The sequence below is a fragment of the Hylemonella gracilis ATCC 19624 genome (assembly GCF_000211835.1).
GTDB lineage: Bacteria > Pseudomonadota > Gammaproteobacteria > Burkholderiales > Burkholderiaceae_C > Hylemonella > Hylemonella gracilis.
On sequence record NZ_AEGR01000060.1, the window covers coordinates 1 to 112,357 of the forward strand.

101 protein-coding genes and 1 riboswitch (1 of these 102 cut by a window edge) are annotated in these 112,357 nt (G+C 66.1%); of the genes, 67 read left to right on the plus strand and 34 right to left on the minus strand.

Going from position 1 to position 112,357, the window contains the following annotated elements; translation table 11 throughout:
* Window positions 1-58 precede the first annotated feature (58 nt).
* The 5 genes from HGR_RS09665 to HGR_RS09685 all read left to right on the plus strand — a co-directional run bounded on the left by HGR_RS09665 (window position 59) and on the right by HGR_RS09685 (window position 10,298).
* Window positions 59-775, plus strand: coding sequence for a 2-hydroxychromene-2-carboxylate isomerase (locus HGR_RS09665; RefSeq protein WP_006298045.1), 717 nt, complete (start codon window positions 59-61; stop codon window positions 773-775).
* A 211-nt stretch (window positions 776-986) separates the two neighbouring features.
* Window positions 987-2,645 (plus strand): MFS transporter, encoded by a 1,659-nt coding sequence (locus HGR_RS09670; RefSeq protein ID WP_039853122.1) that lies wholly within the window; start codon window positions 987-989, stop codon window positions 2,643-2,645.
* A gap of 114 nt (window positions 2,646-2,759) precedes the next feature.
* Entirely contained in the window at window positions 2,760-2,939 is a 180-nt protein-coding gene (locus HGR_RS09675) for a protein-tyrosine phosphatase family protein (RefSeq protein WP_006298047.1), read from the plus strand.
* 211 nt (window positions 2,940-3,150) lie between these two features.
* Window positions 3,151-4,239: a PPC domain-containing protein gene (locus tag HGR_RS09680; RefSeq protein WP_006298048.1), complete on the plus strand. Its 1,089-nt coding sequence runs from the start codon at window positions 3,151-3,153 to the stop codon at window positions 4,237-4,239.
* 149 nt (window positions 4,240-4,388) lie between these two features.
* On the plus strand, window positions 4,389-10,298 hold the full coding sequence (locus HGR_RS09685; RefSeq protein ID WP_006298049.1) for an excinuclease ABC subunit UvrA: 5,910 nt from the start codon (window positions 4,389-4,391) through the stop codon (window positions 10,296-10,298).
* A 235-nt stretch (window positions 10,299-10,533) separates the two neighbouring features.
* On the opposite strand, the gene HGR_RS09690 is transcribed toward HGR_RS09685, so the two are convergent.
* From HGR_RS09690 to HGR_RS09710, 5 genes are all read right to left on the minus strand, one after another.
* Window positions 10,534-11,739 (minus strand): TCR/Tet family MFS transporter, encoded by a 1,206-nt coding sequence (locus HGR_RS09690; protein WP_006298050.1) that lies wholly within the window; start codon window positions 11,737-11,739, stop codon window positions 10,534-10,536.
* A 225-nt stretch (window positions 11,740-11,964) separates the two neighbouring features.
* Complete coding sequence (locus tag HGR_RS09695; protein ID WP_006298051.1) at window positions 11,965-12,522, minus strand: RBBP9/YdeN family alpha/beta hydrolase; 558 nt, start codon at window positions 12,520-12,522, stop codon at window positions 11,965-11,967.
* Between the two features lie 23 nt (window positions 12,523-12,545).
* The gene (locus HGR_RS09700; RefSeq protein WP_006298052.1) at window positions 12,546-13,559 is read right to left on the minus strand and encodes a Bug family tripartite tricarboxylate transporter substrate binding protein; all 1,014 of its coding nucleotides are present in this window, start codon (window positions 13,557-13,559) and stop codon (window positions 12,546-12,548) included.
* 176 nt (window positions 13,560-13,735) lie between these two features.
* The gene (locus tag HGR_RS09705; protein ID WP_039853124.1) at window positions 13,736-14,251 is read right to left on the minus strand and encodes a class IV adenylate cyclase; all 516 of its coding nucleotides are present in this window, start codon (window positions 14,249-14,251) and stop codon (window positions 13,736-13,738) included.
* 2 nt (window positions 14,252-14,253) lie between these two features.
* Entirely contained in the window at window positions 14,254-15,396 is a 1,143-nt protein-coding gene (locus HGR_RS09710) for a GlxA family transcriptional regulator (RefSeq protein WP_006298054.1), read from the minus strand.
* Between the two features lie 115 nt (window positions 15,397-15,511).
* Here HGR_RS09710 and HGR_RS09715 point away from each other — a divergent pair, with 115 nt between their 5' ends.
* From HGR_RS09715 to HGR_RS09745, 7 genes are all read left to right on the plus strand, one after another.
* On the plus strand, window positions 15,512-16,381 hold the full coding sequence (locus HGR_RS09715) for an ABC transporter substrate-binding protein (RefSeq protein WP_006298055.1): 870 nt from the start codon (window positions 15,512-15,514) through the stop codon (window positions 16,379-16,381).
* 35 nt (window positions 16,382-16,416) lie between these two features.
* The gene (locus tag HGR_RS09720) at window positions 16,417-17,295 is read left to right on the plus strand and encodes an amino acid ABC transporter ATP-binding protein (RefSeq protein WP_006298056.1); all 879 of its coding nucleotides are present in this window, start codon (window positions 16,417-16,419) and stop codon (window positions 17,293-17,295) included.
* A gap of 5 nt (window positions 17,296-17,300) precedes the next feature.
* Window positions 17,301-17,951, plus strand: coding sequence for an amino acid ABC transporter permease (locus tag HGR_RS09725; protein WP_006298057.1), 651 nt, complete (start codon window positions 17,301-17,303; stop codon window positions 17,949-17,951).
* Window positions 17,948-18,634 carry an amino acid ABC transporter permease gene (locus tag HGR_RS09730; protein ID WP_006298058.1) on the plus strand — a complete coding sequence of 229 codons (687 nt, stop codon included), beginning with the start codon at window positions 17,948-17,950 and terminating at the stop codon, window positions 18,632-18,634. Before HGR_RS09725 ends, HGR_RS09730 begins: the two co-directional genes overlap by 4 nt.
* 56 nt (window positions 18,635-18,690) lie before the next feature.
* Window positions 18,691-20,100 carry an amidase gene (locus HGR_RS09735; RefSeq protein WP_006298059.1) on the plus strand — a complete coding sequence of 470 codons (1,410 nt, stop codon included), beginning with the start codon at window positions 18,691-18,693 and terminating at the stop codon, window positions 20,098-20,100.
* Between the two features lie 13 nt (window positions 20,101-20,113).
* The gene (locus HGR_RS09740) at window positions 20,114-21,373 is read left to right on the plus strand and encodes a D-amino acid dehydrogenase (protein WP_050797436.1); all 1,260 of its coding nucleotides are present in this window, start codon (window positions 20,114-20,116) and stop codon (window positions 21,371-21,373) included.
* Window positions 21,374-21,532: 159 nt separating this feature from the next.
* Window positions 21,533-22,675, plus strand: coding sequence for a hypothetical protein (locus tag HGR_RS09745; RefSeq protein WP_006298061.1), 1,143 nt, complete (start codon window positions 21,533-21,535; stop codon window positions 22,673-22,675).
* A gap of 24 nt (window positions 22,676-22,699) precedes the next feature.
* Here the strand turns inward: HGR_RS09745 and HGR_RS09750 are convergent, their stop codons facing one another.
* The gene (locus HGR_RS09750; RefSeq protein WP_006298062.1) at window positions 22,700-23,617 is read right to left on the minus strand and encodes a LysR family transcriptional regulator; all 918 of its coding nucleotides are present in this window, start codon (window positions 23,615-23,617) and stop codon (window positions 22,700-22,702) included.
* A gap of 90 nt (window positions 23,618-23,707) precedes the next feature.
* Here HGR_RS09750 and HGR_RS09755 point away from each other — a divergent pair, with 90 nt between their 5' ends.
* A complete protein-coding gene (locus HGR_RS09755; RefSeq protein ID WP_006298063.1) occupies window positions 23,708-24,373 on the plus strand; it encodes a LysE family translocator in 666 nt (221 codons plus the stop codon).
* A 26-nt stretch (window positions 24,374-24,399) separates the two neighbouring features.
* On the opposite strand, the gene HGR_RS09760 is transcribed toward HGR_RS09755, so the two are convergent.
* A complete protein-coding gene (locus HGR_RS09760) occupies window positions 24,400-24,846 on the minus strand; it encodes a TfoX/Sxy family protein (protein ID WP_006298064.1) in 447 nt (148 codons plus the stop codon).
* 92 nt (window positions 24,847-24,938) lie between these two features.
* On the opposite strand from HGR_RS09760, the gene HGR_RS09765 reads away from it, so the two are divergent.
* Entirely contained in the window at window positions 24,939-25,268 is a 330-nt protein-coding gene (locus tag HGR_RS09765; RefSeq protein WP_006298065.1) for a hypothetical protein, read from the plus strand.
* An 83-nt stretch (window positions 25,269-25,351) separates the two neighbouring features.
* Here the strand turns inward: HGR_RS09765 and HGR_RS09770 are convergent, their stop codons facing one another.
* Complete coding sequence (locus HGR_RS09770) at window positions 25,352-26,152, minus strand: HAD-IIB family hydrolase (protein WP_006298066.1); 801 nt, start codon at window positions 26,150-26,152, stop codon at window positions 25,352-25,354.
* Window positions 26,153-26,219: 67 nt separating this feature from the next.
* Here HGR_RS09770 and HGR_RS09775 point away from each other — a divergent pair, with 67 nt between their 5' ends.
* Complete coding sequence (locus HGR_RS09775; RefSeq protein WP_006298067.1) at window positions 26,220-27,098, plus strand: alpha/beta fold hydrolase; 879 nt, start codon at window positions 26,220-26,222, stop codon at window positions 27,096-27,098.
* 171 nt (window positions 27,099-27,269) lie between these two features.
* On the opposite strand, the gene HGR_RS09780 is transcribed toward HGR_RS09775, so the two are convergent.
* The 5 genes from HGR_RS09780 to HGR_RS09800 all read right to left on the minus strand — a co-directional run bounded on the left by HGR_RS09780 (window position 27,270) and on the right by HGR_RS09800 (window position 32,616).
* Window positions 27,270-28,019, minus strand: coding sequence for an SIMPL domain-containing protein (locus HGR_RS09780; RefSeq protein ID WP_006298068.1), 750 nt, complete (start codon window positions 28,017-28,019; stop codon window positions 27,270-27,272).
* 116 nt (window positions 28,020-28,135) lie between these two features.
* Window positions 28,136-29,776 carry a peptide chain release factor 3 gene (locus HGR_RS09785; RefSeq protein WP_006298069.1) on the minus strand — a complete coding sequence of 547 codons (1,641 nt, stop codon included), beginning with the start codon at window positions 29,774-29,776 and terminating at the stop codon, window positions 28,136-28,138.
* A 95-nt stretch (window positions 29,777-29,871) separates the two neighbouring features.
* Window positions 29,872-31,068 carry an amidohydrolase family protein gene (locus HGR_RS09790; RefSeq protein WP_006298070.1) on the minus strand — a complete coding sequence of 399 codons (1,197 nt, stop codon included), beginning with the start codon at window positions 31,066-31,068 and terminating at the stop codon, window positions 29,872-29,874.
* Window positions 31,069-31,123: 55 nt separating this feature from the next.
* Window positions 31,124-31,828: a TetR family transcriptional regulator gene (locus HGR_RS09795; RefSeq protein WP_006298071.1), complete on the minus strand. Its 705-nt coding sequence runs from the start codon at window positions 31,826-31,828 to the stop codon at window positions 31,124-31,126.
* A gap of 14 nt (window positions 31,829-31,842) precedes the next feature.
* Window positions 31,843-32,616: a ferredoxin--NADP reductase gene (locus HGR_RS09800; RefSeq protein ID WP_006298072.1), complete on the minus strand. Its 774-nt coding sequence runs from the start codon at window positions 32,614-32,616 to the stop codon at window positions 31,843-31,845.
* Window positions 32,617-32,845: 229 nt separating this feature from the next.
* Between HGR_RS09800 and HGR_RS09805 the strand changes: the two genes are divergently transcribed.
* The 11 genes from HGR_RS09805 to HGR_RS09855 all read left to right on the plus strand — a co-directional run bounded on the left by HGR_RS09805 (window position 32,846) and on the right by HGR_RS09855 (window position 46,596).
* Window positions 32,846-34,516: a hypothetical protein gene (locus tag HGR_RS09805; RefSeq protein WP_006298073.1), complete on the plus strand. Its 1,671-nt coding sequence runs from the start codon at window positions 32,846-32,848 to the stop codon at window positions 34,514-34,516.
* Between the two features lie 15 nt (window positions 34,517-34,531).
* Entirely contained in the window at window positions 34,532-35,497 is a 966-nt protein-coding gene (locus tag HGR_RS09810; protein ID WP_006298074.1) for a UPF0280 family protein, read from the plus strand.
* A gap of 36 nt (window positions 35,498-35,533) precedes the next feature.
* On the plus strand, window positions 35,534-36,178 hold the full coding sequence (locus tag HGR_RS09815; RefSeq protein WP_006298075.1) for an amino acid synthesis family protein: 645 nt from the start codon (window positions 35,534-35,536) through the stop codon (window positions 36,176-36,178).
* Between the two features lie 41 nt (window positions 36,179-36,219).
* Window positions 36,220-36,804 (plus strand): amino acid synthesis family protein, encoded by a 585-nt coding sequence (locus tag HGR_RS09820; protein WP_006298076.1) that lies wholly within the window; start codon window positions 36,220-36,222, stop codon window positions 36,802-36,804.
* Between the two features lie 80 nt (window positions 36,805-36,884).
* Window positions 36,885-38,096 carry an ABC transporter substrate-binding protein gene (locus HGR_RS09825; protein ID WP_006298077.1) on the plus strand — a complete coding sequence of 404 codons (1,212 nt, stop codon included), beginning with the start codon at window positions 36,885-36,887 and terminating at the stop codon, window positions 38,094-38,096.
* A 72-nt stretch (window positions 38,097-38,168) separates the two neighbouring features.
* Window positions 38,169-40,070, plus strand: coding sequence for an ABC transporter permease (locus HGR_RS09830; RefSeq protein WP_006298078.1), 1,902 nt, complete (start codon window positions 38,169-38,171; stop codon window positions 40,068-40,070).
* A complete protein-coding gene (locus HGR_RS09835) occupies window positions 40,067-40,843 on the plus strand; it encodes an ABC transporter ATP-binding protein (RefSeq protein WP_006298079.1) in 777 nt (258 codons plus the stop codon). Before HGR_RS09830 ends, HGR_RS09835 begins: the two co-directional genes overlap by 4 nt.
* Window positions 40,840-41,568: an ABC transporter ATP-binding protein gene (locus HGR_RS09840; protein WP_006298080.1), complete on the plus strand. Its 729-nt coding sequence runs from the start codon at window positions 40,840-40,842 to the stop codon at window positions 41,566-41,568. The genes HGR_RS09835 and HGR_RS09840 overlap by 4 nt, the downstream gene beginning before the upstream one ends.
* A 47-nt stretch (window positions 41,569-41,615) precedes the next feature.
* Window positions 41,616-42,335: a bifunctional nicotinamidase/pyrazinamidase gene (gene pncA / locus HGR_RS09845; protein WP_039853128.1), complete on the plus strand. Its 720-nt coding sequence runs from the start codon at window positions 41,616-41,618 to the stop codon at window positions 42,333-42,335.
* A 23-nt stretch (window positions 42,336-42,358) separates the two neighbouring features.
* Window positions 42,359-42,859, plus strand: a complete 501-nt coding sequence (locus tag HGR_RS09850; RefSeq protein WP_006298082.1) for a (2Fe-2S)-binding protein — start codon at window positions 42,359-42,361, stop codon at window positions 42,857-42,859.
* On the plus strand, window positions 42,856-46,596 hold the full coding sequence (locus HGR_RS09855; RefSeq protein WP_006298083.1) for a molybdopterin cofactor-binding domain-containing protein: 3,741 nt from the start codon (window positions 42,856-42,858) through the stop codon (window positions 46,594-46,596). Before HGR_RS09850 ends, HGR_RS09855 begins: the two co-directional genes overlap by 4 nt.
* 8 nt (window positions 46,597-46,604) lie before the next feature.
* Here the strand turns inward: HGR_RS09855 and HGR_RS09860 are convergent, their stop codons facing one another.
* Complete coding sequence (locus HGR_RS09860) at window positions 46,605-47,033, minus strand: hypothetical protein (RefSeq protein ID WP_006298084.1); 429 nt, start codon at window positions 47,031-47,033, stop codon at window positions 46,605-46,607.
* A 196-nt stretch (window positions 47,034-47,229) separates the two neighbouring features.
* Here HGR_RS09860 and HGR_RS09865 point away from each other — a divergent pair, with 196 nt between their 5' ends.
* The 4 genes from HGR_RS09865 (at window position 47,230) to metF (ending at window position 51,007) form a co-directional block, all read left to right on the plus strand.
* The gene (locus HGR_RS09865) at window positions 47,230-47,757 is read left to right on the plus strand and encodes a globin family protein (protein ID WP_006298085.1); all 528 of its coding nucleotides are present in this window, start codon (window positions 47,230-47,232) and stop codon (window positions 47,755-47,757) included.
* Between the two features lie 39 nt (window positions 47,758-47,796).
* Window positions 47,797-47,899, plus strand: a riboswitch (S-adenosyl-L-homocysteine riboswitch).
* Window positions 47,900-47,974: 75 nt separating this feature from the next.
* Window positions 47,975-49,402: an adenosylhomocysteinase gene (gene ahcY, locus HGR_RS09870; RefSeq protein ID WP_006298086.1), complete on the plus strand. Its 1,428-nt coding sequence runs from the start codon at window positions 47,975-47,977 to the stop codon at window positions 49,400-49,402.
* Window positions 49,402-50,157, plus strand: coding sequence for a TlyA family RNA methyltransferase (locus HGR_RS09875; RefSeq protein ID WP_006298088.1), 756 nt, complete (start codon window positions 49,402-49,404; stop codon window positions 50,155-50,157). The genes ahcY and HGR_RS09875 overlap by 1 nt, the downstream gene beginning before the upstream one ends.
* Window positions 50,158-50,167: 10 nt before the next feature.
* Window positions 50,168-51,007 carry a methylenetetrahydrofolate reductase [NAD(P)H] gene (gene metF, locus HGR_RS09880; RefSeq protein ID WP_006298090.1) on the plus strand — a complete coding sequence of 280 codons (840 nt, stop codon included), beginning with the start codon at window positions 50,168-50,170 and terminating at the stop codon, window positions 51,005-51,007.
* Between the two features lie 62 nt (window positions 51,008-51,069).
* On the opposite strand, the gene HGR_RS09885 is transcribed toward metF, so the two are convergent.
* Window positions 51,070-51,951, minus strand: coding sequence for a 23S rRNA (adenine(2030)-N(6))-methyltransferase RlmJ (locus HGR_RS09885; protein WP_006298091.1), 882 nt, complete (start codon window positions 51,949-51,951; stop codon window positions 51,070-51,072).
* 223 nt (window positions 51,952-52,174) lie between these two features.
* Here HGR_RS09885 and rplM point away from each other — a divergent pair, with 223 nt between their 5' ends.
* The 6 genes from rplM (at window position 52,175) to mdtD (ending at window position 56,536) form a co-directional block, all read left to right on the plus strand.
* Window positions 52,175-52,603: a 50S ribosomal protein L13 gene (rplM, locus tag HGR_RS09890; RefSeq protein WP_006298092.1), complete on the plus strand. Its 429-nt coding sequence runs from the start codon at window positions 52,175-52,177 to the stop codon at window positions 52,601-52,603.
* Between the two features lie 11 nt (window positions 52,604-52,614).
* Entirely contained in the window at window positions 52,615-53,007 is a 393-nt protein-coding gene (gene rpsI, locus HGR_RS09895; protein WP_006298093.1) for a 30S ribosomal protein S9, read from the plus strand.
* 237 nt (window positions 53,008-53,244) lie between these two features.
* Window positions 53,245-53,979, plus strand: a complete 735-nt coding sequence (locus HGR_RS09900) for a DUF6776 family protein (RefSeq protein ID WP_319946212.1) — start codon at window positions 53,245-53,247, stop codon at window positions 53,977-53,979.
* A 70-nt stretch (window positions 53,980-54,049) separates the two neighbouring features.
* Complete coding sequence (locus tag HGR_RS09905) at window positions 54,050-54,448, plus strand: bactofilin family protein (RefSeq protein WP_006298095.1); 399 nt, start codon at window positions 54,050-54,052, stop codon at window positions 54,446-54,448.
* Window positions 54,449-54,617: 169 nt separating this feature from the next.
* Window positions 54,618-54,995 (plus strand): iron-sulfur cluster insertion protein ErpA, encoded by a 378-nt coding sequence (gene erpA / locus HGR_RS09910; protein ID WP_006298096.1) that lies wholly within the window; start codon window positions 54,618-54,620, stop codon window positions 54,993-54,995.
* A 101-nt stretch (window positions 54,996-55,096) separates the two neighbouring features.
* Window positions 55,097-56,536, plus strand: a complete 1,440-nt coding sequence (gene mdtD, locus HGR_RS09915) for a multidrug transporter subunit MdtD (protein ID WP_006298097.1) — start codon at window positions 55,097-55,099, stop codon at window positions 56,534-56,536.
* Window positions 56,537-56,591: 55 nt separating this feature from the next.
* On the opposite strand, the gene HGR_RS09920 is transcribed toward mdtD, so the two are convergent.
* A complete protein-coding gene (locus HGR_RS09920) occupies window positions 56,592-57,734 on the minus strand; it encodes an anhydro-N-acetylmuramic acid kinase (RefSeq protein WP_006298098.1) in 1,143 nt (380 codons plus the stop codon).
* A gap of 22 nt (window positions 57,735-57,756) precedes the next feature.
* Entirely contained in the window at window positions 57,757-59,241 is a 1,485-nt protein-coding gene (locus tag HGR_RS09925) for a M23 family metallopeptidase (RefSeq protein WP_006298099.1), read from the minus strand.
* A 321-nt stretch (window positions 59,242-59,562) separates the two neighbouring features.
* On the opposite strand from HGR_RS09925, the gene tyrS reads away from it, so the two are divergent.
* The 4 genes from tyrS to HGR_RS09945 all read left to right on the plus strand — a co-directional run bounded on the left by tyrS (window position 59,563) and on the right by HGR_RS09945 (window position 64,604).
* Window positions 59,563-60,810 (plus strand): tyrosine--tRNA ligase, encoded by a 1,248-nt coding sequence (gene tyrS / locus HGR_RS09930; RefSeq protein WP_006298100.1) that lies wholly within the window; start codon window positions 59,563-59,565, stop codon window positions 60,808-60,810.
* Between the two features lie 90 nt (window positions 60,811-60,900).
* Window positions 60,901-61,245, plus strand: a complete 345-nt coding sequence (locus HGR_RS09935) for a DUF2946 family protein (protein ID WP_006298101.1) — start codon at window positions 60,901-60,903, stop codon at window positions 61,243-61,245.
* A gap of 93 nt (window positions 61,246-61,338) precedes the next feature.
* Complete coding sequence (locus tag HGR_RS09940) at window positions 61,339-63,441, plus strand: TonB-dependent receptor (protein ID WP_081463505.1); 2,103 nt, start codon at window positions 61,339-61,341, stop codon at window positions 63,439-63,441.
* A complete protein-coding gene (locus HGR_RS09945; RefSeq protein ID WP_006298103.1) occupies window positions 63,441-64,604 on the plus strand; it encodes a PepSY-associated TM helix domain-containing protein in 1,164 nt (387 codons plus the stop codon). The genes HGR_RS09940 and HGR_RS09945 overlap by 1 nt, the downstream gene beginning before the upstream one ends.
* On the opposite strand, the gene HGR_RS09950 is transcribed toward HGR_RS09945, so the two are convergent.
* The 3 genes from HGR_RS09950 to HGR_RS09960 form a co-directional block, all read right to left on the minus strand.
* Window positions 64,585-66,477, minus strand: coding sequence for a M61 family metallopeptidase (locus HGR_RS09950; protein WP_006298104.1), 1,893 nt, complete (start codon window positions 66,475-66,477; stop codon window positions 64,585-64,587). The two genes, HGR_RS09945 and HGR_RS09950, sit on opposite strands and share 20 nt — an antisense overlap.
* Before the next feature lie 62 nt (window positions 66,478-66,539).
* Window positions 66,540-67,397 carry a DsbC family protein gene (locus tag HGR_RS09955; RefSeq protein ID WP_138922473.1) on the minus strand — a complete coding sequence of 286 codons (858 nt, stop codon included), beginning with the start codon at window positions 67,395-67,397 and terminating at the stop codon, window positions 66,540-66,542.
* A 51-nt stretch (window positions 67,398-67,448) separates the two neighbouring features.
* Window positions 67,449-68,594 carry an FAD-dependent monooxygenase gene (locus HGR_RS09960; RefSeq protein WP_006298106.1) on the minus strand — a complete coding sequence of 382 codons (1,146 nt, stop codon included), beginning with the start codon at window positions 68,592-68,594 and terminating at the stop codon, window positions 67,449-67,451.
* 59 nt (window positions 68,595-68,653) lie between these two features.
* Between HGR_RS09960 and HGR_RS09965 the strand changes: the two genes are divergently transcribed.
* The 5 genes from HGR_RS09965 to HGR_RS09980 all read left to right on the plus strand — a co-directional run bounded on the left by HGR_RS09965 (window position 68,654) and on the right by HGR_RS09980 (window position 75,332).
* Window positions 68,654-69,544 carry an MOSC domain-containing protein gene (locus HGR_RS09965; protein ID WP_006298107.1) on the plus strand — a complete coding sequence of 297 codons (891 nt, stop codon included), beginning with the start codon at window positions 68,654-68,656 and terminating at the stop codon, window positions 69,542-69,544.
* 198 nt (window positions 69,545-69,742) lie between these two features.
* Window positions 69,743-70,834 carry a redox-regulated ATPase YchF gene (gene ychF / locus HGR_RS09970; RefSeq protein WP_006298108.1) on the plus strand — a complete coding sequence of 364 codons (1,092 nt, stop codon included), beginning with the start codon at window positions 69,743-69,745 and terminating at the stop codon, window positions 70,832-70,834.
* Window positions 70,835-70,980: 146 nt separating this feature from the next.
* Entirely contained in the window at window positions 70,981-71,199 is a 219-nt protein-coding gene (locus HGR_RS17650) for a hypothetical protein (protein WP_202796603.1), read from the plus strand.
* Complete coding sequence (locus HGR_RS09975) at window positions 71,169-72,032, plus strand: ATP-binding protein (protein ID WP_202796604.1); 864 nt, start codon at window positions 71,169-71,171, stop codon at window positions 72,030-72,032. Before HGR_RS17650 ends, HGR_RS09975 begins: the two co-directional genes overlap by 31 nt.
* Window positions 72,033-72,161: 129 nt before the next feature.
* On the plus strand, window positions 72,162-75,332 hold the full coding sequence (locus tag HGR_RS09980; RefSeq protein ID WP_006298109.1) for a type I restriction endonuclease subunit R: 3,171 nt from the start codon (window positions 72,162-72,164) through the stop codon (window positions 75,330-75,332).
* A 40-nt stretch (window positions 75,333-75,372) separates the two neighbouring features.
* On the opposite strand, the gene HGR_RS09985 is transcribed toward HGR_RS09980, so the two are convergent.
* Window positions 75,373-75,954, minus strand: coding sequence for a restriction endonuclease (locus tag HGR_RS09985; protein ID WP_006298110.1), 582 nt, complete (start codon window positions 75,952-75,954; stop codon window positions 75,373-75,375).
* A gap of 78 nt (window positions 75,955-76,032) precedes the next feature.
* On the minus strand, window positions 76,033-77,391 hold the full coding sequence (locus HGR_RS09990; RefSeq protein WP_006298111.1) for an MBL fold metallo-hydrolase: 1,359 nt from the start codon (window positions 77,389-77,391) through the stop codon (window positions 76,033-76,035).
* Window positions 77,392-77,522: 131 nt separating this feature from the next.
* Between HGR_RS09990 and HGR_RS09995 the strand changes: the two genes are divergently transcribed.
* Complete coding sequence (locus tag HGR_RS09995) at window positions 77,523-78,032, plus strand: GAF domain-containing protein (RefSeq protein ID WP_006298112.1); 510 nt, start codon at window positions 77,523-77,525, stop codon at window positions 78,030-78,032.
* Window positions 78,033-78,098: 66 nt separating this feature from the next.
* Here HGR_RS09995 and HGR_RS10000 read toward each other — a convergent pair whose 3' ends face one another.
* The 3 genes from HGR_RS10000 to HGR_RS10010 all read right to left on the minus strand — a co-directional run bounded on the left by HGR_RS10000 (window position 78,099) and on the right by HGR_RS10010 (window position 81,652).
* Window positions 78,099-79,331 (minus strand): MFS transporter, encoded by a 1,233-nt coding sequence (locus HGR_RS10000; RefSeq protein WP_006298113.1) that lies wholly within the window; start codon window positions 79,329-79,331, stop codon window positions 78,099-78,101.
* Window positions 79,332-79,544: 213 nt separating this feature from the next.
* On the minus strand, window positions 79,545-80,936 hold the full coding sequence (locus HGR_RS10005) for a sensor histidine kinase (protein ID WP_006298114.1): 1,392 nt from the start codon (window positions 80,934-80,936) through the stop codon (window positions 79,545-79,547).
* Window positions 80,933-81,652 (minus strand): response regulator transcription factor, encoded by a 720-nt coding sequence (locus tag HGR_RS10010; RefSeq protein ID WP_006298115.1) that lies wholly within the window; start codon window positions 81,650-81,652, stop codon window positions 80,933-80,935. The genes HGR_RS10005 and HGR_RS10010 overlap by 4 nt, the downstream gene beginning before the upstream one ends.
* Window positions 81,653-81,764: 112 nt before the next feature.
* Here HGR_RS10010 and HGR_RS10015 point away from each other — a divergent pair, with 112 nt between their 5' ends.
* The 3 genes from HGR_RS10015 to HGR_RS10025 are packed head-to-tail and all read left to right on the plus strand — an operon-like array spanning window position 81,765 to window position 84,805.
* Window positions 81,765-82,739, plus strand: a complete 975-nt coding sequence (locus HGR_RS10015; RefSeq protein ID WP_006298116.1) for a Bug family tripartite tricarboxylate transporter substrate binding protein — start codon at window positions 81,765-81,767, stop codon at window positions 82,737-82,739.
* Window positions 82,739-83,293 (plus strand): tripartite tricarboxylate transporter TctB family protein, encoded by a 555-nt coding sequence (locus HGR_RS10020; protein WP_006298117.1) that lies wholly within the window; start codon window positions 82,739-82,741, stop codon window positions 83,291-83,293. Before HGR_RS10015 ends, HGR_RS10020 begins: the two co-directional genes overlap by 1 nt.
* Before the next feature lie 15 nt (window positions 83,294-83,308).
* The gene (locus HGR_RS10025) at window positions 83,309-84,805 is read left to right on the plus strand and encodes a tripartite tricarboxylate transporter permease (RefSeq protein ID WP_006298118.1); all 1,497 of its coding nucleotides are present in this window, start codon (window positions 83,309-83,311) and stop codon (window positions 84,803-84,805) included.
* 23 nt (window positions 84,806-84,828) lie between these two features.
* On the opposite strand, the gene HGR_RS10030 is transcribed toward HGR_RS10025, so the two are convergent.
* Window positions 84,829-85,362, minus strand: a complete 534-nt coding sequence (locus HGR_RS10030) for a YqaA family protein (RefSeq protein ID WP_006298119.1) — start codon at window positions 85,360-85,362, stop codon at window positions 84,829-84,831.
* A 160-nt stretch (window positions 85,363-85,522) separates the two neighbouring features.
* Here HGR_RS10030 and dusB point away from each other — a divergent pair, with 160 nt between their 5' ends.
* From dusB to HGR_RS10050, 4 genes are all read left to right on the plus strand, one after another.
* Complete coding sequence (gene dusB, locus HGR_RS10035) at window positions 85,523-86,674, plus strand: tRNA dihydrouridine synthase DusB (protein ID WP_138922474.1); 1,152 nt, start codon at window positions 85,523-85,525, stop codon at window positions 86,672-86,674.
* Window positions 86,675-86,759: 85 nt separating this feature from the next.
* Complete coding sequence (locus HGR_RS10040) at window positions 86,760-86,996, plus strand: helix-turn-helix domain-containing protein (protein ID WP_006298121.1); 237 nt, start codon at window positions 86,760-86,762, stop codon at window positions 86,994-86,996.
* A gap of 25 nt (window positions 86,997-87,021) precedes the next feature.
* Window positions 87,022-88,632, plus strand: coding sequence for a bifunctional phosphoribosylaminoimidazolecarboxamide formyltransferase/IMP cyclohydrolase (purH, locus tag HGR_RS10045; RefSeq protein ID WP_006298122.1), 1,611 nt, complete (start codon window positions 87,022-87,024; stop codon window positions 88,630-88,632).
* A gap of 154 nt (window positions 88,633-88,786) precedes the next feature.
* Window positions 88,787-89,965 carry an ATP-binding protein gene (locus HGR_RS10050; protein ID WP_006298123.1) on the plus strand — a complete coding sequence of 393 codons (1,179 nt, stop codon included), beginning with the start codon at window positions 88,787-88,789 and terminating at the stop codon, window positions 89,963-89,965.
* Here the strand turns inward: HGR_RS10050 and hemL are convergent.
* Entirely contained in the window at window positions 89,962-91,278 is a 1,317-nt protein-coding gene (hemL, locus tag HGR_RS10055; RefSeq protein WP_006298124.1) for a glutamate-1-semialdehyde 2,1-aminomutase, read from the minus strand. The genes HGR_RS10050 and hemL overlap by 4 nt on opposite strands.
* Window positions 91,279-91,365: 87 nt before the next feature.
* The gene (gene thiD, locus HGR_RS10060) at window positions 91,366-92,316 is read right to left on the minus strand and encodes a bifunctional hydroxymethylpyrimidine kinase/phosphomethylpyrimidine kinase (protein ID WP_006298125.1); all 951 of its coding nucleotides are present in this window, start codon (window positions 92,314-92,316) and stop codon (window positions 91,366-91,368) included.
* A 163-nt stretch (window positions 92,317-92,479) separates the two neighbouring features.
* Here thiD and HGR_RS10065 point away from each other — a divergent pair, with 163 nt between their 5' ends.
* The 10 genes from HGR_RS10065 (at window position 92,480) to HGR_RS10110 (ending at window position 103,733) form a co-directional block, all read left to right on the plus strand.
* Complete coding sequence (locus tag HGR_RS10065) at window positions 92,480-92,632, plus strand: rubredoxin (RefSeq protein WP_006298126.1); 153 nt, start codon at window positions 92,480-92,482, stop codon at window positions 92,630-92,632.
* Between the two features lie 95 nt (window positions 92,633-92,727).
* Window positions 92,728-96,312, plus strand: coding sequence for an Hpt domain-containing protein (locus HGR_RS10070; protein WP_006298127.1), 3,585 nt, complete (start codon window positions 92,728-92,730; stop codon window positions 96,310-96,312).
* 56 nt (window positions 96,313-96,368) lie between these two features.
* Window positions 96,369-97,073: a YqgE/AlgH family protein gene (locus tag HGR_RS10075; protein WP_006298128.1), complete on the plus strand. Its 705-nt coding sequence runs from the start codon at window positions 96,369-96,371 to the stop codon at window positions 97,071-97,073.
* 1 nt (window position 97,074) lies between these two features.
* Window positions 97,075-97,485, plus strand: a complete 411-nt coding sequence (gene ruvX, locus HGR_RS10080; RefSeq protein WP_006298129.1) for a Holliday junction resolvase RuvX — start codon at window positions 97,075-97,077, stop codon at window positions 97,483-97,485.
* Entirely contained in the window at window positions 97,482-98,024 is a 543-nt protein-coding gene (gene pyrR / locus HGR_RS10085) for a bifunctional pyr operon transcriptional regulator/uracil phosphoribosyltransferase PyrR (protein ID WP_006298130.1), read from the plus strand. Before ruvX ends, pyrR begins: the two co-directional genes overlap by 4 nt.
* A 37-nt stretch (window positions 98,025-98,061) precedes the next feature.
* Window positions 98,062-99,024 carry an aspartate carbamoyltransferase catalytic subunit gene (locus HGR_RS10090; protein WP_006298131.1) on the plus strand — a complete coding sequence of 321 codons (963 nt, stop codon included), beginning with the start codon at window positions 98,062-98,064 and terminating at the stop codon, window positions 99,022-99,024.
* 21 nt (window positions 99,025-99,045) lie between these two features.
* Window positions 99,046-100,353: a dihydroorotase gene (locus HGR_RS10095; protein ID WP_006298132.1), complete on the plus strand. Its 1,308-nt coding sequence runs from the start codon at window positions 99,046-99,048 to the stop codon at window positions 100,351-100,353.
* 92 nt (window positions 100,354-100,445) lie between these two features.
* The gene (locus tag HGR_RS10100) at window positions 100,446-101,210 is read left to right on the plus strand and encodes a lysophospholipid acyltransferase family protein (protein WP_039853161.1); all 765 of its coding nucleotides are present in this window, start codon (window positions 100,446-100,448) and stop codon (window positions 101,208-101,210) included.
* A gap of 26 nt (window positions 101,211-101,236) precedes the next feature.
* Entirely contained in the window at window positions 101,237-102,565 is a 1,329-nt protein-coding gene (locus HGR_RS10105; protein ID WP_081463507.1) for a YjgN family protein, read from the plus strand.
* Window positions 102,566-102,584: 19 nt separating this feature from the next.
* The gene (locus tag HGR_RS10110) at window positions 102,585-103,733 is read left to right on the plus strand and encodes a M48 family metallopeptidase (protein ID WP_006298135.1); all 1,149 of its coding nucleotides are present in this window, start codon (window positions 102,585-102,587) and stop codon (window positions 103,731-103,733) included.
* Window positions 103,734-103,834: 101 nt separating this feature from the next.
* Here HGR_RS10110 and HGR_RS10115 read toward each other — a convergent pair whose 3' ends face one another.
* Window positions 103,835-104,914: an ABC transporter ATP-binding protein gene (locus HGR_RS10115; protein WP_006298136.1), complete on the minus strand. Its 1,080-nt coding sequence runs from the start codon at window positions 104,912-104,914 to the stop codon at window positions 103,835-103,837.
* 171 nt (window positions 104,915-105,085) lie between these two features.
* Between HGR_RS10115 and HGR_RS10120 the strand changes: the two genes are divergently transcribed.
* Window positions 105,086-106,729, plus strand: coding sequence for an ABC transporter permease (locus HGR_RS10120; protein ID WP_050797433.1), 1,644 nt, complete (start codon window positions 105,086-105,088; stop codon window positions 106,727-106,729).
* Window positions 106,730-106,766: 37 nt separating this feature from the next.
* Here the strand turns inward: HGR_RS10120 and HGR_RS10125 are convergent, their stop codons facing one another.
* The gene (locus HGR_RS10125) at window positions 106,767-107,162 is read right to left on the minus strand and encodes a c-type cytochrome (protein WP_006298138.1); all 396 of its coding nucleotides are present in this window, start codon (window positions 107,160-107,162) and stop codon (window positions 106,767-106,769) included.
* Window positions 107,163-107,184: 22 nt separating this feature from the next.
* Here HGR_RS10125 and dtd point away from each other — a divergent pair, with 22 nt between their 5' ends.
* A complete protein-coding gene (dtd, locus tag HGR_RS10130; protein ID WP_006298139.1) occupies window positions 107,185-107,712 on the plus strand; it encodes a D-aminoacyl-tRNA deacylase in 528 nt (175 codons plus the stop codon).
* A gap of 161 nt (window positions 107,713-107,873) precedes the next feature.
* Window positions 107,874-108,497, plus strand: coding sequence for a hypothetical protein (locus HGR_RS17340; protein ID WP_138922475.1), 624 nt, complete (start codon window positions 107,874-107,876; stop codon window positions 108,495-108,497).
* Window positions 108,498-108,523: 26 nt separating this feature from the next.
* Here the strand turns inward: HGR_RS17340 and ybeY are convergent, their stop codons facing one another.
* Together ybeY and HGR_RS10140 are read right to left on the minus strand one after the other, a co-directional pair.
* The gene (gene ybeY, locus HGR_RS10135; protein ID WP_039853168.1) at window positions 108,524-108,994 is read right to left on the minus strand and encodes an rRNA maturation RNase YbeY; all 471 of its coding nucleotides are present in this window, start codon (window positions 108,992-108,994) and stop codon (window positions 108,524-108,526) included.
* Between the two features lie 35 nt (window positions 108,995-109,029).
* A complete protein-coding gene (locus tag HGR_RS10140; protein WP_006298142.1) occupies window positions 109,030-109,986 on the minus strand; it encodes a PhoH family protein in 957 nt (318 codons plus the stop codon).
* Between the two features lie 59 nt (window positions 109,987-110,045).
* On the opposite strand from HGR_RS10140, the gene ruvA reads away from it, so the two are divergent.
* Window positions 110,046-110,630, plus strand: a complete 585-nt coding sequence (gene ruvA / locus HGR_RS10145; protein WP_006298143.1) for a Holliday junction branch migration protein RuvA — start codon at window positions 110,046-110,048, stop codon at window positions 110,628-110,630.
* Between the two features lie 63 nt (window positions 110,631-110,693).
* Here ruvA and HGR_RS16845 read toward each other — a convergent pair whose 3' ends face one another.
* Window positions 110,694-111,962, minus strand: a complete 1,269-nt coding sequence (locus HGR_RS16845) for a carbonic anhydrase (protein WP_006298144.1) — start codon at window positions 111,960-111,962, stop codon at window positions 110,694-110,696.
* A gap of 212 nt (window positions 111,963-112,174) precedes the next feature.
* Window positions 112,175-112,357 carry the 3' portion of a cysteine hydrolase family protein gene (locus tag HGR_RS10155; protein WP_006298145.1) on the minus strand. 504 nt of this gene lie beyond the right edge of the window, so the window shows 183 of its 687 coding nt (coding positions 505-687); its start codon lies off the right edge, out of view; the stop codon is at window positions 112,175-112,177.

Here is a 112,357-nt window from a genome sequence, read left to right on the forward strand (position 1 = left end):
CAACGAGGCAACGAGGCAACGAGGCAACGAGGCAACGAGGCAACGAGGAGCGCGCGGCATGAAACACATCGTCTTCTACCTGGACTTCATCTCCCCCTATGCCTGGCTGGCATTCGCGCAGCTGCCCCGGACTTTGCAGGGGCTGAGCTACAGCGTGAGTTACCGCCCCATGCTCCTGGGCGCCTTGATCAAACACCATCAATCCAAGGCGCCCGCCGAGATCCCGGCCAAGCGCACCTGGACGTACCGGCACGTGCGGTGGCTGGCACACCAGCAGGGCGTGCCCTTGCAGATGCCGCAAGAGCATCCCTTCAACCCGCTGCCCTTGCTGCGCCTGTCCGTCGCCTGCGGTCTGAGCGGCGGGGGCCCGGCCGCGGGCGGTGATCCGAACCGCCTGGTTTGCGAGACCGTGTTCCAGCACGTTTGGCGCGACGGGCTCGATGCCAACGATCCCGCGCGCTTGTCGGCGCTGCGTGAGCAACTGATGGGCCCCGTGGCGGCGCGGGGCGGTCCAGTGTTCACCCCCGAGGACGAGGCGGTGAAGAACCGCCTGCGTTCCAACACCGACGAGGCCGTGGCCATGGGCGCTTTTGGCGCGCCAAGTTTTGTCGTCCAAGAGGGCGGAGGGCCGCGATTGTTTTGGGGGCTGGACAGTCTGCCCATGCTGCGCGCCTGCCTGGAAGGCGACCCTTGGTTCGAGCGCGACGACACATCGCAGGCCTCCATGCCCGCGCGTTCGGCGCTGAGCGCTGCCGCCCCGCAACAGCAGCAATGACACGGTGATGACATCGCGGATGGCGATGTCATCGGCCCCGTCCGCGAGAAAATGCGCGCAACGGCCCAGTATCTGTCCGCAATTTCAGGGGGAACCCTGAGTTTCACGGGTTAGTCCTAGCGGGGTGTGTAAGAAGTCCGTCAGCCATCGCTCCAAGAATTCGTCAGCCTCCCCGTGCTGGGGATGTCACGCATCAACAAGGAGACAAGACATGGCTGCAACCCAGGCCGCAAGGCCGATGAGCCCCGAAGAGCGCAAGGTGATCTTTGCCTCTTCGCTGGGCACCGTTTTCGAGTGGTACGACTTCTACCTGTATGGCTCGCTCGCGGCCATCATCGCGAAGCAGTTCTTCAGCGGTCTGGATGCGGGCTCGGCCTTCATCTTCGCGCTGTTGGCCTTCGCTGCCGGTTTCATCGTGCGCCCCTTCGGCGCCATCGTGTTCGGCCGCCTGGGCGACATGATCGGTCGCAAGTACACCTTCCTGGTGACCATCCTGATCATGGGCCTGTCCACCTTCGTCGTGGGCATCTTGCCGAACTACGCCACCATCGGCGTGGCCGCTCCGGTCATCCTGATCATCCTGCGCTTGCTGCAGGGTCTGGCGCTCGGCGGTGAGTACGGCGGCGCGGCCACCTACGTGGCCGAGCACGCGCCCCATGGCAAGCGTGGCGCCTACACCTCCTGGATTCAAACCACCGCGACGCTGGGCTTGTTCCTGTCGCTGTTGGTGATCCTGGGCGTGCGTACCGCCACCGGTGAAGCCGCCTTCGCCGACTGGGCCTGGCGCATTCCCTTCCTGGTGTCCATCGTCCTGCTGGGCGTCTCGGTCTGGATTCGCCTGACGCTGAATGAATCCCCCGCCTTCCAAAAGATGAAGGCCGAGGGCAAGCACTCCAAGGCCCCGCTGACCGAGTCCTTCGGCCAGTGGAAGAACCTGAAGATCGTGATCCTGGCCCTGATCGGCTTGACCGCCGGCCAGGCCGTGGTCTGGTACACGGGCCAGTTCTACGCGCTGTTCTTCCTGACGCAGCAGCTCAAGGTGGATGCCGTCACGGCCAACCTGCTGATCGCCGCCGCGTTGCTGATCGGCACGCCCTTCTTCGTGATCTTCGGCTCGCTGTCCGACCGCATCGGCCGCAAGCCCATCATCATGGCGGGCTGCCTGCTGGCCGTGCTGACCTACTTCCCGGTGTTCCAGGCGCTGACCAAGGCCGCCAACCCTGACCTGTACGCCGCCCAGCAGCAGAGCCACGTGGTGGTGGTCGCCGATCCGGGCGAGTGCTCCTTCCAGTTCAACCCCACGGGCACGGTGAAGTTCACCAGCTCCTGCGACATCGCCAAGCAGGTGCTCGCCGCCAGCTCCGTGAGCTATGACAACGAGGTCGCTCCCGCGGGCACGCCGGCCGTGATCAAGGTCGGTGACAAGGTCATCCAGGGCTACAGCGCCAAGGGCATCACTGCCGACGAAGTCAAGGCCAAGGACGCCGAGTTCAAGAAGGCCGTGGCCGACACGCTGAAGGAAGCGGGCTACCCGGCCAAGGCCGATCCGGCCAAGATGAACAAGATCATGATGGTCATCATCCTGGCCTACCTCGTGATCCTGGTCACCATGGTCTACGGCCCGATCGCCGCCATGCTGGTGGAACTCTTCCCGACCCGCATCCGCTACACCTCCATGTCCCTGCCGTACCACATCGGCAACGGCTGGTTCGGCGGCCTGCTGCCCACCACGGCCTTCGCCATCGTGGCGCAGACCGGCAATATGTACAACGGCCTCTGGTACCCCATCATCATCGCCGCGATGACGCTGGTGATCGGCACGCTGTTCGTGCGTGAAACCAAGGACGTGGACATCTACGCCAACGACTGAGGGGGTGACCATCCTCTGAGTCGATCCGCGGCCCCGGCGTCGCCGGGGTGGCCGAAGGCCTCTTCCTGTCCGGCGGGGGCCTTCTTCTTTTGTTGTTCAGGAAAGTGCAAGACCATGTGGAAGATTGCTGTTGGCTTCGTCGTGTTCGCCGCCATCGCTCTGTATTTCATCTCCGTCGCGGGTGACAAGGTGGACATGAGCGGTGAGAAGCACGGCGCGGATGCGGTGCATGCGCCGACACCCGCACCTGCTCCCGCGCTCACCTCCACGACGACGCCGCAACCGGCCAAGTGACCCCAGTTCGCGCACCTCGCGCGTCAGCCCCAGGCCTTCTTCGGAAGGCCTTTTTCTTTTTGGGGTGCATGGCTGTCAGGCAAATGACAGCATCGAAAGGCTTGTAATAAATCGTTAATGAAACCGGTTGCGCAGGATTTTTCATTCACACAGCTGATACAAACCGGGCCAGTCATTGCACCTGTGTTCCAGATTCAAGGAGGAGAGACACATGCTGGTGAAGCACTTGGTTTCGCGTTTGCGCCTGATGGGCGTGGTTTTGGCTGCGGCGGCGTTGGCTGCTTGCGGTGGGGGTGGGGGAGGCGGTGGTGGCGGTGGCGGTGGCGGTGATTCGACGGCCGCGGTCAATAACATCACGCTGCCCTACACGTCGACGCTGACGGCGGGTTCAGGCTACAAAGCTAACTACGTGTTCACCTTGCCCACCGGGGTGAACACCTTGTCGCTCAAGTTGTCGGGAGGTACGGGAAGTGTCACCATGTCGGCGACTGATTCCACGGGTGCCACCAAGTGCCCCGCTGTTACCAAGACTAGTTCAGAAGTTAGCTGCAATGTCAGTAGTCCTGCGAGTGGCAAATGGACAATGAGCATTTCCACTTCGAGTGCTATTAGCAATATTGGCATCTCGGTAACCTCGAATCCCACCGACGTCTCGTCTCTGCCTTACACCATCACGGGGTTGTCGGGTGCGGTTGATTCAGACACGCTCTACACCTTCACGGTGCCCGCTGGCACAGTCTCGGTTCAGGCTCAGCTTTCGAACGGAACTGGGGCAACCGGGAATGCGGATCTGTATTTGATTGCGCCTAGCGGAAGCACCGGGGATCTGTGCATCTCGAACACGGCTGCCAGCAACGTTGAGTCCTGCTCTTTCAACAGTCCCGGTGGAACAGGGACGTGGATGGTTCAGGTGCACGGCACTGCTGCTTACAGCGGCGCAACGTTGTCCATAGCGACGGCCGGGACGACCGCCACGGGATACCCGTCGTTTACGTCCACGGTAGCTTCGGAAGCTGTTGACTCAACGTATGGTCCCGTGACTGGGGCGTTGGACTCCAATTCTGATGCCACCGTTATTTTGGGCGCTGGTGTTGCGTCGATGACGGCCACAATTTCGGGGGGGACCGGAAATGCGGACATCGTGATCTTCAACCCCGCCGGTAAGCCTGTTTGCAAGACCCGTGCCTCTGGCAATACCGACGCCTGCTCGATTCTTCAACCTGCGGCCGGGACGTGGACGGTTCGTTTGTTTGGTACGACGGCTTTTACTGGAGTGACTCTGCAGGTAACCAAGATCTAGCATCAGTATTGATGCCTTGGGCAACGTAAGAATAAAAAGAGCCTGCTCCCCAGCAGGCTCTTTTTTTATGGGCCAATGCCCAAGGGCTGCGCGCACGCCGCGCCCCCGCGCCCTAGAATGTTGGCCCCGAACATTCCACGGCCACCGTCATGACCCAGGGCAGCACCGCAGGCAAGCAAGCAGAACACGCGCAGACGCAGGCGCCCCAACCAGGGAACCCAGAGCCGGAGCAGGGCCTGATCCGCATCCGCGGCGCACGCCAGCACAACCTCAAGAACCTGGACCTGGACATCCGCACCGGTGAGTTGACCGTGGTCACCGGGCCCAGCGGCTCGGGCAAGTCCAGCCTGGTGTTCGACACGCTGTACGCCGAGGGGCAGCGCCGTTACGTCGAGACCTTCAGCGCCTACGCGCGCCAGTTCCTCGACCGCATGGACAAGCCGGCGGTGGACCGGGTGGAGGGCGTGCCGCCCGCCATCGCCATCGACCAGACCAACCCGGTGCGCAGCTCGCGCTCCACGGTCGGCACGATGACGGAGCTGAACGACCACCTCAAGCTCCTCTTCGCCCGCGCAGGTCAGCTGTTCGACCGCAAGACCGCGCTGCCCGTGCGGCACGACACGCCGGACTCGATCTATGCGCAATTGGTGGACAGAGCCACCGCAGCCAGCGATCCTCGGCTGGTGCTGACCTTCCCCGTGGAATTGCCTGGCAACACCACCGCTCAGGAAGTCGAGCAATGGCTGTCCGCCAGCGGCTTCACGCGCGTTCAGGCCGAGCGCGAAGTGGCCACGCCCAGTGGTCCCAGAAAAGTGCTGGACGTGGTGGCTGACCGCTTCCGCATGGGCAATACCGAACGCGCCCGTGTGGTCGAAGCCATCGAAGTCGCGCTCAAGCGGGGCGGCGGGCGGCTGAATGTGTATGCGGGTGGCGACGACAACATGGAGATATGGCGCTTCTCCTCCGGTCTGCACTGCCCCGAAAGCGATCTGCGCTACGCCGAGCCCATCCCCTCCATGTTCTCCTTCAACTCGGCGGTGGGCGCCTGCGACACCTGCCGGGGCTTCGGCCGTGTGATCGGCGTCGATTTCGGCCTGGTCATTCCCGATGAAAAACTGACGCTGCGTTCCGGGGCCATCAAGACGTTCCAGACCCCGGCCTGGGCCGAGTGCCAGGACGACCTGATGCGCCACGCCGAGGCGGCGGGCATTCCGCGCGACACGCCTTGGTACAAGCTGACGCAAGCACAAAAGGATTGGGTCATTGAAGGCGTGCCCGGCTTCAAGGAACGCAACTGGAACAAGCAGTGGTACGGCGTGCGCCGCTTCTTCGGCTACCTGGAGAGCAAGGCCTACAAGATGCACATCCGCGTGCTGCTGTCACGCTACCGCAGCTACACGCCCTGCACGGATTGCGGCGGTGCGCGTCTCAAGACCGAAAGCCTGTTGTGGCGCATCGGCACGAAAGGAGACGCGGACGCGGTGCTGGCGCCGTCGTCGCGCCCTGCCACCTCGGGCGAGGGCAGCGCTCATGGGGGCCAGCATCGGGAACGCTTCATGCCGGTGGGCGTGGACTGGACGCGCGAGCAGTTGGAAGCCTTGCCAGGCCTGAGCCTGCATGACCTGATGCTGTTGCCGCTGGACAAACTGCGCGTGTTCTTCGCGCGCATCGCCGAACCCGCACTGGCCAGGCCCCAAGCCGATGCACGGGGCGAGGCGCCCGCCAAGAACAGCGGCGAAGCCCAGGCGCTGCGATTGCTCCACGAGGAAATCAACACCCGCCTGAAGTACCTCTGCGACGTGGGCATCGGCTACCTCACGCTGGACCGCCAAAGCCGCACGCTCAGCGGCGGCGAGGTGCAGCGCATCAACCTGACCACGGCCCTGGGGACCTCGCTGGTCAATACCCTCTTCGTGCTGGACGAGCCCAGCATCGGCCTGCACCCGCGCGACATGCACCGCATCATCGAGGCCATGCAGCGCCTGCGCGACGCGGGCAACACCTTGGTAGTGGTGGAGCACGACCCGGCCGTGATGTTCGCGGCCGACCGCATGATCGACATGGGCCCTGGACCGGGCGAGCGGGGCGGGCAGATCGTCTTCGACGGCAGCACGGAAGACCTCAAGAACGCCGACACGCTGACGGGGGCTTACCTCGGCGCGCGCAAGCAGATCGGCATGGGCTTCAAGCGCATGGTGGCTGAGAACACGCCGCGCCTGATCCTGGAAGGCGCGCGCGAGCACAACCTCAGGAACGTGTCGGTGGAGATTCCCTTGCAGCGCCTGGTCTGCGTGACCGGCGTCTCGGGCTCGGGCAAGTCCACCCTGATCCAGGACGTGCTGGCCCCGGCGTTGATGCGCCATTTCGGCCAGGCCACCGAGACGCCGGGCGCGCACGACCACCTGCTGGGCGCGGAGCAACTGGCGGGCGTGGTGTTCGTGGACCAATCGCCCATCGGCAAGACCGCGCGCTCCAACCCCGTGAGTTATGTCGGCGCCTGGGACACGATCCGCGAAATCTTCGCAAGCGCACCGTTGTCCCGGCAGCGCGGCTACACCGCCGCCAAGTTCAGCGCCAACAGCGGGGACGGCCGCTGCCCCACCTGCGGCGGCTCGGGCTTCGAGCATGTGGAGATGCAGTTCCTGAGCGACGTCTACCTGCGCTGCCCGGACTGCGACGGCAAGCGCTTCCGCCCGGAGATCTTGGAGGTCAAGATCGAACGCGGGGCCGATGGCGCCGCCGGCGGACTCAGAAGTCTCAATGTGGCGGATGTGCTCGAGCTGACCGTCAGCGAAGCGGCCGAGCTGTTCAAGCACGACCGAGACGTGATCCGCGCCTTGCAGCCCATCGTGGACGTAGGCCTCGAATACCTGCGCCTGGGTCAGCCCGTGCCCACCTTGTCGGGCGGCGAGGCGCAGCGCCTCAAGCTGGCCGGCTTCCTGGCGGAGGCGGCGCGTGCCGCGGGCAGCCGCCAGTTCATCGCGAAGAAGGGCAGCCTGTTCCTGTTCGACGAGCCGACCACCGGCCTGCATTTCGACGACATCGCCAAGCTGATGCGCGCGCTGCGCAAGCTGTTGGATGCCGGGCATTCCCTGCTGGTCATCGAGCACAACCTGGACGTGATGCGCGCCAGCGACTGGCTGATTGACCTCGGCCCCGAGGGGGGCGAGGCCGGGGGTCAGATCGTGGCCGTGGGCACGCCGGAAGAGCTGCGCCAGCACCCGACCTCGCACACCGCGCGGGCACTGCGCGAGTACGCCCATGCCATGGGCGAGGCGCACACGGCCCACGAAGGCGACGCGCGGCCTTACCTGAGTGCTTTCACGCCGGGCCGCAAGCCCGCCGCGAAGCGGGCGGAGGGCGCGGACAACGCGATCCGCATCGTCAACGCCAAGGAGCACAACCTCAAGAACCTGAGCGTGGACATCCCGCGCGGCAAGTTCAACGTGATCACAGGGGTGTCGGGCTCGGGCAAGTCCACCTTGGCCTTCGACATCCTGTTCAACGAGGGGCAGCGGCGTTACCTGGAAAGTCTGAACGCCTACGCGCGCAGCATCGTGCAGCCGGCGGGGCGGCCCGAGGTGGACGCGGTCTGGGGCATTCCGCCGACCGTGGCCATCGAGCAGCGCCTCTCGCGTGGCGGACGCAAGAGCACGGTGGGAACGACCACCGAGGTCTGGCACTTCCTGCGCCTGCTCTACGTCAAGCTGGGCGTCCAGCATTGCATCCACGATGGCGCGGCGGTGCAGCCGCAGACGGTGGAAAGCATCCTCGCGCAGCTGATGAAGCAGTTCAAGGGCCAGGAGATCGGCCTGCTCGCGCCCCTGGTGATGAACCGCAAGGGTGTCTACACCGAGCTGGCCGACTGGGCGCGCCCGCGCGGCTACACGCACCTGCGCGTGGACGGTGCCTTCCTGCCCACCACGGGCTTTCCGCGCATCGACCGTTTCAAGGAACACACCATCGAACTGCCGGTCGCCAGCCTGACCGTGTCGACAGAGAACGAAGCCCTGCTGCGCGAGAAGCTGGCGACGGCGCTGGAGCACGGCAAGGGCGTGTTGCATGTGCTGAGCGAACTCGACGGCTTGGCCGAGGCGATGAAGAACGGCGGCAGCACAGCGGGCATCGGCCAGTTGCAGGTGTTCTCGACGCTGCGTGCCTGCCCGGTCTGCGCCACGTCTTACGCCGAGTTGGACCCGCGCCTCTTCTCCTACAACAGCAAGCATGGCTGGTGCCCCGACTGCGTGGGCACGGGCGTCAAGCTGACCAAGGACCAGCGCAAGGTGTTGGACGACTCCGTGCGCGACGAGAAGGAGCGGGGACGCGAACAGACCTTCGCCGAACCCGAGGTGGAGGACGTCGGTGACACAGCCTGCCCGAGCTGCGAAGGCACGCGCCTGAACGCGACCGCGCGGGCCGTCAAGTTCAGCGGCGTGGGCATCGCCGACATCGCCCGCCTGTCGGTCGACGACATACGGCGCTGGCTCGACACCTTGGCCTTGCAGGGGCGCATGACCCAGCGTGAGAACGACATCGCGCGCGACCTGATCCCCGAGATCAAGAGCCGCCTGGAATTCCTGGCGCAGGTGGGCCTGGGCTACCTCACGCTGGACCGGGGCGCACCGACCTTGAGCGGCGGCGAGGCCCAGCGCATCCGACTCGCCGCGCAACTGGGCAGTCACTTGCAAGGTGTTTGTTATGTGCTCGACGAGCCGACCATCGGCTTGCACGCGCGCGACAACCGCATCCTGCTCGACGCCCTGCACACCCTGAGCGAACGCGGCAACACCCTGGTCGTCGTGGAGCACGACGAAGACACCATCCGCCGCGCCGACCACGTGATCGACATTGGTCCCAGCGCGGGCAAGCGCGGCGGGCGTCTGGTCGCCCAAGGCAGCGTGAGCGACCTCACCCAGGCCGAGGATTCGCAGACCGGCCGCTATCTGCTGCATGCCATCCGGCATCCGCTGCAGCCGCGCCGGGCCGTGGGCGAAACCGGTTGGCTTTCGGTGACGGGCGCGAACCTCCACAACCTGCAATCCGTCGACGCCTTGTTACCACTCCATCGCCTGGTGGCCGTCACGGGCGTCAGCGGTTCCGGTAAATCCACGCTGGCGCGGGACGTGCTGCTGGCCAACGTCGCGGCGGCGGTGGCGCAGCGCACGACCAAGGCGGGTCGTGATGCCCAGGGTCGGGGCGCGCATCCGGCCTGGAGCGGTTGTGCGTCCGTCGATGGCTGGCAGCAGATTGACCGGGTGCTGGAAGTGGACCAGACCCCCATCGGCAAGACGCCGCGTTCCTGCCCGGCCACTTACATTGGTTTTTGGGACACCATCCGCAAGCTCTACGCCGAGACGCTGGAAGCGAAGGCGCGCGGTTATGGGCCGGGGCGCTTCAGCTTCAACACCGGCGAAGGACGCTGCCCAACGTGTGAGGGCCAGGGCATGCGCACCATCGAGATGAGCTTCCTGCCCGACGTGAAGGTGCCGTGTGAAAGCTGCCACGGCGCGCGCTTCAACCCCGAGACCCTGGCCGTGAGCTGGCGGGGCAAGAGCATCGGCGACGTGCTGCGCATGGAGATCGACGAGGCCGTGGATTTCTTCGCGTCCATGCCTTCCATCGCCCACCCGCTGCAACTGCTCAAGGACGTGGGCCTGGGCTACCTCACGCTGGGCCAGCCTTCGCCGACCCTGAGCGGCGGCGAAGCGCAGCGCATCAAGCTGGTGACCGAACTCAGCAAGGTGCGCGACGACGTGACGCGGCGTGGCCAGAAGCCGCCGCACACGCTCTACGTGCTGGACGAACCCACCGTGGGCCTGCACATGGCCGACGTGGAAAAACTCATCCGCGTGCTGCACCGGCTGGTGGACGGTGGCCACAGCGTGGTCGTGATCGAACACGACCTCGACGTGATCGCCGAGGCCGACTGGATCATCGACCTCGGTCCCGAGGGCGGCGCCGGCGGTGGCCGCATCGTTGCCGCCGCGCCGCCGGAAGAGGTGGTGCGGCTGGGCACGCACACGGGGGTGGCGTTGGCACCGGTGCTGGCGCGGGGTTGAGCCTCACGTCGTGTGCCTGTTGAATGAGCAAAGCCCGCCAGGCCAATGCCGGTGCGGCTTGCCGGACTTGTTCAGTGACTTGCCCACAAACTTAATCACGCTTGTTCTGGATAAGTGCGTGTCATCGTGGACTTGCCTGCGACGCAGCAACGGAGGATGACCCGGATTCCTTGACGTGAAGCCGGCTGCTTACCCAAGACATGCGCCATCGGCATCCGCCGATGGCGCTAGCGCGCTAAGCCGCGACGGTCCTGAGGCGTTCGGAATCCCGCGTGCCCAATAGGACCAGTGGCACCGCCACAGCATAGATCACGACCACCAGCAGCCAGATGGCGCCGGGCCAGTGTGACTGAACGCCGTAGTAAAAGGTCGAGAACGCGAGCGGGGCGACGATGGAGGCCAAGCTGACGGCCGACATCAAGACGCCTTGAAACTGGCCCTGCAGTTCGGCATCAACTTGGCGGCTTGCCAGCGCTTGCAAGGCTGGTGTACCGATGCTGCCCAGCGCGAAGAGCGGCATGACCGCAAAGACCATCCAGCCCTGGCGGAGAAAGGCCATGGCCGCCAGTGCGATACAGGCGCAGGCCATGCCTGTGAGTACCGCGCGGCGTTCGCCGAGCCAGCGGCTGGCCGGTCCTGGGAGCAGGGCCTGCACCACGGTCTGGCAGATGCCAAAAGCCCCGAGCGACAGACCGATCCAGAAGCCATTCCAGCCGAACGCATCCGCGCCCCACAGGGCCCAGCAGATGCCATAGGCCTCGCCCGTCGTGCTCAGAATGAAGAAGGTCAGGATGAGGGGCAGCAAGCGCTTTCGCGACAGTGCCCAGCGCAATGGCCTCAGCGGATTGAGGCTGCCGAGGTCGACGCGTGCCGAGCCGGGGCTGGCGTGACGCGACTCCGGCAGCATGAGGCAGGCGAGCAGGAAATTCAAAGCGTTCAGCGCGGCCGCGGCGAGGAAGGGGAGCCGCACCCAGTGGTCCCCGAGCGCACCGCCCAGCACTGGTCCGATGATGAAACCCGCGCCGAACATGGCATTGAACAGACCGAAACGGCGGGCGCGTGTTGCTTCTGGTGAGATGTCGGTGATGTACGCGGTGGCCACCGACATGTTGGCGCTGGTCAGGCCCGCGAGGGCGCGTCCGAGCAGAAGCAGCCCGAGGCTGGGCGCGCACGCAAGCAGCAGGTAGTTGATGGTGGCTCCGGCCAGCGACAGCAGCATGACGGGGCGCCGGCCCAGCCGGTCGCTGAGTGCGCCGAGCACAGGCGCGAAGACGAACTGCATGGTCGCATACAGCGCAGCCATGAGGCCGATGAAAGGCGCGACGTTGGCGGTTTGGGTGACGTCCCGCACCAGCGTTGGCAGGATGGGAAAGACAAGGCCGATGCCCATGGCATCCAGCGCGACGCAAAGGTAGATAACGAGAAGAGGACTGTGGTTCATGGCGCGTTCCTGGTGTAGCGGGCAAGGCGTGGCAGGCACGGTTGCTAGCAACAGGTATCCGACGGGATGTCGGGGGAAACGCTGGCCGACCCATGCTAGGCGCTGGGGGGCGTGTGCGCGACTGTCTGCCGGAGATGCTGGCTCAGGGGCCAGACATCGTGAATGCAGGCGGTCGTTTTTCGCGGTCTTCGGGTCGCAATTATCACATGCGTGCATCGTCTGGCCTCAGGCCAGCAGTTCATCCAGCCAGCGCCTTCCCTGCGGCCAGGCCCCCAGCTTGGCGTCCGAGCCCATGTGGCCCAGGGCCCCGGCCACTTCGAGGCGCGCGCCCCAGGCGTCGGCGAAGAAGCGCGCGCGGTCCAGCGTGACGCGCGGGTCATCGGTGCTGGTCACGACGGTGGTCTTGAACGGCAGGCTTCGCAGTGGCATGGGCGTGAAACCGATGGGGCCGGGCGGCCAGTTCGGGTCGTCCACGTCGCTGGGGCCGACCAGCAGGGCCGCGCGCACGGGCAAGGTGCGGCCGGGATGCAGGGTCGGCCAAGCCGCGGCCAGATGGTTCACCAGGCTGATGGCGAGGGAATGGGCGACCAGCACGGCCGGCGTCGTGCGCGCAGCCAGCAGGTCGGCTAGCGTCCTCACCCATTCCTCCCGCGAGGGCGTGGTCCACTCGCGTTGCTGGACGCGTGAGAAACGGGACGGATCGGCGGCTTCCCAATGCGTCTGCCAGTGATCGGGGCCGGAGTTGCCACGGCCTGGCAGGATGAGGACGGGAGCTTCGTACATGCACGTGTCTCCGTGTCGCGGGCTCAGCCCTGCTCGCCCTTGATCCCCGTGGCCCTGACCACGGTCTCGAAATTGCGGTAGCTGCTGTCGAGCAAGGCGCCGAAGGCTGGACCCGGCTGGCCTTCGGCGTCGAACCCCAGTGTCGGCAGACGCTCGACGACGGAGGGGTGCCGCAGCGCCTGAACGATGCCAGCATGCAGGCGTGCGACGACCGCATCGGGCGTGCCGGCCGGCGCCAGCAAGCCTTGCCAGGTTTGGTGCGTGTAGCCCGGCGCGATGCTCTCGGTCAGCGTCGGCACCGAGGGCAGCGCGGGCGCGCGCTGCGGGCTCGTGACCGCGATGCCGATCAGGGTGCCGGCCTGGATGTGGCTGAGCGCCGCCGCCATGGTGACCACGCCAGCCTGCAGCGTGCCGCCCAGCACGTCGTTGAGCAGGGGCGCGCCGCCGCGGTAGGGGATGTGTTCGGCGCTCACGCCCAGGCGGTGGTTCAGCGTCGCGCTGGTCAGGTGGTGCGCCGTGCCCCAGCCGGGCACGCCGATGTTGACCTTGCCGGTCTTGAGTGCGCGCAGGTAACCCGCCGGGTCGGTGAAGCCGGATTTGGGGTGCGTGACGAAAAGATTGCAGGAGGTGATGGCCAGCGTCACCGGCCGCAGGGTGGGCAGCAGCGGCTCCTGTCCGGCGACGCGCGCGACCGCGTCCGCCGCGACCAGGGTGTCATTGGTCAGCAGCAGGGTGTGGCCGTCGGGCGTGGACTGGGCCACGCGCTGGGAGCCGATGCGCGAGGCCGCGCCGCCGATGTTCTCGATCACCACCGGCACGCCCAGCACCTCGGACAGCGCGGGCGCCAGCGGGCGCGCGAACACGTCCACGCCGCCGCCAGCGGGAAAGGGCACGATCAGGCGCACGGGTTTGTCGGGTGCCGCCGCCAGGGTCGGTGCCGCGGCGAGTACCAGGGGGCTGGCCGCCAGGGCGGTCAGCAGGCGTCGGCGGCGAGTGTCCACGTTGGACGAGGGCAGGGAAAGGTCAAAGGCGGGCATGGTCGGTCCAGAGACGGGTCAGGCAAAGAGGGCGCACTGTAGAGGCCTGACCGCCCTGAACCAAGCAATAAAAACTCATTAGCTTATGCAGCCGGTCCTGCACCGCTGGCCGAATGTGCGCCGCTGTTCCAGGGCGCGCTGCACGGACTTCGGTGCATGGACCATCGGGTGCTGGTTCAGCGCCCGGCAGCCAGCAGGTCCAGGTAGGCCCCTTGCACCAGTGACGCAGGCGCGATGCCCAGCGCCGCCATGATGTCCTGCGCTTCCTGCGTACCGGATGCATCCGCTTCGTGGTCGGCGAGCACGACTTCCAGTTCGAGGTAGTCGCCCAGGTCGACGACCCGGTCCAGGTGCACCCGCGTGCGCCCGATCATGTAGAGCGTGCGCTGCTTGCGCACCCGGCCGATCTGGCCGTGCGCCAGCGTCAGGGCCTGCCGCAGTGTGTCGGGCTCCGCCGTCGGCGAACGGACGTAGGACGACGCCTTGGGACCCGCCTCGTCCGCGCGGTGGTAGTGGATGAGTTCGCCCGTGCCATCGCCGAAGTCACGCAGCTTCAGTCGGCCCGACGCGCATCGGAAGAAGGTGTCGTCTTGCGCGATCTCGGTGGGGCCGGAGGTGGCGAGGGGCGTGAGGCGGGTCAGGACCTGGGCGCGATCGGTCATCCGCACCTTGATTTCAATATTGCGTGCCATGTTCACGAGGGGCTGGTTGCGCTGTCGCGCGCGGGTGCGCGCGTGCCGGTGCCTGCCAGGGCCTTTCGGAGCCGTCCGGGTGCGACGCCGTAGCACTGCTGGAAGTGCCGGATGAAATGCGCGGCGTCGGAGAAACCGCATTCGAAGGCGATGTCGTTCACCGTCGAGTCGGTGGTGGTCAGGAGCCAGCGGCCATATTTCAGGCGCGAGTTCCGGTAGAACTCGGACGGTGAGGTGCCGGTCTCGGCGAGGAACACCCGCTCCAATTGCCGGCTGCTGGAATTCACCAGCTTGGCGATGACGCTGATTTCGAGCGGGATGGAGAGGTTCTTTTCCATCAGGATGACGGCCTGGCGCAACTTCTCGTTGTCGGCGGAGGCATAACCCAGCGCATGCCGGCGCGAGATGTGTGACGAGGAGCGCTGCGAGACCGTCATCTGGTGCACGACCTTGGCGGCCCGGTCGGGGCCGCAATGGACGCGGATCAGCTCGGTGGCCAGTTCGATGATGGATACACCGCCCGCGCAGCTGATCCGCGGGCCGTCGAACACGTAGTCACAGTTCGTCGCGAAGCGCGCCTTGGGGAACATCCGCTTCCAGTCGTCCACGTGGAAAGGATGGATGCAAGCCAGCTGATCCTTCATCAGTCCCGCGCGCGCCAGCACGAAGGTGCCGGTGCAGATGCCGATGAGCGGAACGCTGGCTTCATCGGCCCGGCGTAGGAACGCCAGGTAATGCGGTTCCACGTCGTCCATGAAGGGCAGCAGGCCGCCGATGACGGCGATGTAGTCGAACTTCGTGCCCGAGTCCAACGCTTCCTGCACGGGGATCTCGACCCCGGAACTGGCGGTGATGCGGGTGCCGGGCAGGCCCAGCACGCTCCATGAGCAGCGCACTTGCCGGCTCTGGTCGCCGAGGTCGGCCGCATGGCGCAGCGCGTCGCACAGGCCCGCCAGCGACAGCAGGGGAAAACGCGGCCACAGCAGGATGCCGATGCGCAACTCCACGGCGTCGTCCGGCGGTGCCGACGTGGCCGTCGCCGTGTCCGGGCTCTGCGAACCGTCGAGGCGGTGGACCAGCTGCTTGCCAGCTTCCTTCCCGGGCGGCGGTGCGACACGCGTAGGGGTTTGCTTGGGATGTCGCATACGTTCAATTTAGCAGACAGCGCCTACAACCGGGAAAACGGGGGGCAAACCTACGATGCGTTCACGCCTGCGCAGCGTCATTCACCAACCCCTCGTCTGATTTTCTGGAGTCGATATGAAGCACTTGTCTCTGGCGCGCATCCTGTGCGCGGTTCTTGGCGTCGCGCTGATCGCGCCATCGGTTCACGCCCAATCGGTTCCCCGGACCATCGAGCCGGGGCAACTCACCATCGCCTTCACCGGTGACATGCCGGGCACGGGTTACCAGGACGGCAGCATGATCGGCTACGACGGCGAAATCCTGCAACGGGTGGCGAACACGCTCAAGCTCAAGGTCAAGCCCGCGCTGATGGAGTGGTCGGGCACGATCGCCTCGGTGCAGACCGGGCGCGTGGATGTGATGGCGGGCACCATGGGGTGGACCGAGCAACGCGCGAAGATCATGACGCTGAGTGATCCGATCCACTATTTCAAGAACGGCATCATGCAGTCGTCCAAGACCGACTGGTCGACCCTGAAGGAGCTGGAGGGGCGCAAGGTGGGCACCATCACCGGCTTCTCCTTTATCCCCGAGCTGCGCAAGATCAAGGGGCTGCAACTGAGCCAGTACGACACCTCCGATGCCGCCGTGCGCGATCTGCTGGCCGGTCGCATCGACGCCGTGATCGGCGATCCGCCGGTGGTGCAGTACGCCATCTCCCGCAATCCGCAGTGGAAGCTGCGTTTCAACGCCTTCACCGACAACAACCCGGAATTCCCCTTGCTGACCGGCCTGGGCCAAGTGGTGTTCGGTCTGAGCAAGGACAACCCCGAGCTCGCGGCCGCCGTGAATGCCGAGATCGCCAAGCTCTGGCAAAAGTGCGAGCTCAAGAAGATCGGCGAGCGCTACGGCCTGGTGCAGGACGTCTGGTACATGCCGGTCGGCCAGAACTTCCGCGCTGGCGTGGATCGCCCCGCCGACTGGCGCCTGCCTTCCTGCCGCTGACAGGCACGGTGGTGCACGACGTGAGGGACGACACGATGGCCTCCATGCAGGCGATGCGGCAAGCAGTGCGAGCCGATACCGATTCCGCGCAGCGGCCCGTGCTGCGCATCGAAGGGCTGCGGAAAAGCTACGGCGCGCTCGATGTTCTCAAGGGCATTTCGCTGGAATTGCACAAGGGCGAGACCCTCGCCCTCATTGGCCCGAGCGGCTCCGGCAAATCCACCTGTCTGCGGTGCATCAATTTTCTGGAGCATCCGACGGACGGCGCGATCTTTCTGGACGAGGCGCGCATCGGGCAACTGCCCAGCCGGCGACACGGCTGGCGCTGGATGTCGGACCGTGAACTGGCGCCGCAGCGCGCCGAGATCGGCATGGTGTTCCAGGGCTTCTACCTGTGGCCCCATTTGAATGTGCGCGACAACGTGGCGCTCGGGCCCATCCGGGCTGGCGGCATGGCGCGAGCGGAGGCCCATGCGCTCGCGCAGGAGATGCTGGACAAGGTGCATCTGGGGCACAAGGCCGACGAATTCCCGGAGCGGCTCTCGGGCGGGCAGCAGCAGCGCGTGGCGATCGCGCGGGCCCTGGCGCAGCGACCCAGGCTGATCCTGTTCGACGAGCCCACCTCGGCGCTGGACCCTGAACTGGTGGGCGAGGTGCTGGGTGTGATCCGCGAGCTGGCGGAGGAAGGGCGGTCCATGATTCTGGTCACGCACGAAATCCGCTTCGCCCGCGACGTCGCCGATCGTGTCATCTTCATGGACCAGGGGCACATCGTCGAACAAGGCAGCGCCGCCGAGGTCATCGATAGGCCGCGCGTGGAGCGCACGCGCAGCTTTCTCGGCAAGGTCGGTGGCAGCATTGGGGCGAGCGATGACGCCAGCGCTCAAGTCGGCCTGGTGCGGCGCGCGGGGTGACGCAAATGATGCACACCTTTTTGGGCATTTTGGCTGCCTTGGCCATGGGCGTGGCCACAGTCGTCCAGGTGACGCTGGGCGCCTTCCTGATCGCCTGCGTGCTGGGGCTGGCGCTGGCCGTGCTGCGGGTCTTCGGTCGCCACCGCCTGCCCCTGTGGCTGTTGTCGATCTACGTCGAGTGGATGCGCAATGTGCCGGCGCTGGCGCATCTGTTCCTGCTTTATTTTGGTCTGGCTGCAGTGGGTGTCCGGCTCTCACCGCTGTGCGCGGCTGTGACGGGCCTGGGCCTGGTGGGGGCGGCGGTACTCTGCGACGTGTTCGCGGCCGGCTTGCGCTCGCTGCACATGGGACAGCGTGAAGCGGCACTGGCGGTCGGCCTGGCGCCGGGACAGGTGCTGCGTTTCGTGCTCGTGCCGCAGATGCTGCGCGTGACCTTTCCCTCCTTGACGAATTACGCCGTGGTGCTCATCAAGGACACCTCGATCGCGTCGGCCATCGCCGCGCCCGAAATCATGTTCCTCGCCCGCAACCTCGTGACATCGACTTTCGAGACCGTGCTGATCTACCTGGCGGCCATGCTGCTGTACGCGGCCCTGGTCTGGCCCGTGACCTGGGGGTTCCGACGGATCGAACTGCGCATGGAGGGCGTGCGATGACGGCGTTTTTCCTGACCTATCTGGAGTACCTGCCCGACTGGTGGCCGCGGCTGCTGGACGGCGCGCTGGTGACGGCGAGCCTGTCACTGTTGGGTTTCGTGCTGGCCTTGGGGCTGGGGGCCTTGCTGCTGGTGCTGCAGCGCAGCGGCGTGAGACCTCTGGCGGCGCTGGCCCGGGGGTATGTGGTGGCCGTTCGAACGGTGCCGCTGCTGGCCCTGTTGCTGACTTTGTACTTCGCGCTTCCCGCGCTGGGACTGACGCTGCCCGGTTTTTGGGCCGGCGCCCTGGGCCTGGGGTTGCACGGTTCGGCCTACGTGGCCGAAATCCTGCGCGGTGGCCTGTTGTCGGTGCATCGTGGTCAGCGCGAGGCGGCACTGGCCGCGGGCCTGTCCCCGCTGCAGGTCTTTGTGTGCGTGGTATGGCCGCAGGCCTTGCGCGTCATGCTCGCGCCACTGCTCAATACCTACGTGACCTTGCTGAAAGACAGTTCCCTGTGCGCGTTGATTGCCACCGAAGAACTGATGTTGGCCGCGCGCGCCATCGCCAGCGAGTCGTTTCTCCCGCTGCACATCTTCCTGCTGGTCGGCGTGTTCTATTTCGCGATCGCGTTTCCCCTGTCCATGCTTTCTCGACTCATCGAGCGGCGCCTGCGTCGGGGTCGACGCACCCTGGGGGTGGCATGAGCCCCGCCTGGCAGCCCGAAAGAGTTCCCTCCGAAGCCACAGGCGAAGGTGCACCCATGAATCCCGTTCTGTTCAATCCCGCCTTTGTCTCGATCGAGCAAGCCAAGGCGGCCATGGAGGCCGGTGAGCTCACCAGCGAGTTGTTGGTGGAACATCAACTGCAGCGCATCGAGCGATTCGATGCCAAGCTGCACGCCTTCGTCGATGTCTATGCCGACGAGGCGCGCGAGGCCGCACGCGCGATGGATGGCCTGCGCCGCGCGGGCATCAGTCTTGGCCCCTTGCACGGTGTCACCGTGGCGGTGAAAGATCTGTTTGAGATCGACGGCAAGCCGATCACCAGCGGTTCGGTGGCGCAGCCCGCCAGGATCTCGACCACCACGGCCACGGTGGTGCAGCGTTTGCGATCCGCGGGGGCCATCGTGATCGGCAAGACCCACACGGTTGAATACGCCTTCGGAGGTTGGGGCACGAACGAAGTCATGGGCACGCCTTGGAACCCCTGGGATCTGCGCACGCACCGAATTCCGGGTGGCTCCAGCAGCGGGTCCGCGGTGGCTGTTGCCGCGGGCCTGGCCTGTGCGGCCATCGGCACCGACACCGGTGGCTCGGTGCGCATCCCCGCGGGCCTGTGCGGGCTGGTGGGATTGAAGACCACGCATGGTTTGATCAGCCGGCATGGCTTGATCGAACTCTGCCCCAGCCACGACACAGTTGGTCCCCTGGCGCGCACAGTCAGGGATTGCGCTTTGCTTCTGGACGTGATGGCCGGTGCCGACCCGCGGGACGCCGTCTCGCAAGGAGCACCTGTGCGACAGATCGCGCCCGACCTGAAGGCCCTGCCGCGCGGCGCCCGGCTCTGGGTCTTGCCGACCGCGGAACGGGCGGGCGTGGAGGCCGCCGTGCTGGCCACCTACGACGAAGCCCTGGACGTGTTGCGGGGCATGGGGATGCAACTGGTCGAACGGAATCTGCCCCAGTCCTGCGCCGAGTCCATGCGCATCGCGGGCCAATTGATGAGCGCCGAAGGGTACGCGCAACTCGGACCGCTGTTCGAGCGTTCCGAACTGCGCTTCGACCCGAACATCCGGCGCCGCATTCTGCTGGGGAGTGGCATCAGCGCGCAGCAATACCAGGACCTCTTGCGTTCCCGGGACCGCGCACGCCGTGACATGTTGAACGCCATGGACGGCATCGACGCCTGCGTGTTTCCCACCAATGCCATCTCCGCCATTCCGGTGGCCGAGGTGGACGAACTCGCCACGCCCCTTTCGCGCTTCGGGCGCTTCGTCAATTTGATGAACCTGTGTGCCCTGGCCGTCCCGGCCGGGATGTCACCCGAGGGCATGCCGATATCCATCCAATTCATCGGTCGTTCCTGGGACGAACCCAAGGTGCTGCGCCTGGGTCTGGGGTTCGAGCAAGCCACCGCCTGGCATGGGCTGCGCCCTGTGGGTCTGGATTGAGCACGAGGGCATCATGAAAGTATGTGTGATCGGCGCCGGCATCGTCGGCTGCGCCACGGCCTACCAGCTTGCTTTGCAGGGGTGGGAGGTGCATCTGCTGGACCAGGCCCCGGGAGCGGGACGCGGTACCAGCTTCGCGAACGGGGCTCAACTCAGCTACAGCTACGTCGAGCCCCTGGCTTCTCCGGCGACCTTGCGGGGGCTGCCCGCGATGCTCTTGTCTTCCGATTCACCCTTGCGCTTGCGCCTGCGTGCCGATGTCCATCAGTGGACGTGGTGTCTGCGGTTCCTGCAAGCCTGCACCGCTCGGCAGTCGCGCCTGGGGACACGCGAATTGTTGCTGCTCGCTCAACTCAGCCGGGAGACCTTGGACAGCTGGATGGACCGGGAGGACTGGCGGTTTTCCTTTCAGCGCAATGGCAAGCTCGTGCTCTGTCCGGATGCGGAGTCCTTGCGCAGGCAGCAGGCGCAACTGCAGTTTCAATCGACGCTGGGTTGCCGGCAGACGCTGCTGACGCCGCAGGAATGCGTGGACCGGGAGCCCGCCTTGCGCACATCCATCGATCAGTTCGCGGGTGGCGTCTGGACCGCCGACGAATGCGTGGGCGATCCGCATGCCTTGAGCCTGGAAATGACAGGCAGCCTGCAGCGTCTGGGCGGACAAGTCCATTTCGACACGAGGGTGACGGGGTTCATCGTCATAGGCGATCGCGTCGCTGCCGCGTTGACACCCGGTGGGGCTTTCGCCGCCGATGCGTTCGTGATCGCCAATGGCGTGGAGGCCCGCCGGCTGGCGGCGTCGGTCCGGGTCACGTTGCCGATCTATCCCATCAAAGGCTACAGCATCACCCTGCCCGTGCGTGCGTCGGACAAGGCACCCCGCGTCAGCGTGACCGATCTCGGGCGCAAGACCGTGTTCGCGCCGCTGGGCGGGCGTCTGCGTGTGGCGGCCATGGCCGAGTTGGTCGGGCATGACCTGTCCATCCCACCCGGACGCATCCAGCAAATGATGGACGCCGCACGCCAGATGTTCCCCGAGGCCTGCGAGTTCCAGGACCCGCAGCCGTGGGCGGGCTTGCGTCCCGCGACGCCGACCGCCGTGCCCATCATCGGGCAAAGAGGGCCCGCCAATCTCTACATCAACGCGGGTCATGGCGCCCTGGGTTTCACCTTGGCTGCGGGCAGTGCACAGGTCCTGGGGCGGCAGATGCTCGACGATTTGTCTGGCGGCGTTCTCCCGGAAAATTCGGCAGGGCGACAAGCCTGGGCGTGAGGTGATGCGTGCATGGCGCGCGCGCTGGTGGCATTGCAGCGTGGTCGGGAAGTTTCGTCCGACACCTCCGCAAGCAGGGGATACTTCGCGCTCGTCTTTGAGGCCAGGCTGGGGCCGTCGTTGCGCTACGATGCCAGCCAACATTGGTTTGAAGTTCCTATGCCTGCCTTGCCGTCGCTTCGGTTCTGCTCCCTGGGTCTGATCGGCCTCTTGCTCCCGGCGTGCGTGTTCGCCGCCGACGTGCCACCGGTGCCGCTGAAACTCGATCCCGAATTGTCCGATCCCGGGCGCCCGGCCCGCGCGCGCGGCGAGCGTTACCGGGGATGGGTGATTGACGCGCTGATGCACACGGACTCCGGTGGCTTCAACGAAAGCAATTTGCCAGGCGTCTTGGAGAAATCCAAGGTCAGCGGTGCGGTCGTGATGCCCACCCCCAATGACGGCCTCAGCAACCGGGGCAGTGCCCTTGCCAGCACGGAGCAAAAGCTGCGGCTCGCAGGCCAGGCGCCAGATCAGGCTCGCATCCTGTGCGGCGGAGACTACCTGACCAATATGCTGGCAGACGCTCAGACTTTTGGCCGGGTGACCGACCTCCTGACCCAGCGGCTGCAGAGGCTCGCGCAAGACCTGGACACCACACCCTGCCTGGGTGTGGGCGAGCTGGGCCTGATGCACTTCAACAAGTTGGGTGATCAGAACGTCGTCTACATCCGTCCTGATTTTCCTCCCCTGCTCGAGGTGGTCGACCAGGTAGGGCAACGAGGCGGCTGGATTCAGTTGCACGCCGAACCCCGTGATCCCGCAGGCAATGTCTCGCATCACGCCGAGTTGGCGCAGGCCTTGGCCTTGTGGACGGCGCGCCAGCCTCGCTTGCGCATCATGCTGTCGCACACGGGGATGACGTCCGCCGCCAACGCGCGGCTCATTCTGCAAAGCTATCCCCAGGTGACGATGTCGATCAAGCTCATGTCGGTCAATGCATCAGGCTGGCGACATCTCGAGCCCCTGCTGAATGCCGACGGCGACCTTTACGAAGACTGGGCCCAGCTGATGGAAGACATGCCCGATCGCTTCGTGATCGGCAGTGATGCCAAGTTCGGAGCCTCGCTGAAGCACAGCGCCGAAAGCGAGACCGCCTACCCCCAAATCATCAGCCGCTTCCGTCGCATGCTGGGCAGCCTGGAGCCCTCTGCCGCGCGCAAAATTGCCCAAGGCAATGCACGCCGCTTGTTCGGCTTTCCCCAGAGGAATTCTGCGCCGGACGCCAACGACGCAGAGGCCGAGATGGGCGCGGCGCGCTGACCCCTCGCCCCCTGGACGGAGTCTTCAGCGCGAGGTTGCGAGTCGTTCGCCCAGGAAATCCAACAAGGCCTTGAGCTTGGGTGCGACGTGGCGCGTGCGCGGGTACAGCGCCCAGGCATCACCGCTGTAGTTCGTTTGGAAGGTCCAGTCCGGCAGCACCGTAACGATGCGACCCTCGGCCAGTGCTTGCTCGGCGGTGAAGCGCGGCAGGCTGCCGATGCCCAGGTGCCGTAGCACGGCGTCCAGCCGCACGCCGGTGTTGTTGGCCGCGTAACGTCCGCGCACTTGCACGGTCGTGCTTTGCTCGCCACGGCGGAACTTCCAGCGGGAGTCACTGGGCTCCTCGCCCAGGTAAATGCAGTTGTGGGCCTTCAGATCCTGCGGCTGGGCAGGCACGCCGTGCGCCGCGAGGTACTCGGGTGTGGCGCACAGCAGATGGTCGATGCGCAGCAGGCGCCGCCCCATCAATCCGGGAGGCGGCTGGTCGGTGATGCGGATCGCCAGGTCGATCTGTTCGTCGTAGAGGTCCATGTAGCGGTCTTCCAGCCGCAGCAACACGTCCACCTGCGGGTAGCGCTCCAAGAACTCGGGCATGTGCGGGTGGACCAAGGCGCGCCCGATGGCCTTGGGCACGCTGACGCGCAAGGTCCCCCGAGGCTCTTCGCCTTGCCGGCCCGAGGCTTCGAGCGCGGCCTGCGCGGCATTCAGCATGTCGCGGCAGTGTTCAAAGACATCTTGTGCGTTTTCGCTCAGGCGCAGCTTGCGGGTGCTGCGCTGGAGCAGTCGCTGGCCCAGCGCTTTTTCCAGCCGAGCCACGGCGCGGCTGGCCGCCGAGGGCGTGACCGCCATCTGGCGGGCCGCTTCCGAGAAACTGCCGGTTTCGACCACACGGACGAACACCGCCATCTCGTTGAGCAGGTACTGCGCTTGATTTGTGCTCATGAGGAATAAATGATTTGAGTCCGAACCGGATTATCAATTCGAACGCCTGCTTCTAGACTGCGTGCATCACTGTTTTACCCGGCGCTTGCCATGAGTTTTGACACCTCTTTTGCTGCTTACTTTGTTTACGCCCCTGAGTTCTTGAGCCTGGCGCTGATCCACTTTCTGCTGGTGATGGCGCCTGGCGCTGATTTCGCCGTCGCGGTGCGCCAGAGCGTGCGCCATGGCCGCCGCGCGGGCATTTGCACGGCACTGGGTTTTGGTGCGGGCACCGCGCTTCACGTCGTCTATACCTTGCTCGGCGTGAGCGCCTTGATGCAGGCCACGCCCTGGTTGTTGGACATCGTGAAGTGGCTGGGCGCGGCTTATTTGCTTTACCTGGGCGTGATGTTCCTTCGCAGCCAGCCCATGGCCGTGGACCAAGCGCAGGCCGCGATGGATGCCAAGGTTCCCGATGCAGCGCAAAGCCTGCGCGCTTCTTTCTGGACCGGTTTCGTGACCAATGCGACCAACCCCAAGGCCACGCTGTTTTTCCTGGCGATGTTCACGACCCTGGTCAGCCCCGCGACACCACTGGCCGTCCAGGTGTTCTACGGGGTGTGGATGTGCGTGGTCATCGCGGCTTGGTTCAGCTTTGTGGCGACGGTCTTCACCAGCCCGCTGGTGCGCCAGCGCTTCGTGCGCAGCGGACACTGGTTGGAGCGCGCGATGGGACTGGTGCTGCTGGGGTTTGCCGCGCGCCTGTTGCTGGTCTGAGCGCGATCACCCGCTCAGAGGCGGATTCAACTTTTCCGGCTGCGGGACGCTGCGGTCTTGGGTGCGGCGGGTGTCGCGGTTTTCCTGGAAGGAGAAACCTTCTTGGCGCTCACGCGAGACGAGCTGCGGGATGGGGCGGCCTTGCGTGCCGACAGTGCGGCCTCCAGGGCCAGCCGAGCCCAGGGCGTCATCAGCGCCGGAGATTCAAGTGCCTCGGCGGGCGGGGTCCAGTAGCTCATGACCACGATGGGCTTGCGCTCCGAGCCTGCGTAGACAAAGGGCTGGCCACCCGCATCGGCGAAGTGCTGCTGCGTGGCGTCGTTGGTCTTGAGGTAAAGCCGTCCGTCCACGATCAGTGCGATGAAGAGATCGTCCACGTACAGCCCCTGCCCGCCGAACATGCGCCTGGCACGTGCGCGGCCCAGCGGCGAGAACAGTTCGATGCAATGTTCGGCGAGTGCTTCGTGGGCCATGCGGCGAGGGCGAGTTGCAAGCTGACAGGGTGGGGCCGGGCGTGCGCACCTGGCCTGCGTGAAGACCGGTGCCTGGCGCGAGAATCACGCCCATGATCCAGCGCATCATTCTGATCGAGCCCGAGGCGCCCGCCAAGCCCGCCCTGGGTGCGCCCTGCAATGGCTGCGGGCTGTGTTGCCTGCATGCGCCCTGTCCGCTGGGTGTGCTGGTTTCGCGGCGCTGGCATGGGGCCTGTGACGCACTGCGCTGGGACGCGGCGCAGCGGTGTTACCAGTGCGGTCTGCTGGTTCCGGCGCGTGCGCGGCGCGGACCGCGCTGGTGGCGCGGAATGGTCCAAGCCCTGCTGCGCCGCTGGATCGCGGCGGGTCAGGGCTGTGACGCTGACGTCGTCGCGGAAAACATTCCTCCCGCAAGACGTTGACTTGCAGGGCTGGCACATTGCCCAGTCGCTGGGTGCGCGATGTGCCGCTGTCCATTCAGGGCCGGGCGCCCCTCACTGCTCGATCAAGAGCGGTGTTGAAGCAGTGCCTGCGCCAATTCCGTGAAGCCCGCGCCGCGCTCGCCAGCGGCCAGGTAACGCGGGCGGTGCGTCAACTCGGGCAGGAAGCGCGCGATGTTGGCCACGCCCACGCTGTGCCTGAATTGCTGGAACATCAGCTGGTCGTTCGTCGAGTCACCGATATAGACCCACTGATCCAGTTCCTGGTCGAGTTCCCGGCCCAGCAGCTCACGCACGATCCAGCGCGCGCCACTCCATTTGTCGTGTGTGCCGATCCAGCCGTTGATGTGGATGCTGCTGACCGTGGCGTTCAAGCCCTCGGCCTGCATGAGGCGCACCGCATGGGCGATGGACTCGGGCGGCAGCTGGGTGAATTCGCTGTGGTCGATGGCGATGTCGGTCTCGCGACCGGCGCTGTCCTGGGCGAGCATCGCGCCCGGGACCTCGCGCAGCACGCGCTGCGCCACGGTTTGCAGGCGCTCGTGGTTGCGGCGGCGCGTGGCCTCGTCCTGCTGGTAAATCTTGCGCGTCCCACCGTCGACCCAGGCGGCCGAGCCGTTTTCCGCCACGATGGCCTGCACCGGCCAGCTGCGCGCATGCGGCGCGCTCCAGCCGATGGGGCGTCCCGTCACGGGAATGACCGAGATGCCCGCTTCGCGCAAGTCATCCAGTGCCTGTCGCGCGTCTGGCGTGATGGCGCCTTCGCTGGTCAGCGTGTCGTCGATGTCGGTCAACACACCGGTGATGCGGCGGCGTTCTTCGGCGGGCCAGGTGGGCAGGGCAAGCAGCGTGGGTAAGGCGGTCATGGGGATTCAGGGAGAATGCGCGGCAACATTATCCGGTCCACCCAGAGGCAAGAGGCGAGCGAGCGCGATGGAAGCAATACACGGCGTCGCGCATGCGGTGCAGCACGAGGGGCTGCACCTGCATGTGTGGGAGAAATTCACCGGCAACCCAGTGGGCAAGCCTGTGCTCGTGCTGGCCCACGGCTCGGCGACAGGCGGTCAAGAAAGCTTCGATCTGCAGGTGCCGGGTCAGCCCAGCTACAGCGCCATGGAATTTTTCGCGCGCCAGGGTTTCGATGTGTTCGCGCTCGACGTGCGCGGTTTCGGCCGTTCCACCAAACCGGACGTGTTCTTGACGACCGAACAGGCCGCGAGCGATCTCGGCGCGGCGGTGGACCATGTGTGCGCCTTGCGTGACGTGGAACAGGTGCATCTGTTGGCTTGGTCCTGGGGCACGCAATACGGCGGGCAATTCGTGATGGCGCAGCCGCACAAGGTGGCGCGCTACGCCAGCTACGCCCAGATGCACGCCGACAGCCCCGACCTGAAGACACGCCGCCCCCGGCTGGCCGTCTTCCAGCGCAGTCCCTACATCCGCATCACCGAATCGGGCTGGAAGCTGCGTTTCCATTCACTGACACCGGACGACGTGAACGACCCGGCCGTGATGGACGCCTTTGCCCGCGCCGCCGTGGCGGTCGAGGACAAATCGCCCACCGGGCCGCAGATCGACGTGCTCACCCGTCTGCCTCTGGTGGACCCGCACCGCATCACCGTGCCCACGCTGATGGTCCACGGCGAATACGACGACGTGGCCGACACCCAGGGCCTGTTGCCCTTCTTCGCGGCCCTGCCCCACCCAGACAAGCAATACGTCGTGGTGCCCGAGGGTGGGCACATGCTGCATCTGCAGCAAGGTCATCGGCGTTTACAGCGGGTGCTGGCATCCTGGTTCACGATGTCCTGAAATCTCTTGCGTCTGTCGTCCGCCAGGCGTGCCCCGTGCCAGTACGCCGAAAAAGGAAAGCCCCGGCAGGTGCCGGGGCTCCGTGAAAGACCTTCAGCAGTCCCAAAACAAAAATGATCAGGCCTTGAAACCTCGCCCTAGCCGAGACCAAGGGTGGCCTCGCTCCGGGTGTCAGCGCAGCCGGACCGGCGCCTTGCCGTCGGCCAGCAGGGTGGCGGTGACGTGCAGGGTGACGGTGGTCGTGCCCCCCTCGGTCGGCAGGGGCATGCTCTCGCTGGCCATGTCAGCGCCCTTGGCCATGGCCAGGGCCCGCATCGGACGGGGCATGGCCTGCGACTGGTCCAAGGCCAGGGTCTGGATGCGGTATTGCGAGAAACCGAAGGCGGCGGCGGTCGCGCGGGCCTTTTGCTCCACGCTTTGCGCCAATTCGGCGATCAGACGGTCCCGCGCCTTGTCGTGCGCGGCGGACGACAGCGAGAAGTCGACCGACTGGATGCGCATCTCGCGGCTGAGGTCCGAGCTCAAGGCCCCCAGTTCGGCGAAGTTGCGCGATTGCAGCACGATGCTGCCGCTCACGGTCCAGCGCGGGGTCTTGCCCTTGGCGTCGTAGATGGGTTGCGTGGTCACGCCGCCCAGCCGGGCTTCGACGCCGGCGGTCTTCTGTGCCTGGGCCAGCGCTTCGTTCAGACGTGCCAGCACGCGCTGCGTGAGCGCCCGGGTGTCTTCGCCATCTTCGGAGGTGCCGAGCATGACATGCATGCGGTCGTTGTCCACTTCCACCGACGATTGCGCGTCCAGGCTGATCGTGGTCGCGGACGCGGGGTTGGGCAAGAACAGCTGTGCCTGGGCCGGGACGCAAAGCAAGGCGATCGAGAGAGCTGCGACAAAGGCAGAGCCAGTGGACAAGACGCGGGTTTTCATGGGGGTTCCTCCTGGAATCGTGCGGATGGGTGAAGTGGGCGCTGGAGCTGGGGGTATCGCAGCGCGATGCGGACGCACTCAACGCGCCCGCATCATGGCATCGCTTCGTGACGCTGTCAGTGCTGTTCCAAGGCCAGCCCGGCGTGCTCGCGCAGCGGGTGGAAGTGGATCTTGGGAAAACGCTCCTGGGCTAGGCGCACGTCGTAGGGCGAGGTGCAGAGGTAGGCCAGGGTGTCGGCCGCATCGCGCGCCAGGCGCTGCGGGTAGGCGTCGCAGAAGGCCTTGAGTTCGGTGGGCGTGTCGGCGGTGATCCATCGCGCGCCGGTGTACTGGCAGCCTTCGAGGCGCACATCGGCGTCGTACTCGCTCTTGAGGCGGTGCTGCACCACCTCGAACTGCAGTTGGCCCACGGCGCCCAGCAGCATGTTGCCGCCCATCTCGGGCTTGAACACCTGGATCGCGCCTTCCTCGCCAAGCTGGGCCAGGCCCTGCTGCAGCTGCTTGGTGCGCAGCGGGTTCTTCAGCACCACGGTCATGAAGAGCTCGGGCGCGAAGAAGGGCAGGCCCGTGTACTGCAGGGCCACGCTGCCGTCGGTGATGGTGTCGCCCAGCTGCACGCCGCCGTGGGTGGTGAAGCCCACGATGTCACCGGCGTAGGCTTCTTCCACGGCCTCGCGGCGCTGGCTCATGAAGGTGACGACGCTGGTTGGGCGCAGTTCCTTGGCCGTGCGCTGGACTTTCAGCTTCATGCCCGGCTGGTACTTGCCCGAGGCCACGCGCACGAAGGCGATGCGGTCGCGGTGGTTGGCGTCCATGTTCGCCTGAACCTTGAACACCACGCCGGAGAAGGCCGCGTCGTCCGGCAGCACTTCCTTGTTCACCGTTTCCTTGTTGACCACCAGCGAACTCGTGCGGGACTTGGGCCAGGGGGCCAGGTCCACCAGCGCGTCCAGCACCTCCATGACGCCGAAGTTGTTCACGCCCGAGCCGAAGAACACCGGCGTCTGCTTGCCGGCCAGGAAGGCCTCGCGGTCAAAGGCGGGTGAGGCACCGGTGGCCAGTTCCATGCTGTCCAGGGCGGCATCGAATTCGCTGCCGAAGCGGGCCTTCAGCGTGGCGGTGTCAGTCACAGGGATGGCTTCGAAATCCTGCGGGCGGCGCTCGCTGCCAGACTCAAACACCGTCATCGCCTGGGTGCGCAGGTTGATGATGCCGCCGAAGCTCTTGCCCTGGCCCACGGGCCAGGTCATGGGCACGCAGGGCATGCCGAGTTCGCGTTCCACCTCGTCCAGGATGTCCAGCGGGTCGCGCACCTCGCGGTCCATCTTGTTGACGAAGGTGATGATGGGCGTGTCACGCTGGCGGCAAACTTCAATCAAGCGCCGTGTCTGCGCTTCCACGCCGTTGGCCGCGTCGATCACCATCAGCGCCGAGTCCACGGCGGTCAGCACGCGGTAGGTGTCTTCGCTGAAGTCCTTGTGGCCGGGGGTGTCGAGCAGATTGATGACGTGCTCGCGGTACTGCATCTGCATCACCGAGCTGGCCACCGAGATGCCGCGCTGCTTCTCGATCTCCATCCAGTCGCTGGTCGCATGGCGGCTGGCCTTGCGTGCCTTGACCGAGCCGGCGATCTGGATCGCGCCCGAGAACAGCAGCAGCTTTTCCGTCAGCGTCGTTTTACCGGCGTCCGGGTGGGAAATGATGGCGAAGGTGCGGCGGCGCCGGACTTCCTCGGCGATGTGGGGGGCGTGGGACACGGGCGGGTTCCGGAAAAAGGAAAAGCAGGCCGGGCCTGCTGGAGCGCCGATTTTATCGGCGCGGCCGCATGCCCGTCCCGGTGCCGTGCCCCGATTCAGTGCGCGCCGACCACCACCGGAATTTCCGTGGCCGGTGGCGTGTTGCGGCTACGGCCGCAGCGCACGATGCCGTCGATCATCACCATGCCGATGCCGGGGATGTCGCCGAGCTGCACGCTTTCGAGCAGGGTCTTGCCAGCGGTGTGTTGCGCGCGGTCCATGAACACGAAATCGGCCGCGCGGCCGACTTCGACCAGGCCGCAGTTCAACTGGCGCATGCGCGCCGTGTTGCCAGTGGCGAAGCCGAACACCACCTCGGCCGGGATATTGGCGAAGCTGGAGATCAGCGCGATCATTCGCAGCATGCCCAACGGCTGCACACCCGAGCCCGCCGGGCCGTCGGTGCCCAGGATCACGCGGTGCGGGCATTTGAGCTCGATGGCCGCGCGCGCGGCTTCGATCGCGATCTTCTCGTTGCCGTTGTGCACGATCTCGATGGCGCGGGTGGACTTTTCGCACAGTTCGCACACGTGCTTCCACGGCAGCGAGGTGTGGCCACCGTTGATGTGGCCGATGACGTCGGCGTCCGCTTCCAGCACCACATCCTTGTCGATCAGGCCCGAGCCGGGAATCGACGGGCCACCTGTGTGGATGGTGCTCTGGATGCCGTGCTTGCGGGCCCAGGCGACCATTTGCTTGGCTTCCTCGCCGGCCTTGACCGAGCCCAGGCCCACTTCGCCCAGCAGCTTCACGCCGGCGTCGGCCAGGTCCTTGAAATCCTGCTCGGTCATGCCTTTTTCGATGACTGGCGCACCGGCGATCACCTTCACGCCGCCGGGGCGGAAGTTGTCGAAGGCGCGCTGCGCGGTGATGGCCAGTGCCTTCAGGCCGACGATGTCCTTGGGGCGGCCGGGCAGGTGCACTTCGCCGGCGGAGATCATGGTGGTCACGCCGCCGTTCATGGTGGAGTCGATCCAGCCGATCTGGTTTTGCCGTGGTGTCCAGTCGCCGAAGACGGGGTGCACGTGGCTGTCGATCAGGCCGGGCGCCAGGCAGGTGCCGCGCGCGTCCACCACCGTGGTCGCGCCCTCGGTGTCGCAATCCTTGGCTTTGCCGACGGCGGTGATCAGGCCGTCATGCACCACGATGGTGTCGGCATCGAGGATGGGGCGGTCGATGTCGCCCGACAGCAACAGGCCAATGTTGCGGATGACGACCTTGCCCGATTTGCCGGTGGCTGCAGCTTCTGCCATGGGAACTCCTGGTTTCGTGGGGGACTGGTAGCGGACAGTCGCTGGCGCACGGAGGCTAAGCAGCAGCTCGACCGGTCGAATGGACCTTGCGCAGCACGGTGTCCAGGACGAAGGCCTTCCAATGCGCGACCGCCTCGGGCAAGGCAATGTCCTCGCCCAGGAAGCTGCTCAGCGTGTAACGGTTGGACATGTGGAAATAGCCGCTTGCGGCGATCAGCAGGTACAGGTCGCGCGCCGAGACATCCTTGCGGAAGATGCCCCGCGTGGCGCCGTTTTCAAGGATCTGCGCCAGCAGCGAGATCAGCTGCGACGAGTACTCGCGCGCCCGGCTCGATTTGCCGATGTGCTTGCCCTTGTGCAGGTTCTCGGTGTTGAGCAGGGTGACGAACTCCGGATGCGCGCGGTAGTAGTCCATCACGAAGTGCGTCATCCGGGTGAGCGCTTCCACCGGCTGGTCGACGTCGAGGTCCAGTTCGGCCTCGGCCTCGTTCATGCGGCGGTAGATTTCCTCGATGACCTGGATGTACAAGCCTTCCTTGCTGCCGAAGTAGTAATAGATCATCCGGTCGTACGACTTCGCCAGGCGCGAGATTTTCTCGACGCTGCCGCCGTCGTAACCGTGCTTGGAGAAGACCTTGATTGCCGCGCGCAGGATGCTGTCACGGGTGTTCTGCGCGTTCTGCTCGCGCACGCCCGTGCCGCGGCGCGCGGCGACGGGGGTCTTGGGCTTGCGCGCCGAGGTGGTTTTGGACGTGGCCATCGACGGGCGTTCCGTCACTTCTCGACGAAGGCGCGCTCGATCACGAAGTCACCGGGCGTGGTGGTGTTGCCTTCGACGAAGCCGCGCTCTTCCAGCATGGCCTTCAGGTCGGTCAGCATGCCCGGGCTGCCGCAGATCATCACGCGGTCGTCCTCTCGCTTGAGTGGCGGCAGGCTCAGGTCGGAGAACAGCTTGCCGGACGTGATGAGGTCGGTGACCCGGCCCATGTTGCGGTAGGGCTCGCGCGTGACGGTGGGGTAATACAGCAGCTTCTGGCGGACCATTTCGCCCAGGAACTCGTGCTGCGGCAAATGGTCCGTCATGAGGTCGTGGTAGGCCAGTTCGTCCACCTGGCGCACGCCATGCACCAGGATGACTTGTTCGAAGCGTTCGTAGGTCTCGGGGTCGCGGACGACGCTCAGGAAGGGCGCCAGCCCAGTTCCGGTGGACAGCATGTACAGGCGCTTGCCAGGCAGCAGGTAGTCGATCAGCAGCGTGCCGGTCGGCTTCTTGCCGACGATGAGGGTGTCGCCCACCTTGATGTGCTGCAGCCGCGAGGTGAGCGGGCCTTCCTCCACCTTGATGCTGAGGAACTCAAGGTGTTCCTCGTAGTTGGCGCTGGCGATGCTGTAGGCGCGCAGCAGCGGCTTGTCGTTGACGCGCAGGCCAATCATGGTGAAGTGACCATTGGAGAAGCGCAGCGCCGGGTCGCGCGTGGTGGTGAAGGAAAACAGTCTGTCGGTCCAGTGGTGCACGCTCAGCACGCGCTCCTCATTGAATGCGCTCATGGGTTCAGTTTGAAGTTTTCAAGGATGGATGAATCGGGATGCCTTGTTTTGGGGCTGCGCGGCGCGCCAAAAGCGGGCGTGAAAACAGAGTTGCATGCGAGCATTGGATGCGCTACATTGAAAAACAAATGTAGTGAACACAACATTTTTATTTGGCAAATGCTACACAGAATGAAGCGGTCGCACAAGCTCGGAATTCGAGCGGCGACCGTCTCGCGGAACCGCTGAAATGACCGAACACACCAAGACGGACGGGCTTCCCGACGCCGATTCTTCCACACTGCCGCAGGCGCTCGGGCATGCCCGGCCTCGCAGCGAGCGCATGGGCGGCGACAAGGTCGAGTGCAACGCCTGTCCGGTGCTTTGCCAGATTTCCGACGGTCGTTGCGGGGCCTGTGACCGCTATGCGAACCAGGGTGGCGTGCTGGTGCGAGTGGACCCGGTCGTGGTGCTGCGGCGCACGCTGGCGCGGGAGGACGCGAGTCTGGTGCCCTTCGCTGGACGCAGCCGGGGTGAACTGGCGGCCCGGGAGGCCGAGCCGCGGACGGCGGCGTCTGGCGAGCCCGTGACGGCGGTTGACGTGGCTGATGCCGTGACACCCGCGTGGAATGGCGACTTGTTGCGGGCGGAGGATGTCTTCGTCACTGGCGTCGGGTCTTCCACCACTTATCCCGACTACAAGCCGGCGCCCTTCATCGTGTCATCCAAGGTCCGTGACGTGGACATGGTGACCGTGGTCACCGAGGGCATCTTCAGCTACTGCAGTTTCAAGGTGAAGATCGATACCGACCGCTTTCTCGGCGCCGAGCAGGCCAATGTGCGCTGCAAGGGCGAGGTGGTCGGCCACGTGACCACCGCCGAATACGGCTCGCAGATGCTGTCGCTGGGCGGCGTCCATCACCTGACCGGTGGCAGCAAGAAGGAAGGTCGCATCACCGCCGAGGTGATGCGGGAGCTGGGCAACCGCCAGGCGGTGGAGTTGACCATCGACGGTGGCGCGCAGCTCGTCATCGAAGCGGGCAAGGCGCCCATCGTCAACGGCGTGCAGGAGCAACGCATGCGCGTGGGCTGCGGCTCGGCGGCGGTCGGCATCTTCGCGCAGCAGTTCGCGGGCCTCGCGGACGAAGTGGTGGTGGTGGACGACCACATCACCGGCGTGCTGACGGAGCACCAGGCGGGTCGCTGCCTGGACATGCCGCGCTCGGGCATCCAGATGCGCGGTCGCAAATCGACGCCGGGCCGCTATTTCCAGGTGGCCAATCCGGGCACGGGCTGGGGTGGCACCGACATCGCTGATCCGCTGTCCATCATCGAAGGCTGGGACGAGGGCGTCGCGCGGCCAGGCCTGCGGTTGCTGATGACATCAACCACCGGCGAGCATGCCTCGTGGTACGTGCTCGACGATGCGCTCAGGCCGGTGGAGCAGGCCATGCCACCCGAGGTGCGAGCCATCGTGGAGCGCATCGGCGCGAACTGCGAGCCATCGTTGTGCACGGTGCTGTTCCTGGGCGGCGCGGGCGGCTCCTTGCGGGCCGGCGTGACCGAGAACCCGGTGCTGCTCACGCGTGCCATCAAGCGGGCTCTGGTCAACGTCACCTGTGGCGGCGCGCCGGCTTATGTGTGGCCCGGCGGCGGCATCACGGTGATGGTCGACGTGACGCGGATGCCGGCCAACAGCTTCGGCACCGTGCCCACGCCGGCCATCGTCGCGCCCATCGAATTCAGCATGCGGCTGGCCGACTACCAGGCCCTCGGTGGCCACATGGATTACGTGCGCGATCTGCGCGAGGTGCTGCGCAGCGGCGCGTGGCACAACGATGGCGCGCCCATGTCGCTGCAATGGGCGCCTGGCGGCGGAGGCAACCCCTGGCCGCTGGTCAACGGTCCTCAATTGGGCTGAACGGGAGCGACCACCATGCCCGCGCAGCGCTCACTTCTGTCTGACGGGCGCTGGCATTTTCAGCATGGTCCGATCGACATCGTGATTGGCGCGCAAGCCCGCGATGCATGGGGCGAGCGCGCCGTTGCCGACGCGCACGAGGCGGCCTGGCGGCGCTTCGTGCCGCTGCTGGATGAATTGGTGGGTGAACTGCCCCTGCTCCGACGGCCGATCGAAGTCGATGCGGAACCGCAAGCCTGTCCCATGGCGGGCATCGTCGCGCGTCGCATGTGGCATGCCTGCGCGCCGTTTCGCGCCCCCTTCATCACGCCCATGGCCGCGGTGGCCGGCGCGGTGGCGCAGGAACTGATCGCCTGCTACCAGCGTGAAGGCATCGCGCGCGCCTGGGTCAATAACGGCGGTGACATCGCGCTGCATCTGGCCCCGGGCGCCTCGGCGCGCATCGGCTTGTATGCGGATATCGCTCGCCTGACGGCGCGTGAAGCCTTGCGCGGCGTGTCCGTGGACGGCCAGTTCGAGGTGACGCACGCCATGCCGGTGCGCGGCGTGGCGACGAGCGGCTGGCGCGGTCGCAGCTTCTCGCTGGGCATCGCCGACAGCGTGACGGTGCTGGCCGACACGGCCGCCGCCGCCGACGCGGCCGCCACCGTCATCGCCAATGCGGTGGACGTGGACGACGCGGCCATCGTGCGACAGCCCGCGAACGAGCTTCGCGACGACAGTGATCTCGGCGCGATGCCCGTCACGGTGGACGTGCCGCCGCTGGCGCCGCGGCGCGTGACCGAGGCGCTGGCGGCCGGGCTGCGTCGCGCCGGTGCGCTCCAGGCGGCAGGGCGGATCGCCGGCGCGATCCTGGTGTGCCAGGGCCAGGTGCGCGTGACGGAAGGTGGACTTGGCGGCACGGCACCGGGTGTCTCGGCGCTGGTTCTGGGTGCTGAAGCTGGCTCGGTATTTGCTAGAACTGGTTCAGTGTTTGCTTAACGAAATGCATGGAGTTCTTTCCATGGTGCACAACCCATGATCGAGATACGACGCATCGCCACGCAGGTGGAGGAAATCCGCCACGAGTTCGGACCGCCAGCCGCGCAGCCGCTGCTACGCGGCGCGATCAGCGTCGTGCTCACCAATCCATACGCGGGTCGCTACGAGCCCGACATCCTGCCGATGATGGACGCACTGCAGGACGTCGGCGTGGACATGGCGCGCCGCCTGCTCGTGACCATGGCGGTGCCGAAGGAGCGCATCGGCACCTACGGCAAGGGAGCCATCGTCGGTGAGCGGGGTGAGCTGGAACATGGCGCGCTCTGGCACGTGCCCGGTGGCTACGCCATGCGCGAGCTGCTGGGCTGGAAGGGCGATCGCGCGCAGTACCAGGCGGGCGCCATCACCGAGAAGAAGACGGGGCAGCCCGGCAACGCACTGGCCATCGTGCCTTCGACCAAGAAAGTCGGCCCGCCCGGCGTGACGCTGGACGTGCCGCTCACCAACATCAATGCGGCTTACGTGCGTGGACAGTTCGATGCGATGGAAGTCCGCGTGCCCGGCTCGCCGCTGCCGGATGAGGTGGTTTACATCCTCGCGATGACCACGGGCTATCGCGTGCATGAGCGTGTGGGTGGCTTGCGGGCCGAGAACATCGCGTTATGGGACGGTCAGCGCTGAGCGCGGACTCGACGACACGGACACAGGAGCAGCAGATTCCAATGAGCGCCAACATTCGCAAGATCGTCGTCCAGGTGGACGAAACCCGCGTCGAAATGGGCAAACCCATCGACCCGCCCACGCGCCGCGCGCTGGCCATGGCGGTCATCGCCAATCCGTACGCTGGTAGCTACTCCGAAAACCTTGACCAGTTGATTGCCATCGGTGAAGAACTCGGCGGCTTGCTGGGTGACAAGTGTGTCAAGGCACTCGGCATCGAGCCCGGCCAGGCCCAAAGCTACGGCAAGGCCGCGATCGTGGGCGAGGCCGGTGAACTCGAACACGCCGCCGCCATCCTCCATCCCAAGCTGGGCGCGCCGCTGCGCGTGGCGGTCGAAAAGGGAGCGGCGCTCGTGCCGTCCGCCAAGAAGCGTGGTGGCATGGGCACAGCCATCGACGTGCCGCTGGGCCACAAGGACGCGGCCTTCGTGCGCAGCCATTTCGATGCCATGGAGGCACGCGTGTCGGACGCGCCGCGCGCCAACGAAATCGTGGTCGCCGTGGTCGTGACGGACAGCGGCCGGCCGCTGCCGCGCATCGGCGGTCTGCAGGTCCACGAGATCAAGGGGCAGGACGGATTGCGCTGAGCGCGCCCGTGTCTCCGCCTGTTCCGTCGAACGAATCCTTACACCCCTTCCTCAACCCCAAGCCAGCCAGGAGCCCTTCCATGAACATCAAGAAGCCTCTGAACCTCGCAGTCCGCTGGGCGGCGCTTGCCGCCGCCACGGCGGCGCTGTCGGCGCATGCCCAGATCAAGATCGGCGAGATCAACAGCTACAAGGCGCAGCCTGCCTTCCTCGAGCCGTACAAGAAGGGCATGGAGCTGGCCGTCGAGCAGATCAACGCCAAGGGCGGCGTGCTCGGCAAGAAGATCGAGATCATCAGCCGCGACGACAACGCCAATCCGGGTGACATGGTGCGCGCGGCCGAGGAACTGGTCTCGCGCGAGAAGGTGGACCTTCTCGCAGGCGCCTTCCTCTCGCACACCGGCATGGCGCTGGCCGATTTCGCCAAGCAGAAGAAGGTGTTTTATCTCGCGGGCGAGCCGCTGACCGACAAGATGACCTGGCAAGGTGGCAATCAGTACACCTTCCGCCTGCGTCCCGGTACCTTCATGCAGGCCGCGATGCTCGTGCCGGAGGCGGTGAAGCTCAAGAAGAAGCGCTGGGCCGTTGTCTACCCTAACTACGAATATGGGCAGTCCGCTGTCGCGGCATTCAAGACCCTGCTGAAGGCCGCGCAGCCCGACGTCGAGTTCATCGCCGAGCAGGCGACGCCGCTGGGCAAGATCGAGGCCGGTCCGGTGGTGCAGGCCCTGGCTGATGCCAAGCCCGACGCCATCTTCAACGTGCTCTTCGGCGCCGACCTTTCCAAGTTCGTGCGTGAAGGCAACACCCGCGGCCTGTTCGAAGGCCGGGCGGTGGTGAGCGTGCTGACCGGCGAGCCCGAGTACCTCGACCCGCTGAAGGATGAAGCGCCCAACGGCTGGCTGGTCACCGGTTATCCGTGGAACGGCGTGAGCATCCCCGCGCACAAGGCCTTCCTCGACGCCTACCAGGCCAAGTTCAAGGACTATCCGCGCCTGGGCTCGGTGGTGGGCTACAGCATGATCATGGCGGCCGCGGCCGGCCTTGAAAAGGCCAAGAGCACGGATTCCGACAAGCTCGTCGCAGCCTTCAAGGGCCTGCAGTTCGACTCGCCGTTCGGCAAGGTCACCTTCCGCCCGGAAGACCACCAGTCCACCATGGGCGCATTCGTCGGCAAGACGAAGAACGAAGGCGGCAAGGGCGTGATGGTCGACTATGTCTATTACGACGGCGCCGACGCACGCTTCCAGCCGTCGGCCGCCGACGTGAAGAAGTCACGCGCCGCCGACTGATCCGTCCCGCCACCGCCGCGCCCGGGCGCTCCCCGAGCGCGGCGGTGTTCTCCTACGCCCACGGATGCCCGCATGAGTTTTTCCGGTTTCGTCGTCCAGTTGCTCAATGGCTTGGCCAGCGCGTCGTCGCTGTTCCTGGTGGCGGCTGGCCTGTCGCTGATCTTCGGTGTCACCCGCATCGTCAACTTCGCGCATGGCTCCTTCTTCATGGTGGGCATCTATGTCGCCTACTCGTTGGTCGACAAGTTCGCCGACAGCCTGGGCTTCTGGCCTGCGCTGGTGGTGGCGGCGCTGGTCGTTGGCGCGCTCGGCGCGCTGATCGAAATCCTGCTGCTGCGGCGCATCTACAAGGCGCCCGAGCTGTTTCAATTGCTGGCCACCTTCGCGCTGGTGCTGGTGATCAAGGACGTGGTGCTTTACCTCTGGGGCCCGGACGAACTGCTGGGGCCGCGCGCGCCGGGTTTGCGCGGCGCGGTGACCATCCTCGGACGGCAGTTCCCCGCGTATGACCTGTTCCTCATCGTCGTTGGGCCAGTGGTGCTCGGCCTGGTGTGGCTGCTGCTGACGCGCACGCGCTTCGGCACGCTGGTGCGCGCGGCCACGCAAGACCGTGAAATGGTGAGCGCGCTGGGCGTCAACCAAGCCTGGCTGTTCACGGCCGTGTTCGCGCTGGGAGCCTTCCTGGCCGGCCTGGGCGGCGCGCTGCAACTGCCGCGCGAACCCGCCACGCTGGAGATGGACCTGCACACCATTGGCGCGGCCTTTGTCGTGGTGGTGGTCGGGGGCATGGGTTCGCTGCCCGGTGCCTATGTCGCCGCGCTGCTCATCGCCGAGATCAAGGCGGTGTGCATCTGGCTCGGCGTCGTGGATCTGTTCGGGTTGCAGATTTCGTTTTCCAAACTCACGCTGGTCGTGGATTTCCTGGTGATGGCGGCCGTGCTCGTGTGGCGCCCCTGGGGCCTGATGGGCAAGCCGCAGGCCGCGAGCCGTTATGTCGGCATGCAGGAGGAACCCCTGCGCCGTCCGGGCCCCGCTTACCTCACTGCGGCGGTCGTCTTCGCGCTGGCGCTGGTGGCCGTGCCCGTGCTCGCGCCCGACTCCCCGTACACGCTGGTGCTGCTGATCGACTTGCTGATCGCCGCGCTGTTCGCGGCCAGTTTGCACTTCATCATGGGACCGGCGGGCATGCATTCCTTCGGCCACTCGGCCTACTTCGGGCTGGGGGCTTACGGAGCGGCCCTGCTGGTGCGCGCCAGCGGTCTGCCGATGGAGGTGGCGCTCATCGTCGCGCCCGTGGCGGCAGCGCTCGGCGCGCTGGTGTTCGGCTGGTTCGCGGTGCGTCTCTCGGGCGTGTACCTGGCCATGCTCACGCTGGCCTTCTCGCAGATCACCTGGGGCATCACCTACCAGTGGGACAGCTTCACCGGTGGTAGTAACGGTTTGACCGGTGTCTGGCCATCGGACTGGCTGTCCGACAAGCGCGCCTATTACTGGGTCACCTTGGCGCTTGTGGGCATCGGCGTGTGGTGGCTGCGGCGCGTGCTGTTCTCGCCCTTCGGCTACGCGCTGCGCGCGGGGCGCGACTCGGCGCTGCGCGCCGACGCGATCGGCATCGACGCCAAGCGCATGCAGTGGACGGCCTTTGTCGTAGCCGGGGCGGTGGCCGGCCTGGCGGGCGCGCTGTTCGCGTTCTCCAAAGGCAGCATTTCGCCCGAGAGCCTGTCGGTGAGCAAGTCGGTGGATGGTCTGGTCATGGTGCTGCTTGGCGGCATCCAGACCCTCGCGGGACCGGTGGTGGGCGCGTTCACATTCACCTGGCTGCATGACACCGTGGCCCGCAACACGGATTACTGGCGCGCCATGCTCGGCGCCATCATCCTCATCTTGGTGCTGCTTTTCCCGCAGGGCCTCGCCGGCTTCGCGAAGCAGGCGTTCGACAGACTCCGTGGCCGCGGCGCGGAGGTGAAGTCATGAGCAGCACGAAACCCCTGCTGCAGGTCAGCAACCTGGGCAAATCCTTCGGCGGCGTGAAGGCCGTGGACGGTATCCACTTCAACCTCGCAGCCGGCGAACTGCTGGCGCTCATCGGTCCCAACGGCGCGGGCAAGACGACGACCTTCAACATGGTCAACGGCCAGCTGCCAGCCGACCAGGGTTCCATCCGCCTGGGCGGGGAGGAGCTCGTGGGCCGCAAGCCGCGCGACATCTGGCGACTCGGCGTGGGCCGCACCTTCCAGATCGCCGAGACCTTTGCTTCGCTGACCGTGGTGGAGAACGTGCAGATGGCGCTGCTGTCGCATGACCGCCAGCTGTTTTCGATGTGGCGCCGCGCTGCCGACTACCGGCGCGACGACGCGCTGAATCTGCTCGACCAGGTGGGCATGAAGTCGCAGGCCGACCGGCCTTGCAGCGTGCTCGCCTACGGCGACGTCAAGCGCGTGGAACTCGCCATCGCGATGGCCAACGCGCCCAAGCTGCTGCTGATGGACGAGCCCACGGCCGGCATGGCGCCCAAGGAACGCAATGAACTGATGGCGCTCACCAAGCAGCTGGTGGTGAGCCGTGGCATGGCGGTGCTCTTCACCGAGCACAGCATGGACGTGGTGTTCGCCTATGCTGACCGCATGATCGTGCTGGCGCGCGGTCGACTCATCGCCGAAGGCAAGCCGCTCGACATCCGCGACCATCCGAAGGTGCAGGAGGTTTACTTCGGCACCGGCAAGACCTTCGAAAAGGAGGCCGCATGAACGACGTCCTGCTCAAGGCCAAAGGCCTCGCGGCCTGGTATGGCGCCGCGCAAATCCTGTTCGACGTCGACCTCGAAGTGCGGCGCGGGGAAGTCGTTGCGCTCATGGGGCGCAACGGCGCGGGCAAATCCACCACGCTCAAGGCCCTCATCGGCATGCTGGCACGCCGCCGCGGCTCGATCGAATTCATGGGCCATGACATTTCTCGTGGTGAACCGCACCATGCCGCGCGTCTGGGCCTCGGTTTCGTGCCGGAAGACCGCCGCGTGTTCACCGACCTCACGGTGATGGAAAACCTCGAAGTTGGCAGGCAGGCCGCGCGCCGCTGGCCCGATGGCAGCGACGCGCCGCTGTGGGTGGCCGAACGCCTGTTCAAGCTCTTCCCCAACCTCGGTGAAATGCCCGGCCGTCCTGGCGGCCGCATGAGCGGCGGCGAGCAGCAGATGCTCACCGTCGCGCGCACGCTCATGGGCAACCCCTTCCTCGTGCTGCTCGACGAGCCGTCCGAGGGCGTGGCGCCGGTCATCGTGGAGCAGATGGCGCAGATGATCCTCGAGCTCAAGTCGCAGGGCGTGAGCATCCTGCTGTCCGAGCAGAACATGCATTTCGCGGAGCTGGTGTCCGACCGGGCCTACGTGCTCGAGAAAGGCCAGATCCGCCACGAGGCCCCGATGACCGAGCTCGCCGCCAACGAGGAAGTGCGGCGGGCCTACCTCAGCGTCTGATGGTTTTCTTCAACCCAGGAGCACACAGCATGGATACCCCGAATCTGATGAATCGCAGAAACCTGATCAAGGCCGCGGCCGCGCTGGGCGCGGTCGGTGGTCTCGGCGTGGCGGCGCCACTGATGGCCGCGGGCAAGATCAAACCCAAGGCCAATTCGGCGCTGATCGTGGTCGATGTGCAGAACTGCTTCGTCGACGGCGGCACGCTGCCGGTCAAGGGCGGCGCGGACGTGGTGCCTGTCATCAACGCCATGGCACCCGCCTTCGAGAACATCGTCGTCACGCAGGATTGGCACACCGAAGGCCATGCCTCGTTCGCGAGCACCTATGGCGGCAAGAAACCGTTCGAGACCACCAAGCTGTCCTACGGCTCCCAGGTGCTCTGGCCTGACCACTGCGTGCAGGGAACCGACGACGCCGCGCTGCACAGCGGCCTGAAACTGCCGACGGCGCAGCTCATCATCCGCAAGGGATTCCACAAGAGCGTGGACAGCTATTCCGCCTTCGAGGAGGCCGACCGCAAGACCACCACGGGCCTGGCGGGCTACCTCAAGGCGCGGGGCATCAAGACCGTGTTCGTCACCGGTCTGGCCACCGACTTCTGCGTGGCCTGGACCGCGATGGACGCGCGCAAACTCGGCTTCGAGGTCTACGTGATCGAGGACGCGACGCGCGCGATCGACCTCAACGGTTCGCTCGCCGCGGCCTGGAAGCAGATGCAGGCCCAAGGCGTCAAGCGCATACAGTCTGCCGACATCGCAGTCTGAACGCGGGCCTGGCGTTTCTTGCGATGCACGCCCCGTCACCGCCCTCACTCAGGCTGTGCGTCAATGGCGCGGTGCATGAGGTGGGGGTCGCGCCCACCGCGCCGCTGCTCGCGGTGCTGCGCAACGACCTGGGGCTCAACGGTCCCAAGTACGGCTGTGGCCTGGGCGAGTGTGGCGCCTGCACTGTGTTGATCGACGGCGTGGCGGCACGCGCCTGCGTCATTCCCGCCGGTGGCGTGGTGGGGCGGGAGATCACCTCGCTCGAAGGCCTGGGCACGCGCGCCATGCCGCACCCCGTGCAGCGGGCCTTCATCGATGAGCAGGCAGCGCAATGCGGCTACTGCCTCAACGGCATGGTCATGATGGCGGCGGCGCTGCTGGCGCGCGACCCGTGTGCCGATGAGGCCGCGATCCGCCGGGAACTGTCGGGCAATCTGTGCCGCTGCGGCACGCATGTGGAAATCGTGCGCGCCGTGCTGAGGGCGGCAACCAACGTCGCACCATCCGGAGCTCACACGCCATGACGCGCCGCGCCGATGCGCCGTTGACGCGCGCCGACTTTCACGCAGCACGCGGTGTCCTGCTGGTCACCCGCCATCCACCGCCTCCGCCCGTGCCGGTGCCCGGGCAGCCGGCCGCCGTGCCGGCCAATCCGGCCGAGGGCGTCGAAATCCTTGTGGCAGTGTGGGACGACGGCAGCGTGACAGCGCTCCATGGACACGTGGACCTGGGCACCGGTATTCGCACGGCGCTCACGCAGATCGTGGCCGAAGAGCTGGACGTGCCGATGGACCGGGTGAACATGGTGCTGGGCGATACCACGCGCGCGCCCAACCAGGGCGCGACCATCGCGAGCGCGTCGATCCAGATCCATGCGGTGCCGCTCAGGCTGGCGGCTGCGCAGGCGCGGCACTGGCTGCTCGCGCGAGCCGCGGCGCGGCTGCAGGTCGATGTCGCTGGCCTGGCGGTGCGGGAGGGCGTCGTGCACGACGCGGCCGGCGGGCGCTCGATCACCTACGGTGAACTGGTGGGTGGGGATCATGTCGAGTTGAGTCTGGACCCGGGTACGCCCGTCAAGCTGCCCGCCGACTACACGCTCGTCGGCACCCGCGCGCCGCGTGTGGACCTGGTGGCCAAGGCCACCGGTGAACTGGTCTTCGTGCATGACATGCGCGTGCCCGGCATGCTGCATGGCCGTGTCGTGCGGCCGCCGTACGCGGGCGCTGACCATGGGGACTTCATCGGCAACACGCTCGAGTCGGTGGACGAATCGTCGATCGCGCATATTCCGGGCATCCGCGCGGTGGTGGTGATCCGCGATTTCGTCGGTGTCGTGGCCGAGCGCGAGGAAGATGCCGAGCAGGCCATGCGCGAACTGCGCGTCGCCTGGAGATCCTGGCCGGGTCTGCCGCCGCTGGACGACCTCGCGCAGGCGCTGCGCACCCAGCCTTCCACGCCGCGGCGGCTGGTGGACGAGGGCGACGTCGACGCGGCGCTCGCGGGTGCGGCGCAGGCCATGCCGCGCACCTACGTCTGGCCATATCAGATGCATGCCTCGCTCGGTCCGTCGTGCGCGGTGGCCGACTGGCGCGCGGACGGCGAAGGCGGCGCGGCGCGCATGACCGTGTGGGCCGGCACGCAGAACCCGCACGTGCTGCGCGCCGACCTCGCGCGCCTGATGGGCATGCCCGACCTTTCGATCGACCTGATCCGCATGGAAGCCGCGGGCTGCTACGGTCGCAATTGTGCGGACGACGTCGCCGCGGACGCCGCGCTGCTGTCGCGCGCTGCGGGCGCGCCGGTGCGGGTGCAGCTCACGCGTGAGCAGGAAAACGCCTGGGAACCCAAGGGCGCGGCGCAGCTGATGCAGGTGCGCGGCGGACTCAACGCGGACGGATCGATCGCGGCCTATGACTTCGAGACCTCCTATCCCTCCAATGGTGCGCCCACGCTGGCCTTGCTGCTCACGCGCGTCATCGAGCCGCTGGCGCAGGCCTATGAGATGGGTGACCGCACGGCGCGCCCGCCCTACACGCTGGACAACCTGCGCGTCACGGTCAACGACATGGCGCCCATCGTGCGCGCATCCTGGCTGCGCGGCGTGTCCGCCCTGCCCAACAGCTTTGCGCACGAGTCCTACTTCGACGAACTGGCCACCGCCGCGGGTGAAGATCCGGTGGCTTTCCGCCTGCGGCATTTGCAGGACGCGCGCGCGGCGGAGCTGGTGCGTGCCACGGCCGAGCGCGCGGGCTGGCGTGTGCATACCGGGCCGAAGCAGGGGCCGCAGGCAGGTGGTGAGGGCGACATCGTCAGCGGCCAGGGCTTCGCCTATGCGCGCTACGTGCACAGCAAATGGCCAGGCTTCGGCGCCGCCTGGGCCGCGTGGGTGGCCGACGTGGACGTCAACCGCAGAACCGGCGAAGTACAGGTCCGGCGCGTGGTGGTGGGACATGATGCGGGCCTGCTCATCAATCCGGCGGGCGTCGAGCACCAGGTGCACGGCAATGTGCTGCAGACGACGAGCCGTGCGCTCAAGGAACAGGTCGGCTTCACCGCCGGCGAGCGCCCGCCCGCGCAGTCGGCGCGCACGGTGCCCGTGCCGCAGGCGCCGCCGGTGCAGAACCTCGAATGGGGCGCTTACCCGATCCTGAGTTTTCGCGACGTGCCGGTGATTGAGGTCTTGCACATGCCGAGGCCGGACGAACCTTCGCTCGGTGCCGGTGAATCGGCGTCGGTGCCTGGCACGGCGGCTATCGCCAACGCCATCTTCGACGCGACGGGCGTGCGTCTGCGTCAGCCGCCGTTCACGCCGGAGACGGTGCGTGCGGCGCTGCAGTCTTCCGTTGAGCCGCAAGGCGGTGACGCGGGCGCGCAGGCGCGGCCGGCGCCTTGGCCGGCCTCGGGCGGGACTGGAACCGAGACTCGTTGGCCATGGGGCGCGATGCCGCCCCGAACGCGGGGCTGGCTGGCGCGAGGGCTGACGATGACGGCGGGCGTGCTCGGGCTCGGTGCGGCACTGCTCGGCTGGCGGCCGGCCATCGCGCCGGTGGCGCCGTCAACTTCTTCACCCTACAGCGCTGCCACGCTGGAAAAGGGCCGCCGGCTCGCCGCTGCCGGCGACTGCGCGGTCTGCCACACGCAGTCGGGCGGCACGGTCAACGCCGGAGGGCGCGCCCTGCGCACGCCTTTCGGCACGATCTACAGCACCAATCTCACACCCGACGTCGAGACGGGCATCGGTCTGTGGTCCTTCAGCGCCTTCCAGCGCGCGATGCGTGCAGGCATTTCCCGCGATGGCCGTCACCTCTACCCGGCGTTTCCGTACACCGCGTTCGCGAAGACGAGCGACGAGGACCTGGAGGCGCTGTACGCCTACCTGATGGCGCAGCCCGCCGCGCGCGCCCCCACGCCAGCGCCGGAGCTGACTTTTCCCTTCAACGTGCGTCCCCTGATGGCGGCCTGGAACGGCCTGTTCCATGACCCCGCGCCCTACCAGCCCGTGACGACGCAGACGCCCGAATGGAACCGGGGCGCCTACCTCGTCAATGGCCTCGGGCACTGCAGTGCCTGCCATACGCCGCGCAATGCCTTCGGTGCCGAAAAATCCGGCGAACCCGCCTGGTTGTCCGGCGCGTTCATTGATGGCTGGGAAGCTCCAGCGCTCACCGCGCTGTCGCGCGCGCCGATGCCCTGGACGAGGGAGGATCTCTATGCCTACCTGCGCCAAGGCTACAGCCGCAACCATGGCACGGCCTCGGGGCCGATGGCACCGGTGATCGAGGGCTTGCAGGCCCTGCCGGACGCCGACATTCGCGCGATGGCGACCTACCTCGCTTCGTTCAATGTTCCGGCGGCCGGAGAGTCTGGTTCAACGCCCGCGCCTCACGCTGAGGCATGGGTGGCCGCGGCGCAAACCGCTGCGCCACCGCCTGGTGCCGGGCAGCGGATCTTTGACGGCGCCTGCGCGGCCTGTCACCACGATGGCGACGGCCCCCGACTGCTGGGCGTCAATGTTCCGCTCGCGCTCAATACCAATCTGCACAGCGACCGTCCGGACAATCTGCTGCGCGTGATCCTCGATGGCATCCGCGAACCGGCCACGCGCGACATCGGGTTCATGCCGGGATTCCGCCATGCGTTCAGTGATGCGCAGCTCGCCGAACTGGCTGGGTACATGCGCGCGCGTTTCGCGCCGGACAAACCGGTCTGGCGCGATTTGCCGGCGCAGGTGGCCCGGCTGCGTCAACTGCCCCCGCACTGACGCCGCGCTCAACGCTCCGGTGCCTTGTCCTGTACTTGCGCGTGCAGCGCCGCGATCACGTCGCGCACGGTCTTGCGCGCGTCCGCTGGCAGCGCTTGGTAGCGCTTGAGCATTTCGCGGTCCTGCATGGACAGTTCACCCCAAGGCGAGGCTGGTTCGCGCACGGCGCGCGTGCCGCCGCTGTCGAGGCCAAAGCGCAACTCGTCAGGGCTCACTTGCAGCCAGTCGGCCAAAGCTCGCAACTTGTCCTGCATCGGGATGGACACGCCCAGCAGCCAGTTGCGCGCGGTGTGCGGGGTGATGCTGCGGCCCCAGTAACGCAGATTGAACTCGTTGGCCACGACCGTCGGCGAGACCTTGATTCCGGCGGCGGCGAGGGCTTGTCGCAGGCGGGACGCAAAGGCCTGGGCTTCGGTGGCGTGTGGAGTGGGGGCCATGCCGCGAAAGGTAGGAGCAAGGCCGTTCAGAAAATCTATTTTTAATCACAAAAATTGTTAGAGTTGATCAATAATTCATGACGGACATTCAGGGGCGACGCAGCGATGTAGTTTTGGAGGGAATATGGCGGTGGGCGAAACATGTCAGAGTCAGGGCGCTCCGGGTGGGGGTCTCTGGCACGCACAACTGCCCGCCATGAGGGACCTGGAAGAACGAGAAGTGCGGCGCATACGTGAGACCCTGTCCGCGCGACTGCCTCGCTGGCAGCCCAGCCCGCAGGTTCGGCAGGCCGTGGCCCGGGCGATACGGGAGGCCGGTGACCGGCTGCTGCACGATTTTTACGCGATGCTGCGCTCCCGCGTGGACCTGGATGGCCTGATGCCTCACCCAGCACGCCGACACCTGCATGGCTTGGTTTGGCGCTGGCTTGCGCGGGTGACGCGCGCCGAACAACCTTGGTTGGATACCGCCTCCAGTGATCTTTTGCGACGCATCGGTGAACTTTGTGGGCACCACCGGGTGCCCATGGACATGGTGTCCGTGGGCATTTCACAGTTCGGTCATGGGCTCACGATGCAACTCACCGACGCAACTTTGAAGCGCACGGACATGCTGGCGGCCGGGCATTACATCGGCAGCCTGACCCAGCTGGCCCAAGAACGGCTGACCCGGGCCGTTTTCCGTTGGAGAGAGGGCGAAGCGTTCCCGCGCAACGCCGTTTAAGCCGGATGGCATCGTTTCGTGCGCGCGTTACAATCTGCAGCGTTCGAGGAGCGTTGCAGCCCTTGCGCCTGTCCCGCAGGCCCAGAGGTGAGGCTCGAACCCCAGGGCGGCAGGCCCTGCCTTCCAACTGCGCTCACCCACCGGTCGTCGTGGTGTGAGGTCTTCCCCGCGCGCGGCGGCTCCGGTGGTGTTCAACCGCTACAGCCTTGGAGTTCCCATGAATGCCGTCCTCAAACCCGCCCACGATCACGCCATCCGTGACCTGTCCCTTGCCGCCTGGGGCCGTAAGGAAATCAAGATCGCTGAAACCGAGATGCCTGGCCTGATGGCCATCCGTGAAGAGTTCACCAAGAGCCAGCCGCTCAAGGGTGCGCGCATCACCGGCAGCATCCACATGACCATCCAGACCGCCGTGCTGGTGGAAACGCTGCAGGCCCTGGGCGCCAGCGTGCGCTGGGCCTCGTGCAATATCTTCTCCACGCAGGATCACGCCGCCGCCGCGCTGGTGGAAAAGGGCACCCCGGTGTTCGCCCACAAGGGTGAAACGCTGGCCGAGTACTGGGACTTCACCCACCGCATCTTCGACTTCGGCCCCAAAGGCGCCGCCGACGAAGGCCCGAACATGATCCTCGACGACGGCGGCGACGCCACGCTGCTGATGATCCTGGGCCAGAAGGCCGAGAAGGACCCGTCGGTCATCAGCAAGCCCACCAGCGAAGAAGAAACCTGCCTGTTCGCCGCCATCAAGGCGAAGCTGGCGGTGGACCCGACCTGGTACACCCGCAAGGCCAGCCAAATCATCGGCGTGACCGAAGAAACCACCACCGGCGTGCACCGTCTGAAGGAAATGAGCGCCAAGGGCACGCTGCCCTTCCGCGCCATCAACGTGAACGACTCGGTGACCAAGAGCAAGTTCGACAACCTCTATGGCTGCCGCGAATCCCTCGTCGATGGCATCAAGCGCGCCACCGACGTGATGATCGCTGGCAAGGTGGCCGTGGTCGCCGGTTACGGTGACGTGGGCAAGGGCTCGGCCCAGGCCCTGCGCGCCCTGTCCGCGCAAGTGTGGGTGACCGAGATCGACCCCATCAACGCCCTGCAGGCCGCGATGGAAGGCTACAAGGTCGTGACCATGGAGTACGCCGCCGACAAGGCCGATATCTTCGTGACGACCACGGGCAACAAGTCCATCATCACTCACGACCACATGGTCAAGATGAAGGACCAAGCCATCGTCTGCAACATCGGCCACTTCGACAACGAGATCGACATCGCCTCGATCGAGAAGTACAAGTGGGAAGAGATCAAGCCCCAGGTCGACCACGTGATCTTCCCGGACGGCAAGCGCATCATCATGCTGGCCAAGGGGCGCCTGGTGAACCTGGGCTGCGGCACGGGCCACCCGAGCTTCGTGATGTCCAGCTCCTTCGCCAACCAGACCATCGCGCAGATCGAGCTCTACACCCAGCCGCAAAAGTACACGCCGGGCCAGGTCTACGTGCTGCCCAAGCACCTGGACGAGAAGGTCGCCCGTCTGCACCTGAAGAAGGTCGGCGCCATGCTGACCGAGCTGACGGACGAGCAGGCGGCTTACATCGGCGTGCCCAAGCAAGGCCCGTACAAGCCCGACACCTACCGCTATTGATGCGCATCGACCAGCTTCTGGTCCAGCGCCAACTCGCCAGCACCCGCTCCCAGGCCCAGCGCCTGATCGCGGGTGGGGTGGAGTGGCTGCACGGGGATGCGTGGAAACGCGTCGTCAAGAACGGTGACGAGGTGCCGGACAGCGCGGAGTTGCGCCTGCTCGACGACGCCGAAGCACGGTATGTTTCGCGGGGCGGCCTCAAGCTGGAGGCCGCGCTCCGGCATGTGCGCATGTCGGTGCAAGGGCTGAACTGTCTCGATGTGGGGCAGTCCACCGGCGGTTTCACCGATTGCCTGTTGAAGGCCGGCGCGGCGCGGGTGGTGGGGCTGGACGTGGGGCAGGCGCAGTTGCACGCGCAGCTGCGCGAAGACCCGCGCGTGCTTTGCATTGAGGGGCTCAATGCGCGGGACGCAGCTGCCGTTGCGCAGGCCATGGACGGTGAGGCGCCGGAGGGAGGTTTTGACCTCCTTGTGGCAGACCTGTCCTTCATTTCGCAGACCCTGGTGCTGCCGGCAGTGGTGCCATGGCTCAAGAGTGGCGGGCATCTGCTGACCCTGGTGAAGCCGCAATTCGAGTTGCAGCCGGGGCAGGTGGGCAAGGGTGGCATCGTGCGCGATGCCGCGTTCTACCCCTTGATTGAGCAGCGTCTGCGTGATACCTGCGCGTCCCTGGGGCTGGCCGTGCAAGACTGGTTAGACTCCCCCGTCGAAGGCGGGGACGGGAACCATGAATTTTTCATCCACGCGATCAAATGAAGAGGCCCTGATGAGCCCGCAACAATTTCCTCTGAGCATCGAGTTCTTCCCGCCCAAGACGCCCGAGGGCGTGGAGAAGCTGCGCGCCGTGCGCCAGCAGCTGTATGCGCTGAAGCCCGAGTTCTGCTCGGTCACCTACGGCGCGGGTGGCTCCACGCAGGAGGGCACATTTGCCGCCGTGAAAGAAATCCTGGCCGAGGGCCGGGACGCGGCGTCGCACATTTCCTGCATTGGCGCCACCCAGGCCACCATGCGCGAGAACCTGGCGGCGCTGAAGGCCATGGGGGTGAAGCGCCTGGTCACGCTGCGTGGTGATTTGCCCAGCGGGTATGGTGCCGGGGGCGAGTTCCACTACGCCAGCGATCTGGTGGCGTTCATCCGCGCCGAAATGGGCGATCACTTTCACATCGAAGTCGCGGCCTATCCCGAGGTGCATCCGCAGGCCCGCTCGCCCGAGGCCGATCTGCAGGCTTTCGTGGCCAAGGTGAAGGCGGGCGCGGATTCGGCCATCACCCAGTACTTCTACAACGCCGATGCCTACTTCCGCTTTGTGGAAGACGCCGACGCGCTGGGCGTGACCGTGCCCATTGTGCCGGGCATCATGCCCATCACCAGTTCCACACAGCTCATGCGCTTCAGCGACGCCTGCGGCGCGGAGATCCCGCGGTGGGTGCGCTTGCGCCTGCAGGCCTATGGTGATGACACGGCCAGCATCAAGGCGTTTGGGCTGGATGTGGTGACTGCCTTGTGCGAACAGCTGCGCGCCGGTGGCGCGCCCGCCTTGCATTTCTACAGCATGAACCAGAGCGCGGCCACGCTGGAGATCACTCAGCGGCTGGGTCTGATCTAAGGCTGCCGCGCATCCCGGCCCGGCAAGACGGCGATGCACTGACTCTGTTGAGGGTGTCAGTCTCAGTGCGCTGTGCTTTCAAGCGTGTAAGCGGCGTTGCGGTCCTGTCCCAGCAACTCAACGAGTTGGGGCAAGGCAGATTTCAAGGCGCCTTGCAGGGTGTGCGGAGGATTGACGATGAACATGCCGCTGGCAGGCAAGCCGGTGGCGTCTTTGCCCGATTTGACGGTCAGCGTGGCGTGCAGCCAGGGCTTGCCCGCCTGGTTGGACAGGGTCCGCAGGCGCCGCGGCAGCTCATGGGCCTCCGGGCGCGGAATGATGGGATGCCAAATGGCATAACAGCCGGTCGCGAAACGCTTCAACCCATCTGCGAGCAGGCCGGCCACGCGTGCATAGTCGGTTTTGATTTCGTAGCTCGGGTCGCACAGCAGCAGGGCGCGGCGTGAGGGTGGCGGCAGAAATTGGTTCACGCAACCGAAGCCGTCTTCCCTCAGCACGGCAATCTGTCGCTCCGCGTTCAGTTGGGCGATGTTGGCCGCCAGTGCCTTACCGTCGGTCGGATGCAGCTCAAAAAGCTTGAGCCGGTCCTGCTCGCGCAGCAGGCGATGCAGGACGAAGGGGGAGCCTGGGTAGACCTTGGGGGTGCTGGATTGCGCATAAGCCGCGCCCGGATTGAACTCACCAATCAGTGCCAAGTAATGCCGAAAAATTTCCGGGAGTGAGTCCACGCCAACATTCATCAGTTTGGCAATGCCGAAGGCAGCCTCGCCACTGGTTTGGGCGTAATCCCCATCCAGTCGGTACAAGCCCGCCCCGGCATGGGTGTCGATCACCGTGAGCGCGGTCTCTTTCTGGGTCAAATGACGCGTGATCGCGATCAAGATGCTGTGTTTGAGGACGTCGGCGTGGTTGCCGGCATGGAAGGCGTGGCGGTAGCTGAACATGGCCACCCGATGTTAACTGCCTGGCGCTCTCGGAATTTGTATAATGGCAGGCTTCGCAGCGCTTTTGTGGCCCCGCGGCGAAGGCTGTCGATGCAAAGCCTGCGCACCTCAAGGTGTTCATGTTGACGCATCGGCTCAGACATCACCACCTAAGAGGCTCCCGAAAGAGGAGCACCGACCGTGGAAAAGGGCCCGCCAAACCATCCTCCAAGAGAGAAAACTCATGACTACGTTCAGCGCCAAGCCCGCTGACGTGACGCACGAGTGGTTTGTGATTGACGCCACCGATAAGGTGCTCGGACGTGTCGCCAGCGAAGTGGCACTCCGTCTGCGCGGCAAGCACAAGGCCATTTACACGCCTCACGTCGATACCGGTGATTTCATTGTTGTCATCAACGCTGCAAAGCTGAAGGTGACCGGCACGAAGTCGCTCGACAAGATTTATTACCGTCACTCGGGCTACCCGGGCGGCATCACCGCCACCAACTTCCGTGATTCGCAGGCCAAGCATCCTGGCCGCGCGCTCGAGAAGGCCGTCAAGGGCATGCTGCCCAAGGGCCCGCTGGGCTACGCCATGATCAAGAAGCTCAAGGTCTATGGCGGCGCCGAGCATCCGCACAGCGCGCAGCAACCCAAGCCGCTGGCCATCTGAAGGAGTCCGAAATGATTGGTGAATGGAACAATGGCACGGGCCGTCGCAAGTCCAGCGTCGCGCGCGTGTTCCTGAAGAAGGGCTCCGGCAAGATCACGGTCAATGGCAAGGACATCGCCGAGTACTTCGGCCGTGAAACCTCCATCATGATCGCGAAGCAGCCCCTGGTGCTGACCAACCATGTCGAGACCTTCGACATCCAGGTCAATGTGCACGGCGGCGGCGAATCCGGCCAAGCTGGCGCGACGCGTCACGGCATCACCCGTGCGCTGATCGACTATGACGCGGCGCTGAAGCCCGCCTTGTCGCAAGCTGGTTTCGTGACGCGCGATGCGCGCGAAGTCGAGCGCAAGAAGGTCGGTCTGCACTCCGCGCGTCGTCGCAAGCAGTTCAGCAAGCGCTGATCCGCATCGTGTCCTGCCTATGCCCCCATCCCTATGTGGGGTTGGCGTCGGTGGGAACATGATGAGCGCAGTTGTCAGAGCCGTATGCCCATGGATGATCTCGTCTCCACAGTGGATGTCGGGGTCGGTCATGCGTGTGTCATGAGCCTGACAATCTGTTGCAATCTAAAGGCCGCCCGGGCTTCGATCCGGCGGCCTTTTTCTTTGCGCGGCTGCTAGACTTTTCCCCCTATGCGAATGCGTCTGCTACTTCGGCGTCTGACGGTGAGCGCACCGCGCATGTCCGTGCGCAGCTCACTGCCCTGGCCTCTGCGTTGGGTGATTGCCGCTGTGACGTTCGGCTTCTGCGCCGCCATCGGCCTGTGGGCTTTCGAGTTCGGTCGCGACATCGCTGGCATCGAAGGCGGCAGCGCGGGCTACGTGGAGAAACTGGAGCAGCAGCTCTCCGAGTTGCGCGGCCAAGCCCGCTCCATGAAAGACGAGCGTGACGAGGCGCTGGCCAAGGCGAACACGGCCTCCACCCTGATGGCGGCCGAGCAGGCCGCTCAGGAGCGTCTGTCCGAACTCAACAGGCAGCTGGAGGCGGATAATCAGCGCTTGCGCGATGATCTGGGTTTCTTCGAGCGTCTGATCCCAACGGAAGGCGGGTCTGAATCTCTCGCGATTCGCGGACTGCAAGCCGTCGTGCAGCAAGACGGTCAGGGGCAGCAGGTCAAATGGCAGGTGCTGGTGATTCAGCCCCAGAAAAACGCGCGGGAGTTCAGCGGTCAGTTGGAAGTTCAGTTCATCGGCGTGCAGTCAGGGCGGCCGTGGTCGGCGCCCTTGCCGCAAGGTCCGCAGCCTATCCGCTTGCGTCAATACGCACGCGCCGAGGGAACCTTCCAATTGCCTCCAGACACCGAGATCAGGAGCATTAGCGCGAAGGTCATGCAGGGCGACGCGGTGCGCGCGGAGCAGTCAGTCAAGTTGTAATCTGAATTAGCAAGGATGTGGCCGCGCGGTGCGCGTCTCATGCCGAGTTTCTGAGTAGAAAGTTGTTCCCATGTTCAGCAAGCAAAAACCCCCGGCCATCCGCAGCTTGATTGCCGACGGAAATCACATCGAAGGTCATGTGCACTTTCGCGACGGTCTGCGCGTGGACGGCACCATCGTCGGCAACGTGCGTGCCCGCGAGGAAGACAGCAGCATCCTGGTGATCTCTGAAACCGCGTCCATCCTCGGCGAGGTGCACGCGGATCACGTGATCGTCAACGGCACGATCAAGGGCCCGGTCTATGCCCGTCAGATGCTGGAGCTGCAGCCCAAGGCGCGCATCGAAGGCGATGTGTTCTACACCGCCCTGGAAATGCACCAGGGGGCGATCATCGCCGGCCTGCTGCGTCCCACGCCCTCCATGCTCGAAGACAAGCCTGCCCTCAAGCTGGCCGCCACCGGCAACTGAGCCGCTGGCATCTGAGTGATCGGTTCCTGCTGAGCGCAGGCCACCGCGCACAGCCTCGGAAGGCTTCGCCAGCGGTGTGGGTTTGCGTCTCGGGCGCCGCCGGGAGTGATCGTTGGGTGTACCATCTCAGCCCTGTTACTGAACAACTTCCTGTCTGAAGGAGTTTTCCATGAGCGCTGTTGCCGAATCCGTCCAAACCGATGCCGTGAGCGAGATGCCCGCGCCGATCCTCTTCACCGACAGCGCGGCGGCCAAAGTCGCTGATCTGATCGCCGAGGAAGGCAATCCGGATTTGAAGCTGCGCGTATTCGTCCAGGGTGGCGGTTGTTCCGGCTTCCAGTACGGCTTCACCTTCGACGAAGTGGCCAACGAAGACGACACCACGATGACCAAGAACGGTGTGTCCCTGCTGATCGATGCGATGAGCTACCAGTACCTGGTGGGGGCCGAGATCGATTACAAGGAAGACCTGCAAGGCGCGCAGTTCGTGATCAAGAATCCGAACGCCACCACCACCTGCGGTTGCGGATCGAGCTTCTCCGCGTGAGTACCCCCCCCCGCCGCTGACATGCAAGGCCACCTCCGGGTGGCTTTTTGCTTTTGGCTCGATGGCGCAGCGGCTTCTCTCCTTTTCCTGGTTTTAACTCCATGAGCACTGTCACTCCTGCTGCCGCTCCCAAGGAAGCGGAACTGCGCGCCCTGCTGTGGCTGGTGGCGGTGGGGTTCTTCATGCAGACGCTGGATGCCACCATCGTCAATACCGCGCTGCCCGCGATGGCACGGAGCTTGGGTGAAAGCCCCTTGCGCATGCAGTCCGTGGTCGTGGCCTATTCGCTGACCATGGCGATGTTGATCCCGGCCTCAGGTTGGCTGGCGGACCGCTTTGGATTGCGCCCGGTGTTCCTGAGCGCCATCGTGCTCTTTTCCGCCGGATCGCTGCTGTGCGCGATGGCCAACAGCCTGAGTCTGTTGGTGGCCGCGCGCGTGCTGCAAGGTCTGGGCGGGGCGCTGCTGCTGCCGGTGGGCCGGCTCGCGGTGCTCAAGACCTTCCCGCGCGAGCGCTTTCTGCAAGCCATGAGCTTCGTGGCCATTCCTGGGCTCATCGGCCCGCTGATCGGCCCCACGCTGGGCGGCTGGATCGTGGAGGCGGCGACCTGGCACTGGATTTTCTTGATCAATTTGCCCGTGGGCCTGCTCGGCGGTCTGGCGACCTTGCGCTATATGCCCGTGGAGCGCAACGCGGCATTGGCCGGTTTCGATTTGACCGGCTACCTCCTGCTGGCTTTCGGGATGGTGACCCTTTCCCTTGCGCTGGACGGCCTCTCCGGCTTGGGTCTGCGCCAAGCCGGTGTGCTGGTCTTGATGATCTTCGGTCTGGCCAGTCTGACGGCTTATTGGATGCACGCCTTGCGCCACCCCGACCCGCTGTTTTCTCCCCACCTGTTTGGCGTGGCCTCCTTGCGCATAGGGCTGCTGGGCAATCTGTTCTCGCGCCTGGGCAGCGCTTGCATGCCCTTGATGATTCCGCTGCTGATGCAGGTCACGATGGGCTACTCGCCCTTGCAGGCGGGTTTGATGATGCTGCCCGTCACCCTCGCGAGCATGGTGATGAAGCGCCCCGGCACTTGGCTGCTCACGCGTTTCGGTTACCGCCGTGTGCTCGTGTGCAACACCTTGCTGGTTGGCCTGGCGACCGCAAGTTTCGCGATGACCACCCTCGACCAACCTGTGTGGCTGCGCGTGGTCCAACTCATGGCGTTTGGCGCGGTCAACTCCATGCAGTTCACGGCCATGAACACACTCACCCTCAAGGATTTGGGCCCCGCCATGGCCAGCAGTGGCAACAGTCTGCTGTCGATGGTGCAGATGCTGGCCATGGGCATGGGTGTGGCCGCCGCAGGGGCTGTGCTGGCGGCGTTCACCGGCTATTTCGGCCCCGTGGAAGCAGCGGCTGCCCTGCCGGCGTTTCGCGGTACTTTCGTCTGCATGGGGCTCATCACCATCGCCTCGGCGGCGATCTTCTGGCAGCTGTCTGACTTGGAAGCGCCCGCTGCCCGGGCCCGGCACGAACCTGCGGAGATGGAGTAGGGGCGCATGCGCTGAGCGCCTAGGTGCCACGGAGTGTTTCCCGAGGGCGGGGGCGTCAAACCGGGTAAATGGCCCCCAGCACGCGCGCATGCCGCGCACCGGTGACACGCGTGACATTGCCAGTTTCACCGGCCAAGCATTGACGCGCCAGCCAGGCAAAAGCCGCTGCTTCCACCTGGAGGGGCGGTAGGCCCGCGGATTGCGTGCTGGTGACGGTCGTTCCGGGCAGTCGGTCACGTAGACGCCGCATGAGGTCGTCGTTCAACGCGCCGCCACCACAAACGTACAGGGTATGGCAGGCTGGTGCATGTCGCCGCAGATCCGTGGCGCAGGTGAGTGCCGTCAGCTCGCTCAAGGTCGCTTGCACATCCACGGGCGCGATCTGCGGATGTCGTGCCAGCCGCGACCGCAGCCAATCGGCATGGAACAGGTCGCGGCCCGTGCTTTTCGGGGGGGCGAGCCGGAAAAAGGGTTCGTCCAGCAGATCCCGCAGCAAGGCATCGTGGACTTGTCCGCTGGCGGCCCAGCGACCCCCAGCGTCATAAGGCTGGCCTTGATGCAACTGACACCAGGCGTCGAGCAGGGCATTGCCTGGCCCGCAGTCGAACCCTCCCACGGTGTCGGCCTCCAGCAGGCTGAGGTTGCTCATGCCGCCAATATTGAGCACCGCCACCGACTCACCAGAATCAGGTGCTGGGCCAAAAACCGCGCGATGGAAAGCCGGCACCAGCGGTGCGCCCTGCCCCCCCGCGGCGACGTCACGGCTGCGGAAGTCCGCCACCACCGTGATGCCCGTCAGTTCGACCAGCAGCGCTGGGTTGTTGAGTTGCAGGGTGTAGCCCGTGCCGCCGGCGCCTTCGTGACGGGAGCCGGGTTGATGGCGCACGGTCTGGCCATGCGCGCCGATGGCCCGCACCGCTGTCGGGGCCACACCAGAGCGCTGCAACAAGTCTTCCACCACGGCTGCGTAGACCCGCACCAAGCGGTTCGCGGCCAATGCGGCACGGTGTAGTTCATCCCGTCCTTCGGGGGTGTTCAGCGCGAGCAACTCGGCGGCCAGCGCATCGGGCAGCGGGTGCGCCGCGTGGTGCAAGACGCGAACCGCGTTCTTGCCGGGTTGGGCCGTGATCTCGGCCAGCACGCCGTCCACGCCGTCGAGCGAAGTGCCTGACATCAGGCCGATGAACAGAGAACTCATGAGAAGAAAGTGGCAGTTGGGCTCAACGCGAGGCCAGCAGCTGGGCGGAAGCCAATTGCCGACGGGCCTGTAGCGCGACTTGATCGAAGGCGGGCCGGTTCGCCGCGGACACCGGCGGCGCCGCTTCACTGCGGCGCACGATCAGCAGCGGGTTCTGGTGCTGACCGTTGATGCGGAACTCGTAATGCAGGTGCGGGCCCGTGGCCCAGCCGGTGGCGCCACTGGCCGCGAGGGTCTGGCCTTGCGCGATGCGCTGGCCATGCCGCACCAAGATGCGACTGAGGTGAGCGTACAGAGTCTGGTGTCCGTTGCGGTGCCGCAGGATCACCACCTTGCCGTAGCCGCCTTGCTCGCCCGCGAATTCCACCACCCCGTCGCCCACGGCCCGCACCGGCGTGCCGATGGGTGCGGCGTAGTCCACGCCAAGGTGCGCGCGCCAGGTCTTGAGGATGGGATGAAAGCGCATGCGAAAACCACTGGTCACGCGCGAGAAGGCCAGTGGCGACGCCAGGTAAGCGCGCTTGAGGCTTTGGCCGTCCAGGCTGTAGTAACCGCTGCGTCCGTTGGTCTGGGTCGGCTGTCCCACGACGAGCAGCTCCGGCTGGTCAGTGTTCGGCTCGGTGAACCAGACCGCCTGGTAGGCCTTGCCGGCATTGATGAACTCGGCGCTCAGCACCCGGCCCGCGCGCAGAGGCTCCCCGTCGCCCTCCAGCATTTCATAGACCACGGCGTAGCGATCGCCCTCTCGAAGGTCGCTGTGGAAGTCGATGTCGGCGGAGAAGATTTCCGCCAGCTGCACGGCCACGGCGTCTGGAATCCCGGCCTGATCGGTCGAGGCGAAGAGCGAGCTGTCGATGACGCCGCTGGCCATGCGCAGCGAGGCCGTGAGCATGGCTTTTTCCAGGCGGGAGCTGAAGCCATCGCCTGATCGCTCGATGATCAGGCGCTCGAAGCTGCCATCGTCGCTGGGGCTCCAGCGCGCGGTCAACTTCAGCAAGGTATTGCGTTCGCTGGCTTCCACGCTCAGCAGTCGGCCCGTGCGTCCCAGCAGGTGACGGTGCGTGAGGATGTCCCGTTTCAGAAAGGCGGCGGCTTGCGTGTCGTGAATGCCCAGGCGGTGCAGCAGGCCTTCGGCCGTGTCTTGGGCCCGCGACAGCTCGGAGCGATAAACGCTGAAACGGTGCCCGTCAACCCGTTGCGAAGGGCCCGCTGTCGACTCGTCAAGGGGCGCTGGCGCAGGGGCTGCAAAGGGCGAGACAAAAGGCAGGGCTTGGACTTCGGCGGTGACCTGCTGCACGGGCAGCCGAGCCGGATCAGGTGCCAAGGACACCACCACCGCCGCCACCGCGTAAGCACCAGCGCCCAGACCCAGCGCGGCCAGGCTCACCGCGAGGGCCACTGGCGCCCAGCGCCGCTGCGAGTCTTGCGTCCAACGGCCGCGCGTCAGCCGCGCGCGGGCACGCAAGGAACGCGGTAGGCGCTGGAGCATGGAGAGCAGGACGGACATCGGGGACGCAATGACTGGACGAGGGCTATGGGATGGTTGCCATTAAATGGTCGCTATTGGATGCGGATGCGGATGCGTACGACTAGGCCGGATGGGCAGGCGCGTTTGCAGAAGCTCGCAAAGGTCGGGCCGGTCTCTGACCGGCGCGGTCGATCCGGCTCCGGGGTGCCGCCGCCAGGCTGAGGCGCGAGCGTGCGGCACGTAAAATCGGCCGCTTCGACGGTCTGCCCTTTTTCCATTCTCGGGCCCGCCGTCGCGAGCTCCAGTTTGGCGCGCGACGAGTATATCGGTCCCTTTGGAACGGGCTGTAGAAAAATCCTTATGAACACCTCCTCTCCCGCTGCTCCCTTTCCCGTCACCGACCGCGTGCGCGAAGCTTTGGCCGTGACCCGGCGCGGCTGCGAGGAGCTGATTCCCGAGGATGACTGGGTCAAGAAGCTGTCCCGGTCCGAGGCCACGCATACCCCGCTGCGCATCAAGCTGGGCTTGGATCCCACCGCGCCGGACATCCACCTGGGCCACACCGTGGTGCTCAACAAGCTGCGCCAACTCCAGGACCTGGGGCACCAGGTCATCTTCCTGATCGGCGATTTCACCAGCCTGATCGGCGACCCCTCGGGCCGCAACAGCACGCGTCCGCCGCTCACGTCGGAGCAGATCAAGGCCAACGCCGAGACCTATTACAAGCAGGCCAGCCTGGTGCTGGACCCGCAACGCACCGAGATCCGCTACAACAGCGAATGGTGCCTGCCCTTGGGCAGCATGGGCATGATCCAGCTCGCCGCCAAGTACACGGTGGCGCGCATGATGGAGCGCGACGATTTCACCAAGCGCTACCAGGCGGGCACCCCCATCAGCGTGCATGAATTCCTCTACCCGCTGATGCAGGGCTATGACTCGGTGGCGCTCAAGTCCGACCTGGAACTCGGCGGCACCGACCAGAAATTCAACCTGCTCATGGGCCGCCACCTGCAGCAGGAGCATGGCCAAGAGCCCCAGTGCATCCTGACCATGCCCTTGCTCGTCGGCCTGGACGGCGTGGACAAGATGTCCAAGAGCAAGCACAACTACATTGGCATCAGCGAAGACGCCAACACCATGTACGCCAAGGTGCTGTCCATCAGCGACGTGCTGATGTGGGACTGGTACACCTTGCTGTCCTTCAAGTCCTTGGCCGAGATTGCCGCGCTGAAAAAGGAAGTGGAAGCCGGTCGCAATCCCAAGGACGCCAAGGTGGCCCTGGCCAAGGAAATCACCACGCGCTTTCACGGCGCGGCGGCAGCCGAAGCCGCGGAGCAGGACTTCATCAACCGCAGCAAGGGCGGCATCCCCGACGAGGTGGAGGAACAGACCCTGGCGCTCGAAGGCGGCGCGCCCGTGGGCATCGCAGCCTTGCTCAAGCAGGCGGGGCTTGTGGCCTCGTCTGGCGAAGGCAACCGCCTGATCGACGGCGGCGGCGTGCGCGTGGATGGCAATACCGTCAGCGACAAGGGCTTGAAACTCGGCGCCGGGGTGTATGTGCTGCAGGTCGGCAAGCGCAAGTTCAAGAAGGTCACGCTGAGCGCGTGATGAGGTTTCGGGTGTCCTGGGCCATTGCGGCGCCTCTGCAAACCATGGCCGCGCCGGGAACAGGACCTCGCTTCATATAATCGCGCCCCCATGGAACGCATGCGCCGACTGACCTCACTGGCTCGCTGGACAGCGATCTGGATGACCCTGTCCGTCGTTCTGTCGATGGTGTCGCCGCTGCTGAAGCCCGCGGGGCTGAGCATGGTCTGCACCGCCTCCGGCGGCGTGAGCCTGGTCGATCAGGACGGTGATGGCGGTTCCCCCGTCTCTCATTGCCCCATCTGCTGCCAGGCTGCAGCGCCAGCGCCCAGCTGGGCCCTGCTGCCCGCGCCCATCGCGTCCCTGGCCTATGCCCTCACGCCCGCCCGAGCGGCGGTGCTGGCGTATTTGACGGCGCCGCCGCTGCCGTCGCGCGGACCGCCCCTGATTTCCTGAAAACCCGCGCCCCCTCCCGGGCGCCTTCTCGCCGCTCCCGTCCACCCCACGTGGACAGGGTCCGGCTGGTCTCGTTTTACTGGAAATTCACCCATGTCTCGCTCTCATTCAGCCCCCCACCGGGCTGCCCCTGTCACATCCCCCGCGCGCGCGCGTGCACCGTTCAACCTTCGCCACACCGGGCCTCTGACGCCGGTGGCCATCGCCATCCTGGCCTGTCTGATCAGCGATGCGGCGAGCGCCCAGCCCAGCACCCCGCAGTCCACCGCCCTGACTTTGGGGGAGATCGTGGTGTCGGCGCCAGGCGGCGCGCTGGAGACCGAGCAGGTCCCCACTTCGGTCAATGTCCTGCCGCAGGAGCGTATCGAGGGGCAACCGGTGGCCAACAACTGGCAGTTGTTCGAAATGGTGCCCGGGGTCATGCTGACCCAGTTCAACCAGGGCACCACCTCCGGCAAATTCTCGATGCGAGGTTTCAATGGAGAAGGCGAGATCAATGCCGTGAAACTGCTGATCGATGGCGTGCCCAGCAACAGCAACGACGGCAACATGCCTTACATCGACCTCGCGCCTTCTCTGGACATCGAGTCCATCGAGCTCGTGCGCGGCACCAATGACCCCCGCTACGGCTTGCACAACATCGCGGGCAACGCCAACATCGTCACGCGCATGGGCGGCGACTACCGCCGCGTGCGTGCGACGGTGGGCAGCTTCAACACCCAGGAAGTGCAAGCGGCCATCGGCGTGGACAGCGGCGCCTTGACGCAAAACCTGGCCATCATTGGCCGTCAGTCCGATGGTCATCGCGAGCATTCGGATTCAGACGCCTTGGGTTTCTCCGGCAAGTGGTTCCTGCACAGCGAGGATGGTCAAGGTCAGATCGGTTTGATCGCCCGCCACCACCGCGCGAATGCTGAAGAGGCGGGTTACCTCACCAAGGCCCAGGCCAAGAACGACCCGGATCAGTCACCCAGCTACAACGCCACCGACGAGGACGAGCGGCGCATGACCCAGTTGGCCTTGCAGGCCGAGCGCCAGATCAGCGAACGTCTGCAGCTCAAGGGTCAGGTCTACTCCAACCAGATCTACGACCACCGCTACGTGCGCTTCTCCGCTTCCGCGTCGCAACAAGAGCGTTTGGTGGACGAAGATCATGTGGGTCTCTCGGCCACCGCCACCTATGCCTTGGGCCAGACCGCGCTGGGCGAGGTGCAACTCTCGGGCGGCGTTGACACGGAGCGGCAGGACAATCGCAGCGAACGCTACAACACCGTCGCTCAAGTGCGAACCTCGCAGACCCGTGACCAACAGTTCGACTTCAACACGGTGGGTGCCTTCGCGCAGGCCAGCGTCAAGCCCACCCCCCAACTCACGCTGACGCCCGCCTTGCGCGTGGACCGAATCTCGGGTGACTACACCAACCAGCTGACGGGTGCGCGCTACGACATGAATGACTACGGGCTGATTCCTCAGCCCAAGTTCGGCGCGGTCTACGTGTACTCCGAGCCCCTGATCTTTTATGGCAACGTTGGACGCAGCTTCCAGGTCGGCGTGGGCACTGGCTCGTACAAGGTGAATCAGTCCCGCGATCTGGAGCCATCGATCAACGACGGCTGGGAGACCGGGGTGAAGTTCAGGCCCCTGTCATCGATGAACGGACGCTTCGCCGTCTGGCGTCAGGTCGCGAGCAACGAGGCCGTGCGCAAGCTCAACGATCCCTCCAATGCGTCAGAGAACATCGGGAGCACGCGCCGCGAAGGGGTGGACCTGGAACTCAATGCCCGCCCCAACCGTGACCTGGGCCTTTGGTTCTCGCTCACCGCGCAACGCGCTGAAATCGTGCGGGCCGCTTCCAACGCCAGCAACACGGAGGGCAAGGAGCTCGACCACGTGCCTCACCTGATTTCCGGCTTGGGTGTGGATCACCAGGTGACGCCTGCTCTGAGCTGGTCGGCCTGGGTCAACAGCCAGTCGGACTACTACATCGAGAAAACCAACAGCACGCCCAAGTACGGCGGCTACACCTTGCTGAACGCCTCGGTGTCCTACCAGTTCAGCCCCAAGGTCGCGCTCGAAGTTCAGGGCCGCAACCTGACGGACCGCTACTACGAGTACGTGTGGCATGACGGCACCCAAAGCCTGCACGCACCAGGCGCGCCGCGCAGCGTCTACGCCCTCTTGAACGTCAGCCTCTGATGGACAAGGCGCGACTGCGCAAGCGTTGGCTAGCGCTGCATCTGTGGATCGGTCTGCCGCTCGGCGCCTTGCTGGCGCTGCTGGGCGTGACTGGCAGCGCCTTGGTCTTCTACCTGGAGCTGGATCGCTGGCTCAATCCCGCGATCCAGGTGCCAGTACGAACCGAGGCCGCACCGGCTGGGGCGCAGGTGTCACCCCAACAGGTGCTGCAGCGACTGCGCACGGCCTACCCGGACCTGACCGGTCCGTGGCGCATCGAATTGCCCGACGGTGCGAGCAGTCCCGTGATGGTGCGCTACCAGCGGCCGCCCGAGCGCGCAGGCAGGGCGTTCGCGCCCCGCATGGTCACCCTCAATCCCCAGACCTTGGAGATCACCAGCGATCGCTATTGGGGTGACTTCCTCGCGACGTGGCTCTATGACCTGCACTACACCCTGCTGTGGGACGGTGTGGGGCGCACGGTCGTGGGCTGGTTGGGCGTGGCGATGGTGTTGTCCCTGCTCAGCGGCTTGTGGTTGTGGTGGCCCAGCCGCCAGCGCCTGGGCGCGGCCTTGCGGCCCGAGCTGCGTCCCGGTCCGGTGCGGCGAACCTACGACCTGCACGTCCTGCCCGGGGTCTACGCATGGATCGGGCTCTTGCTGCTGGCCGTGACGGGTGTGGGCCTCGCATGGCCGGACGCGACCCGCGCGGTGATGGGCGCACCCGCCGCGAGTGGGTCCCTGCCCGAGGCGCGTTCGGCCCCGCCGAACGGCTCGATGGCTGCTGCGCTGATGTCGCTGGACGCGGCCATGACCGTGGCCCAGCGCGAATTCCCTCAAGCGGATGTGCGTTGGATTGAGTCGTCAGGCAGCCAGGGCGAGCCCATCGTGCTGCGTCTGCACCAAAGCTTCGAACCGGGACGGCGTTTCCCCCAGACCCGGGTTTGGGTGGACCCGTTCACGGGCGAGTTGCTGGCGCGGCGCGACCCCGCGCAGCAGGGGAGCGCAGAGACCGTGCTGGCTTGGCTGCACCCCCTGCACAACGCGGAGATCTTGGGCTTGCCGGGACGCTTGCTCTACGCGGTGCTGGGCCTGCTGCCCTTGCTGGCTTGGGCCACGGGGTTGCTGCGGTGGCGGCAAAAACGTCGTGCGCGAAGAAAATCGATCAACCCAACCAGCGTTTGACTCGGTCTGATCCTTCAATCGCCAAGCGCCAAGTGGTGCTGGTCTTAGGCAGGGCCAGTGGCAGGCGCAGGATGCGCTGGTCGCGTGAGATCAAGGCGGTCAGCTGCAGCTGCTCGCCTGCGTAGAGCGGCAGGTCATCCAGCTTGCGCAGCCGCCAGGCGCTGGGGTCTGCGGCAGCCTTGGCTTTTCCGGATTTGCCAACCGACGCCGATGACCCGGGGACTTCCACGCCCAGCCATTCGTCGCCGGCCGCGAAGCCGGCTTCCTCGGCCGCGCCGCCACGCAGCACGGTCTTGATCTGTAGGCCGCCGTTGTTCTCCGTCACGCGCAGGCCCAGGCGCTGCGCCAATTGGGCCGGATCGTCGTGGATGGCGACGCCCTGTGCTTGCAGCAGTTCGCGCAGCGGCAGTTCCCGGGTGCCATGCACCCAGTGCTGGATTTCTTTTTTCCAACTGCGGCCACTGAGCTCCTGCAGCACGGCCAGCACATCGGACTCGGTCATCGGCCCGGCCTTGCAGCGGCGCCACAATGCGCGCATCACGTCGTCCAGGGATTTTTTGTGCGCGGTCTCGGCGCGCAAGGTCAGATCGATGCACAAGGCCACGAGCGCGCCCTTGCCGTAATAACTGACGGTGGCGTTGGGCGTGTTCTCGTCCACGCGGTAGTACTTGACCCAGGCGTCCAGGCTGGCCTGGGCCACGGTCTGCACCAGGCGGCCCGGTGTCTGCAGTAGCTGGTTGATGTTCTTGTTGAGCAGGCGCAAGTAGGTGGCGTCATCCACCAAGCCGGCGCGGCGCAGCAGCAGGTCGTCGTAGTAGCTGGTGAAGCCTTCGAAGAACCAGAGCAGCTCCGTGTAGTTCTCGCGCGTGTAGTCGTAGCGCGCGAACTCGGCGGGGCGCAGGCGCTTGACGTTCCAGGTGTGGAAGTACTCGTGGCTGATCAGGCCCAGCAGCGTGGTGTAGCCCTCACTGGGCTTCTGTCCCACGCGCGGCAGGTCGCGCCGGCCACAGATCAGCGCGGTGCTGTTGCGGTGCTCCAGGCCGCCGTAGTTGTCGTCGGTGGCGTTGAGCATGAACACATACCGCTGGAAGGGCGGCGCTTTCACCGCACCCTTCGCACGGCCCTGCGCATGCCAGAAGCGGATCTCCGTCTCGCAGATGCGTTGCGCGTCGGCCAGCAGGCGCGCGCCGTCGAAGCTGGGCGGCGCGCCCGCGACGATGAAGCGGTGCGGCACGCCGCAGGCCGTGAAGTCCCCGCGCCAGAAGGCGCCCATTTCCACCGGGCTGTCAGCCAGTTCATCGTAGTCGGCGGCTTGGTAGCTGCCCCAGCCCTGCGGGTCGGTCGTCAAAGGCGTCAGGCCCGTGGCGACCTGCCACTGAGACATCGCCATCGCTCCCTTGTCCGCGCTGTGCGGGCGGGGCAGTGTGAGCCGATGCGGCGCGTCTTCCCGACCTTCCACGCGCAGGCACAGGCTGGTGGCGTTGAAAAAGCCGCGCTGCGTGTCCAGCCAGGCGGCGCGCACGGAGTTGTCGTAGGCGTAGATGCGGTAGTTCAGCACCAGCGGCTGAGCGGGTTCGCAGTCGACCGCCCAGCTGCATTTGTCCAGCTGCTGCGCTGTCAATGCCTTCTGGCCCTGTCTCGCGGTGAGTTCTTGCAGGTGTTTGGCGAACTCTCGCACCAGGTAGCTGCCCGGAATCCAGACCGGCAGACTGAGGCGTTGCCGTGCCTCCGGTTGCGCGATGGTCAGGGTGACGCGGTAGAGGTGGGCGCGCGCGTCCTCCAGCTCGACCTGGTAGGCCACGGCCGCCGAGCGCGTGGCGGATTGAGGCGCGCGTGCGCGCGGTGAGCTAGGGGCGGTGGAGGAGCGGGCCATGAAGTCGCAGGCGCGGGCCTGAAAAAAAAGAGACGGCGGGGCGGAGCGAGACGCGCAGCGCTTTATTTGCCCGTCGCCGCATTGGCGAAGAGTTGTTCGATCTGCCGCGCGCTCAGCGCGCCCGGCGCCCGGGCGTCGTTGGCGAAGAACATCGTGGGCGTGCCCTGGATGCGGTGCTTGCGGCCGAATTCCAGGTTGCGCGCGAGCGTGTCCAAGGTGCGCTGGCTGCAGTTGGCTTGGGTCGCCGGTGGCGTGCCCTTGAGCATCCAATCCAGCCAAACTTGGCCGCGCTGCGCAGAGGCCGTGCACCACACCGCCTGCGATTTTTCCGTGGACTGCGGCCCCAGCACCGGATAGAGGAAGACGTGGATGGTCACGTTGTCGAGGCTGGCCAGTTCACGCTCCAGCCTGCGGCAGTAGCCGCATTCCGGGTCGGAGAACACCGCGAGCTGGCGTTCGCCCTTGCCGCGGCGGATGGTGAAGGCGTCCTCGAAGGGCAGGTCCTGGAAGCGCACCGCCGACAGTTGCTCCGTGCGCTCCTCGGTGAGGTTGCGCTGGCTTTGCAGGTCGATGATCTGCCCCTGAATCAGGTGCCGGCCTTGGGCGTCGGTGTAGAAGATGTCCTGCCCCACGCGGACTTCGTACAGGCTGGTGCCGCCCGCCAGTGGCAGCGCGCGCACCTCGTCGATGGCGGGCATCTTCGGCAGGCGAGCGCCCAAGCTCTTTCGGATGGCGGCTGCGGCGGCGGGTTCTGCCGTCGCCTTCGCCTCATCCACAGTCGACTGGGCTTGCGCGGGATGGAGCGAGGCCAGTCCCAGCAGCAGCACCAGCGTCAGACCGAAGAGGGCCGCCAGCAGCCCGCGTGCGCTGCGACCCACGTGCAAGGAGAGGGAGGGCGTCATCGTGGGAGTCGTTTTCATGCGTGTGTCGTCGTGCGTGGTCGCGTGTGGTGCGTGTGGTTTTAGTCGCGTTCAAGCGCCCATGGCCTGGCGGGCCAGCCAGTGCTTGAGCCAGCCGCTGTGTTCCACCCCGCGCAGGCCCCAGGCGCGCAGCTGGTTCCAGAAGGGGCCTTCGCGGGTGTAGAGGCGTTGCAGAGCGTCCATGCCCAGGTCCAGCGGCAGCATGCCCGCCTTGCGGGCGCGCTCGTAACGGCGCAGCAGTTTGGGGTCGGCCACGCCTCGCCAATCCTCGCGCTTGCGCAGCACGCGGGCCAGTTCGGCCACATCGGCCAAGCCCAGGTTCAGGCCCTGTCCCGCCAGCGGGTGCACGGCGTGTGCGGCGTCGCCCGCCAGCACCCAAGCGTCTTGGCCCGTGCGGCCCGACCAATGCCGGGCCTGGGCCCGCACCAGGGGCCAGGCCCGGCGTTCGCTCACGAGTTGCATCGCCCCCAGTGCGTGCCCGCAGGCCAAGGCGAGGGCCTCGGCATAGGCCTTGGGCGTCAGGTCTTGCAGGAAGGCGGCGCGTTGGGGCGAGACGGACCAGACCACGGCCACGGTGTCGCCTTGGGGGCCGCCCAGCGGCAGCAGGGCCAGCACCTCACCGGCGGATGCTTCGCGCAGAAACCATTGCCGCGCGACTTGGCCGTGCGGCTGCTCGCAGCGCACGCGTGCAGCCAGCGCGTGCTGGGCATAGGGCGCCATCTCGTAGTCCACGCCCAGGGCCGCGCGCGTGGCGCTGGCGCGGCCTTCGCAGACCACGGTGAGCGGCGCGTTCGGCTCCTGACCATGCGCCACCCGTTCGATCTGCGGCTGGTAGCGCAACGCGGTGGCCAGGCCCTCTTCGAGCACGGGGGCGTCGACGATCCAGTTCAGCGCGGGCGTGCCGTGCAGGGCGGCGCTGAAGTTCAGCTCGCTGCCCTCGTCACCATGCACCTGCATGGCCAGCACCGGCGTGGCCAGGGTTTCGTCCTCGGGCCAAGCGCGGATGCTTTCGAGCAGCGCGCGCGAGGCGGGGGTGAGGGCGTAGGCGCGTATGTCGGCCGGGGCGCCTGGCGGGACGGGCTGCGCGGCGCTCAGGCCCACGCGCAGCTTTTCACGCGCGAGCAGCAGGGCCAGGCTGCGGCCGACGATGCCGTCGCCGCTGATGAAAATGTCCAGGGCTGGGGAGGGAGATGCCATAGCTGAGAGGCATTGTAGAAGCCGGGCTTGGCCCCAGACGGACAGGCACAATCAATCCCATGCAAACCTCCGATGTCACGGGGCGGATTTCCAGCCTCCATGTGTACCCCGTCAAATCCTGCGCGGGCCTGGCCCTGCCCGAGGCGCTGCTGACCGAGACCGGCCTGGACCTGGACCGCGCCTGGATGGTCGTGGACGAGGCGGGCGAATTCGTCACCCAGCGCGAGCTGCCGCGCATGGCCTTGATCCAGACCGCCTTCAAGGGCGATGTGATGGGCAGCGGCGGCGAGCTGGTTTTGCGCGCGCCGGGCATGCTGGCCCTGCATCTGCGCGTGGACGTGGTGGAAGCGCCGACCCGCGTGCGCGTCTGGCAAGACGAGGTGGCGGCTTATGACATGGGTGACCTGGCCGCGCAGTGGTTCTCGGATTTCCTGGTGCCCGGGGGATCGGGTCGCCCTTACCGCCTGGCGCGCTTTGACCCCGAACATCGCCGTCTCTCCAGCATGGACTGGACTAAGGGTGTTGAGGCGCCCAATCAGTTTTCCGACGGCTACCCGCTGCTGGTCGTCAGCCAGTCGGCCGTGGACGATCTGAATGCCCGGCTGAAAGCCGCCGGCCAGCCGCTGGTGGATATCCGGCGCTTCCGTCCCAACCTGGTCATCGACGGCTGGGAAGCCCACGACGAAGACCGCGTGGGGCCCATCATCCTCGAGACGGACGAGGGCGAGGTGCAGCTCACGCCCGTCAAACCCTGCTCGCGCTGCCCCATCCCCAACATCGACCCGGACACGGCGCAAAGCCATCCTTCGGTGAACGACACCTTGCAGGCTTACCGGCAAGACGCGCGCCTCAACGGCGCCATCACCTTTGGCATGAACTGCATCGTCACGGCGGGCGTGGACCGTTGGCTCAAGGTCGGGCAAGTGGCGCGGGCGGATTACGCGTTCTGATGGGTCAGCGTGACGTGACGTCAAGCCGACTTATCCAGCGTCTCCGTGGCTAAAGCTGTGGACAAGTGCATGAACAAGTCGCGCGGACCGCGCCTGTGCTGGCGCGCCCTTGGATTGCCTGTTTGACGGGCAGGTGCCGCGAGGCCGGGCGGTGACAAACGCCGCCTTTAAAATACCGCCCCTCAAGCAAGGAACACCATGAGTCTCAAGTGCGGCATCGTCGGCCTGCCCAACGTCGGCAAATCCACCCTCTTCAATGCGCTGACCAAGGCGGGCATCGCCGCTGAAAACTACCCCTTCTGCACCATCGAGCCCAATGTGGGCGTGGTCGAGGTGCCGGACCCGCGCCTCAAGCAGCTGGCCGAGATCGTCCAGCCCGAGCGCATCGTGCCGGCCATCGTGGAGTTCGTGGACATCGCCGGCCTGGTGGCCGGGGCGAGCACGGGCGAGGGCTTGGGCAACAAGTTCCTGGCCCACATCCGCGAGACCGACGCCATCGTCAACGTGGTGCGCTGCTTTTCCGACGACAACGTGATCCACGTGGCCGGCAAGGTGGACCCGATCGCCGACATCGAGGTGATCCAGACCGAACTCTGCCTGGCCGACCTGGGCGCGGTCGAGAAGGCTCTGCACCGCGTGACCAAGACGGCGCGTTCGGGCGACAAGGAATCGATCAAGCTGGTCGCCATCCTGGAGAAATGCCAGGCCGCGCTGGACCAGGGCAAGCCCGTGCGCACGGTGGAATTCAGCAAGGAAGAGCTTCCCCTGCTCAAGCAGTTCTTCTTCATCACCGCCAAGCCCGCCATGTTCGTGGGCAACGTGAGCGAAGACGGTTTCGAGAACAACCCCTACCTTGATCGCCTGAAGGAATACGCCGCCACCCAGAACGCGCCCGTGGTGGCCATCTGCGCCAAGATCGAGGCCGAGCTGTCCGAGATGGACGACGCCGACCGCCTGGAATTCCTCCAGGAACTGGGCCAGGAAGAGCCGGGCTTGAACCGCCTGATCCGCGCCGCCTACAAGCTGCTGGGCCTGCAGACCTACTTCACGGCCGGCGTGAAGGAAGTGCGCGCCTGGACCATCCATGTCGGCGACACCGGGCCGCAGGCGGCGGGCGTGATCCACACCGATTTCGAGAAGGGCTACATCCGCGCCCAGACCATCGCCTTCGAGGACTTCATCGCCCACAAGGGCGAGCAAGGCGCCAAGGACGTGGGCAAGATGCGCGCCGAAGGCAAGGAGTACGTCGTCAAGGATGGCGACGTGATGAATTTCTTGTTCAGCAGCTGATTGATCAAGACTTTTTCTCGCCGTTGCGGCCACTTGCCGGGCGGCGGCAAACCTCCCCAAAGCCGCGCACCAGCGCGGCTTTATCATTTCTGGCGTTGCATGGATGTTGCCCGGCCAGTGAATATCAAGTCGACGGCGCTTACCTGATGCGCTCGGGCGAAGAGCTGGTGCCGATGAGCGAGGACCAGCTGCGCAAGATCTTTGCGGAAGGCCAGCCGGGCTGGCTGGAGAGCCCGGCGCTGAAGGACGTGTCTGCCCAGGACGTGGTGCAGTGGCTGGACACCCAGACCTTTTTCGAACTGATGCGCCTGCCCTACCCGACCGACCGGCGGGCGTGCTGGCCCGCTTGCTGGACGAGCGCCTGATCGAGCGCAGCGCGGCGGGCTTCAACATCCTGCGCATCGGCGCGGTGCTGCTGGCCAAGAACATGCGGCAGTTCCAGGACATCAGCCGCAAGGCGGCGCGTGTGATCGTCTATGCGGGCGAGTCCAAGATGCAGACCGTTTCCGACGTCACCGGCGAGAAGGGCTACGCCGTGGGTTTTGCGGGGCTGGTGCAGCACGTGATGGGCAAACTGCCGCAGAACGAGGTGATCGAGGGGGCCATCCGCAAGCAGGTCAAGCTGCTGCCGGAGGTGGTGGTGCGGGAGCTGCTGGCCAATGCGCTGATCCACCAGGATTTCGACATGGGCGGTGCCTCGCCGGTGGTGGAGGTGTTCAGCAACCGCGTGGAAATATCCAACCCGGGCGAGCCCATCGTGCCGGTGGAGCGCTTCATCGACGGCTACCAGTCCCGCAACGAGCGGCTGGCGGACTTGATGCGGCGGTTCGGCATCTGCGAGGAGAAGAGCAGCGGCATTGATCGGGTGATCGAGGCCGCCGAGTTGATGCAGCTGCCGGCCCCCGAGTTCTTGACGAGTCACCGGCGCACGATCGTGGTGATCCACGGGCCACGTGCTTTCCGCGACATGAACGGCGGCGACCGGGTGCGGGCCTGCTACCAGCATTGCGTGCTGCAGTACGTGCTGCGCCGGCAGATGACCAACCAGTCGCTGCGGGAGCGTTTTGGCTTGCCCGAGGGCAGCAGCAACACGGTGTCGCAGATCATCACGGCGACCCTGGAGCAGGGACTGGTAAAGATGGACCCCAACGCGCCAGACTCGCGGCGCTATGCGCGCTACATCCCGGCATGGGCGTAGTGGCCATTTCATCGGCAGCCCGGCTCGGGGCGCCAGGCGTAGGCAAGTCATTGATTTGCCGAGGGTTTCTTATTTCATCGCAAACCGGCTGGGTGCCTCTGCGGTGCAGCGTGGCCAGGGGAGGCCGACATGCTGAATGAACAACAACTCGAGGAACTTTGCCTGGGCTGGTTCCAGGACGCGGGCTGGCGGTGTGCCCACGGTCCCGACCTGGCCCCGGACAGCGACGCGCCTGAGCGCGGCAACTACCGGCAGGTGGTGCTGCGCGAGCGCTTGCTGAACGCGCTGACCCGAATCAACCCGCACATCCCTCCTGCGGCCCTGGAGCAGGCAGCCCATGTCTTGCAGACGGTGGGTGAACCGCAGCTGATCGTGCGCAATCGCAACGTGCACCGGCTGTTGTTGAACGGCGTGATGGTGGATTTCGCGCAGGGCGACGAGAAAAAGACCGATCTGGTGCAGTTCATCGATTTCGCGCATCCCAGCAACAACGACTTCTTGGTGGTGAACCAATTCACCATCACTGGCACCAAGCAGCCGCGCCGCCCGGATGTGATCGCGTTCGTCAACGGCCTGCCCTTGGCGGTGCTGGAGCTGAAGAACCCCGCCAACGAGCAGACGGACGTGTGGGACGCCTTCCATCAATTGCAGACCTACAAGGAGGACATCAGCGACCTGTTCAACAGCAACGCCGCCCTCGTGGTGAGCGACGGTTGGACGGCGCGTATCGGCTCCCTTACCGCCAACACGGAGCGCATGCTGCCCTGGCGCACTGTCGCCAACGAAGACGACCGCCCGCGCCTGCAGATGGAGCTGGAGACCGTGGTGCGTGGTTTCTTCAAGCCCGAGTTGTTCTTGGACTACCTGCGCTACTTCGTTCTTTTCGAGCAAGAGGGCGACAGCATCAGCAAGAAGATCGCGGGCTACCACCAATTCCACGCGGTGCGCGAAGCTGTGCGCGCCACGGTGATCGCCTCGCGGGATGTGGACAAGGGGCTGCTGGAAGTGCGCGAAGAGCGCGCCACCTACGGCAAGGAGGTCAAGCCAGGCTCGCGCAAGGCGGGTGTGGTGTGGCATACCCAAGGTTCGGGCAAGAGCATCACCATGGCCTGCTACGCGGGCAAGTTGCTGCAGCAACCCGAAATGAAGAACCCCACGCTGGTGGTGGTGACCGACCGCAACGATTTGGACGGCCAGCTGTTCGCCACCTTCAGCGCCGCGAGTGACCTGCTCAAGACCACCCCGGTTCAGGCCGGTGGACGCGACGAACTGCGCGAGATGTTGGTTTCGCGCGAAGCGGGGGGGGTCATCTTCACCACGGTGCAGAAATTTGCTTTGTTGGACGGCGAAGAGGCCCACCCTCTGCTGTCCGGCCGCTCCAACATCGTGGTGATTTCGGACGAGGCCCACCGCAGTCAGTACGGCACCAAGGGGCGGCTGGATACCAAGACGGGCAAGTATGTGTTTGGCTATGCCAAGCACCTGCGCGATGCACTCAAGAACGCCACATTCATCGGTTTCACCGGCACGCCCATCGCGTTGGAAGACAAGGACACGCGCGCGGTGTTTGGTGACTACGTCAGCATTTACGACATCCAGGATGCGGTGGACGATGGCGCGACGGTCCCGATCTTCTACGAAAGCCGTCTGGCCAAGCTGGATGTGAACCAGACCGAGATCGACGCCCTCAACGCGCAGGTGGAAGAGGTGGTTGAGGACGAAGAGGACATCGCCAGCCGCGAAAAAACCAAGAGCGAGTGGTCGGCGTTGGCGAAGCTGGTGGGCTCCGCGCCCAGGCTGCAACAGGTGGCTCGCGACCTTATCCACCATTTCGAGGCACGCCTTTCCGTGGTGGACGGCAAGGCCATGATCGTCTGCATGAGCCGTGACATCTGCGTGCAGCTCTACAACGCCATCTGCGTGGGGGACGACGAGCATCCGCCACTGCGGCCCGAATGGCACAGCACCGACCCAGAGCAAGGCGCCATCAAGATCATCATGACCGGTTCGGCTGCCGACGAGGCGCTGTTGCAGCCGCACCTGTACAGCAAGCAAGTGAAGAAGCGCTTGGAAGCACGCTTCAAGGACGCCAAAGACCCGCTGAAATTGGTGATCGTGCGCGACATGTGGTTGACGGGCTTTGACGCGCCATGCTGTCACACCATGTACGTCGACAAGCCCATGAAGGGCCACAACCTCATGCAGGCGATTGCCCGCGTCAACCGGGTCTTCAAGAACAAGCCTGGCGGCCTGGTGGTGGATTACATCGGAATTGCCAACGAGCTGAAGGCCGCGCTCAAGACGTACACCGAGGCCAAGGGCAAGGGTGATCCGACACGAAGCGCGGCCGAGGCGTTGGCAGTGTTGTTGGAAAAACTAGGCATCGTGCGCGCCCTGATGCGAGGCTTTGACTACAGCGCTTACGAGACCGATGCCATCCAATTGCTGGTGCCTGTTGCCAATCACATCCTGGGCTTGAAGGATGGCAAGACGCGCTTTCTCGACACCATGGTGGCCATCGGGGAGGCCTACGCGCTCTGTGGAACTTTGGATGAGGCGGCTTCGCTCCGCAAGGAGATCGCGTTCTTCTCAGCCATCAAAGCCGCGATCACCAAGTTCACGACCGTGGACAGAAAACGCAGTGACGCCGAGAAGAACAGCGCGCTGAGGCAGATCCTGGACAACGCGATCATCGCGGACGGCGTGGCCGATGTGTTCGCCCTGGCCGGACTGGATAAGCCGAACATTGGCTTGCTGTCCGATGCATTCTTGGAGGATGTCCGCCAGATGGAGAGCTGCAACCTGGCGGTGGAGTTACTGGAAAAGCTGTTGCGCGATGAAATCAAGGCCCGTGCCCGCAACAACGTGGTGCAAGAGAAGAAGTACGGCGATCGCTTGCTTGAAACCTTGCGCAAGTATCACAACCGCGCGATTGAAACCGCTCAAGTGGTTGAAGAGTTGATCCAGATGGCCAAGGAGTTCCAGGCCACGTTGGAGCGCGAAGCCTCTCTCGGCCTGGGGCACGATGAGATCGCCTTCTATGATGCTTTGGCCAACAACGAGAGCGCCGTGCGCCAGTTGGGCGATGACGTTCTGAAAAAAATCGCCATCGAAATCACCGAGAAATTGCGTGCCAGCACCACGGTCGACTGGCAGGTGCGTGACAGTGTGCGCGCCAAGCTGCGCATCCTGGTGCGGCGTTGCCTGCAGAAATGGAAATACCCGCCCGATCAGGAACCCCAGGCCGTGGATCTAGTGCTCCAACAAGCGGAGCAGCTTTCCAGTACTTGGGCGGTATGAGGCGACCGGCCTGGCCCGCGCCGTGCGGAATTGCGATGGCCTAACGGCCCTTGCTCTTGCCCATCGGCACATCACGCAGCGCCAGGGCCAGCTCCTCAGCGTGCCAGACCTCCATCTGCTGCGCGGTGGCATAGGGCTGGGCCTGTTCGCTGAGTGGGGCGAGTGCGATGTACAGCGCTTGTTCGGCCCCGTGGGCCTCGCGCGCGGCTTGCAGCGCACGCAGGTTGTCGACGCCGGTGCGCGCTGATTTCCAGCGGCGCGCGCTGACCAGGGTGCGTCGCCCCTGGCGCTCCAGTTCGAAGTCGAAGTCTTCCGTTTTGCCGCGTTGCACCGTGTGGCCTTGGCGTTGGAAGGCCTGTGCCAGCAGATCGGCGAAGGCCGGCCAGGACATCGCCGCGACGGCGTCGTGGGTCTGCGCCACTCGCGCGGCGCCGGGCCGGCCCCATTGGCGGATCGCCGCCATGACCGCGATCACGACGAAGGGCAAGCCCGACAGCGCGCCGACGACGCGGACTTCGTCCGGCAGCAGGGCAAAGCTGATCAAGCCCAGCAGGACACCGATCAGCAGGCTGATCCACCAAGGCGAGCGCAAGAGGATTGCGAACAGCGAGTTCTTCGCCATCTTTAGCTTCAAGAGGGGCTCCGTGAGGTGTGAGGGAGCGAGAGCGTAGCGCATCCCTGCACGCCTTATTGCATTTCCCTACCCCAGCGTCACCTCTTGCCCCATCCGCGCTACGCTCGCGCGCCAGCCCAGCTCTCGTTCAATCCGCTGGCGCAGTTGGTCCGCCGCCTCGGGTTCGCCATGGGTCAGGAAGACTTGCTGGGGCGGTTGGGGCGCGGCGCCCATCCAGCGCAGCAGTTGCGGCGCGTCGGCGTGGGCGGACATGCCGGGCAGTTGGGTGACTTCGGCGTTGAGTGGCACGTCCTGGCCGAAGATGCGGATGCTTTTTTCACCGGCAGCGATGCGCGCGCCGCGCGTGCCGCCGGCCTGGTAACCGGCCAGGACAATGGTGTTGCGGTGGTCCGGCGCCAGACGTTTGATGTGGTGCAGCACCCGGCCGCCGGTGGCCATGCCGCTGGCCGAGATGATGATGGAGGGGTAGCGCACTTCGTTGAGCGCGCGGGATTCGTCGGTGGTGCGCACCATCTTCGCCACGCGGCACATGCGCTGGCTTTCTTCCGGGCTGAGCCGATGCAGCTTGTGATGGCGCAGGTAGATGCCCGTCATGTCGATGGCCATGGGGCTGTCGAGGAAGATGGGCAGATCGGGAATGGCGTGGGCGGCTTTCAGCCGTGCGATCAGCACCAGCAGGGCCTGCGCGCGCCCGACCGCGAAGGCGGGGATCACCACGCTGCCGCCCCGGCTGGCCGTGCGCTGGATGATCTCGCCCAGCAGGGCCTGGTTGTCCACGGTCGGGTGCACGCGGTCGCCATAGGTGGATTCGACCACCATGCAGTCCACCGCTTCGGGCGGTGTGGGCGGCTCCATGATCAGGTCGTCCTCGCGGCCCACATCGCCTGAGAAGAGGATCTTGGTACGCCCGTCCGAAAAGGTCGCGTGCGCCGCCCCGAGGATGTGCCCGGCGGGTGCGAGCGTGACGTGCAGGCCAGGCAGCACCTCCTCGCTCACGCCGAAGTCCAGCGGCCGCAGGTAACGCAGGCTGTGCCGCGCGTCTTCTTCGGTGTACAGCGCCAGGGCCGGGTGGTGCTTGCTGCTGCCGTGCCGGTTGGCGTAGGCCGCGTCTTCTTCCTGCAGGTGGCCGCTGTCGGGCAGCAGCAGGTGGCACAGCTCGATCGTGGCGGGCGTGGCGTGCATGGGGCCGCGAAAGCCGCGCCTCAGCAGCAAGGGCAGGGCGCCGGAATGGTCCAGGTGGGCGTGGGTCAGCACCACCGCGTCCAACGTCGCGGGGTCGAAGGGGAAGTCCTCCCAGTTCAACTCGCGCAGGTTTTTGTAGCCCTGGAAGAGACCGCAATCGACCAGCAGTCGGTGCCCCTCGTGTTCCAGCAGGTAACGCGAGCCGGTCACGGTGCCGGCGGCCCCCAGAAAAGTGAGTTTCATTTTTTCCGCGCGGTGACCGCGTGTGTGTGCGTCGGACTAGCCGATCCGATCATATAGTGCGGGTTTCGCGCGCCCGCGCATGCCGACCGGGCCGCAACGATACTGACGACTTCCAACGTACCCGAGATCCCATGAGCTTCACCGTCGCCGACCAACTCGACATGTCCACCCCGGCCGCCAAGCGCGCGGCGTATGAATTGCTGAGTGCTCAGCTCCAGAGCCTGCTGGAAGGCGAGCGTGACCGCATCGCCAACCTGGCGCAGTTCTCCGCGCTGCTCTACCAGGTCCTGCCGGATTTGAACTGGGCCGGTTTCTACCTGGCCCAGGGCGAGACCCTGGTGCTCGGCCCTTTCCAGGGCAAGGTGGCTTGCGTGCGTATCCCCTTCGGCCGGGGGGTCTGCGGCACCTGCGCCGCGACCGGGCAGGTGCAGATCGTGCCGGACGTGGAGGCCTTCCCTGGCCACATCGCCTGCGACAGCGCTTCCCGCTCCGAACTCGTGCTGCCGCTGCGCTCCGGCAGCCAATTCCTCGGCGTGCTGGATCTCGACAGCCCAGAGCTGGCCCGCTTCGACGAGATCGATGCCCAAGGCCTGACGCGCATGGTGGCCACCTTGGTGGCGGGCACGGACTGGGCGCGTTGAGGCGGCGCCGAGCCGCCTGCCCGCGCGATCGGATGAGTGTGCTGGGGGCGCGAAAGGCGCGACGGACTACCGCGCCGCGCCGGGCACCGTGCTCGCGCGCCGACCGGCCCACAGGCTCACGCCCAAGCCGATCAAGACCAGGCCGAGACCGTAGAGGTGCAGATGGGCCAGCAGCCCCTGGGCAATCAGGCTGGCGCCGAGCGCCGCGCCCAGGGCCTGGCCGGCGTAGATGGCGGAAGAGTTGAGTGCGATGGTGGCGGATGCCAGCGCCGGGGCCAGTTGCACCAGGCGCGCCTGCTGCGCCGAGTTGCAGGCGAAGCCGCAGAGCGCCCAAGGCAGCGCGATCAACGCATGCAGCCAGAACGAGGGCGCACCGAAGGCCCGGCTGAGCGGCCACAGGGCCAGGGTCAGGGCGATGCCGACCAGCGTCATGGTCACGGCGCGCGCCGGGCCCAGGCGGTCGATGTGGCGCGACAGCAGCAGATTGCCCGCTAGCCCGAACACGCCGAACCACAGCAGCAGCAGCGCCAGCGCGGCGGCGCCCATGCCCATCATCTGCTGGTGATAAGGCGCGAAGTAGGCGAACAGCGTCATCTGGCTGAAGGAATAGAACAGCGTCACGGCCACCACGCCCATCAGCGCGGGCGAGCGCAAGGTCTGCGCCCAGCCTTGGCGCGAGATCGCGGGTGGGCGCATGCCATCGGGCAGCACGCGCCAGACCCAGGCAGCGCCGACCAGGGCCAGCAGCGCCACCAGCCCGAAGGCCCAGCGCCAACCCATCACGCCACCGATCCAAGCCGACAGCGGCATGCCCAGCACCGAGGCCAGCGACCAGCCCAGGAAGATGGTGGTGATGGCGCGTCCGCGCTGCGACGGCGGCACCAGCAGCCCGACGCTGGCGGCGGCCTGCGGTGTGAAGATGCCGGGCGGCATCATGGCCAGGGCGCGCAGCACCAGCAGCCAGCCGTAGCTGGGCGCGCAGGCGCTGGCCGCCATGAAGACGCCGTACCACAGCAGGGAGAGCGCGAGCAGGCGCCGCCGGTCCCATCCGGCCACCAAGCCCGCGGCCAGGGGCGCGCCCAGGCCGATCAGCACGCCGCCCACCGTGATCAGCAGCCCGGTCTGCGGAATGGAGACATCCAGCGAGGCGCTGATGTCGTTGAGCGTGCCGGGCACCACCATCACGCCCGCGCCGATCACGAAGTTGCCGAACAGCAGGGCGCGCAGCGCTGGGCCGGCGGAGGGGGCCGCTGACGTGGGCGCCGACGTGGTGCGAGAGGAGGTGCTGGAGTCGGTCATGAATCGGTTTTGGCGAGGGTGGGCAGTATGAGGCTTTCAGGCCTGGAGGTCAGCACGGTGCGGGCGTCGGGGCGGGTGGCTGCCGGTGCTCGCGGGGTCCGACTCTGGCCCCGGCTCAGGGGCAGCGAGGGCGGTGACGGGCCTCATCCCTCATCCCTCATCCCTCATCCCTCATCCCTCATCCCTCATCCCTCGGCCCTCATCCCTCGGCCCTCAATCCGCAGGGGCCGCGAAAGTCATGCGGAACACCGTGCCTGGTCCCGTGGACAAGGGGCTTTGCAGGCTGAGCTGGGCGCCATGCTGCTTCGCGATCTCGCGGGCGATGGCCAGGCCCAAGCCGCTGCCGCGCACCTCGGCGGGCGCGGCGCGGTAGAAGCGCTCGAACACATGGGCCTGGTGTTCGGCGGCGATGCCGGGGCCACCGTCTTCCACCTCCACCCAGGCTGGTCCCACGCGTACTGTGACGCGGGTACCGGGCGGCGCATGGTGCAAGGCGTTGTCCAGCAGATTGCCCAGGGCTTCGTGCAGCAGAGCGGTCGAACCGTTCACCGTGCAGGCCGGCACCAGCGCCTCGAAACCGAGGTCGTCACCGCGTTGCACGGCGCGGGGCAGGAACTCCTGCGTGACCTGGCGCGCCAGCGCCACCAGGTCCAGGGCTTCGTGCGGGTGCATCTCGGGCGCGTGCTCGGCGCGCGTCATGGCCAGCAGCTGTTCGGTCAGGCGCACGGCGTCGTCCGTGGTCTTGCGCGCGGCGCTCAGCAGCGCGGCGCGGTCGGCGGTCTGTTCGCGCTCGGCCAGCACCAGCTGGGTCTTGAGCACGGTCAGCGGCGTGCGCAGCTGGTGCGCGGCGTTGTCCAGGAAGCGCTTGCGGATGTCGATCAGCCGTCCCAGCCGGGCGAGGTAGGTGTTGAGCGTGTGCACCAGGGGATGCAGCTCGCGCGGCAGGCCGGGGGGCTCGATGGGCGCGAGGTCGTCGTCCGCGCGCTGTGCAAGCCGCTGGCGAAAGCTCTCCAGCGGACGGATGCCGCGTTGCACACCCACCACCACCAGCAGCGCCGCCGCCAGCAAGAGCAGTGCCTGCTGGCTCAGGGTGTCGCGCAGGATGTGCCGCACCATCTGTTGGCGCGTCTCCAGCGTCTCCGCCACGCTGATCTTGAGGATGCGGGCTTGCCCGCCCTCGTCCTCCAGCACGTGGGTCAGGTGGGCCAGGCGTACCGGCAAGCCGCGAAATTGGATGTCGTCGAACTGCACCAGGGCGTGGTAGTGCACCTGCATCGGCGCTGCGCCCGTGGGGCCGGGCAGGTCGTCCTGCCCGGCCAGCCAGTGGCCCTGGGCATCGGCGATGCGGTAGTACAAGCGCGAGCCGGTGTGGTTCTCCAACAGGTAACCGGCGGCGCGTTGCGCTTGCAACTGCAGGCCGCCCTGGCGCCAGGACAGTTCCTCGGCCAGCGCGCGGCTCGCGAGGTAGAGCGCCCGGTCATAGGCCTCGTTGCTGGCGTCCACCGCGTTGCCATAGCTGACCCAGGCGTTGAGCGCGCTCAGACCCACCAGCGGCAGCAAGATCCAGCCCAGCAGGCGGGCGCGCAGCGAGGCGGTGGCGTTCATGCGGCGCGCTTGGCGTCTTGGAGCGTCAGCAGGTAGCCCAGGCCGCGGATGGTGCTGACCGTGGGGGCCGCGGGTTCGGGCGGGCGGCAGGCCGTGTCGAGCTTCTTGCGCAGGCGGTGGATCAACACCTCCACCGCCTCGAGCTCCGCGGCTTCGTCGCTGAACACCGCGCGGTGCAGCGCTTCCTTGCCGACGGCGCGGCCCGGGTGTTCCAGCAGCACGCGCAGGGCGGCGGTCTCGCGTGGGGTCAGCGCCAGCACCTGCTGGTTCAGCGTGACCTGACCGGATTCGCGGTCCATTTCCAGCGGGCCCAGGCGCAGCCGCAGGGACTTCATGCGCCCGGGGCGGCGCAGCAGGGCTTGCAGCCGCGCTTCCAGTTCGCTCAGGTCGAAGGGTTTGGGCAGGTAGTCGTCCGCGCCCAGGTTCAGGCCCAGCACGCGGTCGGGCACGCTGGCGCGCGCGGTCAGGATCATCACGGGCACGGCGTTGCCGCTCTCGCGCAGCTCCTGCAGCACCGACAGGCCGTCACGGCCGGGCAGATTGAGGTCCAGCAGCACGGCGTCGAAGGCGTCGCCCTCGCGCAGCAAGGCCAGGGCCTCGTCGGCGTCGCGCGCGAATTCGACGTCCGCGCCGCTTTGGCGCAGGGCCGTGCCCAGCCAAAGCGCCAGATCGGGGGTGTCTTCGACGAGGAGGAGGCGGGATGTCAGGGTATGCACCGGGGGGTTCTGACAGGTGTTTGAAAGCCTAGGCCGGGCCACAGGTTCAGAATCCCGGGGCTGCAGGCGAGGCCCTGCAAAAGTTGTTTTGATTCTTACACAGGAGACGACGATGCAAGCGAAGCGACGTGAATTCCTCGGCCTGGGTCTGGCCGCCGGTGCCAGCCTGGCCCTGCCCGTCTGGGCCCAGGGTAAGCCCCTGTTCGAGAACCTCAATATGTTCGTGCCGGCCGCGCCGGGCGGCGGCTGGGACGGCACGGCACGCGCCATCGAGCGCGCCGCCAAGGCCGCGGGCCTGGTGGGCAACATGCCCTTCGAGAACGTCGCCGGCGCCGGCGGCATGGTCGGCCTGCCGCGCTACGTGAACCAGCGCAAGGGCAAGGGTGACAACCTGATGGTGGGCGGCTCCGTCATGGTGGGCGCGGCCATCGCCAACAAGAGCCCGGTGACGATGAAGAACGTCACGCCCATCGCTCGGCTGACGGAAGAAGCGGGCGTGGTGGCCGTGCCCGCCAGCGGTTCGATCAAGACCTGGAAGGAGCTGGAAGCCGCGCTCAAGGCCAATCCCCGCGGGGTGCCGGTGGCCGGCGGCAGCGCGGGCGGCACCGACCACGTGCTGCTGGGTCTGATCATCCAGGCCCTGGGCCGCAACCCGCGCGAGGCCGCCTACGTGGCGTTCTCGGGTGGCGGCCAGGCCAATGCCGCGTTGCTGGGCGGGCAGGTGACGGCGGGCATCTCGGGCTACTCCGAGTTCGAGGAGCACATCAGCGCGGGCCGCTTGATTCCGCTGGCCGTCTCGGGCAACAAGCGCATCCCCGGCGTGAACCTGCCCACCTTGAGCGAGCTGGGCGTGCCGGTGACGGCGGCCAACTGGCGCGGCGTGTTCGCGCCCCCGGCCATCAGCAATGAGCAACGCGATGCCTTGGTGACCTTCATGACCCGCCTGCACGCCTCCGAGGCCTGGAAGAAGGAACTCGAAACCCGCAAGTGGACCGACGTCTTCCTGACCGCGCCGGCCTTCGACAAGCAACTGGCCGAGGACATCCGCGCCACCGAGGCTGTGATGAAGGACCTGGGGCTGGCCTGATGTCTGCATCCACCCGCACGAGCCACGGCGCCCAGCGGCGTGCACGCTTCACGCCCTTCCTGCTGGCCTTGCTGCTGGTGGGCCTGGCGGCCGCGGCCGCTTGGCAGGTCACGGCGATTCCCGAGTCCATGATCCAGATGGCCGTCGGCCCCGTGCTGGTGCCCGGGGTGGTGGTGGGCATGCTGGTCGTGCTCGCGCTGGCCTACGGTTGGAGCGCCTGGCGCGGCCACCAAGTGGATGACAGCCAGATCGAGGACCACGAACCCCTGCCCGGTGGCGATCGGCGCCTGCTGTTTCTGCTGGGCGGCGGCGTGCTCTTCATGGCCCTGGTGCAAGCGCTGGGCTTCATCATCCCCGCCGCCTTGTGCGGCATGGGCGTGGCGCGGGCCTTCGATGCGCCGGTCATCGGGCGTTCCGCCTGGCGCTCGGCCCTGATCTGCCTGGGCATCGCCGCCTTTTTCTGGTTCGTTCTGGCCTTTTTGCTGGGCGTAGGCTTGGGCCCGGCGTTCAGCTGGTCTTGGACGGACTTGGCCGCCAACGCCGTCGCGGCCTGATTTTTCGGAGCAAGCATGCAAGGATTCGAGGCCCTGCTGGCCGGGTTTGCCAGCGCGCTGCAACCCACGACCCTACTCTGGGGTTTCGCGGGTTGTTTTCTGGGCACGCTGGTGGGCGTGTTGCCGGGCATCAGTCCGGCGCTGACCATCGCGCTGCTGCTGCCGCTGACCTACCAGGTCCCCGCCACCAGCATGTTCGTGATGTTCGCGGGCATCTACTACGGTGCGGCCTATGGCGGCTCCACCACGTCCATCCTGCTCAATACGCCGGGGGAATCCGGCTCGGTGGTGACGGCGCTGGAGGGCAACAAAATGGCGCGGCGCGGGCGCGCGGGCCAGGCGCTGGCGACGGCGGCCATCGGCAGTTTCGTCGCGGGCACCATCGGCACGCTGGCGCTGACCTTCTTCGCGCCCTGGGTGGTGCAGGCCGCGCTGGCCTTTGGTCCGGCGGAATACTTCAGCCTCATGGTGCTGTCCCTGGTCGCCGTGTCGGCCGTGCTGGGCAATTCGGTGTTGCGCGGGCTGATCAGCCTCTTCCTGGGCCTGTTGGCGGGGCTGGTGGGCATCGACTTGCAGACCGGTCAACCGCGGTTCACTTTCGGCCGCGCCGAGTTGCTGGACGGACTGGAAGTGACGGTGGTGGTCGTGGGCCTGTTCGCCGTCGGCGAGGCGCTGTACCTGGCCTGGCAAGGGCGTGAATCACGCAATGCCGAGGTGATGAAGCTCACCGGCAGTCTGCGTCTGAGCCGGCAGGACTGGGGGCGCTCCTGGAAGGCCTGGTTGCGTGGCGCGCTCTACGGCTTCCCGATTGGGGCCATGCCGGCCGGTGGTGCCGAGCTGCCGACCATGCTCTCGTACTACACCGAGCGCAAGCTCAGCAAGCATCCCGAGGAATTCGGTCAGGGCGCCATCGAGGGCGTGGCCGGGCCCGAGGCCGCCAACAACGCGGCGGCGGCCGGTGTGCTGATGCCGCTGCTGACCTTGGGCATCCCGACCTCGGCCACGGCGGCCATCATGCTGTCGGCCTTCGAAGGCTACGGTATCCAACCCGGCCCGCAGCTGTTCACTCAGCAGGGCGCGCTGGTCTGGACGCTGATCGCCAGCCTCTACATCGGCAACGTGATCCTGCTCATCCTCAACCTGCCGCTGGTGGGCCTCTGGGTCAAGCTGCTCAAGATCCCCCCGCCCTGGTTGTACGCGGGCATCATCATCGTGTCCATCGCGGGCGTCTACGGCGCGAGCAATTCGGTGTTCAACGTGGGCCTGCTGTTTGCCTTCGGCCTCCTCGGTTTCGTGATGCGGCGCTTTGACTTTCCGGCCGCGCCGCTGATCGTCGGGCTGATCCTCGCGCCCATGGCCGAGCAGTCCATGCGGCAGGCGCTCATCATCAGCCAGGGCGACTGGTTCACCTTCTTCACGCGTCCGCTGTCGGGCACGCTGATGGCCGTGGCGCTCGTGCTGCTGTTCGCCCCGCCCTTGTGGCGCCTGGCCCGGCGCCGCTTGAATGCCTGATCAGCCCCGGATCGCCCAGGCCGTCACAGCAGCTTGAGCGACTCCGGAATCAGCCACAGCAGGGCGGCCGTCATCGTCACGTAGCGCAGGAACTTGCCGATGGCCATGTAGGTCACGCAGGGCCAGAAGGGCAGCTTGAGCCAGCCGGCCACCGCGCAGAGCGGGTCACCAACGATGGGCAGCCAGGACAGCAGGCAGGCCTTGGGGCCGAGGCGTTCCAGCCAGCCCAGCGCGCGCAGGTGGGCGCGTGAATGACTCTGGGCATGGGCCTGCATCTCGGCCCGCTCATGGCGCAGCCGGTCCAGGGCCCGGTGCGCGCCGTAGCCCATCCACCAGTTCAACGCGCCGCCCAGGGTGTTGCCCGCCGTGGCCACGAAGATGGCGGGCCAGAACAGCTCGGGATTGAGGTGCAGCAGGCCCACCACGGCCGGTTCCGAACCCATGGGCAGCAGGGTGGCGGAAATGAAGGCGATTACGAACAGCGTGCTCAGACCGAACTCTGGCAGCGCCAGCCAGGCCAGCAATTGCTGCAGCGCCACATTGAATTGCTCCATCATGGGGCGCAGTATAGAAAGCACGCAGTCGCGAGTAAGGGAAAGCGTGATCAACGCGGTTCTCGACACGGCTTGCGCGCGCGATTCCAACTGCTGAAAATTTGAGCAGATAGAATCCGCCGCTCCGTCTTCGCCCTGCCTGGCTCCTTTTTCCTCTTTCCGCATGAACCCCGGCCTTGTTTCCGGTGTGCGCATTGGCGCGCACCTGCTGCCGAACAACGTGTTCGCCGCGCCCATGGCGGGCGTGACGGACCGGCCTTTCCGCAAGCTTTGCAAGGCGCTGGGCGCGGGCTACGCGGTCAGCGAGATGGTCACCTCGCGCAAGGAGCTGTGGAACAGCCTCAAGACCAGCCGCCGCGCCGACCACAGCGGCGAGCCTGGGCCCATCGCGGTGCAGATCGCGGGCACGGACGCCGCGATGATGGCCGAGGCCGCGGTCTACAACATCGAGCGCGGCGCGCAGATCATCGACATCAACATGGGCTGCCCGGCCAAGAAGGTTTGCAACAAGTGGGCGGGCTCGGCGCTGATGCAGGACGAAGCACTCGCGCTGGAGATCGCCGAGGCCGTGGTCGCTGCCTGCGAGCCGCATGGCGTTCCCGTCACGCTCAAGATGCGCACGGGCTGGTGCCAGGCGAACAAGAACGCGGTCACCTTGGCCTGCGCGTTTGAAGGCGCGGGCATCCGCATGCTCACGGTGCATGGCCGCACGCGCGAACAAGGCTACGGCGGTCAGGCCGAGTACGACACCATCGCCGCGGTCAAGGCCGCCGTGCGCGTGCCGGTCGTGGCCAATGGTGACATCACCTCGCCCGAGAAGGCGCGCGCGGTGCTGGCCCACACGGGCGCCGATGCCGTGATGATCGGCCGCGCCGCGCAAGGCCGACCCTGGATCTTCCGCGAGGTCGCGCATTACCTGGCCACGGGCGAGCACCTGGCCCCGCCCTTGGTCGCCGAAGTCAAGCGCCTGTTGCTGGACCACTTGCAGGAGCACTACGCCCTGTACGGTGATGACCGCTGGGCCGAGGGCCTGGCAGCCCGCCCTGACACGCTCACGGCCCTGCCGTCGGCGAGCACCGGCGTACAACCGGGAACGAGCACAGGCGTTCGAAGCGCGCGCAAGCACATCGGCTGGTACGTGCGGGGCTTGCCTGGGGGCGAGGCTTTCCGCGCCCGCATGAACGCACTGGACGACAGCCGTGCCCAATGGCAGGCCGTGGCGGATTATTTTGACGAGCTGGGCGCGGTGATGGACCGGTTGCCGGCGGCGGACGCCGCGTGGCTGGGGCCCGTGGAGGAAGCCGCGTCCGCATGAGCCTGTGAAGCGGAGATGAGCGCAAGAAGGAATGCGTGAGCAAGAACGCAAGAACGCATGAGCCAAGAACAATGAGTCCAAAACAATGAGCAAGAAGCAGATCGAAGAATGCGTGCGCAACAGCATGGAGAGTTATTTCAAGGACCTGCGCGGCGCCGAGCCGGACCGCATGTACGAGATGCTGGTGCGCGTGGTCGAGAAACCGCTGCTGGAAGTGGTGATGGCGCACGCCGAGCACAACCAATCCCGAGCCGCCGAATGGCTTGGGCTGAACCGCAACACCCTGCGCAAGAAGCTGGTCGAGCACAAGCTGCTCAAATGATTTTCAGAACCGATAGATAAACACCATGCAAGCACTGCTTTCCGTTTCCGACAAGACCGGCATCCTCGAATTCGCCAGGGAACTTCACCAGCTCGGCGTCAGGCTGCTGTCCACCGGCGGCACCGCCAAGCTGCTGGCCGACGCGGGCCTGCCCGTGACCGAGGTGGCCGAGCACACTGGCTTCCCCGAGATGCTGGACGGCCGCGTCAAGACCCTGCACCCCAAGGTCCATGGCGGCCTGCTGGCGCGCGCCGACCTGCCCGAGCACGTGGCGGCCATGCAGGCGCACGGCATCACGCGCATCGACATCCTGGCCGTCAACCTCTACCCGTTTGAGGCCACGGTGGCCAAGCCCGGGTGCACGCTCGAAGACGCCATCGAGAACATCGACATCGGTGGTCCGGCCATGGTGCGCAGCGCGGCCAAGAACTGGAAGGACGTCGTTGTGCTGACCGACGCCAGCCAGTACGCGGGCGTGCTGGCCGAGCTGAAGACGGGTGGCTTAAGCGGCATTTCGCGCAAGACCCGCTTCGCCCTGAGCGTGGCCGCCTACAACCGCATCGCGAATTACGACGCGGCCATCAGCAACTACCTCTCGTCCGTCCAACTGGGGGACGACGGCCAGCCCGCCGCTCCCGCCGAATACGCGGGTCAGGCCAACAGCAACTTCGTCAAGCTGCAGGACCTGCGCTATGGCGAGAACCCGCACCAGACCGCCGCCTTCTACCGCGACCTCTACCCCGCGCCCGGCTCTCTGGTCACCGCCAAGCAGTTGCAGGGTAAGGAGCTGAGCTACAACAACATCGCCGACGCCGACGCGGCCTGGGAATGCGTCAAGACCTTCGACACCCCAGCGTGTGTGATCGTCAAGCACGCCAACCCCTGCGGCGTGGCCGTGGGCAAGGACGCGCTCGAGGCCTATGGCAAGGCCTTCAAGACCGACCCCACCAGCGCCTTCGGTGGCATCCTTGCTTTCAATCGCACCGTGGACGGTGCGGTGGCGCAAGCGATCACCGTGGCCAACAAGCACTTCGTCGAGGTGCTGATGGCGCCGGCCTACACGCCCGAGGCCTTGGAGATTTTCAAGAGCAAGGTCAATGTGCGCGTGCTCGCCATCCCGCTCGATGGCGTCAAGCGCGACAGCAAGAACGCCTGGGAGCGCGGCCTCAACAGCCACGACGTCAAGCGTGTCGGCTCGGGCTTGCTGATCCAGACCGCCGACAACCATGAACTCCAGCGCGACGATCTAAAGGTTGTCACGAAACTCGCGCCGACCCCGCAGCAAATCGATGACCTGCTCTTCGCCTGGAAGGTCGCCAAGTTCGTCAAGAGCAACGCCATCGTCTTTTGCAGCGGTGGCATGACCATGGGCGTGGGCGCGGGCCAGATGAGCCGCCTGGACAGCGCGCGCATCGCCAGCATCAAGGCCGAACACGCGGGTCTGAGCCTGAAAGGCACGGCCGTGGCCAGCGACGCCTTCTTCCCCTTCCGCGACGGCCTGGACGTCGTGGCCGAGGCCGGCGCCACCTGCGTGATCCAGCCGGGTGGCAGCATGCGCGATCAGGAAGTCATAGCTGCTGCAGACGAGCGCGGGATTGCGATGGTGTTCTCGGGCGTGCGCCACTTCCGGCATTGAGCCTGTTCGACAGGGATCGCCATTCTTCTTGGGGGCGCTGTCGTCTGCCTGAACTGGAGCACGAGGGCGCTGGGAAAGTGAGGAATCTATTTCAATCTATAGTAAATATATGCTATACATAGCTATAGATACCTGACTCTCTTCCCACTTCCGTATGGACGAATACCGCAATCCCTTCAATCCAGGTGCTGGCGTCAGTCCGCCGGAACTGGCTGGCCGTGCAGAAGTGATGCAGCAGGCTGTGACCGCGCTGGAGCGAACCAAGCGGGGGCGGCATGCCAAATCTCTGTTGATATTGGGGCTGCGCGGCGTGGGCAAAACCGTGCTGTTGAATGAGATTGCCAAAGAAGCTGGGCAACGCGGCTATCTCACTGAAATGATCGAGGCGCGGGACAACGACGATTTGCGCCAGATGCTGATTCACTCGGTGCGCCGCGTGCTGTTGACGCTGGACAGTGGCAAACAGGCCGCCGAAGCCGTCAAAAAAGGGTTGCGCGTTCTGCGCAGCTTTCTGGGAAGTGTGACGGTGAGCACCGGTGGCGTGGATGTCACCCTAGGCGTTGACCCTGAAATCGGCCAGGCGGATAGCGGTAGGTTGGAAACGGACGTGACGGATTTGCTCTTGGCTACTGGCCGTGCGGCGCAGGCCGTGGCAAAGCCAGTGGCCCTTTTGATTGACGAACTGCAATACGTGTCCAAGGAAGAACTGGCCGCGTTGATTCGAGCCATACATGCAGTCAATCAGGCTGGGCTGCCTTTGATTCTGTTTGGGGCTGGATTGCCGCAACTGGCGGGCCAGGCTGGTGACGCCAAGAGCTATGCAGAGCGCTTGTTTGAATTTCCTCGGTTGGATCGCCTCAGTGAGGCCGATGCCTATGCCGCCATCCGTGAGCCCATTGAAGAAGAGGGCGCGCATATTGAAGGCGCAGCTTTGCAAGAGATTTTCAGGCAATCACATGGATACCCATACTTCCTGCAAGAGTGGGGGTACAACGCCTGGAATGCCTGCGACAGCGACACGATTGAATTAGCGGACGCACACACAGCCACAGCCAATTCCATCCGCAAACTGGATGCATCGTTTTTCCGTGTCCGCTTTGATCGGTTGACGCCTGGCGAACGTGACTACATGCGTGCCTTGGCAGACATGGGCGAGGAGCCGCAACGTACCTCGGATGTTGCGATGGCGATGGGGCGCAAGGCCACGAGCATGACACCTGTAAGGGACAGCTTGATCAAGAAGGGCATGCTTTATGCGCCTGAGCACGGCATGATTGCGTTCACCGTGCCCTTATTCGATGAATTCATGCGGCGGGAAATGCCCCAGGGCTAGCGCATCAACTTGAAGATGTCCGTGGACGCCTCCAGCGTCGCATCAATATCCGCCTCGCTGTGCGCCGCGCTCACAAACCCCGCCTCGTACAACGCCGGCGCGATGTAGACCCCCCGATCCAGCAGGCCATGGAACAGCGCATTGAACTTCGCGCCCTCGGTCTTCATCACCTGCGTGTAGTTCTGCGGCAGTTGAGGCAGCAGGAAGAAGCCGAACATGCCGCCTTCACTGTCGCCCACGAAGGGCACGCCGGCACCGTTCGCGGCGGTCTGCAGGCCATCGACGAGGCTGCGTGTTTTTTTCGCGAGTGATTCGTAGAAGCCGGGTTTCGCGATTTCCTTGAGCGTGGCCAGACCGCAGGCCGTGGCGATGGGGTTGCCGCTGAGCGTGCCAGCCTGGTAGACGGGACCGAGCGGCGCCATCTGTTCCATGATGGCGCGTGGTCCGCCGAAGGCCGCCAGCGGCATGCCGCCGCCGATGACCTTGCCCAGCACCGTGAGGTCCGGCTTGAACCCGGGGATGGCCTTCGCATACAGGCTTTGCGCGCTGCCGAGCGCGACGCGGAACCCCGTCATCACTTCATCGAGGATGAGCAGCGCGCCGTGCTGTGTGCAGAGTTCACGGCAGCGCCGCATGAAGGGTAGAGAAGCGCGCACGAAGTTCATATTGCCCGCGATGGGCTCGATGATGATGCAGGCCACGTCCTTGCCATGCAGGGCGAAGGCTTCCTCGATCTGCTGGACGTTGTTGTATTCGAGCACCAGGGTGTGCTGCACCACCTCGGGCGGCACGCCCGCGCTGGTGGGGTGACCGAAGGTGGCGAGGCCCGAGCCCGCCTTGACCAGCAGCGAATCCGCGTGGCCGTGGTAGCAGCCCTCAAACTTGATGATCTTGGGACGGTTCGTGGCCCCACGCGCGAGGCGAATGGCGCTCATGCCGGCTTCCGTGCCGCTGCTGACCAGGCGCAGCATCTCCATGGACGGCACGTGCTTGAGGATTTCCTCGGCCAGCTCGACCTCGCGCTCGGTGGGCGCGCCGAAGGAGAAACCTTCCGTGGCGGCCTTCTGCACGGCTTCCAGCACGGCGGGGTGACCATGGCCCAGGATCATCGGTCCCCATGAGCCGATGTAGTCGATGTATTTCTTGCCATCGGCGTCCCACATGTAGGCGCCCTGGGCACGTGCGATGAAGCGCGGCGTGCCGCCCACGGCGCGGAAGGCCCGCACGGGCGAGTTGACACCACCGGGGATGACGCGCTTGGCGCGTTCGAACAGGGTGGGATTGAGGCTGGCGGGTTGGGTGGAGCTGGACATGGTGACTTGCAGAAGCGGGAACGGGATCGGGAACGGATGCGATGCGATACGGGTGCGGGTCCGGGATGCGTGAATGCATCCCCGTGCTCAATGCCGGGTGCTGTGAGGCGGCAGGTCCAGCGTGTCGTCGGGATGTTCTTCGTCTTCCATGCCGATCTCACTGACGTCAACGTCGCCTTGAGCCCAGAACATGCGCTCGGGAATGACCATGCCCATGCCGGGCCGAAAGCCCGCGTCCAGGGCCTGGTCCAGGTAGGCCAGGGCCTCGGTGAAGGCTTCGTCCAGGTCGTTGCCCGAGGCCAGCAGGGCGGTCAGCGCCGCGCTCAGCGTGTCGCCCGCGCCAATGAAGGCGGCTTCGAAACGCTCGAACTTCAGGCTGCCCAGCACGCTCTCGGGCGATGCCAGCACGTTGTCGATTTGCTGCTCGGCCGGATTGGACGGATCAATCACGGGGATGCCCGTCACCAGCACGTAAGCCGAGCCGTGCTCGCCCGCGGCGCGGGCGATGTCGCGCGCGCTCGGGGGCTTGTCGTTCTCCCAGTCCGGCAGCAGCCAGCGCGACAGGGTGCTGTGGTTGCCCACGAGGATGGTGGTCTGCGGCAGGAGCAGTTCGGCGAAGGCGTCTTGATACAGATCAATCTGCACTTCGTTCCACCACGATAGATTGGGCATGTAGGCGATCAGGGGCGTCTCGGCGTAATCGCTCGCGATTTCGGCGATGGTGCTCAGGTTCTCGGGCGTGCCCGCGAACCCGACCTTGATCGTTTGCACTTGCACGTCCTCCAACAGCGCGCGCGCCTGTTCGGCCACGGCTTCCTCGTCCAGTGGAAAGTGGTCGAAGGTCGTCGCCGTGTCGCGTGCGTAAGCGCCCGTCAGCACGGGCAGCGCATGCGCGCCCACCGAGGCCATGGCGGTGATGTCGGCTGAAAGGCCGCCAGCTCCGCTGGGGTCATTGGCGTTGAACACCAGCACGCACGGTGGCTGGTGTTCGCCCAGGTCCTGGTCTTGCGCGCGGGTGTCTGTTTCGGGGATTTGCATGGCTGACCTGTGAAGTTCATCAGGCAGAATAGTGCGTGAAGGTTGCGGCTGTCGTGCTTACCTTGGCGGGTAAGCCGAAACAGGTCAGCGGCTCTCGCGCGTTTCGTCATTCAATTCTATAGAGAGAAAGTTGCAAGCTGTGAGTGAGAACAACAAAACCTGGATGTGCCTGATCTGCGGCTGGATGTACGACGAAGCCCAGGGCGATCCCGAGCACGGCATTGCCCCGGGCACCGCCTGGGCCGACGTTCCCATGAACTGGACCTGCCCGGAATGCGGCGCGCGCAAGGAAGATTTCGAGATGGTGCAAATCTGATTCGCGTCACGGGCGGCGCTGAGGCGACAATGCGCGCCACGGAACACCCTTGACGCCGCCCGCCCCGCACGAGTCAGAAAGGACGTCCTTCCGCCATGCCGCCGATCCCCAGCGCCGTATTGCAGGAAGAACTGCGCGTCACGCTGGACGCGACGGGCCGGTCGCTGCGCCGGCTGCTGCATGAGCGTGCGGCCGGGGGCGCGACGGGCACGGGGTTGGCGCCCGAGGTGGCTTCCTTGCCCGAGGTGCGCGATCGCCTGCTGCGTTGCGCCACCGCCTTGGAGCCCTTCAGCGGCTCCGCCAAATTGCTCTACGCCATGGCCTCGCTGGTGCAGAGCCATGCCGCCCACCCCCAGTCCCTGAGCGAGGCTTCGGCCGCCGCGGTTGAACGCGCCAGCGACGCCGTGATCGAGCACCTCGCCGCGCTCGCGCGTGGCAAGCAGGTCTCGGCCGTGGCGCTGTTTCCCCAATACCGTGAATTGCTGATGCTGCTCGGCGAGGAGCGGGTGCATCCGGCGGAGCTCTGGACCCCCCCAGCCTCGACGGCCCGCCCCGCGCCCGCGGTGGAGTTTCCCCTGGAGGGCGCCCCCGCGAGCGCGCGTTCGCCGGTGGGGGCCCAGCAGGCTTGGGCGTGGATCGATGGCACGCGGGCCGACAAGGCCGCGCGCGCGGCCCTCAAGGCCGAACCGCTGGCCTATGCGCCGGCCCTGCGTTCGCGCATGGACGTGGCCTTGCTGCAAATGGTCAAGGCTGGCGGTGGTGCCGCGGCCTTGCCCTTGCGCGACATCGCCCTGGGCCTGGCCGCGGGCGAGACCCCATTGCCCCGGCGCGCCTTCTGGCAGTTGGCGTCCGCCTACTTCGAGGCCTTGGCGCTGGAACTGATCGCGGCCGATGTCTACGTCAAGCGCACGGCCAGCCGCGTCTTGCTGCAGTACAGCGCTTTCTCGCGGCAACTGTCTGGGGCCGAGGTGGAGGTGGCCGACGGTCTGGCGCAAGACCTGCTGTTTTTCTGCGCTCAGGCCGCCCCGCCTAATTTGCTGACGGCCGCGCAAGCCGCGCCCGTGCTGGCCACGGTGCGTCGCATCTACGGCCTGGACGATGCCCAGCCCGTCAATTACGAAGCCCAGCGCTACGGACGCTTCGACCCCACCGCGCTGGCGCAAGCGCGTCAGCGCATCCGCGCCGCGCTCGAGGGTTGGGCGGGCTTCAACACCGAGCCCGACCTGCTCTACCCCAACAGCATTCCGGACAGTCACCGCTTTGAGGCCTTGACGGCCCTCTTCAGCCAACTGGGCGTGTCCCTGCTGACTTTGCAGCCCGAGCGGCGTGAACTGGTGCGCGCCCTGTTGCAGGCAGCCGACTACATCGCGCGCGCCGCCTCATGGCGCCCCTCGCTGTCCGGCGCGCGACTGGCCACCGAAGTCGATCTGGCCCTGTGCTTCCTCGACGCGGCCTACGAGGACCTGGACCCCGCGGAGGACATGCTCAAGCAGGAGCGCGGCGATTTGCTGGCCCTGCGCATCGACCGCGCCGTGGATGCGGCCGAGAGCGGCTTGGACGAGCCCGCCGAGCCCTTCCAGCCTTGGATGGCGGAGTTGCTGGGCTTGCCCGCACCCACTGAATCCGTGTTCCAGCCTCTGTTCGAACTGGAGCACGAGGGCCATCCCTTCCGAGTCTCGGCGCCGAATCCTCCGCCCGCCACACCGCCGGTGCCACTGCACGTTCAGCCTGCCTGGGCACCCGAACCGCCTCCCGTGCTTGAGTCTCTCGCTCAGGCCGAACCGCGCGTGGATGTGGCGCCTGACGCCACGGGCAGTGATGGGGGTCATGGGGGTCATGGCAGCGATGGCGGCCATCTCAGCGAGGGCCTCAGCAGCGAGCCGCCGAGCGACGAGCCGCCCATGCCCTGGGCGCCTGCCGTGCGCTCGGAGGCGCCGCCGCCGCAAACCGTCGACCCGCAAGGGGCGGATGGCGAAGCCGGCGAGGCTGACCCAGCCGCAGACGTAGACGCAGAATCAACAGCAACCCTGCCGCGGGCCACCTTGCCTGTGCTCACTCAGCCTGCGGATGACCAGGTCAGGCACGACGCCTTTCTGACGACCGCGCGGGAGGCCGTCCACGCGGGGCTGGATGTGGTGGCGGGCCAGCTGGCGGGCATGTTCGACACGGCCCCAGAGGCTGCGTTGGCCACCCCCGACGAGGGGGAGGGTCCTCTGGCCCAAGTCTTCGCGCAATTGGCCGAGGCCGCGGCGCGAGAGCAGGCCGCCGGTTTGAGCCAAGCGGGCGAACTCGTTGAGGCCGTCGACGTTCTGCTGCCGTTCCTGTCCGCAACAGATGGAACGAGCGCGCGCCCGGAGGTGCTGCATCTGGCCTTGGAGGCCTTGCACCAGATCGGTTTGTGGGTCGAGGATCTGGCCGCTGGCCGCGACCCCGAACCCTTGGCCGACACCCTGAGGCAAGCGGCTGCGGCCTTGAGTCCGCAAGCGTCTGTGTTGACGGACACCACTACCTCTACCTCCGCTTCTGCTGCCTCGAACGCCCCCGCCGACCCTTTTCCGGGCGCCCCGTCGGATGAGCCCCCACGGGATCTTTCAGCGTTGGTGTCGCTGGCTGATTCTGCGGACCCGTCCATGGCGGTGCCCATTCCTCAGCCCATTCCTCAGCCCGAGCCAGGCCCAGAGGCGCTGCAGCCAGCGCCCGACGTTCCCGCGTCGGCACCCGATGGCAGCGCCGCGGTAGTCACAGTACAGGCCGCGGGCGAGTACTTGACGATCCCTGCCGAGCCCCCGCCCTTCCGCCAGACCCGGTTCGTGGAAGCAGAGGCGCAGTTCAAGCAGATCGGCCCCTTGCGCCTGCCGCTGGCGGACTACAAGGCTTTCTTGAGCGAGGCCGCCGAGTGGTCGCGCCTGCTCAGCGCCGGCTTGAACGAGTGGTCACTCGACCTGAGGCACCAAGTGCGCCGTGCGCTGCCCGTCAACCTGCTCGCGCTGGCGCATGCCTTGGCGGGCAGCGCGGCGGCACTGGGTCTGGAGGCCATCGCCACGCTCTCGCGCACCTTGGAGCAGGCCATGATGCAGTTGCGCGGCGAGCGCGAGTTGCAGGTGCCGGCCAGCGAAGCCGCGCGCATCTTCCTGCTGGCCGCCGAGGACATCCGCTACCTCTTGCACCGGTTGGCCGCCGGAGAGCTCAAGATGCCTGAGCCCGGCTTGCTCGACGAGCTGGCCGCCGCCGCCGGCATCGAGGCGCCGGTCCTGCACGCGCCCGTGTCGCCCTCCGCGATCGCGGCGACGGGGACGGCTGACGCGGAGGCGCAGTCGGGCCCGCAGGGCCTGACGCCGGACGAACCCGATCTTTTCACTTCCGCCGCGCCGGCAGCTACCGCGCCGCGCGCACCCGTGCACAACGAGTGGGGTTATGACTCGCTGCCCGAGGCGGCCTCGTACATCGACCCTCCGCGTCCACTGACCTTGCGTCAGCGCCTGGAGGCGCGGGTGGACGAGGTGCATGGCGGGCTGCATGAGTTGGACCTCATGCTCGAACGCCTGCGCACCTACCTCAAATCGGCCGGCTTGCCGCCCGAAGCGCTCAAGGAGATCGCCACCGTGCAGCGTCACCTGCAAGAAGCACTGGGTGAGCTGGAAGAAGACCTGCGCGAGCTCGACGACGAAAGCGGTCCCTAGCGCGAACGGCGGTGCGGCCCGACGATGCCGGCGACCCGGCCCACTAAAATCCGGTCATGGCCCAAGACCGCGCTTCCGAAGACAGCATCAACCTGACGAATCATTTCCTGATCGCCATGCCCGGTCTGGGAGATGCCTTCTTCGCCAAGAGCGTGGTTTACCTCTGCGAGCACAGCGAGCGCGGCGCGCTGGGGCTGATGATCAACAAGCCCACCGACATCACCCTGAAGAACCTGTTCGAGAAGGTCGACTTGCCCCTGGGCCGAGCCGACTTGCGGGACGCGCCCGTGTTCCAGGGTGGCCCGGTGCAGACCGAGCGCGGCTTCGTGCTGCACGACGCGCTGGGCCCGGGGGTGGAAGCTCCCCCCGCCTGGGCGGCCGTGCCGCGCGCGGGGGAGGTGATGGACTCTGAAGAGGATGCGCAAGGCGATCGCGAGGAGGGGCCTTCCGACGCGGTGTATGCGTCCACCCTGGTGATTCCCGGCGCCGCGCTGGAGATGACCACGTCGCGCGACGTGCTGGAGGCCCTGTCCAACGGCGCGGGCCCGCACCGGGTGCTGATTTCCCTGGGCTACTCGGCCTGGGCGCAGGGCCAACTGGAGTCCGAGATCGGTGAGAACAGCTGGCTCACCGTGCAGGTCGACGCCGCGCGCATGATGGCGCTGATCTTCGACACGCCGATCGAGCAGCGTTATGAAAAGGCGCTGGCCCTGCTCGGCCTGGAAGCCTGGATGCTGTCGCCCGACGCGGGGCACGCTTGACATGGCGGTGACCGCGGCGCAGCAAACTTTCCTGGCCCTGGACTTCGGCCTCAAGCGCACTGGCGTGGCCGTGGGCAATCGACTGCTGAAGCAGGCGCAGCCGCAGGCCACCATACGCGCCGAGGGGGATGCTCGTTTCACGCAGATCGCGGAGCGCATCCGCGAGTGGCAGCCCGACGCGCTGGTGGTGGGCGTGCCTTTCCACCCCGACGGCGCCGCGCATGACAATACCGAGCGCGCCCGCAAGTTCGCGCGCCAGCTGCGCGGGCGGTTCGGCCTGCCGGTGCACGAGGTCGACGAGCGCTACAGCACCACGGAAGCGATCGCCGAGGGCGGGGGCGGCAAGCGTTTCGATGCCGACGCGGGCGCGGCCTGCGTCATCCTGGAACAGTTTTTGAGGAGTCTCGAATGAACAGCAGCGGCGGACCAAGCCCGGTACACGAAGTGGCCAGCGCGGGGGTTCTTTTCCTCGACGCCGAAGCGCTCTACCGCGAGCTGCTCAAGGGCGTGCGCAGCCTGGTCACGCCGCAGACCCGTCTGGTCGGCGTCACGTCCGGTGGCGCCTGGCTGGCCGAGCGCTTGCAGGCCGATCTGCAGCTAGAGGGCAAGCACGGCGTGATTTCCTCGGCCATGCACCGCGACGACTTCGCGCGCCGGGGCTTGAGCAATTCCGCCCAGACCGTGCTGCCCTTCGACGTGAATGAGGCGCACATCCTGCTGCTGGACGACGTGCTCTACACCGGCCGCACCATCCGCGCGGTGCTCAATGAACTGTTCGACTACGGCCGCCCGGCCAGCGTGCAACTGGCCGTGCTGGTGGACCGGGGCGGGCGCGAGCTGCCCGTGGCCGCCGACTACGCCGCCGCGCGCGTCAGTCTGCCCGACGACCGCCTGCTGCAACTGGCGCGCGGCGAGGACGGCCGCTTCAGCTTCCGCGTGGAAAGCGCCTGAGCGCCGACGCGCATCCGCCCGGGCCGCAACAACAACCATGAAACACCGCAACCCCCAACTCAACAAGAACGGCGAGCTGATCCACCTGCTCTCCACCGAAGGGCTGCCGCGTGACATCCTCACGCACATCCTGGACACGGCCGCCAACTTCGTCAGCGTCAGTGACCGCGAAGTGAAGAAGGTCCCGCTGCTGCGCGGCAAGAGCGTGTTCAACCTCTTCTTCGAGAACAGCACGCGCACGCGCACCACTTTCGAGATCGCGGCCACGCGCCTGTCGGCGGACGTCATCAACCTCGACATCGCGCGCTCCTCGGCCAGCAAGGGCGAGAGCCTGCTTGACACCATCGCCAACCTGAGCGCCATGGCGGCCGATCTCTTCGTCGTGCGGCACAGCGAGTCGGGCGCGCCCTACCTGATCGCCCAACATGTCGCGCCGCACGTGCACGTGGTCAACGCGGGCGACGGGCGGCACGCCCACCCCACGCAGGGCCTGCTGGACATGTACACCATCCGGCACTACAAGAAGGATTTCAGCAACCTCACGGTGGCCGTCGTGGGTGACGTGCTGCACTCGCGCGTGGCGCGCTCCGACATCCACGCGCTGACCACGCTGGGCTGCGCCGAAGTGCGCGTGGTCGGTCCCAAGACCCTGGTGCCCGCCAACATGGCGCCCATGGGCGTGCGCGTCTGCCACACGCTGGAAGAAGGCATCAAGGACGCGGACGTGGTCATCATGCTGCGCCTGCAGAACGAGCGCATGAGCGGCGCCTTGCTGCCCAGCAGCCAGGAATTCTTCAAGAGCTTCGGCCTCACGCCCGAGAAGCTGCAACTCGCCAAGCCCGACGCCATCGTCATGCACCCCGGCCCCATCAATCGCGGTGTGGAGATCGCCTCGGCGGTGGTGGACGGCAAGCAGAGCGTCATCCTGCCGCAGGTCACCTTCGGCATCGCGGTGCGCATGGCGGTGATGAGCATCGTCGCGGGCAATGTGGCGAACTGACGGTCGGAACAAGGGCATCGCATGAAACTGTTGATTCAAGGCGGTCGCGTCATCGACCCGGCCAGCAAGACGGACCGCATCGCCGACGTGGCGATCGCGGCGGGACGCATCGTGGGCCTCGGCTCGGTTTCGGCCGATTTCTCGCCGGATCGCGTGATCGACGCTCGCGGCCTGGTGGTCGCACCCGGTCTGGTGGACCTCGCCGTGCGCTTGCGCGAGCCCGGCCACGAGCACGAGGGCATGTTGGAGAGCGAGATGGCCGCTGCGGTGGCGGGCGGCGTGACCAGCCTGGCCTGCCCGCCCGACACCGACCCGGTGCTGGACGAACCCGGCCTCGTGGAAATGCTGAAATTCCGCGCCGAGAAGCTGCACCAGGCGCGTGTCTTTCCCATCGGGGCGCTCACGCGCGGCCTGCAGGGCGAGAGCCTGACCGAGATGGCCGAGCTGACCGAAGCGGGTTGCGTGGCCTTCGGCCAGGCCGATGTGGCACTGCTCAACACCCAGGTGCTGCAACGGGCCTTGCTGTACGCCGCCACCTTTGGCTACACGGTCTGGCTGCGACCGAATGATCACCACCTCGGTCAGGGCGTGGCCGCCAGTGGCGCGCTGGCCACGCGGCTGGGCTTGTCCGGCGTGCCCGTCGCGGCCGAGACCATCGCGCTGCACACGATCTTCGAGCTGGTCCGCAACACGGGCTGCCGCGTGCACCTGTGCCGCATCTCCAGCGCGGCGGGCGTGGCGCTGGTGCGCCAGGCCAAGGCCGAGGGGCTGCCCGTCAGCTGCGATGTGAGCGTCAACAGCTTGCACCTGTGCGATACCGACATCGGGTACTTCGACCGCCGCGCGCGCCTGACGCCACCGTTGCGCCAAAGCACCGACCGCGACGCGCTGCGCGCCGCGCTGGCCGACGGCACCATCGACGCCTTGGTGTCGGACCACACGCCCGTGGACGAGGACGCCAAGATGCTGCCCTTCGCCTCCGCCGAACCCGGTGCGACGGGCGTGGAGTTGTTGTTGAGCCTGGCCCTGAAGTGGGGTGAGACCCTGGGCAAACCTGGTTCTGACGGACTGAGTCGCGCGCTGGCCGTGCTGAGCAGCGAACCCGCGCGCGTGCTGGGCGGTGCCCTGGGTACGCTGCAGGCCAGCATCGGCAAGCTCAGCGTGGGCGGCGTGGCCGACCTCTGCATCTTCGACCCCGCTGCCGCCTGGACGGTGACGCCCGAGGCCCTGCGCAGCCAGGGCAAGCACACCCCCTTTGCCGGCTATGAGCTGCCCGGGCGCGTGCGCTGCACCGTGGTGGGCGGGCAGCTCGCCTACCAACGCCATTGAGCGGCGCGCAGACTCGGCGCATGACGAAGCAAGTTCAGACGGATCTGCGCGGCGAGGGCCAGGCGGCCGCGGGTCGGCGCAAGCCCAGCCAGGTGTCGCGGCTGCGCGCCAGCTGGCGCCTGGCCCGCGCCTTCCTGCACTTGTTCCACGGCCTGTTCATCGTGGTCGTGCGTTTCCCGCGCCTCAACGAAGAGGCGCGCGCGCTCCATGTGCAAGTCTGGGCCCGTGCCTTGCTGCGCCATTTGGGCCTGCGCGTGGAAGTTCGTGGGGACGTGGTGTCGCCCGGCCCGCTGCTGCTGGCGTCTAACCACATCTCCTGGCTCGACATCATGAGTCTGCACGCAGCGCGTTACTGCCGCTTCGTCGCCAAAGCCGACATCCAGCGTTGGCCGCTGGTCGGACGGCTGGTGGCGGGCGCGGGCACGCTTTTCATCCAGCGCGAGTCGCGGCGTGACGCGATGCGCGTGGTCCAGCACATGGCCGAGCGCCTGCGCGCGGGCGAGGTGCTGGCCGTCTTCCCCGAAGGCACCACCAGCGACGGACAATCCCTGCTGCCCTTTCACGCCAATCTGCTGCAGGCCGCCATCAGCGCCGACGCGCCGGTCCAGCCCGTCGCCTTGGATTTCCTGGATAGCCGAGGCGAACGCAGCCTGGCGCCCTGCTACATCGGGGACGACTCCTTGCTGGACACCGCCTGGCGCACGGCCCGTTCCAAGGGGCTGGTGGTGCGCGTGACCTATGGCACGCCTCAAACAGCTCAGGGACGGGATCGCCGGGCTTGGGCCGATGCGCTGCGCGACGAGGTCATTCGCCTGCGTGATCAGCCGGCTCCCGATGGCGAGCAGGCAGTTCGCTGAGTCCAGCCGGGCAGGCGGTACACGCGATGTCCCGAAGAGTCTTACGGACTGTTTCGGATTCAGGTGCCCGAGGTCTGGGATGCACCAGAGACAATGAATCCACTTTCAACAGGGAGGGAGAAGCCGCGATGCGGAGTTTCGAAGAAGAGGTCAAGGAGATGGAACAGTCCAAAAAGGCGGGGCCGGTGAGAGAGATCAGAGAGAGCCAGGAAGACGTGAAGGAAGAAGCGGGTGGCACGCAAGCGGTGGCGCTAGGCCCGGCCGAGCTGGGCATCCGTTTCGTCGGTTCGGGCAGTGAGTATTTCCGCATCTGGATCGTCAATCTCCTGCTCACCCTGGTGACGCTGGGCTTCTATTACCCCTTTGCCAAGACACGGCGCCTGAAGTATTTCTATGGCGCGACCGAGGTGGGTGGGCACCCCTTGTCTTTTCACGGCAAGCCTTGGGCGATGTTCCGGGGGTATGTCCTGGCGGCGTTGCTGCTCTTTCTGTACAACATTGCGAGCAAAGTCTCGCCGATCGTCGGTCTGCTAGCCTTTGCAGTCCTGATGCTTGCATGGCCTGCCTTGTGGCATGCCTCCTTGCGATTCAGTTTGGCCAATACGGGATGGCGCGGCCTGCGTCTGCGATTCACGGGCACGCGTGGTGGCGCCTACGGCGCGTTTGCACTGCTGTACGCCTTGCTCGCGGTGTTTGTCATCGGGATCACTTTGGCCAGCTCGACCGCGCAGGTGCTCCAAAGTCACGCCTTGATCATCATTCTGCTGGCTTATCCGGTGGGCCTTGCGTTGATTCCCGCGGGGTTTTGGCTACACCGGCGCTATCAGCAGGCGCATTTGGCGATCGCCCATGAACAGACTGCGTTCGATGCCGGCGCGGGGCAGTTCTATCGCCTGTTCGGCATGACTCTGCTCTACAGCACATTGCTCTTTCTGGCCGGCGCGGTCGCGATCATTGGCCTGACGAAAAGCCGTGCCTTGGCCATGCCGTGGACGATCACTGCCCTGGTGATAGTGGGCTACCTCTTGGTTTTGTGCGTGGTGGGCGGGTACTTCGTCGCGCGTCTGCAAAACCTGACGTGGAACGGCACGCGTAGCCCCGGCCTGGCTTTTCGCAGCGCGCTCCCGGCAGGAGCGTTGATCCAACTCTGGTTCAAGAACTGGCTGCTGACTTTGGTCACGGTCGGGCTCTACCATCCCTTTGCCAAGGTAGCCAACGCGCGCTTGCGGCTGGAGGCGGTGACCTTGCTCCCGACCGTCAATTTGGACGAGTTGGTGGCCGCCCAGAATGCGAATGCATCCTCCGCCATGGGGGACGCCGCGGGTGATCTGTTCGGTCTGGACTTCGGGCTCTGAGGCAGGCTCGCCCAACGCCATGCCAATCGCCCCAACGCTCCCGCCATTCACCTCCATTGAGGCGCTGTACTTCGACGGCCGCAGCGCGCGGCCTCAGTCGGTGCGGTTGGACGTGGTCGCCCGCGAGTTGCGGGCCTGGGGCGCCACGGACGGTGATGTGTCGGACGCCGCGTCGGGCGCGGCTCAAATTGGCCGCTGGCCTGTGAACCAGGTTCAATGGCCCGAGCGCACGCGACATGGGCAGCGGGTGATCCTGCTGGACGGCGGTGGTTCCCTGCAAGTGGCGGATGCGACGGCCTTCGACGCCTGGCGTGCTGCCATCGGCCATCGGGATGGCTGGGTGGTGCGGGCGCAGCTGCATTGGCGCGGCGTGCTGCTGGCTCTGGTGCTGCTCGTCGGCGTGCTGTTCGTGGGCTACCGCTGGGGGGTACCTTGGGCGGCGGGCCAAGTCGTGCGGGCCCTGCCCCTGCAAGTGGATGATGCGCTGGGCACCGAAGCCTTGAGTAGCCTGGACCAGCACTTGCTGTCGCCCAGTGCCTTGCCCGCGCAGCGCCAGGCCGAGTTGCGCGCCGCCCTCGACCAGGCCGTGCGCGCGATGGACGAAACCCCCGTGCCCTGGACCCTGCATTTCCGCGCGGGCGTGCCGAGGACGGACACCGCAGGCACGGACAAAACCAGCAAGGACAAGAACACGCGACGTGGCATCGGTCCCAACGCGCTGGCCTTGCCGGGTGGCCACATCATCATCACCGACGAGCTGGTGCGTTTGCTTGAGGGCCGCGACGACGCGGTGCTCGGCGTGCTGGGCCATGAGTATGGCCACGTGCGCTTGCGCCATGGCATGCAGGCCCTGGCACGGATGACGCTGGCCTCGGCGGCGGTGTCCGTGGTGGTCGGCGACTTCAGCAGTTTGCTGGGCGCGGCGCCGCTGCTGCTGGCGCACATGGACTATTCACGCCACGCCGAACGCGAGGCCGACGCCGAGGCGGTGCGCCTGCTGCGCGCAAGCGGCTTGTCGCCCCAGGCCATGGTGGTGTTCTTCGAGCGCATGGCCGCGCGTCAGCCCGGACGCGCATCTCGCGAAGAGGGCGGCCTGCCCATTGCCCTGGCCAGCCATCCGGCGGACACGGAGCGCATCCGCTTTTTCACCGAGGCTGCCGCGCGCTGAAAGGGTGAAGGGCTGTGCGCCCAGGTGCACTGGGCGCACTGGGCCGCGTGCCGATGCGATGCACGCGCGTGCATGCGTGCCCTGGCTCGCCTGGCGCGGTTTCAGTCCCGCGCCGGAAACGTCACCACATGGTCCACCTCGGGCCGGATGCCGATCCATTCGCCGATTTTGTGGTCGTGGTGGCTGGGCACGTGGGCCAGCACGGTCTGGCCGTTGGCGAGGCGCAGGGTGTAGAGGAATTCCGCGCCACGGAAGGCCTTGCGCAGGATTTGCGCTTTCACCGGCGCGCTGTCGTCGTGCACGATGTCGTCGGCGCGCAGCAGGATGTCACGGCCCTCGCCGGGCCGGGCGCTGGCGAAGTGGCTGGAGTTCACCTCGCTCAGCTCGCCCAGCGGCGTTTGCACGACCACGCGGCCGTTGACCTCGCTGACGGTCGCTGGCGCGAACACGCCGTGGCCGATGAAGTCCGCCACGAAGCGCGTGGCCGGCCGGTGGTAGAGCGTGTAGGCGTCGGCCCACTGGTGCAACTGGCCTTCGTGCATCACCCCGATGTGGTCGCCGATGGCGAAGGCTTCCAGCTGGTCGTGGGTGACGAAGAGCGCCGTGGCCTGCGCGGCCTTGAGGATGGTGCGTACTTCGTGCGCCAGGCGCTCGCGCAGGTCCACGTCCAGGTTGGAGAAAGGCTCGTCCAGCAACAGCAATTGGGGCCGCGGCGCCAGCGCGCGGGCCAGCGCCACGCGTTGCTGCTGACCCCCTGAGAGTTCATGCGGATAGCGCCCCTCATAACCTTCCAGTCCCACCAGGGCCAGCACCTCGCGCACGCGGTCCTGGCGCTCTGCGCCGCTCGGCCGGGGCTTGGTGTATTCCAGGCCAAAGCCGACGTTGCGCGCCACGGTCAGATGGGGGAAGAGCGCGTAGTCCTGGAACACCATGCCGATGCGGCGTTCCTCGGGCGGCAACTGCAGACCCGCGCTGCCGACCACGCGGCCTTGCAGACGGATGGCCCCGGCATGAACCTGCTCCAGCCCGGCCACGGCGCGCAGCAGCGTGGTCTTGCCGCAGCCCGAGGGGCCGATCAGCACGCCGATGTCACCCGCGTTCAATTGCAATGACACGCCGCGCACGGCGGACGCCTGCGTGCCCGCGTACCGCACATCGAGGTCTTGGACTTCCAGAAACATGGGGAAGCATTGTAGATACGTACAATTCTCAATTGCCTCAGGCGGCCTTCTGGCCCTGCGCGCACTGCGCTTGAGTCAGTCCCCGTCTTCCCTAGGAAATTCTCTTCCGTGCCTGTGTATTCCTCGTCTTCCGCAGGGTCCCTCAGCGCTGCCTGGCTGCGCCCGGTTCTGATGCTGGGGCTCACCGCCGTGTTGATGCTGCCGGTGTTGGCCTTGTTCGTCGCCTGGTGGCCGGGGGACCTGACACGTTGGATGGGCGTGGGCGGTCTGGAGGAGGGCGTGCGGGCGCTCGACGTGGTGCGCGAGATGGCGTCTTCCGTCTTGCCGCGTTACGTGGGCACCACGCTGCTGCTGTGCGCGCTGGTGGGCCTGGGCGTGACCGTCGTGGGCCTGGCGACGGCGGCCGTCGTGACCTTGTTCGATTTTCCCGGGCGGCGCTTCTTCGAATGGGCACTGCTGCTGCCCTTGGCCATGCCCGCGTATGTGGTGGCCTACGCCTACACCGACTTTCTACAGTACAGCGGCGCCTTTCAAGAAGGGCTGCGGGCGCTGACCGGTGCTCAGGGCCGCATGTTTCCCGAGATCCGCAACACCTGGGGCGCGGCCTGGGTGCTGACGTTCACGCTGTATCCCTATGTCTACCTGCTGGCGCGCACCGCGCTGGCCGAACGTGCCGCGCACCTGATGGAGGCCGCGCGCCTCTTGGGTGCGCCTCTGGGTGCGCGCGTGCGTGCCGTAGCCCTGCCGCTGGCACGGCCTGCCGTGGCCGCCGGCGTGGCGCTGGCGCTGATGGAAACGCTGGCTGATTTTGGTGTGTCCAGCTACTTCGGCATCCAGACCTTCACCGCGGGCATCTACAAGGCCTGGCTGGCCATGGACCACCGCATCGCCGCCGCGCAGCTGGCCACCTTGTTGCTGGGCGCGGTCGCCGTGCTGTTGTGGCTGGAGCAACGTTCGCGCGCACGCCTGCGTTTCGTCACCGCGCGCGGCGGCGCGGGCGGCGCCGCGGCTTCGGGCGAACAGGCGCGGCCGGTCAGCTTGGCGGGTCGACGCGGCGGCTCGTGGTCTGCCTGGCTGGTCTGCGCGCTGCCCATCGTCATGGGTTTTGTCGCGCCCGTGCTCTTCATGCTGCACCCGCTGCTGGGCAACTGGGCGGACCTGCCCTGGGACCGTTTCCTCGGCTGGGCCGCCAACAGCGTGCGCCTGGGCCTGATCGCCGCGGTGCTGGCGGTGGCCGTGGCCTTGCTGCTGGCCTTCGCGCTGCGCCGCCGACCCGACCCGTTGACGCGCGGCGTGGCGCGCATCGCTGGCCTGGGCTATGCCGTGCCGGGCGCCGTGGTCGTGGTGGGCCTGTTGCTGCCCGTGGGCTGGGTGCAGGCCAGCTGGCCAGACAGCGGCCTTTCGTACTGGATCACGGCCACCTCGCTGGGCATCGTCTGGGCCTACCTGGTGCGTTTCACCGCCGTGGCGCTGGAGTCGGTGCAAAGCGGCTACGCGCGCATCCCGCCCAGCCTGGACGACAGCGCGCGCCTGCTGGGCGCGGGGGGCTGGGGCCTGCTGACGCGCGTGCACGGCCCGCTGCTGCGTCGCCCGCTGATCGCGGCGACCCTGCTGGTCTTCGTAGACGTCATGAAGGAGTTGCCCGCCACCCTGGTGCTGCGCCCCTTCAACAGCGACACCTTGGCCGTGGTCACCTACCAGCTGGCGCGCGACGAGCGCCTGGGCGAGGCGGCCTTGCCCGCGTTGGCCCTGGTGCTGGTGGGCCTGATCCCGGTGGTGATGCTGAGCCGGGCCCTGCGCAGCCGCTCGATCTGACAGAGCGGGCGCTTGCCTGGGTGCGAGACCGCCGCGCTCAGCGCTTGAGCGTCGAGAAGTAGAAAGCCACGGCCTCGATCTCCGCGTCCGTCAGGCCCAGGGTGATCTGCTGCATCACGGTGGAGGGGCGAGCACCATCACGAAAAGCGCGCAGCTGCTGCGCCATATACCCCCGGGGCAAGGCGGCCAGGGGGACGATGATCGAATCCTTCGGGGGGCGGCCCTCGGTGCCATGGCAAGTGGCGCACACCGCGGCCAGGGTGCGTTGCCGCGCCAGACTGAACTCCGGCGGCGCGGCGCTCTGGATGCCCCGCGCACGGGCCTCGGCCGCTTGCTGCGCCTGGGCCTTGGCGTCACCCGTGGACGCACAGCCCTGAACCAGCAACAGCAGACTGGTCAGCAGCACGGTCAAACGGGGGCGAGCGAGCAGCATGGGCCGGGTTATAAACCTTCTCATGCTCGCTTTACTGCAACGTGTGAAGGAAGCCCGCGTCGACGTCGCGGGCCAGACCATTGGCTCCATCCAGCAAGGCTTGCTGGTCCTGCTCTGCGCCGAGCGCGGCGACAGCGAGGTCGTGGCCGACAAGCTGCTGGCCAAGATCCTCAAGCTGCGGATTTTTTCGGATGAAGGGGCCGGCGCCGGGCCGCCCCAAGCCGGCCCAGCCCCCTCGGGGGGCAGCGAACCACACGCAGTGGGGAGCGTGGGGGCCAACAGGTCCGGCAAGATGAACAAGAGCCTGGTCGATGTGGGGGGTGGTTTGCTGGTCGTCAGTCAATTCACGCTGGCTGCCGACACCAGCAGCGGCAACCGACCCAGCTTCACCAACGCCGCGCCGCAAGACGAGGGGCGCAGGCTATACGACTACTTCGTGGCGCAGGCCAAGGTGTCACATCCCATGGTGCAGACCGGGCAGTTTGCGGCGGACATGCAGGTATCTTTGGTCAATGATGGGCCGGTGACGATACCGATATGGATGAAATGAGCTTCTGTGCGTTCAAATGCTTAAAGTAGGTCAAATTGAAAGGCAGGCGAATGCAGCGCTAGGAAATCGTAAAACTGCTTATAAATTTTTCTCAAACCATGTAATGATCGTGCTTTCTATATGGACATAGGTAGTCCTAAATAAAAATTTGGAGGGATTAAATGCGTTTTTTTGTGATTGGTGCTCTATCGCTGATGCTTGCTGCATGTGCAGGGAAGCTTGACTATGTCCGTCCGCAGGCTCGGCCAGAAGCTTCTGCAAATGTCAAAATCATTGATCGCCCGCGCGAGGCGGTGTGGACGTCGAGTATTCCGGAGTTGGGGAAGAAGATTTTTGGTGTGAACACCATCGATAAGTCATCCGGTCTGTTGAATATCACTTATACCGGCAATCCAGAAGAGTTCATAGATTGCGGAAGAATTACTTCTTATGTGTCCAATGCGCGCGGGGAGCGAACCTATGATTTTCCGGCAGCAAAAGCACAACAGTCTTATGAAATTATGGAGCAGGGAGGAAGTCTTGTTTTCGTTGATCGTCGAATGAGTCTAGAAGGAAAGATCAATTTGATCTTTGAAGAGGCTGGGCCCACATCAACGCGTGTCACCGTCAATACACGTTATGTGGTAACAAAAACGGCCACCGTTCGTTACGCTACTAATAATTTTCCGCAAACTACTGTTGAGTCCATAGTCTTTAATACGGGTGGTGGATCAATGTTTCCTTTGCAGACTGTGTGTCTTGCTACGGGAGCATTGGAGAGAGAAGTTCTTTCTGCCATCAAATAAGACATGGCCATGGGGATAAGAATCCATTACTCATACGGATTCCCCAACCCCATCCCCTCCATCAACAACACCTCTAGCGCCTCCATCTCCAGCGCATCGGTTTCGCTGGTCTCATGGTCGTACCCTTGGGCGTGCAAGGTGCCGTGCACCAGCAGATGGGCGTAGTGTTCTTCCGGGCTCTTGTTCTGCTCTTTCGCTTCTTTTGCCACCACGGGCGCGCAGAGCACGAGGTCGGCGGTGACGACAGGCTCCTTCGTGTAGTCGAAGGTCAGCACATTGGTGGCGTAGTCCTTGTTCCGGTAGTCGCGGTTGAGCGCGCGGCCTTCGGCGGCGCCAACGACGCGCACGGTGATCTCCGCGTCACGCAACAGGGCCATGCGCATCCAGCGCGTCACGCGGGCCTTGCTCAGCAGCTTCTTGTGCGCCTCGGGCACGGCGTTGCCGAACTGAAGGTCCAGCGTGAGGTCCGGCAGCTCGGTCGAAGAACGGGCAGACATGGCGACAGACGGCTGAGCGGCGCGTTGCTTGGGCTTCATGCGCGGTCTCCCGCACGCACGCTTTCGCTCCTGCGCTTGTCGTAGGCATCGACGATGCGCGCCACCAGCGGGTGGCGCACCACATCAACGCTGGTGAATCGGCAGATCGCGATGCCCTTGACGCGCTTCAACACGCGCTCGGCGTCGACCAGGCCGCTCAACTGCGTCTTGGGCAGGTCGATCTGGCTCACGTCGCCCGTGACAACGGCGCGTGCGCCGAAGCCGATGCGGGTGAGGAACATCTTCATCTGCTCGGGCGTGGTGTTCTGCGCTTCGTCGAGGATGACGAAGGCGTTGTTCAGCGTGCGCCCGCGCATGAAGGCCAGGGGCGCGATTTCCAACGCATTGCGCTCGAAAGCCTTCTGCACCTTCTCGAAACCCATGAGGTCGTAGAGCGCGTCGTAGAGCGGGCGCAGGTAAGGGTCCACCTTCTGCGTCAGGTCGCCGGGCAGAAAGCCCAGGCGCTCACCGGCTTCCACGGCCGGACGGGTGAGCACGATGCGCTGCACGGCGCTGCGCTCCAGCGCGTCGACGGCGGCGGCCACGGCCAGGTAAGTCTTGCCGGTGCCCGCGGGGCCGATGCCAAAGGTGATGTCGTGGTTGGCGATGCTGTCCATGTAGAGCGCCTGGTTGGGCGTGCGCGCGCGCAGGTCCTGCCGGCGGGTGTGCAGGACCTCGCCGCCGTCGTCCAGTGCCATGCTGCTGTCGCCCGCGAGCATGAGCTGCACATGGTCAGGCTGCACGGGGCGTGCCGCCATCTCGTACAAGGCCTGCAGCACTTCGAGCGCGCGTTGCGCGGGTTTCTTCGCGCCGTCGATCTTGAACTGCTCGTGACGGTGGGCGATCTTGACCTGCAGCGCGATTTCGATGGTGCGCAGGTGCTCGTCGGCGGGGCCGCAGAGGTTGGCCAGGCGCGTGTTGTTGGGTGGGGTGAAGTCGTGGCGCAGGATCATGGGGGGGTGGAGTGGATAATTTCCGCTCGGTTTCAAACACAGTGAATGATAGGTCCCCCATGATCGGCAGGCTTTCCGGCACCCTCATCGCGAAAAATCCCCCCGAGGTCTTGGTGGACTGCCATGGCGTGGGCTACGAGGTGCAGGTGTCCATGAACACCTTCTACCACCTGCCCGTGCTCGGGCAGCCCGTCACGTTGCTCACCCACTTCGTGGTGCGCGAGGATGCGCAGTTGCTCTACGGCTTTGGCGAGGACGCCGAGCGCGCGGCCTTTCGCGAACTGATCAAGGTCAGCGGTGTGGGGCCCCGCACGGCGCTGGCCGTGCTCTCGGGCATGAGCGTGGCCGAACTGGCTCAGGCTGTCACGCAGCAGGAGATGGGGCGGCTCCTCAAGGCGCCGGGCGTGGGCAAGAAGACGGCGGAGCGCCTGCTGCTGGAGCTCAAGGGCAAGCTGGGCGCCGACATCGGCGTGGCCGGTCCTGGTGCGATGGCGGCCGGGCATGACGCACAGGCCGACATCCAGCAGGCGCTGCTGGCCCTGGGCTACAGCGACAAGGAAGCCGCCGCCGCGCTCAAGGCCCTGCCCAAGGATGTCGAGGTGAGCGAGGGCATCCGCCTGGCGCTGAAGTCGCTCGCCAAATGACAAGGGCCCTCCGTGGAGGGCCCTGGCTTGGCCGGACCTTTGGCCCGATCGGCGGGCTCAGCCTCAGTTCGTCGGCATGGCACCCGTGAGCGTGATCGCGTCGCGGATGGTGCGGCTGTTGCGCGGCTGCAGCGGACGGGCTGTGTTGCTGTAGAGCTGGGTGTACATGTAGAGCTGCTCGGGGCTGATCTGCACCGGCTGCTTCAGCACCAGCCACAGCACGCCCTCGGTGCAAGGCGGGGTGGTCAGCGAACCAAAGTAGGAGTAGTAGCGCTGGTCCTTGGGCAGGATGTCGTAGACGTTCACCAGGTCAGGCGGCATGCGCACGCTGTCGCTCGGGCCCAGGGGCATGTGGGTCCAGACCTTCTCGATCAGGGCGTTGGGATCGCCCGTCTCGAACAGCACCGTCACCACCGCGAGCTGACCCATGTCGTTTTTGTGCACGAAGTGCGCGCCCAGGGGGAAGTGCTGGCCGTTGATGGTCTCCTCGGCCGGCGCATGGAAGTGGAACTGCAGCAGCCTGTACTTGGTGTTGCGCACCGTCAGCACGTTGTCGGTGTTGTAAACCTTGACCTCGATGCTGTGGCCCGTGTCGGTGATCGTGCCCTTGCTGGGCTTGTAGCTGAACTGCAGCGGTTCAGCCGGGCCCTTGAGGGTGTCGTCGTCCATGATGGCGATGGGCGACTGCGTCTTGCCCTTGCCGCACATCGCGTACTCGGGCTTGAGCTTGTGCCAGTTCTGCGGGCCGCCCGGGCCTTCGTAGCTCCAGTGCTCGGGCAGCTCCGGCTCGGCGTGCTTGGCCACGGGTTTGGGCATCGGCAGCGGCTTGGCGCGGATCACGATGCCCGAGGCGTTGCGCGGATTGGACGATTGCGCCAGGCGGGTCTTGCCGTCAAGTTCCGCCTTGCGCATTTGCGCGCTGTTGGTCGGCTTGCTGCCTTGCGGCGCGGCGCCGGGGTTCTTCGGCGGCTGCGATCCCGTGGCCATGCCGCCGCTGCTGCTGTTCTTGTCGATGATGATGTTGAGCTGCTTGCCCGTGGCGTCGCCGCCGTTCATCACATCCTTGATTTGGTTGGCGATGGTGTTGCTACCGCCCTCGACCCGCACCGGTGCCTGTTCGGCCGACGGCTGGCGCACGGGGTTGGTCGCCACGTCCCCCTGGGGCGCGACGGGCTGCGTGACAGGGCCTGCGGCACTCTTGGGCGCAGACGCGGGCGCCTGGGCACGGCCGAGCGAAGGTGCCAGCGCGGCGGCGACCAAGGCCAGCGCGGTGGCGCCCGTGAACAAGGCGAGCAACTGCTGGCGCAAAGACGGTGCGGTGCGTGTTTTCATGGTTTTCTTGATCCCGATTTCCCGTGATTCCCGTGGACTGGTCCGGATTCGCGGCTGAATTGCGAAATCCTATAGGACTCGTCATCCTATCGGCAAGCCGGGGGAGGTACTTGAGCGGTAAATTTTCCGCCCATGGGCCGCGATCTGACTTTTTCGGCGTTTCCGGGGGCGCCGGGGCCCCAGCGGGGTGGCGCGCTGCGCGGCGCGCGGGTTCAGGCTTCGAAGCCTTGCTTCCAGCCCGCCAGCAAGTCTTGCGAGTCCATCACCAGTCCCAGGTGCAGGGACACCATGGACAGCGCCGCCGACTCCAGCGGGTCGTCGGTTCCGCGCACCAGGTCGCGCAGCACGATCACGCGGTAGTTGAGGTTGTTGGCGTCGAAGGCGCTGTTGAGCAC

Bases quoted from the DNA above. Each gene is read 5' to 3' on its own strand.
- HGR_RS09665 (WP_006298045.1), top strand. From the start codon at position 59: ATGAAACACATCGTCTTCTACCTGGACTTCATCTCCCCCTATGCCTGG.
- HGR_RS09670 (WP_039853122.1), top strand. From the start codon at position 987: ATGGCTGCAACCCAGGCCGCAAGGCCGATGAGCCCCGAAGAGCGCAAG.
- HGR_RS09675 (WP_006298047.1), top strand. From the start codon at position 2,760: ATGTGGAAGATTGCTGTTGGCTTCGTCGTGTTCGCCGCCATCGCTCTG.
- HGR_RS09680 (WP_006298048.1), top strand. From the start codon at position 3,151: ATGCTGGTGAAGCACTTGGTTTCGCGTTTGCGCCTGATGGGCGTGGTT.
- HGR_RS09685 (WP_006298049.1), top strand. From the start codon at position 4,389: ATGACCCAGGGCAGCACCGCAGGCAAGCAAGCAGAACACGCGCAGACG.
- HGR_RS09690 (WP_006298050.1), bottom strand. From the start codon at position 11,739: ATGAACCACAGTCCTCTTCTCGTTATCTACCTTTGCGTCGCGCTGGAT.
- HGR_RS09695 (WP_006298051.1), bottom strand. From the start codon at position 12,522: ATGTACGAAGCTCCCGTCCTCATCCTGCCAGGCCGTGGCAACTCCGGC.
- HGR_RS09700 (WP_006298052.1), bottom strand. From the start codon at position 13,559: ATGCCCGCCTTTGACCTTTCCCTGCCCTCGTCCAACGTGGACACTCGC.
- HGR_RS09705 (WP_039853124.1), bottom strand. From the start codon at position 14,251: ATGGCACGCAATATTGAAATCAAGGTGCGGATGACCGATCGCGCCCAG.
- HGR_RS09710 (WP_006298054.1), bottom strand. From the start codon at position 15,396: ATGCGACATCCCAAGCAAACCCCTACGCGTGTCGCACCGCCGCCCGGG.
- HGR_RS09715 (WP_006298055.1), top strand. From the start codon at position 15,512: ATGAAGCACTTGTCTCTGGCGCGCATCCTGTGCGCGGTTCTTGGCGTC.
- HGR_RS09720 (WP_006298056.1), top strand. From the start codon at position 16,417: ATGGCCTCCATGCAGGCGATGCGGCAAGCAGTGCGAGCCGATACCGAT.
- HGR_RS09725 (WP_006298057.1), top strand. From the start codon at position 17,301: ATGATGCACACCTTTTTGGGCATTTTGGCTGCCTTGGCCATGGGCGTG.
- HGR_RS09730 (WP_006298058.1), top strand. From the start codon at position 17,948: ATGACGGCGTTTTTCCTGACCTATCTGGAGTACCTGCCCGACTGGTGG.
- HGR_RS09735 (WP_006298059.1), top strand. From the start codon at position 18,691: ATGAATCCCGTTCTGTTCAATCCCGCCTTTGTCTCGATCGAGCAAGCC.
- HGR_RS09740 (WP_050797436.1), top strand. From the start codon at position 20,114: ATGAAAGTATGTGTGATCGGCGCCGGCATCGTCGGCTGCGCCACGGCC.
- HGR_RS09745 (WP_006298061.1), top strand. From the start codon at position 21,533: ATGCCTGCCTTGCCGTCGCTTCGGTTCTGCTCCCTGGGTCTGATCGGC.
- HGR_RS09750 (WP_006298062.1), bottom strand. From the start codon at position 23,617: ATGAGCACAAATCAAGCGCAGTACCTGCTCAACGAGATGGCGGTGTTC.
- HGR_RS09755 (WP_006298063.1), top strand. From the start codon at position 23,708: ATGAGTTTTGACACCTCTTTTGCTGCTTACTTTGTTTACGCCCCTGAG.
- HGR_RS09760 (WP_006298064.1), bottom strand. From the start codon at position 24,846: ATGGCCCACGAAGCACTCGCCGAACATTGCATCGAACTGTTCTCGCCG.
- HGR_RS09765 (WP_006298065.1), top strand. From the start codon at position 24,939: ATGATCCAGCGCATCATTCTGATCGAGCCCGAGGCGCCCGCCAAGCCC.
- HGR_RS09770 (WP_006298066.1), bottom strand. From the start codon at position 26,152: ATGACCGCCTTACCCACGCTGCTTGCCCTGCCCACCTGGCCCGCCGAA.
- HGR_RS09775 (WP_006298067.1), top strand. From the start codon at position 26,220: ATGGAAGCAATACACGGCGTCGCGCATGCGGTGCAGCACGAGGGGCTG.
- HGR_RS09780 (WP_006298068.1), bottom strand. From the start codon at position 28,019: ATGAAAACCCGCGTCTTGTCCACTGGCTCTGCCTTTGTCGCAGCTCTC.
- HGR_RS09790 (WP_006298070.1), bottom strand. From the start codon at position 31,068: ATGGCAGAAGCTGCAGCCACCGGCAAATCGGGCAAGGTCGTCATCCGC.
- HGR_RS09795 (WP_006298071.1), bottom strand. From the start codon at position 31,828: ATGGCCACGTCCAAAACCACCTCGGCGCGCAAGCCCAAGACCCCCGTC.
- HGR_RS09800 (WP_006298072.1), bottom strand. From the start codon at position 32,616: ATGAGCGCATTCAATGAGGAGCGCGTGCTGAGCGTGCACCACTGGACC.
- HGR_RS09805 (WP_006298073.1), top strand. From the start codon at position 32,846: ATGACCGAACACACCAAGACGGACGGGCTTCCCGACGCCGATTCTTCC.
- HGR_RS09810 (WP_006298074.1), top strand. From the start codon at position 34,532: ATGCCCGCGCAGCGCTCACTTCTGTCTGACGGGCGCTGGCATTTTCAG.
- HGR_RS09815 (WP_006298075.1), top strand. From the start codon at position 35,534: ATGATCGAGATACGACGCATCGCCACGCAGGTGGAGGAAATCCGCCAC.
- HGR_RS09820 (WP_006298076.1), top strand. From the start codon at position 36,220: ATGAGCGCCAACATTCGCAAGATCGTCGTCCAGGTGGACGAAACCCGC.
- HGR_RS09825 (WP_006298077.1), top strand. From the start codon at position 36,885: ATGAACATCAAGAAGCCTCTGAACCTCGCAGTCCGCTGGGCGGCGCTT.
- HGR_RS09830 (WP_006298078.1), top strand. From the start codon at position 38,169: ATGAGTTTTTCCGGTTTCGTCGTCCAGTTGCTCAATGGCTTGGCCAGC.
- HGR_RS09835 (WP_006298079.1), top strand. From the start codon at position 40,067: ATGAGCAGCACGAAACCCCTGCTGCAGGTCAGCAACCTGGGCAAATCC.
- HGR_RS09840 (WP_006298080.1), top strand. From the start codon at position 40,840: ATGAACGACGTCCTGCTCAAGGCCAAAGGCCTCGCGGCCTGGTATGGC.
- pncA (WP_039853128.1), top strand. From the start codon at position 41,616: ATGAATCGCAGAAACCTGATCAAGGCCGCGGCCGCGCTGGGCGCGGTC.
- HGR_RS09850 (WP_006298082.1), top strand. From the start codon at position 42,359: ATGCACGCCCCGTCACCGCCCTCACTCAGGCTGTGCGTCAATGGCGCG.
- HGR_RS09855 (WP_006298083.1), top strand. From the start codon at position 42,856: ATGACGCGCCGCGCCGATGCGCCGTTGACGCGCGCCGACTTTCACGCA.
- HGR_RS09860 (WP_006298084.1), bottom strand. From the start codon at position 47,033: ATGGCCCCCACTCCACACGCCACCGAAGCCCAGGCCTTTGCGTCCCGC.
- HGR_RS09865 (WP_006298085.1), top strand. From the start codon at position 47,230: ATGAGGGACCTGGAAGAACGAGAAGTGCGGCGCATACGTGAGACCCTG.
- ahcY (WP_006298086.1), top strand. From the start codon at position 47,975: ATGAATGCCGTCCTCAAACCCGCCCACGATCACGCCATCCGTGACCTG.
- HGR_RS09875 (WP_006298088.1), top strand. From the start codon at position 49,402: ATGCGCATCGACCAGCTTCTGGTCCAGCGCCAACTCGCCAGCACCCGC.
- metF (WP_006298090.1), top strand. From the start codon at position 50,168: ATGAGCCCGCAACAATTTCCTCTGAGCATCGAGTTCTTCCCGCCCAAG.
- HGR_RS09885 (WP_006298091.1), bottom strand. From the start codon at position 51,951: ATGTTCAGCTACCGCCACGCCTTCCATGCCGGCAACCACGCCGACGTC.
- rplM (WP_006298092.1), top strand. From the start codon at position 52,175: ATGACTACGTTCAGCGCCAAGCCCGCTGACGTGACGCACGAGTGGTTT.
- rpsI (WP_006298093.1), top strand. From the start codon at position 52,615: ATGATTGGTGAATGGAACAATGGCACGGGCCGTCGCAAGTCCAGCGTC.
- HGR_RS09900 (WP_319946212.1), top strand. From the start codon at position 53,245: ATGCGTCTGCTACTTCGGCGTCTGACGGTGAGCGCACCGCGCATGTCC.
- HGR_RS09905 (WP_006298095.1), top strand. From the start codon at position 54,050: ATGTTCAGCAAGCAAAAACCCCCGGCCATCCGCAGCTTGATTGCCGAC.
- erpA (WP_006298096.1), top strand. From the start codon at position 54,618: ATGAGCGCTGTTGCCGAATCCGTCCAAACCGATGCCGTGAGCGAGATG.
- mdtD (WP_006298097.1), top strand. From the start codon at position 55,097: ATGAGCACTGTCACTCCTGCTGCCGCTCCCAAGGAAGCGGAACTGCGC.
- HGR_RS09920 (WP_006298098.1), bottom strand. From the start codon at position 57,734: ATGAGTTCTCTGTTCATCGGCCTGATGTCAGGCACTTCGCTCGACGGC.
- HGR_RS09925 (WP_006298099.1), bottom strand. From the start codon at position 59,241: ATGTCCGTCCTGCTCTCCATGCTCCAGCGCCTACCGCGTTCCTTGCGT.
- tyrS (WP_006298100.1), top strand. From the start codon at position 59,563: ATGAACACCTCCTCTCCCGCTGCTCCCTTTCCCGTCACCGACCGCGTG.
- HGR_RS09935 (WP_006298101.1), top strand. From the start codon at position 60,901: ATGGAACGCATGCGCCGACTGACCTCACTGGCTCGCTGGACAGCGATC.
- HGR_RS09940 (WP_081463505.1), top strand. From the start codon at position 61,339: ATGTCTCGCTCTCATTCAGCCCCCCACCGGGCTGCCCCTGTCACATCC.
- HGR_RS09945 (WP_006298103.1), top strand. From the start codon at position 63,441: ATGGACAAGGCGCGACTGCGCAAGCGTTGGCTAGCGCTGCATCTGTGG.
- HGR_RS09950 (WP_006298104.1), bottom strand. From the start codon at position 66,477: ATGGCCCGCTCCTCCACCGCCCCTAGCTCACCGCGCGCACGCGCGCCT.
- HGR_RS09955 (WP_138922473.1), bottom strand. From the start codon at position 67,397: ATGAAAACGACTCCCACGATGACGCCCTCCCTCTCCTTGCACGTGGGT.
- HGR_RS09960 (WP_006298106.1), bottom strand. From the start codon at position 68,594: ATGGCATCTCCCTCCCCAGCCCTGGACATTTTCATCAGCGGCGACGGC.
- HGR_RS09965 (WP_006298107.1), top strand. From the start codon at position 68,654: ATGCAAACCTCCGATGTCACGGGGCGGATTTCCAGCCTCCATGTGTAC.
- ychF (WP_006298108.1), top strand. From the start codon at position 69,743: ATGAGTCTCAAGTGCGGCATCGTCGGCCTGCCCAACGTCGGCAAATCC.
- HGR_RS17650 (WP_202796603.1), top strand. From the start codon at position 70,981: ATGCGCTCGGGCGAAGAGCTGGTGCCGATGAGCGAGGACCAGCTGCGC.
- HGR_RS09980 (WP_006298109.1), top strand. From the start codon at position 72,162: ATGCTGAATGAACAACAACTCGAGGAACTTTGCCTGGGCTGGTTCCAG.
- HGR_RS09985 (WP_006298110.1), bottom strand. From the start codon at position 75,954: ATGGCGAAGAACTCGCTGTTCGCAATCCTCTTGCGCTCGCCTTGGTGG.
- HGR_RS09990 (WP_006298111.1), bottom strand. From the start codon at position 77,391: ATGAAACTCACTTTTCTGGGGGCCGCCGGCACCGTGACCGGCTCGCGT.
- HGR_RS09995 (WP_006298112.1), top strand. From the start codon at position 77,523: ATGAGCTTCACCGTCGCCGACCAACTCGACATGTCCACCCCGGCCGCC.
- HGR_RS10000 (WP_006298113.1), bottom strand. From the start codon at position 79,331: ATGACCGACTCCAGCACCTCCTCTCGCACCACGTCGGCGCCCACGTCA.
- HGR_RS10005 (WP_006298114.1), bottom strand. From the start codon at position 80,936: ATGAACGCCACCGCCTCGCTGCGCGCCCGCCTGCTGGGCTGGATCTTG.
- HGR_RS10015 (WP_006298116.1), top strand. From the start codon at position 81,765: ATGCAAGCGAAGCGACGTGAATTCCTCGGCCTGGGTCTGGCCGCCGGT.
- HGR_RS10020 (WP_006298117.1), top strand. From the start codon at position 82,739: ATGTCTGCATCCACCCGCACGAGCCACGGCGCCCAGCGGCGTGCACGC.
- HGR_RS10025 (WP_006298118.1), top strand. From the start codon at position 83,309: ATGCAAGGATTCGAGGCCCTGCTGGCCGGGTTTGCCAGCGCGCTGCAA.
- HGR_RS10030 (WP_006298119.1), bottom strand. From the start codon at position 85,362: ATGATGGAGCAATTCAATGTGGCGCTGCAGCAATTGCTGGCCTGGCTG.
- dusB (WP_138922474.1), top strand. From the start codon at position 85,523: ATGAACCCCGGCCTTGTTTCCGGTGTGCGCATTGGCGCGCACCTGCTG.
- HGR_RS10040 (WP_006298121.1), top strand. From the start codon at position 86,760: ATGAGCAAGAAGCAGATCGAAGAATGCGTGCGCAACAGCATGGAGAGT.
- purH (WP_006298122.1), top strand. From the start codon at position 87,022: ATGCAAGCACTGCTTTCCGTTTCCGACAAGACCGGCATCCTCGAATTC.
- HGR_RS10050 (WP_006298123.1), top strand. From the start codon at position 88,787: ATGGACGAATACCGCAATCCCTTCAATCCAGGTGCTGGCGTCAGTCCG.
- hemL (WP_006298124.1), bottom strand. From the start codon at position 91,278: ATGTCCAGCTCCACCCAACCCGCCAGCCTCAATCCCACCCTGTTCGAA.
- thiD (WP_006298125.1), bottom strand. From the start codon at position 92,316: ATGCAAATCCCCGAAACAGACACCCGCGCGCAAGACCAGGACCTGGGC.
- HGR_RS10065 (WP_006298126.1), top strand. From the start codon at position 92,480: ATGTGCCTGATCTGCGGCTGGATGTACGACGAAGCCCAGGGCGATCCC.
- HGR_RS10070 (WP_006298127.1), top strand. From the start codon at position 92,728: ATGCCGCCGATCCCCAGCGCCGTATTGCAGGAAGAACTGCGCGTCACG.
- HGR_RS10075 (WP_006298128.1), top strand. From the start codon at position 96,369: ATGGCCCAAGACCGCGCTTCCGAAGACAGCATCAACCTGACGAATCAT.
- ruvX (WP_006298129.1), top strand. From the start codon at position 97,075: ATGGCGGTGACCGCGGCGCAGCAAACTTTCCTGGCCCTGGACTTCGGC.
- pyrR (WP_006298130.1), top strand. From the start codon at position 97,482: ATGAACAGCAGCGGCGGACCAAGCCCGGTACACGAAGTGGCCAGCGCG.
- HGR_RS10090 (WP_006298131.1), top strand. From the start codon at position 98,062: ATGAAACACCGCAACCCCCAACTCAACAAGAACGGCGAGCTGATCCAC.
- HGR_RS10095 (WP_006298132.1), top strand. From the start codon at position 99,046: ATGAAACTGTTGATTCAAGGCGGTCGCGTCATCGACCCGGCCAGCAAG.
- HGR_RS10105 (WP_081463507.1), top strand. From the start codon at position 101,237: ATGTCCCGAAGAGTCTTACGGACTGTTTCGGATTCAGGTGCCCGAGGT.
- HGR_RS10110 (WP_006298135.1), top strand. From the start codon at position 102,585: ATGCCAATCGCCCCAACGCTCCCGCCATTCACCTCCATTGAGGCGCTG.
- HGR_RS10115 (WP_006298136.1), bottom strand. From the start codon at position 104,914: ATGTTTCTGGAAGTCCAAGACCTCGATGTGCGGTACGCGGGCACGCAG.
- HGR_RS10120 (WP_050797433.1), top strand. From the start codon at position 105,086: ATGCTGGGGCTCACCGCCGTGTTGATGCTGCCGGTGTTGGCCTTGTTC.
- HGR_RS10125 (WP_006298138.1), bottom strand. From the start codon at position 107,162: ATGCTGCTCGCTCGCCCCCGTTTGACCGTGCTGCTGACCAGTCTGCTG.
- dtd (WP_006298139.1), top strand. From the start codon at position 107,185: ATGCTCGCTTTACTGCAACGTGTGAAGGAAGCCCGCGTCGACGTCGCG.
- HGR_RS17340 (WP_138922475.1), top strand. From the start codon at position 107,874: ATGCGTTTTTTTGTGATTGGTGCTCTATCGCTGATGCTTGCTGCATGT.
- ybeY (WP_039853168.1), bottom strand. From the start codon at position 108,994: ATGTCTGCCCGTTCTTCGACCGAGCTGCCGGACCTCACGCTGGACCTT.
- HGR_RS10140 (WP_006298142.1), bottom strand. From the start codon at position 109,986: ATGATCCTGCGCCACGACTTCACCCCACCCAACAACACGCGCCTGGCC.
- ruvA (WP_006298143.1), top strand. From the start codon at position 110,046: ATGATCGGCAGGCTTTCCGGCACCCTCATCGCGAAAAATCCCCCCGAG.
- HGR_RS16845 (WP_006298144.1), bottom strand. From the start codon at position 111,962: ATGAAAACACGCACCGCACCGTCTTTGCGCCAGCAGTTGCTCGCCTTG.